Raw genomic sequence first — 113,674 nt, 5'->3', positions numbered from 1 at the left:
TGACCGGGCGCTGGCCAGCTCCTCCTGCGGCTCCACGCCGAGCTGGCGGACCAGCCGGTTCGCGGCGTTGTTCAGCCCCCGGATCAGCCAGCGGAACGCCCGGGCGAAGCCGCGCATCGGCGCGGCGGTGGCCAGCGCGGCCGGCATCGGCCGGGCCAGCGCCAGGTTCTTCGGCACCAGCTCGCCGAAGAGCATCGAGATCAGCGTCGCGAGGGCCAGGGCGAGCAGCGGGCTGAACCGGTCGGCGCCGCCGACGGGTCGCAGCAGCGGGGTGAAGAGCCGGGCCAGGGCCGGTTCGGCCAGGTAGCCGGTGAGCAGCGCGGTGATGGTGATGCCGAGCTGCGCGCCGGAGAGCTGGAAGGAGAGCTCCCGCAGCGCCGTGCGTACGGTGACGGCCCGGGCGTCGCCGGCGGCGGCCCGCCGGTCGATCTCGGCGCGGTCGACGGTGACCAGGGCGAATTCGGCCGCGACGAAGAACGCGTTGCCGGCGGTCAGCAGCACGAAGCCGACCAGGGGCAACAGCGTGCCGAGCAATAAACCGTCGATGAGCGAGATTGTGGCACGGGCCGGCCCGGGGCACGAGTTCGCGCCCGGCCGTGGTGGCGGGCGCCTCCTGGGACGACGACGGCGGTGGCACCTCGTGGGTGCCACCGCCGTCGTGCGTGAGCTGTCGCGGGGTACGACCTCAGCCGGCGACCGGCGCGGTCTCCTTCTCGCCCGGCGCGGCTTCCGGCTTGACCGAGCGGAGCAGCACGCTGGCCACGTCGATGACCTCGACCTGCTCGCCGGCGCCCTTGCCGTTGACCCCGTCGTTGAGCATCGTCGAGCAGAACGGGCAGCCGACGGCGACCGTCTTCGCCCCGGTGGCCATGGCCTCCTCGACCCGGTCCACGTTGATCCGCTTGCCGATCTTCTCCTCCATCCACATCCGGGCGCCGCCGGCACCGCAGCAGAAGGAGCGCTCGCTGTTGCGCGGCATCTCGGTGAGCTCGCCCTGGATCGCGTCGCCGAGCACCTCACGCGGCGCGGCGAAGACCCGGTTGTGCCGGCCCAGGTAGCAGGGGTCGTGGTAGGTCACGCCGCCGTCGACCGGCTGCACCGGGGTGAGCTTGCCCGTGCTGACCAGGTGGGCCAGGAGCTGGGTGTGGTGGACCACCTCGAACTCGCCGCCGAGCTGGCCGTACTCGTTGCCCAGGGTGTTGAAGCAGTGCGGGCAGGTGGCCACGATCTTGCGCTTGGCCTTCTCCCGACCCTCGAACGCCTCGTTGAGGGTCTCGACGTTCTGCTGGGCGAGCATCTGGAAGACGAACTCGTTGCCGATCCGGCGGGCCGGGTCGCCGGAGCAGGTCTCGCCCTCGCCGAGGATCGCGAACGTCACGCCGGCCTCGTTGAGCAGCGTGGCGACCGCCCGGGTGGTCTTCTTGGCCCGGTCCTCGAACGCGCCGGCGCAGCCGACCCAGAACAGGTACTCGAAGTCCTCGACCTCACCGACCCGCGGCACCTCGAAGTCGAGGCCCTTGGTCCAGTCCTCGCGGGTGTTCTGCGGGGCGCCCCACGGGTTGCCCTTGTTCTCCAGGTTGCGCAGCATGACGCCGGCCTCGGACGGGAAGCTCGACTCGATCAGCACCTGGTAGCGGCGCATGTCGACGATGTGGTCGACGTGCTCGATGTCGACCGGGCACTGCTCGACGCAGGCACCGCAGGTGGTGCAGGACCAGAGCACGTCCGGGTCGATGACACCACCCTCCTCGGCGGTGCCGATCAGCGGCCTCTCGGCCTCGGCGAGGGCCAGCACGTCCATGTGGGCGAGCTGCGCGGCGGTGGCCTTCTCCTCACCGGTCAGGTCCTTGCCGCCGCCGGCCAGCAGGTACGGCGCCTTGGCGTACGCGTGGTCGCGGAGGCTCAGCACGAGCAGCTTCGGCGACAGCGGCTTGCCGGTGTTCCAGGCCGGGCACTGCGACTGGCAGCGACCGCACTCGGTGCAGGTGCTGAAGTCCAGCAGGCCCTTCCAGGAGAACTGCTCGACCTGGGCGACGCCGAACTGATCCTTCTCCGGGTCGGCCTCCTCGAAGTCGAGCGGCTTGCCGTCGCTCATCATCGGCCGCAGCGCGCCGAGGCCGGACCCGGCGGGCTTGGCCGGCTCCCGCTTGAAGAAGATGTTGGGGAACGCCAGGAAGCGGTGCCAGGCGACACCCATGGTCACGTTCAGCGAGATGACGATCAGCCAGGTCATCGAGATAACGATCTTGATGAGCGCGGCGACGCTGGCCCCGTCCTGCCAGTCGGGCAGCACCGCCCCGACCGCGTGGCTGACCGGGGTGGCCCAGACCGGGTACTCGAAGTGGTCGGTGGCGACCTTGAAGCCCCGGATCACGAACCCGAAGATCAGGACCAGCAGCACGATCCACTCGACGAAGTAGCCCTGCCACATCGTCGAGCCGGTGAACCGGGAGCGCCCGCCCGGCCGGGTGGGCCGGTTGCGCAGCCGGATCGCCATCAGCACCAGGATGCCGACCAGGCCCAGCACGCCGATGACCTCGGTGGCCAGGCCGAAGATCGTCCAGTGCCCGATGATCGGCAGCCCGCCGGTCGGGGTGACCACCTCGAAGTACGCCTCGAGCACCAGCAGCGACAGCACGATGAAGCCGACCATCACGAACCAGTGCGCGGCGCCCACCACGCTCCACTTCAGCATGCGGGTGTGACCGGCGGTCTCCACCAGCATGGTCTTCGCGCGGGCGCCCTTGTCGGTGAACCGCTCTGGGGCGGGTTGCCCGAGCCGGATGACGGCCGTCATCTTCATGACCGCGCGCACCGCAAGCCACACCGCCACGGCGGTGATGGCGGCCGCGAGGATCGTGGTGACGATCTGGACGCTGCCCATCGAGTTGGCCTCCCGGTCTGCTGCCTGTCGAGCGGCTCGGCGACCGGGTACGGCTCACGGCGCGGGTGGCGTTGCGCCGCTCCCGCTGCCCCGACCCGACCGGTCGATGACCTCGCTCCGCTCGGTCATGCAGTGCAGCCTACGCGCAAGGTTACCCAGCAGTAACGTGAGTCATCTCGCATCCGGCCACGCCGCCCTGCGGACACCTTAGGTGGACCGGGCGGCGCGCGCCGGGCAGGGGCGTCGTGGCGTGACGTACATCCGCCGCGGACGCGGCCGCGGGGCCGGCCGGCGGCGGCGGCCGACCCGACGCACCACACGCCGACGGCCCGGCCCCCGGACGGGGAACCGGGCCGGACGTCGCGCCGGTCAGCGCCAGCGGGAAAGCAGAATCAGCGAGGCGACCATCGCGCCGAAGCCCACCGCGAGGTTCCAGTAACCCCACGACATGACCGGGTACGCCTGCTCGGAGAGGTAGTACACGACCAGCCAGCCGATCCCGGCGACGATCAGCGCGACGGCGGTGATCGGCAGCCAGACCGGGCTAGGCTTGCGCGTCGCCGCCGTCGCCGTCGGACGCACGTCCGTCGGCGGGGTGTACACCTTCTTCTTGCGGACCTGAGACTTGGGCACGACGCTCTCCAGAGGGGTGACGACCTCGTCCGGCCTGACAACCGGGCGCGGGGGCGACGGTCCATGGCCAATAATGTTCGACAGCTAGCGTAGTCCCGACGGACCGTCCCGGCCACGAATGGGGTCAGGCCGGTGCACGGAGTGACCGAAAAGGGTGGGACTTTTCGGGTCGAGCAGCACGGTCCGCGCCTCGCGGACCGGCCCGAGACGACGGGGAAGGAAACGCCCGGTGGAGTACACGTCCGGCGCCGCCTCCTGGCAGAAGGTCCTCCGGCGGGCCGTTGCCGGCCTCCTGCCGCGGCGGCCACGGCAGCGACGACCGGGCTGGTCGATCGGGGTGCCGCTGATCGCCGCCGCGGCGGGACTGCTCTTCACCACCACCGCGACCACCGCCGGCGGCACCTCCCTGCGGGAGGACCGGCGACCCCAGCTCACCCAGCTGATCGAGGACCGGCGCGAGCAGGTCGAGGCGAGCGAGCAGCGCGCCGCGCGGCTGCGCGCCGAGGTCGAGAGCCAGACCGCCGCCCTCGCCGACACCGACGGCCCGATCAAGGACCAGCGGGACCGGGCCGCCGCCAGCCGGCAGGCCGCCGGGTTCACCGCGCTCACCGGCACCGGGGTCACCGTCGAGCTGAACGACGCGCCCCGGCGCAACGACCAGGCGCTGCCCAAAGGTGCCAGCAACGACGACCTGGTCGTCCACCAGGGCGACGTCCAGGCGGTCGTGAACGCGCTCTGGGCGGGCGGCGCCGAGGCCATGTCAATCATGAATGTCCGCGTGCTCAGCACCAGCGCGGTACGCTGCGTCGGTAACACCCTGCTGCTGCACGGCCGGGTGTACTCCCCTCCTTTCAAGATCGTTGCGATCGGCGATCCCGCTGCCCTCCAGCAGGCGCTCGCCGAGTCCGAGGGAGTCCGGTGGTTCAGGGAAGCGGTCAGCCACTACCAGCTCGGCTACTCCGAGAGGGTGTCCATGGTGACCGTGCCGGCGTTCGAGGACTCGACGGCCCTCCAGTCCGCGACGGTGCCCGGTGACTGAAGACGGCCGCCCCGCGGGGCAGGACGGGCGCCACCGCGACCAGAGCGAGGACCCGACCGCGTTCCTCCCCAAGATCGACCGTCCGGCCCCGCCCCGACCCGCGCTCGACCTGCCCTGGCCGGAGCCGACCGGGCCCCGCTCCCCGGCGCCCCGTCCACCAGCGCCCGCGCCGGCGCCGGCGCACCGGCCGGACACCCCGGGCCCGACCGGCGCCCCCGCCGCCCCGGTCGACCCGTACCGGTCCCCGCCACCGGCCTGGCCCGGAAACGCCCAGGCACGACCGTCGGCGCCGGCCGCCCCCGCCCATGAGCCACGCCGGTCGGCGCCCCCTGCCTGGCAGGTCGCTGCCGAACGGGCCGGGCACCGTCCCGCCGACGAGCCCGCGCCCCGGATTCCCCCCGCCGCGCCGGCCGACCAGGTCGCACGCCACCCGGCCGACCAGCTTCCGGCCCGCCAGGCCGACCCGGCCCCACGCTACCCGGCCGACCAGCTTCCGGCCCGCCAGGCCGACCCGGCGGAGCAGGCTGAGCGCGGCCCGGCCGAGCAGGTGCCACGCCGTCCGGGCGAGCCGGTGATGCGCAGCGCCGCGACCCCGTTCGGCGAGCAGCCGGACCGCCGGCCGGCCGGCCCCGGCCCCGCCGAGGCGCCGCCGGCCCGCGCCGCCGCTGCCCGGACCGCCGACGGGCCCACCGCCCGTCCCCCCGCGGCCCAGCCCACCACCCCGGGCGTACGTCCAGCGGCCGTCGGCGACGCCCCGACCGCGATCATTCCCAAGGTGAGCAGCCGGGCGGAGAACCGATCCGCGGCGGCCCCGGACGGCGGCTCGCCCGCCACCGGCAACGCCGGACGGACCCCCGGCGCACCTCGTGCCGGAACGCCCGCCGACGCCCGGGCCGGCGACGCAACCGCGGCCGGAACCCCGGCGGGCGGCGTCCTCCGGGCCGGAGCGCCGGGCGAGGGCGTCACCCGGGCCGGAGCGCCGGCCGACGGCGTGGCCCGGGGTGCAACGCCGGGCGTCGGAGTCGGGCGGGGTGGCACGCCCACCGACGGCGTCACCCGTGCCGGCACGCCGGCCGACGGCGGCCCGGTGCGGCCGGGAGCCGGTGCGGGTCCCGTGGACCCGGCGGCCACGGCCGTGATCCCGGCCGTCACCGGTCGACCGGCCAGCCGCCCGGGCCTGGACTCGACCGCGCTGATGGGCGCCGTACCGCCCGTCCGGGACACCGGCGACGGACCCGACGGTGAGACCGACACCCCGGCCGAGCCGCCGCGCCCGCGCCGGGGCGAACGGGTCGTGCAGCTCCGTCCCGAGCAGACCGGCGAGGGCTACAAGAGCGTCTACTCCGAGCTCACCCGCCCCTCCCTGGCGTCCCGGCTGCGGACCGGCGTCCGGCTCACCGGCGAGGTGCTGATCACCTTCGGCCTGGTGGTGCTACTCTTCGCCGGCTACGAGATCTGGGGCAAGTCGGTCATCGTCGACGCCCATCAGAACGACCTGACCAGCGAGCTGGCGCAGGAGTGGGCACCCGACCCGACCGTCGGGCCGACCGCGCCCAGCGCGAAGCCCGGGCCGCCGGTGGAGGGCAAGCCGATCGCCGGCCTCTACATCCCCAAGTTCGACAAGCACTGGGTGGTGGTCGAGGGGGTCAGCCAGGACGACATCCGGTACGCCCCGGGCCACTACCCGAAGAGCGCGCTCCCCGGCGAGGTGGGCAACTTCGCCGTGGCGGGGCACCGCATCCGGGCCACCTTCTGGCGGCTGGACGAGCTCAGGACCGGCGACGACATCGTGGTCGAGGGCAAGACCGAGTGGTTCATCTACAAGGTCTACCGGAGCCACATCGTCAAGCCGAACCAGGTCGAGGTGGTGGCGCCGGTGCCGATGAAGCCGAACGCCGAGCCGACCGAGAAGCTGCTCACCCTGACCACCTGCAACCCCAAGTTCGACAACTACCAGCGCCTGATCATCCATGCCCGGCTGGACCACGCCCAGGCCAAGTCGGCAGGTCGCCCGGCGGAGCTGGGAGGCTGACGATGTACGCGTGGATCTGGCGCAAGCTCCCGTTCGGGCTGGCCGGCAAGCTGGTCGGCTCGGTGCTGCTCACCGCCGCGACGGTGGCGCTGCTCTGGTTCGTGGTCTTCCCGTGGGCGGAGCCGCTGCTCCCCTTCGACGACGTCCAGGTCACCCAGGACTCCGGCGACACCGGGGGCCAGGAGGGCGACCTCACCGTGCCCAGCAACGCGCCCACCGACGAGGAACTGCCGTACAGCACCGAAACGAACAACGCCCCGCCCTCGACCCCGAGCAGGTGAATCGATGCGCGTCCTGGTGATCGACAACTACGACTCGTTCGTCTTCAACCTGGTGCAGTACCTGGGCCAGCTCGGCGTCGACTGCGAGGTCCGGCGCAACGACGAGATCGACGTCGCCGAGGTCGGTCAGGTGGGCGCGGACGGCGTGCTGCTCTCCCCGGGGCCGGGCAGTCCCGACCGCGCCGGCATCTGCCTGGACGTCATCCGGGAGTACGCCGGCAAGCTGCCCCTCTTCGGCGTCTGCCTCGGTCACCAGGCCATCGGCGAGGCGTTCGGCGCGACCGTCACCCGGGCGCCCGAGCTGCTGCACGGCAAGACCTCCGAGGTACGCCACCAGGGGGTCGGGGTGCTCGCCGGGCTGCCGGACCCGTTCACCGCGACCCGGTACCACTCGCTGGCCGTGCTGCCGGAGACGCTGCCGGACGAGCTGGAGGTCACCGGCCGGACGGAGTCCGGCGTGGTGATGGCGATGCGGCACCGGACGCTGCCGATCGAGGGGGTCCAGTTCCACCCCGAGTCGGTGCTGACCGAGGGCGGGCACCTCATGCTGGCGAACTGGCTGGCCGTCTGCGGCTACCCGGAGGCGCTCGAACGTGCCCCGGAGCTGGCCGCCGAGGTGGACGCTCGCCGCCGGGCCGCCTTCGCCGCCGCCTGACGCGGCTTTCCGGTCCGGAACATTCAGCGAACACCAGCAGGGCCCCGGCGTACGACGTCAGGGCCCTTCGGTGTCACTCGGCGGAAAGCCGCGCGGGTGGCGAGGTGGGGACGGGCAGGCCGCCACCCCCGCCGGGGGCGGTGGGCGTCCCGGTGGGGGTCGGGGTCGGGGTCGGGGTGGGGCTCTCGGTCACCTCGGGCAGCGGAATGTCCACGTAGATGGTGACCGTCTTACCCTTCGCCAGCTTCTGGCCGGCGTTCGGGCTCTGGTCGCTCACCTTGCCGGCCTGGTCCGCCGGCACCTCGACGCCGTCCCGGACCCGCACCTCGTAGCCGGAATCCTTCAGCCGCTGGATGGCCAGATCCTTGGTGTAGCCGCGGACGTTGGGCACCTCGTTGACGTTGCCCCGGGACACCGTCACCTTGACGGTGCTGCTGGGGGCCACCAGGCTACCTTCCTTCGGGTCGACCGTGACGACCGTCCCCTCCGGCAGACCGTTGTCGACCCGGCTGTCGTCGACCTTGAGGCCCAGACCCTCAAGCTGCGCCTTGACGTTCGTGAACTGGGAGCCTTGCAGGCCAGGAGGGATAGTGACGTCCTTCTTGCCGCCGCAGACCTGGATGGTCACGTCCCGGGTCTTCTCCAGCTGGGTGTTGGCCGGCGGGCGCTGCTCGACAACCTTGCCCTTCTCGCAGGTGTTGTTGAGCACCGCTTCGCCGAGCTGCGGTCTCAGGCCCGCCTGCTGGATCTGCGTAATGGCGGTGGCCTGGTCCATGCCCTTGAGGTTCGGGACGGCGACCTTGTCGGTGCCGTTCTGGTTGAGCCAGAGGGCGGTGGCCAGGGCGATCACCGCGAGCACGCCGAGGGCGGCGAAGGTGGCGATCACCCAGGAGGAGCTCTTGCGCTTCCCCGCGTCGCCGACCCGGGCCGGGACCTGCCGGGTCTGCGGTCCCATCACCTGGGTCTGGTAGCCCGCCGCGGCCGGGGCCATCGGGGCGGTCTCGTCCTCGCGCAGCACCGGGGTGGCCATCACCGGCCGGCCGGCGGCCGCCCGCAGCAGGTCGGCCCGCATCTCGCCGGCGCTCTGGTAGCGGTTGAGCGGGTTCTTCGACAGCGCTTTCAGCACGATCGCGTCGACGGCCGGGTTGACGTCCGGGTTGATGTCGCTCGGGGTGGGCGGCGCCTCCCGGACGTGCTGGTACGCGACGCTGACCGGGCTGTCCCCGACGAACGGCGGGTGCCCGCAGAGCAGTTCGAAGAGAACGCAGCCGGCGGCGTACACGTCGGAGCGGGCGTCGACCGCCTCGCCGCGCGCCTGCTCGGGCGAAAGGTACTGCGCGGTGCCGATGACCGCGCTGGTCTGGGTCATCGTGGTGACGCCGCTGGCCAGCGCGCGGGCGATGCCGAAGTCCATCACCTTGACCTGGCCGGTCTGGGTGAGCATCACGTTGCCGGGCTTGATGTCCCGGTGGATGATGCCGTGCCGGTGGCTGAACTCCAGCGCCGCGCACATGTCGGCGCAGATCTCCAGCGCCCGGCGCGGCTGGAGCCGCCCCTCGACGCCGAGGACCTCCTTGAGGGTCCGTCCGTTGACGAACTCCATCACGATGAACGGCAGCGTCTCGCCGGTCGGCGCGGTCTCCTCGCCGGTGTCGTACACGGCGACGATGGCCGGGTGGTTGAGCGAGGCGGCGTTCTGCGCCTCCCGGCGGAACCGCATCTGGAAGGTGGCGTCCCGGGCGAGGTCGGCCCGGAGCATCTTGATCGCGACATCCCGACCGAGCCGGAGATCGCGACCGCGGTGCACCTCCGCCATGCCGCCGTAGCCGAGCAGCTCGCCGACCTGGTACCTGCCACCGAGCAGGCGGGCCTGCGCTGTCATCGCGTCTCTCGTCCTTCGCTCGTCGTCGTCTCGCCGCCACCGGGCTGGAGCCGTACCCCACGACGGTACGACGTCCCGACCGGATCGTCGGCTCCGTGGGCCCGCACCGCGCCGGAGGTCACGCTCATCGGAACGAGCGCGCCGGTGTCACCGGACGCCGCGCTGTTCCAGTTGTAGGAAATCACGCCGGAGCAGAGCAGGACCAGCACGGCCACCAGGATGGCGGCCCACCACAGGCCGGCCCGGGATCGGCGGGGCGCCGGCAGCGGCGCAGCCGGGGCGACCGGCGGCCGGGCGTACCCCGGGGGATTGTGCTGGCGGGGCGGCGGAACCGGCGCCGCCCCACGCGGGGCGACCGGCGCCGCCACCGGCGGCCGGGACGCGACCGGCGGACGCGGCGCGACCGCGGACGGACGCGGCTGCTGCCGGGACGCGGTGGGGACCTGGGCGCGGGCCGACGGCCCGGCCGGCGACGCCGGTACGCCGGAGATCGGGCCCGGGTGAGCACCGGTCCGCGCCTGCTGCGACAGCGCCAGCTTGGCCTGGCGGGCTACCCCGGCCAGCGCGGCGGCGCTCGGCCAGCGGGCCGCCGGATCCTTCGCCAGGGCCCGCTCCACGATCGCCTTGACCTGCGGCGGGATGTCGTTGGGCAGCGGTCGGGGCGCTTCGCGGACGTGCTTCATGGCGATCTCGAGCGGATTGTCCCCCTCGAAGGGACGCCGACCGGCGAGGCACTGGTACGCGACCACGCCGAGCGCGTACACGTCGGAGGCGGGGGTGGCGACCGCGCCGGTGGCCTGCTCGGGCGAGATGTAGGAGGCCGTGCCGAGCACCGAGCCGGCCGCGGTGAGCTGGCCGACCAGGTCGGAGCGGGCGATGCCGAAGTCGGTGAGCACCAGCGTGCCGTTCGGCCGGACCAGCAGGTTGCCGGGCTTCACATCGCGGTGCACGATGCCCTTCTCGTGCGCGGCGTGCAGCGCGTCGGCGGCCTGGGCCAGCAGGGCCATCGTCCGGGCCGGGGTGAGCCGGCCGACCCGGCTCAGCGTGGCGGAGAGGGCGTCGCCCTCGACGTACTCCATCACCAGGAAGGCGATGTGCTGGTCGCTGCCGAAGTCGTAGACGTCGACCACGCCGGGGTGGTTGATGGTGGCCATGGTGCGCGCCTCGCCGCGGAACCGCTCGGCGAAGCCCGGATCGTCGAGCAGCGCCGGGAGCAGGCTCTTCACCGCGACCGTACGGCCCAGCACCTGGTCGGTGCCGCGCCAGACGTCGCCCATGCCACCGCTGGCGATCCGCTCGTCGAGGCGGTAGCGGTTGCCGAGCTGGACGCCGGGGCTGAGCATGTCAGCGGCCCCCGGAGTCGGCGATGGCCGCCTGCATGATCCTGCCGGCGATCCGGGCCGCCTCGGCGCTGCCGCCGCTGCCGGCCTGCTCCAGCTCCACGCAGACCGCGGAGACCGGGGTGCCGTTCTTGTCGAGGGCGAAGCCGATGAACCAACCGTGGTCGGGGGTGTTCGGCCCGGACTGGGCGGTGCCGGTCTTGCCGCCGACCGTGTAGCCGGAGAACGCCGCCTTCCGGCCGGTGCCGCTCTCGACCACGCTGACCATCATGTCCCTCAGGTCGCTGGCGACCTGGCCGCTCACCGGCCGCCGCAGCTCCCGCGGCTTGGCGGTGTAGTAGCTGGTGGTGCGGTCCGGGGCGAGCAGCTGCTTGACCAGGTACGGCCGCATCTGGCTGCCGCCGTTGGCGACCGCCCCGGCGATCAGCGCGCCCTGGAGGGGGGTCATCCGCACGTCCCGCTGCCCGATGGAGGACTGGGCCAGGGCGGCCGGATCGGTGGCCCCGCCCGGGGCCTCCATGTCCCCGGTCCGGCTGGCCGCCACGCCGAGGCCGCCCTCGCCGAGCTGCCCGACGGTGAGGTCCTCCTGCTCGAAGCCGAACTGGCGGGCCTTCTCCTTCAGCTTGTCGGCGCCGAGCTTGACGCCGAGCTGGGCGAAGCCGGTGTTGCAGGACTCGGTGACCGCCTCCTTCAGCGTCACGGTGGTGCCGGGCGGCCCGGGGCAGATCGAGGGCGCGGCGTTGCGGATCGGCTGGCCCGAGGTCGGCGGGGTGTAGCTCGTCCCGGCCGGGATCTCGGTGCTCTGGCCGATCCCGCTCTCCAGCGCCGCCGCCGCCACCACGATCTTGAAGGTGGAGCCGGGCGGCAGCGTCTCCGACAGCGCCCGGTTGGCCAGCGGCCGGTCCGGGTCCTTCTCCAGCTCGTTGTGCGCCGCCGTCGCCTCGTTGGTGTCGTGGCTGGCCAGCGGGTTCGGGTCGAAGCTGGGCATGGAGACCAGGGCCTGCACGGCACCGGTCCGCGGGTCGATCGCGATGGCCGCGCCCCGCTTCGCCCCGACCTGGTTGTCCTGGAGCTGCTTGAACGCCGTGTCCTGGGCCCGCTTGGAGAGGGTGAGCAGCACGTTGCCGCCACCGGTCTCGTCCCCGGTGAACATGTCCTTCACCCGGTTGGCGATCAGCTGGTCGCTGGTGCCGGCGAGGAAGTCGTTCTCGGTGCGCTCGATGCCGGTCTCCGCGAGGTTGACCGGCTTGTAGCCGAGCACGTGCGCGTACGTCTCCTCGCCCGGGTAGGTGCGCCGGAACTTCAGCTTGCCGCCGGTCTCCTTGCTGAGCGCGACCGCGGTGCCGCCGACCTCGATGTTGCCGCGCTTGCGCTCGTACTCGGCCACCTGGACCCGGCCGTTGTAGTCGCTGTTGCGGTACTCGTCGGCCTTGTAGGCCTGGATCCAGTTGAGGTTCGCGAAGAGCAGGCCGAAGAGGATCATGACGACCACGCCGACGCGGCGCAGGGGTGCGTTCACGGCCGGATCACCTCCGTCTGAGCCCCGTGCAGCTGCTCCGGCGCACCGCCGGACGGCCGGGCCGCCGGGCCACCCCCGGTCATCGGCCGGCGGGCCCCGTCGGAGACCCGGAGCAGCACCGCGATGAGCAGCCAGTTCGCCATCAGCGACGAGCCGCCGGCGGAGAGGAACGGGGTGGTCTGGCCGGTCAGCGGGATGAGCTTGCTGATCCCGCCGACGATCACGAAGACCTGGAGGCCCAGGGTGAAGGCGAGACCGCCGGCGAGCAGCTTGCCGAACGAGTCCCGTACGGCCAGCGCCGCCCGCAGGCCCCGCTCGACGACCAGCAGGTAGACCACGAGCAGCGCGGAGAGGCCGAAGAGCCCGATCTCCTCGCCGATGCCGGCGAAGATGAAGTCGGTCTGCACCTCGGGCAGCAGGGTCGGCTGGCCGCCGCCCGGGCCGGCACCGAAGAGGCCACCGGTGCCGAGGGTGAGCAGACCCTGGACGATCTGGTAGCCCCGGTCGTACGGCTCGGCGAACGGGTCCAGCCAGATCTGCGCCCGGTCGTAGAAGTTGAGGAACGGACCGCCGACCGTGCTGCCCAGGAGGTACGCCAGGTAGGCGCCGCCGAAGAAGAGGATCAGACCGATGAGCAGCCAGCTGACCCGTTCGGTGGCGATGTAGAGCGTCACCACGAACATGCCGAAGTAGAGCAGCGAGGTGCCCAGGTCCTTCTCGAAGACCAGGACCAGCAGGCTGATGATCCAGACCACGAGGACCGGACCGAGGTCGCGCCCGCGCGGGAAGTCGATGCCGAGCACCCGCCGGCTGGCCAGCGACAGCACCTCACGCTTGCGGACCAGGTAGTAGGCGAAGAAGGCGAGCAGGGCGAGCTTGGCGAACTCACCCGGCTGGATCGAGAAGCCGCCGATCCGGATCCACAGCTTGGCGTTGTTGATCTCGGAGAACCGGGCCGGCAGCACCGCCGGGATCATCACCAGCACGATGCCGGCCAGCCCCAGGGTGTACGCGTACCGGGAGAGCGAGCGGTGGTCCCGCATGATGGCGAGCAGCCCGGCGGCGAGGATCACCGCGCCCAGCGTCCAGGCGAGCTGCCGGCCGCCCGTACCGGCGAAGATCGCCAGCGTCTCCCGGTCCGCCGGGACCGCCTTGGCCAGGTCGTACCGGCGCAGGAAGCCCACGCCGATGCCGTTGAGCAGGGCGACCGCCGGCAGCAGCGCCGGGTCGGCGAACGGCGCCAGCCACCGGATCACCAGGTGCAGGCCGAGGAAGACCAGCCCCAGCGCGGCCGCCGGCATCCAGAAGTCCGGGGTGACCGTGTCCAGCACGTTCGCCTCGACCGTCGCCGCGTACGCCGCCACCAGGACCATGGCGAGCAGGAGCAGCGACAGCTCGGCGTTGCGGCGGGACCGGGCCAGGCGTACGCCGGCAGCCTCGCCCGTCGAGGCGGGCGAGGCTGCCGGTACGGCCGCTGCGGTCACGGATGGGTCCTCGGTGTCGAGCCGACGCTCACTCCGGCGACCGGCAGCCCGCCGGGTCGACCGGCGGAACGGTGTCGGAGGGGACGGCGTCGGGTGTGGTGGTCGGCGCGGGGGTGGCGGTGACCGGCGGCCGACCGCTGGCGCTGACGGCCGGGGCCACCGCGGAGGCGGTGACGGCCGGCGTCGGGCTGACCGCGGCGGCCGTCGGGCTCGGCGGGCAGATCGGCTTCAGGTTCGGGTTCGCCGGGTCGTCGCTGGTCAGCTCGGCCAGCCGGCGCTGCGCGTCCGGCTCGCTCTTGGCCTGGATGCCCTGCTTGACCTGCTCCTGCGCGGCCAGCGTGAGGTCGTCCAGCTTGGCTCCGCTGGTGGAGTGCACGCTGGACAGGTCAAGGCCGGCGATCTGGCCCGGCACGCCGCGGAAGACGGCGAGCTGACCCTGCTCGGTGGTGCCGACGTAGTACTGCCGCTGGGTGTAGCTCCACCCGGCGAAGAGGCCGCCGCCGAGGATGACCAGCAGCGCCAGCAGCATCGCCGCGCTGCGCAGCGGGTGGTGCCCGCGCCGCTCCGACTCGTCGTCCCGGTTGTCCGCCGGCTCCTCCGGGGCCGGCGGGCGCGGGGCCGACAGGGCCGAGGCACGGGCCGCCGGGGTGGAGACGTCGGCCGAGGTGGCCATGCCACGGTCCCGGGCGGCGGCGCCGCCGACGATCGGGGAGGCCTCGACGATGTCCTGGTCGGTGGCGTCGGCGATGATCACCGTGACGTTGTCCGGGCCGCCGCCTCGCAGCGCGAGCTGCACCAGGCGCTCGACGCACTGCTGCGGGTCGGTGTACTCCCGCATGGTGTCGGCGATGGTGTCCGCGCTGACCACACCGGAGAGCCCGTCGCTGCAGATCAGGTAGCGGTCGCCCGGCAGGACCTGGCGGACGCTGTACTCCGGGTCGATGTCGCGGCCGTCCAGCGCACGGGTGAGCAGCGAGCGCTGGGGGTGGCTGCTCGCCTCCTCCGCGCTGATCCGACCCTCGTCGACGAGCATCTGGACGTACGTGTCGTCCTTGGTGATCTGCGCGAACTCGCCGTTGCGCAGGAGGTAGGCCCGCGAGTCACCGATGTGGACCATGCCGAGCTTGCTGCCCGAGAAGAGGGTGGCGGTGAGCGTGGTGCCCATCCCCTCCAGCTGCGGGTTGGCGTCCACGGTGTCGCGGAGTTGTTGGTTGGCGGTGCCGACGGCCGAACGCAACGCGTCGACGAGGGCGTCCCCTGGGACGTCCTCGTCGAGGGGCGCCATGGCACCGATGACGATGTTGCTGGCGACGTCACCGGCGGCCATACCGCCCATGCCGTCGGCGACGGCGAGAAGCCGCGGCCCGGCGTAGACGGAATCCTGGTTACCGTCTCGGATCAGACCGCGGTCGCTGTGGGCCGCATAGCGCAGGGTCAGAGTCATGGCCGTAATTCGAGAGAAGTGCGGCCGATCCGGATCGGCACGCCGAGGGGGACGGGGGTTGGTCCGGTGACCTTAGCGCGATCCAGATAGGTGCCGTTAGTCGAGCCGAGATCCTCGACGAACCACTGCCCGTCGCGCGGCACGAGCCGGGCGTGCCGCGCTGACGCGTAGTCATCGGTGATCACCAGAGTGGAGTCCTCGGCGCGCCCGATGGTGATCTGGGCTTCGCCGAGGGTGATCCGGGTGCCGGCCAGCTGGCCGGCGGTGACCACGAGCTGGTGGGCGGCCCTGCCCCGCTTCACCTTCGCCGGCTTCGCCGCCTGACCGGTCGGGGCGCCGACCGCGCGCGGCGCGGCCACCAACCGACCCGATCGGGCCCCGGCGAAGAGGTCCCGGCGGATGACGCCGACCACCGTGAACACGAAGATCCACAGCAGGATGAGGAACCCGAACCGGGCGACGGTGATGACGAGTTCCGGCAAGGCGGGTCAGCCGTCCACGCGGAAGGTCAGGGTGGTCGTGCCGAGCTGGATCATGTCGCCGGGGTTGAGGGCGACGGCGGAGACGCGCTGGCCGTTGACCATCGTGCCGTTGGTGGAGCCGAGGTCGGTCAGCACGACCTGGCCGCCGTCGAAGTCCAGCCGGGCGTGTCGCCGGGAGATCCCGACGTCGGGCAGGCGCAGGTTGGCCTGGTCGCCGCGGCCGATCACCGTCGAGCCCATCTGGAGCGGGTAGGTGCGACCGTCGCCGGAGACCAGCCGCACGTTGCGGCCGCCGCCCTGGCCGGGCGGGGGGCCGTAGCCGCCGCCCTGCTCGTACGCCGGGTACGCCGGCGGGCCGGCGTCGTAGCCGCCGGGCGCGGAGACCGGGGCGACGTCGCCGCCGGTGTAGACCTCGGCGGTGACCCGGAACATGCCGGTGTCCAGCCCCTCGCCGCGCTCGATCTCGACGATCACGTCGCCGTAGACCGTCCAGGCCTGCTCGCCGATGAACTCCGCCTGCGACTGGGCCAGCTCCTGGGCCAGCGCGGCGGCGTACGGCGCCAGCCTGCTGTGGTCGTAGGGCGAGAGATCGATCACGTAGCGGTTGGGCACCAGCGTGCGCCCACCGGCCAGGATCGCCTTGTGCGCCTCAGCCTCCCGCTGCATGGCGTTGAGGATCTCCACGGGGTGGACAACCCCCTTGAAGACCTTGGCGAAGGCCCCCTCGACCAGGCCTTCCAGACGCTTCTCGAAGCGTTGCAGCACGCTCACCGGCTCCTCCTCGGGTCCCGAGGCAATGATGGTATCTGGACACCGCCCTCGCAGCTCACATGCCGCTCGGCCGGCCGCCGACGGTCCGTTCGAACGGACCCCTCGGGTCGTGCTACAGTTTCGTCCGCCACGAGCGGTGACCGCTCGTGGCGATGACCGGTGACAGCGTAATATGTTCGGGCACCTGCCGCAGGCGGCGGGACCGCGATGAGATACGGTGTTGCAGGTGAAGCCACGGGGAAGTGGCGGAATGGCAGACGCGCACGGTTCAGGTCCGTGTGTCCGAAAGGACGTGGGGGTTCAACTCCCCCCTTCCCCACCATCACGAGGGCTCCGCAGGCTGCGGGGCCCTCGCGCCGTATCGGGGCGTGGCGGACGTCACGCTATGCTCCGATGGTTTCCCTGCCTCCTACTGACCAGGAGTGGCGTGTGAGTGTCGCGTTGGTGACCGGTTCGGGCGGTCTCATCGGCTCCGAGGCGGTCCGGCACTTCGCCGGCCTCGGTCTCGACGTGGTCGGCATCGACAACGACATGCGTCAGGAGTTCTTCGGCGCCGAGGCGTCGACCGCCTGGAACGTCCGCCGGCTGACCGACGAGCTGCGCTCGGCGTACTCGCACCACAGCATCGACATCCGGGACCGGGACGCGCTGGCGAAGCTCTTCGCCCGGTACGGCCGGGACATCGCCGTGGTGATCCACACCGCCGCGCAGCCGTCGCACGACTGGGCCGTCCGGGACCCGTTCACCGACTTCGACGTGAACGCCGGCGGCACCCTCAACGTGCTGCAGAACGTCCGCGAGCACTGCATCGAGGCACCGGTGATCCACTGCTCGACCAACAAGGTCTACGGCGACCGGCCGAACAGCCTCCCGCTGGTCGAGCTGGAGACGCGCTGGGAGATCGAGCCGGGGCACCCGTACGAGCAGGGCATCCGCGAGGACATGTCGATCGACGCCTGCCTGCACTCGGTCTTCGGCGCCTCGAAGGTCGCGGCCGACGTGATGGTCCAGGAGTATGGCCGCTACTTCGGCATGAAGACCGCCTGCTTCCGGGGCGGCACGCTGACCGGCCCGGCGCACTCGGCCACGGAGCTGCACGGCTTCCTCGGGTACGTGATGCGGGCGAACATGGAGCGCCGGACGTACAAGATCTTCGGCTACCAGGGCAAGCAGGTCCGGGACGCCATCCACAGCTCGGACGTGGTCTCCGCGTTCGAGGCGTTCTTCCGCAACCCGCGCTCGGCGGCGGTCTACAACCTGGGCGGCGGCCGGCACTCCAACACCTCCAACCGGGAGGCGTTCGCGCTGGCCGGGCAGATCACCGGCCACGAGATGATCACGGAGTACGTCGAGGCGAACCGGATCGGCGACCACAAGTGGTGGATCGGCTCGAACGAGGCGTTCCAGGCCGACTACCCGGACTGGAAGCAGGTCTACGACGTGCCGATGATCATGCGGGAGATCTACGAGGCCAACGTGGACAAGTGGGTGCCGCAGGCATGACCACCAGCACCAAGCGGAACGTGCTCGGCGTGCTCGTCGACGCGACCGACTACGCCGCGGCCACCGAGGCGGTCGTCACCGCGGCGCGGGAGCGCCGGCCGATGGCGCTGACCGCGCTGGCCGTGCACGGGGTGATGACCGGGGTGCTCGACCCGGCGCACAACGCCCGGCTCAACTCGTTCGACGTGGTCACGCCGGACGGCCAGCCGGTCCGCTGGGCGCTCAACCTGCTGCACGGCGCGGGTCTCACCGACCGGGTGTACGGGCCGGAGCTCACCCTCAGGGTGCTCGCCCGTTTCGCCGACGAGGGGCTGCCGGTCTACCTGTACGGCTCCACCGAGGAGACCCTGGCGCGGCTGATCCCGGCGCTGGAGGAGAAGTTCCCGGCGCTGAAGATCGCCGGCGTCGAGCCGTCGAAGTTCCGCCAGGTGCAGCCCGGCGAGGATGTCGAGATCGCCGACCGGATCAGGGCCAGCGGTTCCCGGCTCGTCCTGGTCGGGCTCGGCTGCCCCCGGCAGGAGGTCTTCGCGTACGCCATGCGACCGCTGCTGGACATGCCGCTGATGGCGGTCGGCGCGGCCTTCGACTACCACGCCGGCCTGCTGCGCAATCCGCCGCCGTGGATGCAGCGCGCCGGGCTGGAGTGGTTCTGGCGGCTCGGCCTGGAGCCGAAGCGGCTCTGGCGGCGGTACGTCATCCTCAACCCGGCCTACCTGGCCCGCCTGGCGGCGCAGAAGACCGGCCTGTGGAAGGCCACCCCGCCGGCTCCGGCCACCGAGCGCCCCGCCGGCTTCGCGGTCTGACCCCGGAACGACGCCCGGCGGCCACCGTGGAGGTGACCGCCGGACGCCGGTGGGAAGGTTGGTTCAGGAGACGTTCAGCGCGGTGTCGTCGATGACGAACGAGGTCTGCAGGGACCAGTCCTCCACCCCGATGAACTTGATCTGTAACGTCTGCCCGGCGTAGGCGCCCAGGTTGAACGACCGCTGCGCGTAGCCGGTGTTCTTGTTCAGGTTCGAGTAGGTGGCGAGCGTCGCCAGCACCGAACCGCTGCTGTTGAGCACCTGCACCCGCAGCGTGTCGTACGCCGTGCTGGTGGTGGTCTCGGCGGTGTCGATGTGCAGCCAGAAGCTCAGGCTGTACGACGAGCAGCCGGCCGGCAGGGCGACCGACTGGGCCAGCGTGTCGGTGTGCGAGCTGCCGTAGCCGTCCAGCCAGGCGTTCCAGGTGCCGGAGCGGGGCGGCTGGCCGGACGCGCCGTGCTGGCCGATCACGCCGGAGGTGGCGGTCCACCCGGTGTTACCGGACTCGAAGCCCGGGTTGGCCAGCTTTTGACCGGCGCCGGTGCAGCCACCGGTGCCGGTCACGGTGAGCGAGTACGTCGCCGTCTTCGTCCCCGAGGCCGCCGTGCCACTGATGGTCACGGCGTACGTGCCGGCCGGGGTGCTTGCCGAAGTGGTGATGGTGAGGCTGGACGAGCCGCCGGAGGTCACCGTCGCCGGGTTGAACGAGGCGGTGGCGCCGGCCGGCAGGCCGCTGGCCGAGAGGCTGACCGACTGGGCCGAGCCGCTGGTGGTGGCCGTGGCGACGGTGGCGCTCACCGAGCCGCCGGGGGCGGTGGAGCCGGAGGTGGGCGACACCGAGACGGAGAAGTCGTTGGTCGGCGGCGGGGTGCTGCCGTTGACCACGTAGAGCAGCCGGTTCGGGGTGCCGGTGCCCACGTTGGTCACCACGTTCGGGGTGGCGTTGTTGACCAGGCTGTCCCGCACCTGCTGCGGGCTCCATGACGGGTTCGTCGAGAGCACGAGCGCCGCGGCGCCGGCGACGTGCGGCGACGCCATCGACGTGCCGCTGATGGTGTTCGTCGCGCTGTTGCCGGTGTACCAGGCGGAGGTGATGTTGACGCCCGGCGCCAGGATGTCGACGCAGGTGCCGTAGTTGGAGAAGCTCGCGGCGGCGTCGTTGTTCTGCGTGGCGCCGACGGTGATCGCCGACGCGACCCGGGCTGGGGAGTAGTTGCAGGCGTTCTGCCGGTTGCCGAAGATGTCGCCGTTGCCGGCCGCCACCGCGTAGGTGATGCCGGAGTTGATGGAGTTGGTGACCGCGGTGTCGATCGAGCTGTTGGCGGAGCCACCGAGGCTCATGTTCACCACCGCCGGCTTGACCGCGTTCGCGGTGACCCAGTCGATACCGGACACCACTTGGGCGTTGGTGCCGCTGCCCTGGCAGTTGAGCACCCGGACGCCGACGATCTGCACGCCCTTGGCCACCCCGTACGAGGAGCCGCCCACGGTGCCCGCGACGTGCGTGCCGTGGCCGTTGCAGTCGTCGGCGGAGCCGCCGTCCACGGCGTCGAAGCCGGAGACCGCCCGGCCGCCGAAGTCGTTGTGCCCGAACAGCACGCCGGTGTCGATGATGTAGGCGCGCACGTTGCTCGCCGTGTTCGGGTAGGTGTACGAGCTGTTCAGCGGCAGGTTGCGCTGGTCGATCCGGTCCAGGCCCCAGGACGGCGGGTTGGTCTGGGTGCCGGAGATCGTAACGGTGTGATTCTGCTCGACGAACGCGACGGCGGGGTCGGCGGCGATCCGGGCGGCGGCCGGCGCGCCGACCCGGATCTCGAAGCCGCGCAGCGCGGCGCGCCAGGTGCGAGCGACGCTGCCGCCGTGCCGGGCGGTCAGCCGCCGCGCGGTGTCGGCGACCCGGCTGGGGGCGACGGCACTGTCCTTCAGCACGACGATGTAGCTGTCGGCCACCGCGGTGGTGCCGCCGGCGGCCCGGATCACGCCGGTCGGTTCGGCGGCCAGCGCGGGGCTGGCCGCCGCGAGCATCGTCAGGGTGGCCACGCCGACGAGTACGGACCTGTGTGGGAGACCCATCTCCCTACCTCCCTCCGACCGGCACACGATCGTCCGCCCGGTGAGGCAGGCAGATCGACGATGACCGATCAAGCTGAGATTAGAGCAGCGGGAGGAAGGTGGGACATGCCGAAGTTTCCATATCACCGGTGGGATGGCCCCTACGGGCTGACGTAGGGGGCGAACCCGGGACCGGCCCGGATTCGGCGAACGTCGAACTGGGCAAGGCTGGCGTCATGGAGGACCATCTCGCCGTGCTGCTCCCGGTCGCCGCCGTCTGGGTGGCCGCCGCCGTCGTCGCGGACGGACTGCCCCGGCTGGACCACGCCCGCGCCCTCCGCCGGCGTACCGGATGGTTGTCCGCCCTGATCCTCACCGGCCTCGCGCTGACCGCCGCGGTGCTGCTCACCGGCCTGCAGAGCGCGGGCGGCACGCCGGTCGACCGGGCCGCCCCCGGCCTCGCCCTCGCGGCGGTCCCGGCGCTGGTGGTCGCGGTCTGCACGGTCCGGCGGGTCCGGCGGCTGCGGGCCGGCGCCGGGGCGTTCGCCCGGGCGCCGGAGACCCCGGCCCCGCACGGCCTGCGGGCCGCCTCGGCGCACCCGCTCATCGGGCTGCCGTTGCAGGTCACCGCGCTGGCGGCCGTCCCGGCCGTGGTCTCGGCCGCGGGACTCGACCTGTTCACCGGAGACGGCGCGACCGGGGCCGCGGTCACCGTCGGCACCCTGGGGATCGCCGCGATCGGGGTACGCCACGCGCTGCGGCACAACCGGCTCGCCGAGCGGGCGATGCCGGCGGCCGTCAGCTCACCGCGGGCGGCCGGTCCCCTGCACGTATAGCAGTTCGAGGATCGCCCGGGTCGCCTCGAACCAGCGGTCCAGCCAGCCGGGCGGCGGGACGCTGCCCCTCGGCGGCAGCTCCATCAGCAGGCCGCGCAGCAGCGGATGGTCCACCAGGGACTCGGTGGGCTCCAGTGGCCAGCCGGCCGGCGGGAACGACGGCTCGGTGAGCGGGTTCGGGTCCAGCGACGGCAGGGACAGCGGCGGACCGGCCTGCTCCGGCGGGGCGTCGTCCCGGCCGCCGATCTCGCTGTCGGCGGAGACCACCTCGGTGAGCACGGTGTCCCGGCGGGCGCCGCGGTACTTGCCGCCGAACCGCTCCGGCTTGCCCGGGCCGTTGGTGAGGTTATCTGAACCGATCGTCGTCATCCGTCTCGCCTGCCTCGCTCGGTTGCCGATCTGTGCGGTTCAACGAGGCGGAGCGGAAGTGGCGACGGGTGACCCGCGCGCCGGCCCCGCGTGGGCTGGCCGGAATGGACGGAATGGGCCCGCCCGGCCACGCTGCCGGGCGGGACCACGCTTCCAAGTCCGGGTCGCCGGGTCAGGCCCGGGCGAACACACCGTCCCTGGCACCGGCGACGAAGGCGTGCCAGTCACCCGGGGCGAAGACCAGGGCCGGGCCCGTCTTGTCCTTCGAGTCCCGGACGCCGACCGCCCCGGTCACGTACGCGACCTCAACGCAGTTGTCACAGTTCGGTCCGCTCTTGGAGCTCTTGAACCAGGTTGCCTGCGTCAGGTCCACGGGGAACTCCTTGGTCGCCATTTCCACAGTGGCTCCTCTGCCAGTTTTGCGATGTGTGCGATGGATTCCTCCGGGCGTATGGCCGCGGCTCGAATGTGATCGAAGATGAAGCTGTACTTCTGCAGTTCGTCGCTCTTCTCGAGGAAGAGCCCACCCGTGGCGTTCTCCGCGTACACGACATCGGGATCACTCGGTTCGGGGAAGCTGAGGATCGTGAAGGTCCCGTCCATGCCGGCGTGCGCGCCCACCTCGAAGGGCAGGACCTGCAACGTCACGTTCGGCAGTTCGGCCACCTCCACCAGCCGCTTGAGCTGGCCACGCATCACCGCGTCGCCGCCCACCGGCCGGCTCAGCACCGCCTCATCGAGCACCACCCACAGATCGACCGGATCGTCCTGCGTCAACAACGACTGACGGCCCAGACGGACACGCACCCGCTGGTGGACCTGGTCGGGGGTGAAGTCGGGCCGGGCGGCCCGGATCATCGCCCCCGCGTACTCCTCGGTCTCCAGCAGGCCCGGCACCACCTGCTGCTCGTACGCCCGGATCGAGCTGGCCGCCGCCTCCAGCCCCACGTACGCCCCGACCAGCACCGTGCTGTACGGATGCCACCAGCCCTTCTGCCGGGCCTCCCGGGCGATCTGCACCAGCTCGTCACTCTCGGCGCCCACCACCCCGTAGATCCGGAGCATGTCCCGGACGTCGCGCGGGGTGGCGCTGGTGTGGCCGGTCTCGATGCGGGAGATCTTGGAGGCCGAACACTCGAGCTGCTCGGCGACCGTCTCGATGGTGATGCCGGCGGCCTCCCGCTGGCGGCGGAGTTCCGCCCCCAGGCGACGACGCCGGATGGTGGGGCTGCGCCGCTCGCTCACGACGCCGCCCCGCGGGTCGTGGTGCGGGAACCCCGGCCCCTCGCGCTCACCCGGCCACCTCCGGTCGATCGCGCCCGGTTCGACTCCCGCCGGGGGCGCGACCGTAGTACGGCGGGTGATCGTTCGCGGCAGGGGTGGTGCCGGTCGTCGACCGGCCGCGACGGGCGAAACCGGCGTCCAGTGTGCCGCCCCGGTACCGAGGTCATCAAGCATGCCGTTCACGTGTCCTGCTCCCGTATCGGCAAAAGTCGACGTGCAACTTGCATGTGGCACGTCGCTGATGCACTCTGTCGGTATGGCACGGGTTACTCACCGTCTCCACTTGATCTCCCGACGTGGTGATCCCGCCGGTCGCTGGCCGGCGGAGGGTGAGCCGGCCCGAGCTGCGGCAACGAGACCTGCCCCGGGGTGGAGACCCCGCCGCTGCACGCCTGATGGCTGCGGCGGTGGGAGCGGTAACCGGGAGCAGCCGGGTGATGGTCGGGTGGCGGCGCGCCACCGCGGGTACGGCCCGACCAGCACCGCAACGTGATCAGCCGGTCCACGAGGCACGACCCCGTCGCCGGACCCGAAGTGTCCCCCGAATCAGCGCCCGCCGGCTCGCCCGCCGGCCGACTCTTCCCAGGAGTCCATGTGCTTCCCCGCTCCGGTGACGTACTGCACGTGACTCGCGCGGCGAGTGTCCAGTTCCTTCGACCGATCATGTTCCGGTTGATCCGGGTGCTCGACTGGCCGACCTACGACGGCTGGCTGTGGCTCGACGGCTACGAGTTGAACGCGGCGGGGGACGCGGTCAACCGGCGGTCGATCTTCGTGCAGTCGGAGGGGCTGCGTCAGGTCCAGGCCGCGCCGGCGCCCCGCCCGCACACCGTACGCACCCGGCGCCCGGTCGCCCGGACCCCGGTTCAGGTGGGCTGACACCGCGATTGCCAGGTCGGGGGGCGTACCGCCGCCATAGAATCGGTACGCCCACCCCGGCGAAGTCTCCACCCCGCGCGTCCCGGACCCTGAACCTGGGATGGCCATGGTCAATCTGCCCGCCGCGCGGCGGCACCACCGGTCCCGTGTCGGTTACGCCTTCGGGCTCCTCGCGCTCCTTGGCGCCGCGACCGCGCTCGCGGTCGTGGCCAACCACCCCGCTCTCTCCTCCACCCAGCAGCTCAGCGAGCCGGTACCGGCTCCGGAGATCACCGTGGTCGGGGAGGGCTCCGCACCGCCCGACGAGCCGGACGAGCCCGGCTGGGCCGGCGGCGACCCACCCGGCGCGCCGCCGCTCACGACCCCCGACCGGGCCGGCGGCGGGGCCGGGGAGGGCGCGCTGGCCGAGGGGCCGGCCGGCCCGACCGGCGTACGGACGCCGGCGGAGGAGCTCAGTCGGTCACTGTTCTACTCGGGCCTCCTGGGGCTCGCCATCTCGCTGGCCGGGCTCGGCCTGGTCGGCACCAGACGACGGCAGTGGTGAGGATCAGGGGGTTCCGCTGGCCGAGGGGCCGGGCGTGGGAGTGCCGGCGCCGGTCGTCGGGGCCGCGGCCTCGGCGACCACGACGGTGACCTGGTCACCCTCGGAGATCGCCTCGCCGGGGGCCGGGTCGGTCTCGATCACCGTGCCGGCCGGTCGGTCCGACGTCCGGCTGACCACCCGGTAGTCCACGCCCAACCGGTCGAGGGCCGCCCGGGCGGCCGCCTCCGGCAGCCCCACCAGCGGCGGCATCGGCACCGGGGCCGCGGCGGTGGGGGTGGGCGGGGTGGTCGGCGGCTCGGTGCTCGGGGCCGCCGAGGTCGGCGCGGCGGTGGTCGCCGGGGCGGTGGTCGGCGCGGGCGTGAGCGAGGGCGACGGCCCGGGGCCCCGGTCCGCCGCCCGCAGTGCCAGCCAGACGCCCACCCCGATCAGCGCGATCAGCAGCAGGGCGAGGATGCCCAGCAGGATCGGCATCCACCAGCGTCGGCCGGCCTGCTCCTCGGTGTACCACTCGGCGCCGGCCTCCTGGTAGCCGACCGGCCGGGGCGGCGGAACCCCGGCGCGCCCGGACCAGGCCGCCGGGATGGGCGCCGTCCGGTCGACGGGCTGCTGCCGGGCGCTGGTGTCCCCGGGCTCCTGCCCCGCGCTCCGGTCACCGGTCGGTGGCAGCCTCCGCGTGGCGTCGGCGTCCTCCCCACCGGCGGCGCGGTCCGGCGGCAGCGCGCGGGTGGCATCGGCGTCCGTCCCGCCGGCGGCGTGGTCCGGCGGCAGCGCGCGGGTCGCGTCGGCGTCGTCCCCGGCGGGTGGTTCCTGGCGGTCGTCGCTCATCGCACGTCCTTTCCCCACCGGGGCGGGCGCCCTGGCCCTCGATCATCCAAGTTAGCGGTCCGGACCGCCATCGGCGGGAATCAGCACGGCGAGCCGTCGCTCAGGGGGTCGGTGCGGGACTGGCCGGCGGGGTCGACGGCGGGGCGCCGCAGACGAGGGCGACCGGGTCGTTCCACCGGGCTGCGGCGCCGGCGGCCGGATCCTGCACGGTGACGGTGCCGCGCCGCCCGGTGCGGTAGCGCGGGTAGAGGCCCGCCTCGACCAGGTCGTCCGCGGCGTCGTCGCAGTCGTCGCCGACCAGGTCCGGTACGGCCACGGCCGGCGCCGGCCCGGCCACCCAGAGGGTGACGGTGACGCCCCGCCGCACCGGCGTACCGGGCTCCGGCGAGGTGCGCTCGACGTTCCGGCCGGCGCCCGCGCCGAAGACCAGCCGCCAGCCGAGCTTCCGCTCGTGCAACTGCCGGCGGGCGTCCTCGAAGTCGACGCCGACCAGCACCGGCACCGTCAGCCCGCCGGCCGCGGTGGTCGTCCGGGTCACCGGGGGCGTGCTGCGGGGCGCCTCGGTGGTCGGCGTCGCCCCGGTCGGGGCCGGCGCGGTGGTCGCCGCCGCGACGGGCCGGTCGGCCGGACCGGAGTCGCCACCGGCGAGGATCCAGCCGCCGCTGGCGCCGATCACGGCCAGCAGCACCACCGCGAGGCCGCCGCCGAGCAGCAGCCTGACCCGGTCCGGCCCCTGGTCAGCCGGCCCGGGTGAGCCCTGCCGCTCCGGGTACCCGTTTGTCATCGCGTCCACCGCCTCATCACCGGCGACCGTAGCCGCCGCCAGCAAACCCCCGGCCGCGAGCCGGTCCCGGCCGCCCGCCACGACTCGCCGCGCCGACGCTGGGACGCTACGCTCCCCGGCATGGCCAGACTGGGCTGGGGAGGATCGGTCGCCACCGCGATCGGTGTCGCTGCCGGTGCGGGCGCGGCGCAACTGGGCTTCGGCTACGGCCTGGGCATCATCAACTGGACGCCGACCGAGGCCGCGACGGTCGAGGCGGCGTGGGTGGCGAGCCTCGCCTGGGCCACCTGGATCTCCGCCACCTCGGTGGTCGCGGGCGCGGTCTGCGCCCAGCGGCTGCGGGAGCGGGGCGGCGAGGACGAGGAGCCGGGCGGGACGCTGGGGAAGATCACCCTGGCCGTCGCCGGGGCGGTCGGCGCGCTGGTCACGGTGCTGCTGGTCGCCGTACCGGCCCGCGCGGCACGGGTGCCGGACACCTTCTCCCCGCAGACCGTCGCCGCGGGCTACGCCGCCGTCGGACTGCTGGTCGGCGTGCTGGTGGCGACCTGGGCGCTGCACTCACGGGCGGCCGCCATCAACCTGATCGCCACGACCGGGTGGCTCTGGCTGCTCGCCGTGGTCTCGGTGGTCGACAGCGTGCTCGCCGGGCGGGGCCTGACCAGCGCGCAGCTCGGCATCTGGCAGATCAGCGCGGACAGCGACCGGTTCTGGATCCGGGACTACTTCTACTGGCCGGGGGCGCTCCTCGCGATGGGCTCCGCGCTGGTGATCGGCGCGCTGGCCGCGCGGCCTACCGCCCGGCTGCCGGAGCGGCGGGTCGGGGCGGTCGCGTCGGGAGCGGCCGGACCGCTGCTCGTGGCGGTGGCGTACCTGCTGGCCGTGCCGCGGCTCGCCGCGATCGCCGCCGAGCAGGTCTCGGCCCACCTGATCGCCCCGTACGCGGTGATCGCCGGGGTGGGCGGCTCGGCGCTGGTGGCCGTGCTGGCCCAGCGGGCGGAGGGCCGCACCGCCGTGCGGGTGACCCTGCCCCGGCAGCGCACCGCCGAGCCGGACGACCTCTCCGGTACCGACCGGGAAGCCCTCGACCTTCCGCCCGTCGACGAGGCAGCCGGGAGCGCCGACGCGGCGCCGGGGACCGATGAGCCGACCACCGGCGCCCGCACCGGCCGATCAGGCCGGCGGCCCGCCGGGGCGACCCGCGGCACCGGGGCGGCCAGAGCGACGCCGGAGACCGCGGCAGGGCTGGCGGTGGCGGAACCGGGCACGCCCCCCGGTCCGGGCACGGCTTCCGACCGGAGCATCCCGCGGCCACGCGACGGGGCAGCGGCGGACGTCGCGCCCGCGCCGGACCCGGCAGCGGCGGACGTGCCGTCGGCGGGCGAGGCGAGCGGAACCGACCGGCCGAAGAGCGGCCCGACGACCCCGCCGACCACCGGCCCGAAGACCAGACCCGGCCGCCGCAGCCGCTGATCCCGCCGCCGGTCGGGCGGGAAGTCACCCCGGACCACCACGTCCACCACCCGGCGCGTCGGCGCCGCGACCCTGCCGGTGGAGTCGGCGCGGCCGGGCCGGCGCGGTTCGTCGTACCGGCGGAGAAGCTGGCGTGGCGCGGTCCCGGCGGGTCAGTCGACCGGCCAGGTGTGCACGGGCTCGTTGCCGCGCTGCAGCTCGGCGTAGCGCTGGAGCATGTGGTGCAGCGCGGCGTCCCGGTCCATGCCCCGGTGCCGCTCGGCCGCCCAGACGGCCTCGGTCTGCCAGACCGCCCCGTTGCGGCCGGTACGGCAGCGGTGCTCGATGATGCCGAGCAGCCGGTCCCGCTCGGCCGGGGCGACGCCGAACCGGTCCAGCCCCTGGGCGGCCTTCGGCAGCAGGACGTCGAGCACCAGCTTGGTCACGGGGACCTCACCCAGCCGGGGCCAGTGCAGCACGGCGTCCATGCCGCGGCGGGCGGCGGCGTGGAAGTTCTCCTCGGCCGAGCTGAAGGTGAGCTGGCTCCAGATCGGCCGGTCCGACTCGGCCAGCCCCCGGGCCAGCCCGAAGTAGAAGGCGGCGTTGGCCAGCATGTCCACCACCGTCGGGCCGGCGGGCAGCACCCGGTTCTCCACCCGCAGGTGCGGGCGGCCGTTCATGATGTCGTAGACCGGCCGGTTCCAGCGGTAGACGGTCCCGTTGTGCAGCCGCAGCTCGCTCAGCTCGGGCACCCCGCCGGCGTGCAGCACCTCGACCGGGTCCTCGTCCCCGCAGATCGGCAGCAGCGGCGGGAAGTACCGGACGTTCTCCTCGAAGAGGTCGAAGATCGAGGTGATCCACCGCTCGCCGAACCACACCCGGGGCCGTACGCCCTGCGCCTTGAGCTCGTCCGGGCGGGTGTCGGTGGCCTGTCCGAAGAGGGCGATCCGGGTCTCCGCCCAGAGCTGCCGGCCGTAGAGGAACGGCGAGTTGGCGCCGATCGCGACCTGCACCCCGGCGATCGCCTGGGAGGCGTTCCAGTAGTCGGCGAAGCTGTCCGGCGCGACCTGGAGGTGGAACTGGAGGCTGGTGCAGGCGGCCTCGGGGGCGATCGAGTCGGTGTGCGTCTGGAGCCGCTCGACCCCGCGGATGTCCAGCTCGATGTCCTCGCCCCGGGCGCCGACGATCTGGTCGTTGAGCACCCGGTAGCGCTCGTTGGTGGAGAGGTTGTCGGCCACCAGGTGGCGTTCGGTGAGGGTGGGCAGGATGCCCACCAGGACGATCTTGGCGTCCGACTTCGCCGCGCGTTCGTCGGCGCGGCTGAGGCTGCTGCGCAGGTCCTGCTCGTAGTCGGCGAAGCCGCCGCCCTCGATGAGCCGGGGTGGGGCGTTCAGCTCCAGGTTGAACTGCCCCAGCTCGGTCTGGAAGAGCGGGTCGGCGATGTCGGCGAGGATCTGGTCGTTGCGCATGGCCGGCTCGGCGGCCGAGTCGACCAGGTTGAGCTCGATCTCCAGCCCGGTCATCGGGCGGTCGGCGTCGAACCCGAAGTCGTCCAGCATCAGCGCGAAGACGTCCAGGCACCGCCGGACCTTCTGCCGGTAGCGGACCCGGTCCTCCCGGGAGAAGGCGCCCTGCTCGACGTCCCTGCCCATGTGTCCTCCCGGCGCGAGGCGCAACGGAACAGTACCGTTCCGGAACGCATTGTGAACCATTCACGTTAAGAGCGCGCGCATGGCCGAGACCAGGGGGACCGGTCCCGCGATGCGCTCCCGGAGGCATCACTACCCAGCCGGTGCCCCGAACACCGTTGGCCGGAGACGAATGAGTCGTGACAATTCGCACCCTCACCGGCGTACACGAACGGGCCCGCGCCGTCGGTGAGACAGCGCGGGCCCGTCGGATCGTACGGGGGAATCAGGCCTGGCGGACGGCCTCGCCCTCGATCTCGATCTTGATCTTCTTGCCGACCAGGACGCCGCCGGTCTCCAGGGCGACGTTCCAGGTGAGACCGAAGGCCTCGCGGTCGATCTCGGTGCTCGCGGAGAAGCCGAAGATGTCCTGACCGAACGGGCTGCGGCCGACACCCTCGAACTCGACCTCCAGCTCGACCGGACGGGTGACGTCCTTGATGGTCAGCTCGCCGGCGAGGATGAACTCGTTCCCGTTCCGGGACTTCACACCGGTGCTGCGGAACTCCAGCGTCGGGAACTTCTCCACGTCCAGGAAGTCCCCGCTGCGCAGGTGCGCGTCACGGTCGGCCATTGCCGTGTGGATGCTGGCCGCCTGGATGGTGGCGGTGACGGAGGACTCCATCGGGTCCTCCGCGATGGTGATCGTGGCGGTCGCGTCCGCGAACTCGCCACGCACCTTGCTGACCATCATGTGACGGGCGACGAACCCGACCCGCTTGTGAGCCGCGTCCAGCAGGTAGGTGCCGGCAGCCGGGATGGTCAGACCCTCCCAGTCGCGGGTAACCGATTCGGTGCTGCTGGTCATGGTGCTGCCCTCCAGGGGAGATTGTTTAGTAACCCAACGACTGACTGAGCAACTATAAGCACAGCAATATTCCGTGTGTCAAGTACTGCTAGGATGGCCACGTGGACGAGAACGTGTTCGACGACCCCCGGATCACCGCCGTCGGCCTCTTCTACGAGGTGCACGCCGGCCTGACGACCCGGTTCGCCGCCCAGTTCGAGGAGCACGGCCTCTCCCCGGTCGAGTTCGAGGTGCTGACCCGACTCGCCCGCTCGCCCGGCAACCAGCTGCGGATGACCGACCTCGCGGCGCAGACCTCCCTCTCCACCAGCGGGGTGACCCGGGTGGTCGACCGGATGGAGCGCGACGGCCTGCTCTGCCGCCAGGCCTGCCCCTCCGACCGGCGCAGCTCCTACGCGGTGATCACCGGCGCCGGCCTGGCCCGGCTGGACGAGACCCTCCCCGGGCACCTGCGGATCATCGAGGAGTGGTTCACCGGACAGCTCGAACCGGACGCGCTGGCGGCCCTCCTCGACGGCCTGCGCCGGATCCGCGACGCGGTGCACCCGTGCGCGACCGCGGGGAGCTCCGGTTCCGGGCCGGCCGAGGTGCCGGCGGAGACCGCCTGCTGAGCGGAATCCGCCGTTCCGCCCGCCCACCGGCAGAAAGACCGGCAGAACCGACCTACCGCCGGTCTATAGCGGCGTAAAATCCACCAAATCGCCCAGCAGGAGCGGATAGTCTTCGCTGAGCGGGGGCGCACCGGGGGGTGCCGGCGCGAGCGATGAGCGAGGGGCAACACCAGGGGGCTTTTTCGCTCGCGCCACCCCCGCGCCTCCTTGCCCGTGGGAGACCGTCCCGGGATCGGTCCCCGCGCGGACAACGCCAGGATCAGCCGGGCGCACCCCGTCGGGCGCCCGCCGCGCGGCGCGCCACCAACGCGTACAGCAGGGCCTCCTCCTGCGGCAGCAGACTTACCCCGCCCGCCCGGCGAACCTCGTCCAGCCGACTCAGCACCGTCACGTCGGCCCTACTCGCCGCGAGCCCGACCAGCGCCTCCACCACGTCCCGCCGGTCCTGGCCGTCGACGCCCGCCTCGGCCGCGGCGGCGAACCACTCGGCCGCCAACTCCCGGTCGCCCTGGTACAGGGCGAGGTGCCCCTCGATCAGCGCGCAGACCGCGTCCTCCGGCCGCCCGGCTGCGGTGCCCCCCGCGCCCCGTGGCGGACGGCGCTGCCCGGGCACCGGGGAACCGGCCGCACCCAGCCGCAGCTCGGCCACCACCTCCAGCGCCTCGGCGGCCCGGCCCTCCTGGGCCAGCGCCAACCCCACCGTGCCCAGCACCCGGCGGCGGTGCCCCGGATCGCCCAGCTCGGCCAGCGTCGCCGCCACCCGCCGTCCCTGCGCCACCGCGTCCGCGTACCGGCCCGCGAGGCGCATCACCTCGGCCAGGTTGGCGCGGGCGAGCAGCCGCAGCCGCCGCTCACCGCACTGGGCGGCCAGCCGGTCCACCGTGGCCAGCCGACGCCGCGCCCCGGCCAGGTCGCCTACCCGGATGTCGTGCCAGGTCAGGTTGTTCTGGGCGACCGCCATGTCCCGCACCCGGCCGTGCCGGGTGGCCAGCTCCAGCACCGCCTCGCCGTGCGCCCTGGCCTCGTCGTGGCCGCCGGTGGCATGCAGCAGCGCGCAGAGCACCGACCGCGCGGAGAGTTCCCCGGTCACCTCGCCGACGTCCCGGAAGACCTCCAACGCGGCGCGCGCCGCCGGTAACTCCTCCGTCCCCGCGCCGTGCTCGGCGGCCAGCTGGGCCACCCCGAGCAGCGCCCAGGCCCGCAGCACCGGATCGGCGTCGGCGGTACGCGGATCGGCCAGCAACCGGTGCAGCCAGCGGCGTCCGGAGACGTCCCGCCCCCGGAACCGCCACCAGCGGGGCAGCGCGGCCGCCAGCCGCAGCGCGGTGACCGCATCGTCGACGGCGGCGTGCGCCAGGGCGGCGATGATGTCGCCGGTCGCCTCGTCGAGCAGGTGCACGGCGGCGGTGAGGTCCGGACCGACCAGGTCGGGGGCGGTCCGGACCACCAGGCCGGTGACGACCTGCGCGTGCCGGCGCCGGACGCAGGTCAGCTCCCCCTCGCCGGCCGCCTGCTCGCTGGCGAAGTCGCGTACCGCGTCGAGGAGGCGGAACCGGAACGGCCCGGTGCCCCGGACGCTGAGCAGGCCGAGTTCGAGCAGCCGGTCCAGCAGGGGGACCGCGTCCCGCCGCTCGCCGCCGTCGGCGAGCAGCTCCTCGGCCAGCTCCACCGACCAGCGGTTGCAGAACGCCGACAGCCGGCGCAGCGCCGCCCGCTCGGCGGGCGCGAGCAGGCGGTAGCTGGTCGCCACCGCCTCGCGCAGGGTCACCGCGCGGTCCACCGGGTCCCAACCGGGCCGGCCGCCGGGCGGGGTGGCGAGGTCGAGGACCCGATCGCCGTACCGGTCGAGCAGCTCGGTGACGTCGAGGATCCGGCCGCGGGCGGCCATCAGCTCGATCGCCAGCGGTAGGCCGCCCAGCCGACGGACCAGCGCGGCCACCGCCGGCAGCTCGGTCGAGGTGGGTGGCTCGCGGCGCACCTGGGCGAGGCGGGCGGTGAAGAGGGCCGCCGCCGGCCAGCGGTCCAGCTCCGCCGGTGCCGCCGGGACGGTCCCGGCCGGCGGTACGTCGAGCGGCGCCACCGGCCGGACCAGCTCGCCCGGCAGGCCGACCGGGTGCCGACCGGTCACCAGCACCCGCAGGGTCGGCGTCGCGGCGACCAGCCGGCGCAGCGCCTCGGCCACCGGATCGGGTGCCCGTTCCGCCGCGTCCAGCAGCAACAACGCGGGTTGCCCGCCGAACCGGGCGGCGAGGTCGGCCAGCCGGTTCACGCCGAAGACCCCGACCGAGGCGGCCAGCACGTCCGCCATGTCGGAGCCCTCACCCACCAGCACCCCGGCGACGCCGGCGGGGTGGTCGGCGGCGACCGCGTGGGCCACGGTCAGGGCCAGCGCGGTCTTGCCGACGCCGGCCAGCCCGACCAGGCTCACCACCGGATGGTCGGCGCTCAGCAGGGTGCCGATCTCGGCGACGTCCCGGTCCCGGCCGATCAGCGGGACCGGCTGCGGGAGCGCGATGGGCGGACCGGAGGGGGCGGCGCCGGGGCCGGTGACCGGGAGGTGCCGCGGTGCTGGTCCCGGCGTGCCGGCGGCAGGCGACGGCCGGGCCGCGGCGAGGAACGTCGTCCGGGCGGCGCCGGTCAGCCGGAGCGCGTCGGCGAGCAGCTCGACGGTGGTGCGCTGGGGTCGCGCGGACCGGCCCCGCTCCAGATCACGGACGGTCCGCACCCCGACGCCCGCCCGGCTCGCCAGCTCCGCCTGGGTGAGGCCGGCGGCGTGCCGATGCCCCCGCAGCAGATCCGACAGCACGGTAGGACCGGCCGGGCTCCGTGAACGATCATGATCCGGAGTCATGGGCACGAAGAGTACGGATCGGGTGCGACGGCCGGCAGGTCATCGTCGGCCAGCCGACGGTCCGTCGCGGATATCCGACAGCGGCGGCACCCGTCCGGGCCTCGACCGGCCCGGACGGGTCTGCTTCACCTCACATGCCCAGATCGCGGGCGATGACCATCCGCTGCACCTCGCTGGTGCCCTCGCCGATCTCCAGGATCTTGGCGTCCCGCCAGAAGCGGGCCACCGGGTACTCGTTCATGAAGCCGTAGCCGCCGTGGATCTGGGTGGCCTCGCGGGCGTTGTCCACCGCGATGGTGCTGGCGTGCAGCTTGGCGATCGCGGCCTGCCGCTTGAACGGCTCGCCGGCCAGCATCCGGGCGGCGGCGTCGTAGTACGCCAGCCGGGCGGTGTGCGCCTTCAGCTCCATGTCGGCGATCTTGAACTGGATCGCCTGGTAGTTGCCGATCGGCTGGCCGAAGGCCTGGCGCTCCTTCGCGTACTTGATCGACTCGTCGACGCAGCCCTGGGCGAGGCCGACGGCCAGGGCGGCGATGGCGATCCGCCCCTCATCGAGGATCCGCAGGAACTGGGCGAAGCCCCGGCCGCGCTGGCCGAGCAGGTTCGCCGCCGGCACCCGGCAGTCGTCGAAGGTCAGCTCGTGGGTGTCCGAGGCGTTCCAGCCGACCTTGGAGTACGCCGGCGCGACCGTGAAGCCGGGCGTCCCCGACGGCACGATGATGGTGGAGAGCTCCTTCGAGCCGTCCGACTTGATGCCGGTGACCGCGGTGACGGTGACCAGTGAGGTGATGTCGGTGCCGGAGTTGGTGATGAACGCCTTCGAGCCGTTGATCACCCACTCGTCGGTGCTCTCGTCCAGCACGGCCCGGGTCTGCGTGCCACCGGCGTCCGAGCCGGTGCCCGGCTCGGTCAGCCCGAAGCCGGCCAGGGCCTCACCGCTGAGCAGCTTCGGCAGCCACTGCGCCTTCTGCTCGTCCGTGCCGAACCGGTAGATCGGCATCGCGCCGAGGGAGACCGCCGCCTCCAGGGTGATCGCCACGCTGGAGTCGACCCGGGCCAGCTCCTCCAGCGCCAGGCAGAGCGCGAAGTAGTCGCCGCCCATGCCGCCGTGCTCCTCGGAGAAGGGCAGGCCGAACAGCCCCATCTTGCCCATCTGCCGGACGATCTCGTACGGGAAGGTGTGCTGCTCGTAGTGCTCCCCGATGGTCGGGGCGATCACCTCGCGGGCGAGCTCCCGCACGCTCTCCCGCAGCGCTTCTTGTTCCTCGCTGAGCCGGAAGTCCATCGGTTCCTCCTGTCTGGACGGGACGAGCCGCCGGGCGCTCGTGACGCCGGGACGGGTCGTGCTGCGGGTTGCCCGGGACTCAGACCGGGGTGACGCCGTGTCGGCGGCGGGAGAAGTGCCGGTCCTTGGTGCGGGCGGCGGCGAACCGGCGGACCAGCTCGTCGCGGAGCTCGTGCGGCTCGACGATCGCGTCGACCACCAGCTCGCTGGCGAGCCGGACGACGTCGATGTCCCGCTCGTACTCCTCGCGCTTGGCGGCGACGAAGGCGGCCCGCTCGGCCTCGTCGGAGATGGCGGCGATCTTGTTGGCGTAGACGGCGTTGACCGCGGCCTCCGCACCCATCACCGCGATCTTCGCGGTGGGCAGGGCGATCGTCGCGTCCGGCTCGAAGCCGGGGCCGGCCATCGCGTAGAGACCGGCGCCGTACGCCTTGCGGACCACCACGCAGATCTTCGGTACGGTCGCCTCGGAGATCGCGGTGATCATCTTGGCGCCGTGGCGGATGATGCCCTGCTTCTCCACCGCGCTGCCGACCATGAAGCCGGGCACGTCGCTCAGGAAGAGCAGCGGCACGTTGAACGCGTCGCAGAGCTGCACGAAGCGGGTCGCCTTGTCGGCCGAGTCGACGAAGAGCACGCCGCCCTTGAACATCGAGTTGTTGCCGACCACGCCGACGACCTCGCCGTTCAGCCGGCCGAAGCCGATGGTCAGCTCCTTGGCCCAGAGCGCCTGGATCTCGAAGAACGAGCCGTCGTCGAGCAGGCCCTTGACGTACCGGCGCATGTCGAAGGCCTGCCGCTCGCTGGCCGGGACCAGCGCGGCCAGGTCGACCTTGTCGGAGGCGGGGACGGCCTCGGCGGCGGGCGGCTGCTGCGTCCAGTTGGCCGGCAGGTACGACAGGTAGCTCTTCACCACGTCGAGCGCGTCGGCCTCGGTCTTGCAGAGGAAGTGCCCGACGCCGGACTCGGCGCAGTGCACCTTCGCCCCGCCCATCGCCTCCAGGGTGGTCTTCTCGCCCGTGACCATCTCGACCATCCGGTCGGAGCCGAGGTACATGCTGGCGTTGCCGTCCACCATGGCGACCACGTCGCAGAACGCCGGGATGTACGCCCCGCCGGCCGCGCTCGGCCCGAACAGCGCGCAGACCTGCGGGATCGAGCCGGAGGCGCGGACCTGGTTCCAGAAGATCTTGCCGGCGCCGCGCCGGCCGGGGAAGAGGTCGACCTGGTCGGTGATCCGGGCGCCGGCCGAGTCGACCAGGTAGACCATCGGCACGCCGGTCGAGTACGCCCGCTCGATGATCCGGATGATCTTCTCGACGGTACGCGCGCCCCAGCTGCCGGCCTTGACCGTGGAGTCGTTCGCCATCAGGCAGACCTGCCGGCCGTCGATGGTGGCGGTGCCGGTGACCACGCCGTCGGCCGGCAGACCCTCGGCCATCGCGTTGGCGTAGAGCCCGTCCTCGACGAAGGAGCCCTCGTCGACCAGGAGCGCCACCCGCTCGCGGGCGAAGAGCTTGCCCTTGGCGGCGTTCGCCGCGTGGTACTTGTCCGCACCGCCGGCCCGGGCGCGCTTGCGCAGCTGCTCCAGTGCCTCACCGTCGAGCGTCACGCCGACTCCCTCGCCGCCTGGGTCGGCCACCTCGTGAGCGGGCCGACCGACCTGAACGATCGTTAGGTTAGCGCATCGCCGACCCCTCCGGCGACCCACCGCACCGACCCGCCAATGGCCGACACGTACCTCGAGAGCGGCCCGGACCGACGGGCGACTGGCCACGGGTGGAACAGCACGGGTGCGTCCGGGACCGGAAGACACCCATGCCGTTCCACGCAAGGAGCACCCAGGACACACGGGCACTGGGCCGCAGAAGTGATCAAGAGGTTTGCGTCAGGTCCGGGCGGGATCCTGACGCAAACCTCTTGATGACCCGGCGGGAGCGGGGGGTCAGGGGGTGGGGCGGGGGGTGAGGCGGGTACGGGGGCCGGCGCGGAGGACGCCGGAGGGGAGCTTCTTGCCGAGCAGCTCCTCGGCCAGCTCGGCCGCCTCGATCAGGGCGTCCAGGTCGATCCCGGTGTCGATGCCCATGTCGTGCAGCATGTGCACCGCCTCCTCGGTGGCCAGGTTGCCGCTCGCCCCCGGGGCGTACGGGCAGCCGCCGAGGCCGCCGACGCTGGCGTCGAACTCGGTGATCCCCAGCTCCAGCGCGGTCAGCAGGTTCGCCAGCGCGGTACCCCGGGTGTTGTGGAAGTGCAGCAGCACCGGAACGTGGGCGTTGCGGTCGCGTACCGCGGTGACCAGCTCGCGGACCCGACGCGGCGTGCCCATGCCGGTGGTGTCGCCGAACGCCACCCGGTCCGCGCCGTCGCGGACCACCCGGTCGACGATGCCGGCGACCCGCTGCGGGTCGACGTCCCCCTCGTACGGGCAGCCGAAGCTGGTCGCGACGATCACCTCGGCCCGCGCGCCGGCGCCGTGCAGCAGGTCGATCAGCTCGGCGATGTCGTCGAGCGACTCCTCGGTCGAGCGGTTGACGTTGCGCCGGTTGTGCGTGTCGCTGGCCGAGACCACCACCTCGATCTCGGTGAAGCCGGCGGCCAGGGCCCGCTGGGCGCCCCGGGTGTTCGGCACCAGCGCCGAGTAGCGCACGCCCTCGGCCTTCGTGGCCCGCTGCCACACCTCGTCGGCGTCCGCCATCTGCGGGATCGCCTTCGGGTGCACGAACGAGACCGCTTCGATCCGCTTGACGCCGGTGCTGGAGAGCGCGTCGAGTAGCCGCACCTTGGCGTCGGTGGGAATGGGCTCCTCGTTCTGGAGCCCGTCCCGCGGCCCGACCTCCCGGATGGAGACGAAGTCCGGCAGTTCCGCCATAAGGGGTCACCTCACTGTGACGGGGTTACGTGGTGGATGCCTCCAGCCTCCCACCCCACCCCGTCCCTCCGCACCCGCCCGCCCCACCCCGCCCTCAGCCGGGGTGGGGGGTGGGTGGGTCAGCGCATGCGACCGACGATGCCGGTGTCGTAGTCGCCGGAGAGGAACTCCTCGTTCTCCAGCAGCTCCGCGAAGAACGGCAGGTTGCACTTCGGGCCGGCGATCTCGAACTGGGCCACGGCGGCCTTCGCGCGGTCGATCGCCTCCGCCCGGTCCTTGCCGCTGACGATCAGCTTGGCCATCAGGCTGTCGTAGAACGGGGTGACGGTGTTGCCGGCGACGTAGCCGGAGTCGACCCGGACCCCGGAACCGGCCGGCTCGTTCCAGGTGGCGATCGCGCCCGGGCCGGGCAGGAAGCGCTTCGGGTCCTCGGCGTTGATCCGCAGCTCGATGGCGTGGCCGCGCGGGGCGAGCGCGTCCGGGTCGAAGGTCGGGGCCAGGCCCGCCGCCACCCGCAGCTGCTCCTCCACCAGGTCCACCCCGTAGACCAGCTCGGTGACCGGGTGCTCCACCTGGAGCCGGGTGTTCATCTCCAGGAAGAAGAACTCGTTCGTCGCGGGGTCGAGCAGGCACTCCACCGTGCCGGCGTTCCGGTAGCCGACCGCCTCGCCGGCCCGCACCGCGGCGGCCAGGAACCGCGACCGCAGCTCCGGCGAGACCGCCGGGGAGGGGGACTCCTCGACCAGCTTCTGGTTGCGCCGCTGCACCGAGCACTCCCGCTCGCCCAGGGCCACCACCCGGCCGTCGGCCAGGCCGAGGATCTGCACCTCGACGTGGCGCACCCGGGGGAAGTACCGCTCCAGCAGCACCGAGCCGTCGCCGAACATCCGCTCGGCGAACGCGCGGACCTTGTCGTACTCGGTGCGCAGCGCGGCCTCGTCGGTCGCCACGCCCATGCCCATGCCGCCGCCACCGGCTGCGGCCTTGACCATCACCGGGTAGCCGATCTCCGCGGCGGCCGCGACCGCCGCGGCCAGGTCGGCCGCCGGCTCGGTGGTCCCGGGCGCGACCGGGACCCCGGCCGCCGCCATCAGGTTCCGGGCGTTGATCTTGTCGCCCATCGCGGTGATCGCGTCCGCGCCGGGTCCGACCCAGATCAGGCCGCTGGCCTCGACGGTACGGGCGAACTCCGCGTTCTCCGACAGGAAGCCGTAGCCGGGGTGGATCGCCTGCGCGCCGGTGGACTTGGCGGCGGCGAGGATCGCCTCGACGTTCCGGTAGCTCAGCGCCGGGTTCGCCGGGCCGACACAGACCGCCTCGTCGGCCTCGGTCACGAACGGCAGGCCGGCGTCGGCCTCCGAGTGCACCGCGATCGCACGGATCCCGAGCCGCTTGGCGGTACGGATGATCCGGCGGGCGATCTCGCCCCGGTTGGCGACCAGCAGTGACTCGATCATGTTTCCTCCCAGCGTCCAGGGGTGGGGACGGCTGCCAGGTAACCACGAGCCGCCGGTTACTCACGAGTCGCCAGGCGCCCGTGACCCGATCGGTGACCAGGTGAGGTGAGGTCAGGCGGGGGTGGTCGGGGCGAGGAGGGCGGCGAGGGTGGCGGCCCGGAGCAGCTGGGCGCGGCGACGGCGGTCGACCTCGCCCCCGAGGAACGGGGTCGAGTTCATCAGGCCGAAGGCGGCGTGGGCCAGCACCCGCGCCTCACCGTCGGGCAGGCCCGGGTGCAGCGCGGTCAGCACGCTCACCCACTCCTCGACGTAGAGCCGCTGGAGCCGGCGGATCCGGCGGCGCGGCTCGTCGGGAAGCCGATCCAGCTCGTGCAGGTGCAGGGCGATCACCGCCGGGTTGGCCAGCGCGAACTCGACGTGGAAGTCGATCAGCGACTCCAGCGTGCCGCGCGGATCGTCCGGGTGGTTGGCGGCCCGCTCCCGACCACCGGCGAGCAGCCCCTCGCTGACCGGGATCAGCGCGGCGGCCAGCATCGCCTCCTTGCCGGCGAAGTGGTGGTACAGCGCCGGACCGGTCACCCCGGCGGCGGCGCCGATGTCGTCCATCGACACGCCGTGGTAGCCGCGGGCGGCGAAGAGGCCGACCGCGATCTCCAGGATCTCGTCCCGCCGGGACCGGCGTCGGCCCGCGCCCGTCGCAACGTTCGCCGCACTCCGCGCCTGCTGTTCCACCGCCACCGGGCAAGCCTAGACCGCGGGCGGCGCGCGGTGGAGTCTCGGTTACCCGTCGGTTGCCTCACGTTGCGCCGGTCAGCCCTCCTCGATGCCGTGCTCCGCGCGCAGCTTCGCCGCCTCCGCCGGGCGGCCCAGCTCGTCCAGCGCGCGGGCCAGCAGCCAGGCGCCCGGGGTGGTCGGCCAGGGCGGCGGCCCGGCGGTCGTCGGCGTGTCGCCGACCCGGACGTCGACCGGGAGCAGGCTGCCGTAGAGGCGGGCCAGCTCGGTCACCGTCGGCAGGCCGAACCACTGGTCGGCGTCCCGCCGGGGCACCAGCGTCACCGTCGTGCCGGGCTCGGCCCGGGCCTGGTCGGCCGGGGCGAGCTCGACCGCGTACCGGCCGTCGGACCAGCCGGTCCAGTGCACGGTGGGCTCGTCGCCGTGCCGGGTGACCACCCGGATCTCGTCGGCGACCAGGAAGCAGGAGAGCAGCCCGATGCCGAACTGGCCGAGGAACTCGTGCCGGGAGAAGCCCAGCTCGTCGCGCTTGGAGCTGCGGCCGATGGTGGCCAGCAGCTCGTGCACCTGGGCCTCGGTGAGGCCGACGCCGGTGTCGTGCACCCGCAGGGTGCCGTCCCCGGTCAGCTCCGGCGGCTCGATCCGCACCCGGCCGGGTGCGTCCGGCTCGGTCGCCCGGCGGGCGGTGATCGCGTCCACGGCGTTCTGGAGCAGCTCCCGGACGTACACCCGGGGGCTGCCGTAGAGATGATGACTGAGCAGGTCGACCACGCCACGGAGGTCGACCTGGAAGGTGCGGTCCACGTGCGCTCCCCGGTCCGATTCCGGCGCTCACCGTACCGGTGATCACCGACACTGTCCGTCCCGTTTCGGCCGGCTTGACCCTCGACCGGGTGCAGGCCGCAGGGTCCGTCGGCATGACCGCTCTCCCGCTCGGCCGCGACTTCCGGCTGCTCTGGTCCGCCGCCGTCGCCTCCCGGTTCGGCGATTCCCTCCGTACGCCGGCGCTGGCCCTGCTGGCCGCGACGCTGACCCGCGATCCCCGCGCGATCGCGGCGGTGACCGTGGCGGGGCAGCTCTCGCCGCTGCTCTTCGGCCTGCTCGGCGGCGGGTACGCCGACCGCTGGGACCGCCGCCGCGCCATGGCGGCGGTGGACGGCCTGCGGGCCGCCGTGGTGGCCGCCCTGGCCGTGCTGGTGGCCACGGACCGGGCGGGCATCCTCGTGCTCGCGGCGACGGCGGCGCTGCTGGCGACCCTCGGCACCCTCTTCGACGCCGCCTCCTTCGCGGTGCTTCCGGCGCTGGTCCCGCCGGCCGCCCTACCCACCGCCAACGGTCGCCTCCAGGCCGGCACGGCGCTCGCCGGCGGCTTCCTCGGCGCCCCGCTGGCCGGCCTCCTCTTCACCCTGGCAGCACCCCTCCCGTTCACCCTCGACGCCCTCACCTTCGCCACCGCCGCCCTCCTGCTCATCTCCCTCCGCCCCGCCCCGATCCCGCGATCTTGCAGTTGCGGCCCCGACGAACCAGGCAAAAAGGGGCGAAGCGAGGGCCACAACTGCAAGATCGACGCGAAGAGGGGGGTTTGGGCGGGGGTGCGGTTCATTCGGGGGGAGGCGGTGTTGTGGCGGGTGACTGTGCTCAGTGCGGGGACGAATCTGGCGATCAGCGGGGTGATGGCCGTGTTGGTGCTCTATGCGCTGGAGGTGCTGCGGGTGCCGGCGGCGGGGTACGGGCTGTTCATGACGGCGGTGGTGGCGGGCGGGCTGGGCGGGGCGCTCGGAGCGGGGCGGATCGCCGGCCGGCTCGGCACGGTGCCCGCGCTGCGGGCGGTGCTGGCCGTGCAGACCGTCGCCCTGGCCGGCTTCGCGCTGGCACGGCACCCGGTGGCGGGCGGGCTCACGCTGGCCGTCTTCGCCGCCGGCAGCACGGTGTGGAACAGCCTCTGGGCCGCGTACGGCCAGGGTCGGGTCCCGGCCGAGCTGCTCGGTCGGGTGGGCGCCGCGCAGCGGGTCGTCGCGCTGCTGACCGCACCGGTCGGCGCGGCGCTCGCCGGGCTGGCCGGCGCCGCGTACGGGGTGGCACCGGTGGTCGGCGCGGCGGCGGCGGTCTTCGCGCTGGTCACGCTCGCGGCGTGGCGGGCACCGAGGTCGGAGCGCGACGCCCGCCCCGCGGGGGCCGCCTAGGCGGGGCGGTGGTTCAGGCCGGAGAGCCGCAGGGCGAGCCGCTGCCGGGCCGGCGGCAGCACGGAGGCGGTGCGGAGCAGCACGTCGCGCAGGGGGCGACCGGCCGGGGGCACGGTGGCGAGCCGGGTGATCCGGTCGGCGAAGCCGACGACCTCCTCGGCGAGCGGCCGGCGCGCCGCGGCCCAGTCGTCGAGGAGCGCGTCCGGTCCGCCGTCGCGCACGTCGGCGAGGGTGTGACCGAGGGCGACGGCGTCGCAGATGCCGAGGTTCATGCCCTGCCCGCCGGCGGGGCTGTGCACGTGCGCGGCGTCCCCGGCGAGGAGCACCGGCCCGGCCCGGAACGTGTCGGCGATCCGGTGGTGGACCCGGAACCGCGAGGCCCACAGCACCTCGGTCACCCGGTCCGGCCGGCGGGCCGGTCCCCGCTCGTCGAGCAGGGCCTGGAACCGCTCCGCGTCCGGCTCGCGCGGCGCGTCGGCCACGGCGGCCACCAGCCGGACCACGCCGCCGGGCAGCGGCGCCCAGACCAGCGGCCCCGGCCGGGCCAGGAAGAGGGCGACCTGGTCGCGAGGGAGCGCACTCTCCACCCGTACGTCGGCGAGCAGGAACGACTCGCCGGGGTCGGGGGACCCGCCGAACCCGATGCCGGCCAGCTCGCGGACCGTGCTGCGCATGCCGTCGGCGCCGACCACCCAGCGGGCCCGGACCGTGGCGCCATCGGCGAAACCGACCGTCGCGCCGGCGTCGTCGCAGGTCAGGCCGGTCATCGTGGACGGCCGGAGCACCCGGCCGCCGAGCGCGGTGAGCCGCTCGGCGAGCACCGCCTCGGTCTCCGACTGGGAGACCATCAGCGCGAACGGGTAGCGGGACGGCAGCGTGCCGAAGGGGACGCTGAGCAGCACCCGGTCCCGGTCCCGCACGGTGAAGCGCGGCGCGGGCAGCCCCCGGGCCACCAGCGGCGCGGCGGCGCCGATCCGGTCCAGCTCCTCCAGGGTGTACGCGTGCACGACGGCCGCGCGGGAGGTGACCGGAGGCTGCGCCAGCCGGTCGACCACGGTCACGTCGACGCCGCGCCCGGCCAGGGTCGCGGCCACGGTCAGGCCGGTCGGTCCGGCCCCCACCACGAGGACGTCGGTGCGTTCGGGCAGCATGGCCCACCTCCATTGCCAACAAGTGTTTGCCAACGCTTGTTGGCAACGGTAGGCGCGGGTCGCCGTCGATGTCAACGCTTGTTGGCATACAGTCGTGGACATGACCGACGCCGCTCCCCGCGCCCGCCGCTCCGACGCCACCCGCGCCGCGATCCTCCGCGCCGCCCGGGAACGGTTCGCCGCCGACGGCTACGACCGGGCCACCATCCGGGCCATCGCCGCCGACGCCCACATCGACCCGTCGATGGTGATGCGCTACTACGGCAGCAAGGAGGGGCTCTTCGCCGCGGCGGCCGAGTTCGACCTGCGCCTCCCCGACCTGGCCGGGGTGCCCTCCGGGCAGCTGGGCGAGGTGCTGGTCCGGCACTTCCTGGACCGGTGGGAGGGCGACGAGACGCTCGCCGCCCTGCTCCGGGCGGCCAGCACCAACCCGGGCGCGGCCGAGCGGATGCGCGGCATCTTCGCCGACCAGCTCGGCGCGGTCGTGGCCCGGTTCGGCACCGACCCGGCGACCACCGCCCGCCGCGCCGGCCTGGTGGCCAGCCAGATCCTCGGACTGGCCTTCACCCGCTACATCGTCGGCCTGCCGCCGATGGTGGACGCGGAGCCGGCCGAGCTGGTCGGCTGGGTCGCCCCGACCCTCCAGCGCTACCTGACCGGTCCCGCCCCGGACCCGCGTACCCGCTGAGCGGCCGGCACCCGCAAACGGCGAAGCCGTGGCCACCCGGGGTGACCACGGCCGTCGGCGGCGCGGGAAAGGTCAGCCGGCGAGGCCGCCCGGCTGGTCGCCCTTCACGACGGGAGCCCGAACCAGGTTGCCCCACTCGGTCCACGAGCCGTCGTAGTTGCGCACCTGCCGGTAGCCCAGCAGGTGGTGCAGCACGAACCAGGTGTGGCTGGACCGCTCCCCGATCCGGCAGTACGCCACCACGTCGTCCGACGGGCTCAACCCGAGCTGGTCAACGTAGATCGCCCGCAGCTCGTCGGCGGACTTGAAGGTGCCGTCGTCGTTCGCGGCCGACTTCCACGGCTTGCTCACCGCGCCCGGGATGTGCCCGCCGCGCAGCGCGCCCTCCTGCGGGTAGTCCGGCATGTGCAGCATCTCGCCGGTGTACTCGCCCGGCGAGCGGACGTCGACCAGCGGCCGACCGGCCGCGATGTGCGCCATCACCTGCTCGCGGAACGCCCGCAGCGGAGCGTCGTTCCGCTGCGGCACCGGGTACTCGGCGCGCGGGCGGGTCACCTTCTCCCGGGTCAGCTCCCGCCCCTCGGCGATCCACTTCTGCCGGCCGCCGTCGACCAGCCGCACGTCCGGGTGGCCGAAGAGGGAGAAGACCCAGAGGGCGTACGCGGCCCACCAGTTGAAGTTGTCGCCGTAGAAGACCACCGTGTCGTTCCGGCCGATGCCCTTCGCGGCGCAGAGCTCGGCGAAGCTCTTCGCGGTTAGGTAGTCCCGGGTGATCTCGTCGTTCAACTCGGTGTGCCAGTCGACCTTGACCGCACCCGGGATGTGACCGGTGTCGTAGAGCAGCACGTCCTCGTCGGACTCCACCACGACGAGGCCCTCGTCGCCCAGGTGCTCGGCCAGCCACTCGGTGGTGACCAGCCGCTGCGGGTCGGCGTACGACTGGAGGCGGGGATTCGGATCGCTCGGCACAGGCATGAGCCCCAAGGTACGCCCGATCCCCGGCCGACGACCGGTCAACGCGGATCGGGTGGAGCGGATGTGGCGCCGCGCACGTGACCGTGCCGGGACCGGCCCACCGGGGATCGAACGCGACCGGCCCACCACCCGGTCGGGTGGTGGGCCGGACGGGTCAGCCGTCAGCCCTGCACGACGAACCAGTAGTAGGCGTAGTCCGACCGGTTGCCGTCCTTGTCGACCGCGAACACCGAGATCGGGTACCAGCGCGCCTCGGTCGGGGTGAGGGTGACCGAGGCGGTGCCGTCGGCACCCGCCGGCACGGTCACCTCGGGCCCGTTGTCGAACTGGTAGACGTACGTCGCCACGTCGGGCATGCGCGGGGCGAAGGTGAAGACACCCGGCACCCCCACTCCGCCCGCGGCCTCACCGCTCGGGTAGGTCGGCGACGTCACGGTCGGCGACGTGCTGACCATGAGACTGTACGTGGCCTCCGGCGACAGCTCACCCGAGGCCGAGCGCGCGCGCACGGTCAGGGTGTTCCGGAAGCCCCGGTCCGGGGTGACGGAGAGATCCGCGGCCGTGCCGTCGGTCACCGCCACGGTCTGCTCCGGCCCGTCGTTGAGCCGGTAGACGAAGTCGACGGTGTCCGGCAGCTCCGAGCTGAACCGGAAGCCGCCCGGCACGCCGATCCCGCCCTGCGGGTCGTACTCGTTGTAGAGGTACGAGACGATCGTCGGCTTCGGGTCCCGCACGGTGAAGGCGTACTCCCGCGGCTGAGTGACCGTGCCGTCGCCGGTCACGGCGCGCACGGTCAGCATGGTCCAGCCCGCCCGCTCCGGCGTCCACGTGACGGAAGCGGTGCCGTCCGCCGCCGCGTCGACGGTCTTCTCCTCCTCGCCGTAGAAGGCGTAGTGGTAGGTGACCACGTCGGGCCGCTGCGGCCGGAAGGTAAACACGCCCGGAACGCCGGGCAGTCCGCTGCTGGCGTCCTTCGGGTACTGCGCCGACTCGACCAGCGGCGCGTCGTTGACCAGGAAGGTGAACGTCCGCTCGGCCGAGACCGTGCCGTCCGCGGTGACGCTGCGGACGGTCAGGGTGTGCGTCCCGCCCTGGTCCGGCGTCCACGTGATGGAAGCGTTGCCGTCGCCGTCGGCGCCGACGCCCTGCTCGGCGCCCCCGTCGAAGCGGTACCGGAACTCGACGGTGTCGGGCACCGCGGAGCTGAACCGGAACTCGCCGGCCTGACCGGGGCCGCCAGCGTAGTAGTTGTCGTTGTAGAGGACGCCGTAGATGCCGGGCAGCAGGTCCCGGACCTCGAAGAACCAGCTCGCCGGGTCGGACTCGGTGCCGTCGCGGCTGACGCTGACCACCGAGAGGTACACGTAGCCGGCCTCCTTCGGCGTCCAGGTCACCGAGGCGGTGCCGTCGGCGCCCGCCGCCACGGTGCCCTCCTCGCCAGCGAAGGAGTAGCGGTAGCTGACGGTGTCGGGCAGGCGCGGGGTGAAGGTGAACACGCCGGGCACGCCCTGGCCGCCGCCGTAGCCGTACTCCTCGTAGACGGTGGCCGAGATCTTCGGCTCGGTGAGGAGCTGGAAGGACCGCTGCGCGGTGGCCTCCACCCCGCCGGCGGTGACGCTGGTGACGGAGAGCGTCCGGTAGCCGCCCCGGGTGGCGGTGACCGTCAGCGAGGCGGTGCCGTCGGCTGCGGCGTCGACGGTCTGCTCCGGGTCGCCGTCCAGGCCGAAGCGGTAGCGGACCACCCCGTCCATCCTCGGCCGGACGGCGAACGTGGTCGGCACGCCGATCTCGGTGAGGTTGCCGTCGACGATCGGCGAGACGTCGCTGGTGAAGAAGTCGTACGAGGTTTCCGCCGACCGGTTCCCGGCCGCGTCCAGGCTCCACACCTGAAGGAAGTTGATGCCGACCCGCGGGGTCAGCGTGACGGTGGCCGAACCGCCCGGCCGGTCCGCCGCCACCGTCTTGGCACCGGACTGGTTCAGCGCGTACGTGAAGCCGACGGCGTCCCTGGCGCCGTTGGCGTCGAAGGTGAACTCACCTGGCAGCGCGGGCTTCGCGCCACCGGCCTCCGGGAAGTCCGTGGAGGTGACCGTCGGCGGCGTGGCCGGGCCCTCGAAGTCGGTCCGGAAGTAACAGATTCCGCTCCACTCGCCGGTGGCCCGGCTGTCCGCGGCGCGCATCTGCCAGGCGTACACCCGGCCGTGCTGGAACAGGTCGTAGCTGAACCGGCCGACGGCCCGCTCGCCGTCGCGGGCGTTGTCGATCCGCTCGATCCGGGCGTCCGGCTGGTCGACCGGCCAGAGCACGACGGTGGCGGTGAGCATGTCGGTGCCACCGCTGTCGTTGCGGTCCTTGTCGTGCACGATCGCCGAGAGGCCCAGGTCACCGCGACGGACCAGCTGGTACGGCTCGGCGGCGGTGCAGTCCGTGCCGGAGGTCTGCAGGTCGGTCGGCACGCCGGGCCGGAAGTTGTGGTCGACGGAGAGGCCGACCTTGCTGGCGTACCGTCGGGCCAGCGTGGGGTCCGCCTCCACGGCGGCGGGCAGCCGCAGCGAGAGGGTCAGGGTCTTCTGGCCCTCGGCAAGCGCCTGGCGCAGACCCGCCGTGGCGTCGAAGCCCACGTAGGGCGCCGGGCAGCCGGACTCGTCGGGCAGCTTCGTCGTGTCGATCCGGGCCAGGTCGGCCGGCGGCTTCGCCCAGCTCGACCCGGAGGTGTACGGCGCGGTGCGCCACAGCTCCACCTCGGGACGCTTGGTGCAGTCCGCCGCTCCGGTCTCCTTGGCGTCGAACTTGGCGAGCTCGATGTCCGCGCCCAGATAGCGGGAGATGTCGAAGGTGAAGTAGGCCCGCGAGGTGTGCTGATGGCCCTTGGCGTCCACCCAGGACCCGACCGGCACGTCGCCCGCCTCGTCGATGTTGATCTTCTTTGGTCGCTGGGAGTCGGTCCAGGCCCAGGACGTGTTGGTTTCGTAGCGCACGTCGTACGCGGCGGCCGGTGCGGCGGTCGTGACGACCGTGCCGGCGGCGACCAGCATGGACAGTGCGGCGGCCAGCAGAGAACGTCCAGCGATTGTGGACGAATTCGTGCCAGGCAGGAGGGTCATCCCTCAGCCACCTTTCCCCGATTGTCCCCGTGCTCGATCGACGGGGGCAGCGGATGTTATCTGCCGGGGAGGACATTCGGCGATCCCGATTCCGACCGGACCCGGGAAATCGTCCGGTCCGGCCATCGGGGACGGACGTCAGGCGCGGCGGTGCACCAGCCGACCGGCCACCACGGTGGCGAGGCAGGCGCCGTCGGCGGCGAAGACGGCCAGGTCCGCCCGGCCGGCCGGGACCAGCGCCGGCGGCCGGGGCGAGTCCAGCACCGCGACACCGTTGCGGGCGGCCGCGGCGCGCAGCCCCGGGTCGGTCAGCTGCGCGGCGAGCACCGCGCCGACCCCGAGCCGGAACAGCGCGTGCACCCGTTCACGCGGGGTGGGGGCAGGCGGCAGCGGCCCGTCGTGCAGCAGCGCCGGCCCGAGGGTGCCGGGCCACCGCCGCACTCGCACCCCCGGGTACGCCCGGACCAGCTCGTCGGTGGGCCCGATCGCGGCGATCCGATCCCCGTCGACCAGGACGGCCGCGTCGGCGGTCGGCTCCTCGTCGACGGTGCGCCGCAGCAGCGGCGCGGTGTGCAGGGTGCGCACCGGTCAGTCGGTGAGCGGGCCGAGGACCGGGCGCTTCGCGGTGACGGTGTCGCCGGAAGAGCGGCCGGTCAGTCGGCGCTTGATCCAGGGCGCCAGGTGCTGGCCGGCCCAGCGCAGGTCGGCGGCGCGCGCGGCCAGCCACGGGGTCGGCGCGGGGTGCGGCGGCACCATCAGCCAGTCCTCGTCGCAGCCGACGCCGAGCGCGCTCAGCACCTGCCCGGCGACCCGCCGATGCCCGGCCGCCGACAGGTGCAACCGGTCGGTGCTCCACAGCATCGGGTTGAGGTACGTGGCGTCGGCATAAAGGTCGACCAGGATGGCGCCGTGCCGCTCCGCGACCTCACCCACCACCCGGTTGAGCAGGGTCACCCGGGGCGCCACGAGACGCTGGCCGGGCAGCCGGGCCATCACGTCGGCGAATCGGAAGAGGATCACGTCCGCGCCGCCGGAGCGCAGCTCGCCCACCACGTCGTCGAAGCGGGCGACGAACGAGTCCGGGTCGAACGTCCGGCGCAGCACGTCGTTGCCGCCGGCCGCGAAGCTGATCAGGTCGGGCTTCATGGCCAGTGCGGCCGGCACCTGCTCGGCCACGACGCTCGGGAAGAGCCGACCCCGGATCGCCAGGTTGGCGTACCCGAAGTCCGGGCCGGCCTCGGCGGCGAGCCGGGTGGCCACCAGATCCGCCCAACCGCGGTAGGTCCCGTCCGGATACGCGTCGTCCATGCCCTCGGTGAAGCTGTCGCCCACCGCCACGAAACTGCGCCAGCGCACCTGCTGCCCTCCGGTTCCCGGGTTCCATCGGTGCCGGCCATTCTGGCACCGGAGGTGGTCGACGGGCGCCCGGCCGCGTACGGACGTGGCGTGGCCCACGCCGCCGACGGGTGTCACGGGGCAGAAAACCGGGCGCTCGGGCGGAAATAATGACGCGCGATCCCAATCGGGGACGGTCCGGAGTGGACGGACCCCCTCGATCCGCCGGACACGAGCGAGGACGCACGCCATGACCGAGGGACCGCCCTCCGTTCCCCCACCGGGACATCCCGGACCGTACGCCCCATCGCCCGCCGGCCCGCACGCCCACCCGGCGCCGGCCGGCCCGTACGGCACACCCACGCCGTACGGGCCGCCGCCCTACCCGCCACCGGGGGCGTACGCTCCGCCGCCGTCACCGGGCCGGCGGTCCCGGCGCGGCCTGTGGATCGGGCTCGGCGCGGCGGTGCTGGCCCTGGCCCTGGCCCTCTGCGCCGGCTCGCTCGTCGTGCTGAAGTCGTACCTCGATGCGCGGAACGCCGCCTCGGCCGCTGCGCTCGACGACAAGTACAGCCCGATCAGGCAGGAGAAGATCGAGGCCCTGCTGGCCGCGCACACCAGGGCGCTCACGGAGCGGGGCGAGAAGGCGTTCGTCGCGCCGTTCGACCCGACGAAGAAGGGCCTGGTCGCGGAGCAGACCAGCCTGTACCGGAACCTGAGCAGGCTGCCGCTCGCCGACGTCCGCTTCAAGTACCTCACCAAGAGCGACTTCCGCCCGGTGGGCGGCGGGCACGAGGTCGACGTGACGGTGGCGTTCGTGCACCGCTTCGACGGCTTCGATCTCGGCCCGGTCGAGGAGTGGTACCGGTGGACGATCGTCCAGACCGACAAGGACGCCCCGCTGAAGGTCACGCGGGCCGGCGGCTTCCCGGAGGAGCGCAAGCGGGACGCGATCACCCACTACCCGGCCCCGTGGGACAAGTGGCGGAGCATCCACGTCGAGCGGACGCCGCACACGCTGCTGATCGTCGACTCGTCGCTGCGGGCGGCGGCGCAGCGGTACGCCCCGATCGCCGAGCAGGCCGCGGTGGCCGACCTGGCCGCCTGGCAGGCCGGCGGGGTGAGCGCCCCGGCGCCGTCGGGCTTCGTCATCTCCCTGGTCAAGGGTCGCACTGAGCTGGGTTCCCTCTACCGGACCACCAAGGAGACGCCCACCGAGTCCGGGGTCGCGATCCCGGTGCCGCCGGAGGGTGTGCTCAACAGCGACGAGAAGGGTCCCGTGGTCGGGGCCACCCGGGTGGTGATCGACGTCCGCGACGCGTACCACTTCACCAGGGGCACGCGGGAGCGGCAGCTGAACCTCTTCCGGCACGAGATCGGCCACGCCCTGGTCGGCAACCTCACCGCCCGCGCCCCGGGCTCGCATCTGCTCGGCGAGAAGGAGACGTGGGTGGTCGAGGGGTTCGCGGAGTACCTGGGTCACGGCCGGAAGCCATGGCTGACGAGCGAGCGTACGGCCGACTCCCGGGCGGTGATCCGGGAGATCGGCCAGCCGTACTCGCTACCGGGCAACCTGACCTGGGACCAGGAGGACCGGGTCGGCTACCACTACTGGCTGGGCCACTCGGCCATCGGCTACCTGGTCGAGCGGTACGGGGAGCAGAAGATGTTCCAGCTCGTGGCCGAGCACTACCGCAGCAGGAAGATCGGAGAGGTGACGCAGGACGTCCTCGGGGTGTCGTACGAGGAGTTCGAGAAGGCGTGGCTCGCCTACCTCAAGGCCGAGGTGCGCTGAGCGCGGGCAGGGCGCTGCGCTGATCCAGACAGCACCGCTTGAGCGGGGCGGACCATCGCCGGTGGTCCGCCCCGAGTCGTCAGGTCAACCGGCGACGTGCAGGATCTGCATGTCCCGGAACGAGGCCGGCTCCCGGGACTCGCTGATCTTGCGGCCGTCCGCGCTGATCAACACCAGGATGTTTCCGTCCAGGTCGCCAACCCGCGCAACCAGCGTGCCGTCCACCTGGAAGAACGCCTGCAGCAGGGTGCGCGCGCCGATCGGCAGGTCGAGCTGCTCTCCGGTGTGCGTGTCGAGCACGGCATCCACGTCCAGCTCCCGCGCCACATCCCCGGAGTTCTCACCCGGACCTCTGCGGAACAGCGCGATCCTGGAGCCGTCCGGGGAGAGGCTGGCCACATCGAAGCAGTCGTACTTGGCGTTCCCGCCGAGCTTCGGAATGAACCACTGTCCCGCGCCGTCCGGAGTCGTCATGGTGACCTGACCGGTCGAGCCGTCCGGGAAGGCGAACACCTTTCCGTTGGCGGACCAGAGCGGGTGGCAGCCGATGACCTTGCCCACCTCGGTGAACGTGTTCGAGGCCAGGTTCAGTACGCCCCGCCGGCCCGCGCCCGGGGTGGCCGGGTCGACCAGCGCCAGCGCCAGCCGCTTCGAGTCGGGGGACCAGGTGGGGCCCCAGCAGTCGCCCTCCACCCCGGCGCGCACCTCGCGGCCGGAACCGTTGACGTCCGCGACCCAGAGGTTGGCGTCCCGGTCCACCCAGGCCACCCGCTCGCCGTCCGGCGAGACGGCCGCGTTGGCCAACGCCGACGTGCGCGGGACGCTGAGCAGGTCCACCGGTACACCGCCCGGCTTCCAGGAGCGCAGTCGCGCCGTGGTCGCAGACGAGTTGTCGGGTGCTGGGCCGTAGAAGACCCGGCCGATCGTCGCGGTCGCCGCCGGTTCCGAGGTGGTGGCCGCCGGGGGGCTCGCGGTCGGCGCCGGCGTCGGGGTCACCTCGACCGGCGGCCAGCTGGCGGTGACGGAGGGGCCGGCAGGGCCGGGCGCGGGTGCCCCGCCGTCGGGGCGGATGGCGAACGCGGTGCCGGTGGCGGCGGCGAGCAGCACCAGGGCGGTGGCCGACGTGGCCACGGCCCGCTGGATGCCGAGGCGGCGGGAGGTACGCAGGGCCCGGTCCCGCAGGTCGACCGGGGTGACCTCGTCGGCCAGCCCGGCCAGGTCGAGCCGGAGGCGGTCGTGGTTCATCGGGCGCTTCCTTCCAGGAGGTACAGCTCGGCGAGTTCCGGGGCGACGGTGCGCAGCTTGGCCAGGGCCTTCGAGGTCTGGCTCTTGACGGTCCCGACGGTGACGCCGAGCAGGTCGGCGGCCTCGGCCTCGGTGCGGTCCTCGAAGAACCGCAGGATCAGCACGGCCCGCTGCTTGGCGGAGAGCTTCGCCAGCGCGGCCCGCAGGGTCAGCCGGAGCGTGGTCTGGTGGGCGTGGTCGGGGGCCGAGTCGCCTCCGCGCGGCTCGGGTAGCTCACCCGGCATCGACTCGGGCACCCGGCGCCGTCGCCACCAGGAGACCTGCAGGTGGTACATGATCTTGCGGGTGTACGCCTCGGCGTTGCCGCTGTCGTGCAGCCGGCTCCAGGACCGGTGGGTCCGGGCCAGCGCCGACTGGACGAGGTCCTCGGCCAGGTGCTGGTCGCCGGTGAGCAGGTAGGCCGAGCGCAGGAGCGCGGGGGTCCGGTGACGGACGAACGAGTCGAACTCACTCAGCAGAGGGTCCACACGAGCCGATCCTTGGGTGAGGTGGTGCACCATCCTGACGCCCCTCCAGACGTCACCCTCAGCCGCGGTGGTTGCCGTGCCTCGATGAGAAGTTCCCGACGATCAATGGTCGCCGGTCGGAGGGTCCACCAACCCTCTCCGGTACGGACCCCAGGCGACGAACCGCCGGAACAGCTCGCGCGGGGTCGGCCCGTCGTGCGGATTCAGCCGGAACAGGTCGTGGGTCGCCTCGTGGTAGAGCCCGGACAGGTAGATGGCCAGCTCGACGGGGCTGTTGTCGAACTCGACCCGGAGGAGCAGCCGGGCCTCGGCGCACGGCCACGGGAGCCCGCAGGCCCGGCACACCCACAGCGGGCGGATCGGCAGGTGCGGCGGGTGGCCCGGCGGGTACGCTCGCGGCCGGTCCGGGTACGGCCCGAGGCGGGGCACCGGGAACTGACCGGGGATCACCAGCGCCCTCCGTTGGCCCGCCACTCCTGCGCCCGGGTCAGCCGGCCGGGACACCCCGGCCGCATCGTCGGCAGGACCCGGGTCGGCTCGCGCATCCAGTCCGGCAGGTTGGTGCCCCGGACCCGGCGGGGCAGCGGCGGCGGCGGCACGGCCGTCCGGCACCGGAACCAGCGGAGCGCGTTGCGCATCTCGACCTCCTTCAGCACGTATGGGCCGGGGCCGCCCCTGCACCGGGGGGATTCACGGGCGGCCCCGGAGCGGGCCGGACGAGAGGCGGCCCGCTGCGTGACAGTCTGCTGAGGACGGAACTACTCTCGGAAGGCATCGACGCCGGCCGTGGCGAGGTCAGGTCGGCTCTTCCGTCCGCGCGGGAAAGCCGTGGAGACGCCGGGAAGATCGTGGAGGAAGCGTGGAAGGTGAGCCGACCGCGGAGCTGATCCGGGCACAGCTCCGCCGGCTGCGGGTGAACGCCGAGCTGAGCCAGGAGGAGTTCGGGAAACTGGTCCACTTCTCCGGCTCCCAGGTCTCCGCCGTCGAGCTGGGCCAACGGCCGCTCGACCGGTTCTTCCTCAAGCGGGCCGACGAGGTGCTGGGAACGGGCGGGCTGTTGACGTCCCTGCTCAAGCTGGCGGAACGGGACGGGCAGCCGAGCTGGTTCCGACCGTGGCTGGAAGCCGAGCGGCAGGCGCAGCAAATGCGGTGCTACCAGCCGACACTCATTCCGGGGCTGCTTCAGACCGAAAACTACGCGCGTGCGGTGATCCGCACCGACGACATGATCAGCAACGACGAGGTGGAGAAGCGGGTGGCGGTCCGGATGGACCGACAGGCTGTTCTCAGCCGCCCGGACCCACCGCAGTTCGTAGCCGTAATCGAGGAAACCATCCTCCGCCGCACCGACGAGGGTTTCCGGGGGCTGATGGCTGAGCAAATCGCCCACTTGATCGCGTGCACCGAGCAACCGCACATCAGCATCCACGTCATCCCGGCGGAGGTCGGCATGCACGTTGGGCTGACCGGGCATTTCACCCTGGCGAGGACAAGTGACGGTGGATGGGTCGGGCAACTTGAGAACCAGCTCGGCGGCAAAGTAGTCGACAACGATGAGGACGTGGCTATCCTGCTGGCGAGATGGGAGAGCGTTCGGAACGAGGCACTGTCTCGCCGGCAGTCGGTTGAGCTGATGAAGGAAGTGATGACGTCATGGAGCTGATCGGCGCTATCTGGCGCAAGTCCACCCGCAGCGGAGTCCAGGGGGACTGCGTCGAGGTGGCGGACAACCTGCCCGGCGTCGTCGGCGTCCGGGACAGCAAGGACCCGACCGGCCCGGTCCTCACCTTCGACCCGCAGACCTGGCGCGCCTTCGTCGCCTTCGCCAAGCAGCACTGACCCGACGTCACCACCGTGGCCCCGTCGTAGCCGCGCCCTCGCAACCTCGGCACAGCCATTGCGGGAATTCGCTCAGCTGGACGCCACGGGCTGTTCGAGGAGCTCGCCCGGCCCATCGAAGCCGCAGCGCCGGTATAGCGGCGCACTCCGCTCGGATGGCCACACGATCAACGTGTCCAGGCGGTGGGCGCGCGCATAGCGGGTCACCTCATCAAGGAGGGCCCTACCCAGGCCGCGGTTGCGCTGCTCCGGAGTGACATAGAAGTTCGTCACGTAACCAAGCGCCTCGGATCCCGGGTAGGGGCTCGGGACCTTGTCCACGAGGCACACGAACACGTGGCCACAAGGCTGGTCACCCACTTCCGCGAGCCAGACACGCCACGGCCCGGCCATCCGGGTACGCAGCCACCCCTGGCGCAGGTGGCCCGCACCGACGACGATGGCCCCGGCACCGAGTGCCGGGGCCATCGTCTCAGCGCATCAGTTGACGGTCACGGGGATGGTCTTCGGCGGCTGTTGCAGCTGCCCGTAGTTGTCGACCGCTCTGATCGACACGGTGTAGGCGCCCGCCGGGATCACCGGCGACGTGTACGCGAAGTTCGACCCCGGCGAACCCGGGCTGGTGAGGAAGGCCGCGATCCAGGAGGAGCCGCTGCCGAACACACCGGAGGAGTTCATCCCCTGACCCGCGCTGTTGACGATCTGGACCTCCACTCGAGCCATCCCGACGTCGTCCACGGCACGTCCGGTGACCACGATCCGAGAGTCGGTGTAGACCTGGCCGTCCTGCGGGGTGAGGCTCGGCTCCAGCCGGGGATCGAGGTCGCCCGGATACACGAGGTACCGGGCGGTCGCGCCGGAGGTCGAACCGTCCTGCTGACCCGCCGTGTCGACGGCCCACGCCTCGACGCTGTACTCACCCTTGGTCGGCAGCTCGATCGGCAGGGTGAACGTCGTGCTCGTCGCACCGGGCGAGGCGAGCGTGGCGTTCACCGTGGCGAAGCTCGCCGCCATGGTGCCGTTCGGCTGCACGTAGCGGCCGGTGTCCAGGTCGCGCAGCGCCACCCGCACGCCCTGCACGCCCTTGTCGTCGGTCGCCGTGCCGGCCAGGTCGAGGTGCAGCTGCTCGACGTTCTGGTCGACCCCGGTGAAGGTCAACAGACCGTTCGGGAACGCATCTCCGGGCACCTGGGCGGTGACGCTGAGCCGGCCCAGGTTGGCACTCGACGTCGTCAGGCCCAGGTTGTCGGTGGCGCGCACCCGGAAGTCGTACACGCCGGGCGTGAGCGGCACCGTGGTGTAGGACCAGTTGTACGACGCGGCGCTGAGGTTCGTCGGTGAGATCCGGTGGTAGGCCGCGATCGAGTCGGCGCTCCACGTGCCGTCGGCGGCCAGCGACTCGCGCGTGGTGGTGTTGCGGAGATAGATCTCCACCGACCTCACCGTGTCATCGTCGCTGGCGGTCCCGGAGAACGTGATCGAGCCGCCCGGTGCGACGGTGATCGGTGCGGCAGCGGTGGGCGGGGTCATCGGTACGGGGGTGCTGATGGCCACCGCCGGCGGGACACCCGTTGCCGAGATGGTCCAGTCCCGGGTGTCGCCGCGCAGGTCACTCTGACCGGCGGTGTCGATCGCGGTGGCGGTCATCCGCCAGTCGCCCTCGATGGGGAGGGTCACCTCGAACTGCCAGGTGGTCGACATCGCGCCGATGACGTCCGGCTCGCCGCGGAACGTGTTGTAGACCGGGGCGACCGTCCCGTCGTCCTGAAGGTACCGGTTGTCCGGGGTGCGCAACGAGTACGTCATCGCGCTGACCCCCTTGTCGTCGCTGGCGGTGCCGGTGGCGATGAAGCTCTTGGTGGTGAGCAGGCCGCCGGTCGGCGCGGTGATCCGCGTCGTGGGCGGCAGGTCGTCGAAGCTGAAGGCCTCGATCTTCTTGACGGCCTTCGTGGCATCACTCGCGCCGTCACGGCCGAACGTCTTGGCCTGGACCTGGTATTCGCCGGAGGGCAGCGACACCGAGAGGGACCACGAGGTCGAGGGGGTGTTCGGCGCCGCGACCGTCGCGTTGATGCTGTTGGCGGCGCCCCACGTCGTGAGGTTGTCCTGGAGGTACTGCTTGGAGCTCCGGTTCTGGATCTCGACCTGGACCCTGGCGATGCCGGCCGGGGCGGTCGCCTTCCCGTCGATCACGAACGGTGCGTTGGCGGGCTTGACCGCTCCCTCGATGGGCGTGGCGATCGTCGTGTCGACCGCCGAGGGCGCCGGCTCCCGGGTGAGGTCGAAGAATCCGACCCGCCCCACCGTCTTGCCGCCCTTGGTGTTGCCGTCGCCACCGACGAAGAGACCGCGCGAGGTGGCCAGCATGGCCTTCTCCCCCTCGTACGAGCTGGAGCCCGGGTTCCACTCGAGCGCCGTGCCGGTCTTCGGATCGAGAGCGCCGAGGTGGTCACGGCGGACCACCTGGTCGCCGAGGCCGTAACCGCTCAGGCCCTGACCCGTGCCGTACCCGACGTTGTCCAGGCCCGGCCACGGGACGTTGGAGGTCGGCGATTCCTGCCAGCTGAAGTGACCGCCGACGTACACGGCCTTCTCGGTGATGGCGACCGAGTAGACGCTGTCGAAGTGACGGGACACCCAGATCGGCTCGACGTTGTCGTTGCCGGTCACCGGGAACGCGATCGCGGTGTCGTTGATCGGCGGCCGGTCGCCGCCCGAGCCGCTGGTGACGACGAAGTACGAGTCGTCCGGCGCGATGTCACCGGCGAAGACGCGTTGGATGCCGCCGACGAAGGAGAGGTTGTCCTCCCACAGGCGCGTGCGCCAGGGCAGGAGAGCCTTGGTGGCGGTGTTGATCAGACCGACGCCGTAGCGGTCCTGGCCGGCGATCTGGCGACCGGTGTGGACGACCAGCAGCCTGCTGTCGTCGTGCGTCAGCTTGAGCTGCTGCACGGTGAGCATGCCGCCGACGCCGATGCCGCCGGACAGCGGCAGGTTGAATCCGCTGTCCACCGCGCCCGTGGTCGGGTTGAGCGCGGCCAGGCCGCGGCGACTCACGCCGTTCACCTTCGTGAACTGGCCACCCACGTACACCGCGGTGCTGCTCACGGCGAGCGCGGTCGCGCGGGCGTCCGCGGTCGCGGTGAACGCCGCGATCGGCGCACCGGTGAGTGGGTTGAGCTTGGCGATCTTGCGCTTGGTGACCCCACCGACGGTGTTGAACGACCCCGCGACGTAGAGCGACGTACCGTCCGGCGAGGCCTCGACGGCCTCGACGGATCCGTCGAACGTCGGCCGGAAGCCCGTGTCGATCTTGCCCGTGTCGATGTTGTACGAAGCCAGCGACCGCTGCGCGATCGGCGTCGCGCCGACGTTGGCGATCGACGTGAAGGTGCCGGCGATGAAGACCCGGCTGCCGACCACCTCGATGTCCGTGATCTCACCGTTGGTGATCCTCGGTACGTCGGTGCGCGGCGTGCTCGGCACCAGCCGGCTGTGCCCCGGCACCGGTTGGGACGCGACCGCGACCGCGGCGGCCGTGCGGGCGACAGCGCCCGTGGCGAGCGTGCCCGCCACCGTGCTCGCGGACGCCGGTAGGCCGGTCAACACCACCGCCCCGGCAACCAGACCCGCTATGGCGCGGCTCCGAACGTGCATCGAGACAACCCCCAATAGACGCCGGAATCGCGCCGCCGGGTCGGACCCCGGCACCGTCCACCCGCTGGCGTGCCGGAGTCACGGTAGGAGGGAGTGTCCGCTTGCGATAAGAAGGCTCGCCGGAAATCGACCGCTCGACATCGATTCCGGCCCCCGCGGCCGGCCCCGCCACCTTCGGATCCACACCCCCTCCGCCAATCGGATCGATGCACGGCCGCCCAGCGGGCCGTCACCTGTCTGATCGACGTGTCCGACTGGCCGCAGGTCGAGCGAGCGGCCCGGGACGACGTCGGCGATGAGGCGCGGCATGACCGCAACCGAATAGGATCGCGGCCTCCCGCACACCGGTCGTAGGCTGCGACAATGCTGCTGCGCATGTCGACCCTGCTGCTCCGGACCCTGCGCGAGGACCCGGCGGACGCGGAGGTGCCGAGCCACCGCCTCCTGATCCGCGCCGGCTACGTCCGCCGCGCCGCGCCGGGCGGGTACACCTGGCTGCCGCTCGGCAAGCTGGTGCTGGACCGGGTGACCGAGATCGTCCGGTCGGAGATGACCGCCGTCGGTGACCAGGAGGTGCACTTCCCGGCGCTGCTGCCGGCGGAGCCGTACCGGACCAGCGGGCGGTGGACGGAGTACGGCGACGACATCTTCACCCTCGCCGACCGGAAGGGTGCCGAGCACCTGCTCGCCCCGACCCACGAGGAGATGGCGGCGCTGCTGGTCAAGGACGTCTACTCGTCGTACCGGGACTTCCCGGTGACGCTCTTCCAGATCCAGACGAAGTTCCGGGACGAGGCCCGGCCCCGGGCCGGCCTGCTGCGCGGGCGCGAGTTCCTGATGAAGGACGCGTACTCGTTCGACCTGGACGACGCCGGGCTGCAAGCGGCGTACGACCGGCACCGCGACGCCTACAAAAAGGTCTTCGACCGGCTCGGCCTGGACTACACGGTGGTGCACGCGATGTCCGGGGCGATGGGCGGCTCGGCGTCGGAGGAGTTCCTGGCCGCCACGCCGGTCGGTGAGGACAGCTTCGTCGGCTGCACCGCCTGCGACTACGCGGCCAACACGGAGGCGGTGGTGACCCGCGCCCCGACGGCCGGTGACCCGGACGCCCACCCGGCGCTGGAGGTGCACGACACCCCGGAGACCCCGACCATCGCCTCGCTGGTCGAGCTGGCGAACGCGCACGGCCTCGGTGGCCGGCGCGACTGGACCGCGGCGGACACCCTGAAGAACGTGGTGCTGACCGTACGTCGGCCGGGCGCCGAGGAGTCCGAGCTGCTGGTGATCGGGGTGCCCGGGGACCGGGAGGTGGACCTCAAGCGGGTCGAGGCGGCCCTGCACCCGGCCGCGGTCGCGGTCTTCGACGACTGGCCGGCCCACCCCGAACTGGTCCGCGGGTACATCGGTCCGCAGATCCTGGAGAAGCTCGGCGTCCGCTACCTGGTCGACCCCCGGGTGGTCACCGGCACCGCCTGGCTGACCGGGGCCAACGAGCCGGGTCGGCACGCGGTCGACGTGGTCTGCGGCCGGGACTTCACCCCGGCCGGCACGATCGAGGCGGCCGAGGTGCGCGCGGGCGACCCGTGCCCGGCGTGCGAGGCCGGCGAGCTGACCATGCGGCGGGGCATCGAGATCGGGCACATCTTCCAGCTCGGCCGCCGGTTCACCGACGCGTTCGCCGTCGACGTGCTCGGCCCAGAGGGCAAGCCGGTCCGGCCCACCATGGGCTGCTACGGCATCGGGGTGTCCCGGGCGGTGGCGGCGGTCGCCGAGCAGCACCACGACGAGCGGGGACTGGTGTGGCCGGCCGCGGTCGCGCCGTGCGACGTACACCTGGTGGCGGCGGGGAAGGGGCCGCAGCTCGACGCGGCGCTCGACCTCGGCGGACGCCTCTCCGCCGCGGGCCTGCGGGTGCTGGTCGACGACCGCACGCACGTCTCGGCGGGGGTGAAGTTCACCGACGCGGAGCTGATCGGCATCCCGCGCGCCGTCGTGGTCGGCCGCCGGCTCGCCGACGGGTACGTCGAGCTGCGCGACCGGGCCGGCGGCGAGCGGATCGAGCTGCCGCTGGACGGGCTGGTCGAGCGGCTGGCCGACGAGGTGCGCGCGGCGCGCCGCGACGGGGTGTAGCGGACGCGCCACGGGGTACCGCTGCGGGATCGACCGAGGTTTGCGGAGGCTCTCATGTACCGGGTCAGCGACGTGATGACGAAGCAGGTGGTCTACCTGCCGGCGGAGACCATGCTGGACGAGGCGGCCAGGGTGATGAAGGAGGCGGACATCGGCGACGTGGTGGTCACCGACGGCGCCACCCTCGCCGGCATGCTGACCGACCGGGACATCGTGGTGCGGGCGGTGGCCGAGCGCGCCGACTCGGCCAGCACCACCATCGGCTCGATCATCACCCGCGAGGTGGTGATGATCGAGCAGCACTCCACCGCGAGCGAGGCGGCGGCACTGATGCGCGAGCGCAACATCCGGCGGGTGCTGGTCTGCGACAACGAACGCAAGCTGGTCGGCATCGTCTCGCTGGGCGACCTGGCCATGCAGCTCGACCCGAACTCCGCGCTCAGCGACATCAGCGAGGCCGCCCCGAACATGTGAACCGGCCGACGCGGCGCCCACCACCGACCCCGGTGGGCGCCGCTCCGACGGCGGTAGCCTGACGGGATGCCCGAGATGCCGACCAAGCTGGCCGAGATCGTCGACGAGTTCGCCGCCGCCCCCCGCGACCTGGTGCTGGAGATGCTCCTCGAGTACGCCGACGTCATCCCGCCCCTGCCCGCGGAGATCGACCGGGAGAGCATGGAGCAGGTGCCCGAGTGCCAGACGGCGTTCTTCCTGCGCGCCCAGGTCCAGCCGGACGGGACGGTGCTCACCTGGTTCGACTGCCCGCCGGAGGCGCCGACCACCCGCGCCTTCGCCGGCATCCTCGCCGAGGGGCTGGCCGGGGCGAACGCCGAGCAGGTGCTGGCCGTGCCGGACGACCTCTACCAGCGGATGGGGCTGGCCCAGGCGATCAGCCCGCTGCGGGTGCGCGGCGGGACCGCGATCCTGGCCCGGCTCAAGCGGCAGGTCCGGGAACAAGCCGGCTGAGCTGGGTGTTCACCCGTTCATGGAGATCGAGATCTACGCCGACGTGGTCTGCCCCTGGTGCTGGATCGGCAAGCGCCGGCTGGAGCAGGCCCTCCAGTCGTACGACGGTGAGGTGACCGTCCGGTACCGGCCGTTCCAGCTGGACCCGACGCCGGTCACCGAGCCGAAGCCGTTGGTCGAGGCGATGGGCGCGAAGTTCGGCGGCCGGGAGCGGGCCGAGGCGATGTTCGCCCAGGTGTCGCAGGTCGCGGCTGGCGTCGGCCTGGAGATGCGCTTCGACCGGGCGGTGCATTCGAACACCTTCGAGGCGCACCGGCTGATCCGGTTCGCCACCGAGCGGGGCCGGGCCGCCGAGACCATCGACGCGCTCTACCGGGCGCACTTCACCGACGGGATCGACGTCGGCTCGAAGGACGCGCTGGTCAAGCTCGCCGCCGAGGTCGGCCTGGACGAGGCCGAGACCCGGGAGTACCTGGACTCGAACGTCGGTCGCCGCGAGGTCGCCGCCGACCTGGCCGCCGCCCATCAGCTCGGGGTGACCAGCGTGCCGACCTTCGTGCTGGCCGGGAAGTACGCCGTCACCGGCGCACAGGAGCCGGCGACGCTGCTCGCCGCCCTCCGCGAGGTGGAGCAGCGGGAGTCGGCGGCCTGACGGCCGGGCGTCCGGCGCCGCCAGGCGCCGGGCACGGCGGCTCGTCGGCGCCGCCAGGCACCGGACACTCATCGACGATCGTGATGTTTCACGTGCAACGGGATCGACGTCCGCGATGATCTAGGCCGGCCTGGCCAGCCCCTCCACCACCGTCGCCCCGGGCAGCGCGCCGAGCGCCGGCCCGGGCAGCGCGATCTTGCTGTGCCGCACGCCGGATCCGATGATCACGTGCGGCACGGCGATCACCCGTGAGTCGACCAGGATCGGCCACCGCTCCGGCAGGCCGATCGGCGTGATGCCGCCGTACTCCATGCCGGTCAGCTCCACCGCGTCGGCCATCGGCGCGAAGCTGGCCTTGCGGACGTCGAGCGTCCGGCGGACCACGCCGTTCACGTCGGCCCGGGTGGTGGCCAGCACGATGCAGGCCGCGTACCGGATCTCACCCTCCCGCTTGCCGGCGACCACCACGCAGTTGGCCGACACGTCGAGGCCCACCTCGTACGCCGCGCAGAAGGCGGCCGTGTCGGCCAGCTCGGCGTCGATCGGCGCGACCAGCACGTCGTCCACGTCGACCGGTGCCTCCGCCGGCCACTGCTCGATCGCGGCGGCCACCGGCGGCGCCAGCAGGTCCAGCCGGGCGCGGGCCGGCTCGGTCTTCAGCGTCCCCATCACGGGTGCGATCCTCGCACCCGCGCCCCGGATCCGCTCGGCGGGCCCGGCCGGCGCCGCCGAGCTCAGCTCCCCGTGAGGAAGGCGTTCTCGCGGGCGAAGGTGCGGTCCTGCAGGGAGGCGAGCTGCTCCGCGCGGGCAACCTGGGCCCGCTGCGCTTCCACGTCCTCCATGCCGTGCCGGACACCCAGCCGGATCACGCCGTAGAGGAAGACGAAACCGAACACGTAGAGGATCACCGTGGTGACGAGTACCAGCATGCCGCCACGGTAAGGCGAAGGTGAATCGCAGACGCTTTCATCTCCGCCCGGTTCCCTCGTACGTGTCCGCCAGGTAGTCCGCCCAGGTCCGGGTGCCGGTCGGGGTCGCCGTGGTGGTGAGCCCGCCGGACCGCAGCGCCCGGCCCAGCCGCCCCGGGATCCGTATCGGCAGCAACGGCCGGCGGGACTGGCGGGCGGCTCGCCAGGCGCACACCGCCTCGTCGAACCGGAGCACCTGCGGACCGCCGAAATCCTCGACCGCGCGGGACGGACCGGCGGCGAGCCGCGCGGCGAGGCGGGACGCCACCTCGCCCGGGTCGACCGGCTGGGCGAGCACCGCCCGGTCCCCGACCGTCGGGCCGAGCCGGCTGGCAGCCCTGAGCAGTTCGTCCAGGAACACCGGGAACTGGGTCGCCCGCAGGATGCTCCACGGCACCTCGCCGGCCCGGACCACCTCCTCCGCGGCCAGCTTGTGCCGGTAGTAGCCGAACGGCACCCGGTCGATCCCCACGATCGAGACGTGCACCAGGTGCCGCACGCCGGCGGCCCCGGCCGCGACGACCAGCCGTCGGGTGCCGAGCACGTCGACGTCGTGGGTCCGGCCACCGCCCGGCGCGGAGGCCAGATGCAGCACCGCCTCGACGCCGCGCACCGCCCCGGCCAGCCCCTCCCCGGTCGAGAGGTCCGCCACCACCCACTCCACCCGGGGGTCGTCGCGCCGGTGCCGGCTCATCGCCCGCACCGCGAAACCCTCGCCGAGCAGCGTCGGCAGCACCACCCGCCCGAGCCGACCGCTCGCCCCGGTGACCAGAACCCTCATCGACCGCCCCTTCCGTGTCTCACCCCGACCGACGAGCCGGCACCGGGGATCGTGACGGCACCACGACCCGGCCCGCGAGCAGCACGCCGAGCAGCCCGCAGCCGGCCGCCACCGCGAGGGTGGCCGCGTACCCGGCCGGCCCGGGAGCCGGGCCGGCGGCGAGCACCGCGCCGGTCAGCGCGAGCACGGTGGCGGCGAACAACGAGTCGCCCAACTGCAGCGAGGAGCTGTTCCGGCCCTGCTCACCGGGGGCGGACAGGGCCAGGGTGAGCACCGACAGGGACGGGTAGAGCAACCCCATGCCGAGCCCCGCGGCGGCCCAGCCGAGCACCGCGAACGGCACCGGCACGGCCGGCACGACGGTCAGCGCCACCACGGCCGTACCGGCGGTGATGCAGCCCAGCCCGGCCCGGGGCAGCGTGGCGGCGGAGCGCGGGGCGCGCAGCCGCCCCTGCAGCCAGGAGCCGGCCGACCAGGAGACCGCGCCCACGGTCAGCACCAGACCCGCCGCGGTCGGGGCGAACCCCCGCTCCCGGGAGAGCATCAGCGGGATCACCACCTCCGCCCCGGCGAACGCCGCCGAGGCGAGACCACGCAGGCCGATCACCGTCGGCAGCCCCCGCCGGGCCCGCAGGAAACCCGCCGGCAGCAGCCGCGGCGCGCAGCCGAGCAGCCCCACCAGGGCCACCGCCACCAGCCCGACCGCGAGCACACCGCGCTGCTGCCCCCCGTAGTGCAGCAGTGCGGCGCTCGCCCCCGCCCCGCAGGCCCAGCCGATCCGGGCCCACGCGCCAGCCGACGGCCGGACCGGCGCCGACGCGCCGAGCGCCCGCAGCCCCGGCTGGATCAGCAGCACCGCCGGCACCGCGACCGCCGGCACCGCCAGGAAGACCCACCGCCAGCCCAGGTGCTCGACGATCAGGCCGGCCACCGCAGGACCGACCAGCGACGGTACGACCCAGGCCGCCGCGAACGCGGCGAAGACCCGCCGCCGCAGCTCCTCCGGGTACGCCTGACCCACGATCACGTAGAGCGCCACCGAGAGCAGGCCCGAGCCGAAGCCCTGCACCACCCGGCCGACGACCAGCACCCCCATCGCCGGCGCGGCACCGGCGACGAGCACCCCCACCACGAACCAGCCGACCCCGTGCCACATCGGCGCCCGGGGTCCCCGCGCGTCGCACCAGATGCCGGAGACCACCATCGCGACCACGCCCGAGGCGAACGGGCCCCCGAAGGCGAGCGCGTACAGGGCCAGCCCGTCGAGGCTGCGGGCGACCGTCGGCATGGCGGTGCCGACGGCCAGCGCCTCGAACGCCAGGAGGGACACCAGGGCGACGCTGCCCACCGTCATCGCCCGCAGGCGCGGGGCGTACAGGTGCTCGGGCGGGGCGGCCGGAGCGGCGGTGGCGGTCACCGGCGGTCGGCGCGGGGTGTGATCGGCATGACCTCAGCCTCGGCCCTCAACCCGGGTTGAGGTCAACCGTGAGCCCGGTCTCGTCACGCCGACTCCAGCGCCTCGCCCACCCCCTTCACCAGCCCGGACATGTGCTGGTCGGCCAGCAGGTGCCCGGCGGTGATCACCAGGGCCAACGGCCACTCGATGACCTGCAACGCGGCCAGCACCCCGAGCCCGGCGTAGTAGGCGACCTTGTCCGGCGGCGGCACCGCCACCTCGCCGAGCATCGGGATCTCCACCCGCCGGTCGTACATGTGCAGCGTCTCGTGTCCCCCACTGAGGTGTCGCGTCAGCGTGCTCATCCGGCCTCCCCCGGGTTCACCGGCCATCGACGTCCGACCGGCATTCCACCGGCGACCCGGTCCATGCCCCGCCCAGCAGGGAAACTTCCCCTGCTCCAAGGGCATAACGGACCCTCCGCCGGGAAGCCAGGCCGCCGGGACGAGGCGCGGGAGGCGAGATGGCGTACGGCGAGCGCGGCAGCGGCACCGGGGAGCAGGGCCGGCGACCCGGCCGTACCCCTCGATGACGGCGCTGGGCCGGGTCGCCGGTCGGCTCCTGCCGCCGGTCGGCGTGCCCGAAGCCGTCACGCACGCGGTCCGTACCGTCGCCGCCGCCGTGCCGGACGCGGCCCGCGGCGTCGCATCGGCCCTGCCGGACGCGGCCCGGGCCGCCACCTCGGCCGTGCCCGGCGGCAAAGCCGTGCCGCAGGCGTTCGCCGGCACCGCACGGGGGGTAGGCGCCGCCGCGGCGCGGGTGGCCCGGGTGGCCGGGCTGACCCGCCGCCGGGTCTGGTCCCGCGACGGCCGGCACCACATCGAGGTGCACGGCGTCTGCCAGGACGGCGGAGACCGGCTGGCCCGCCAGGTCGAGCAGGCGTTGGAGCGGATGCCCGGGGTGGCCTGGGCCCGGGTGAACGCCCCGTCCGGCCGGGTGGTGGTGTCCGTCGAGGAGCCGAAGCCGAAGCTGCGCGACCTGATCGCCACGATCGCACGGACCGAGCGGGTCTGCCCGCTCGAACCCGACCCGGAGGTCCCGCCGCCGGAACCGCCCGAGGAGGGGCCGCGCACCCCCCGCACCCTCGGCGCGCTGGCCTCCGACGCGCTCGGCCTGACCATCTCGGCGGCCACCCGGATCCTGCCGTTCACCCCGGTGCCCGGCGAGGTCGCCGGCTTCCTCACCGCGGTCGACCTGCACCCGAAGCTGCACGCCCTCGCCGACCGGGGGTTGCGCGCCGATCCCCGCGCCCAGCTGCTCTTCCCGCTCGCCGAGGCGGTCGCCCAGGGGCTCGCCGGCGGCTGGTCCGGGATCGTGCTGGACGGCGCGCAGCGGGTGGTGCAGTGGGGTGAGGCCCGCGCCCAGCTCGCCGCCTGGTCGAAGGCCGAGCCGAGGCTGACCGGCGACCCGGAGCGGGCGGTCGCCCGGGTACCCGCCGGCGAACGCCCCTGCCCGGCGCCGCCGGGTCCGGCCGAGCGGTACGTGAGTCGGTCGCTCGCGGCGGGCGCCGCCGCCGGCGCGGTCGCGGTGCCGGTGGCCGGCCCGAAGCGGGCCGCCGCGCTGGCGCTCTCCGCGCTGCCCAAGGCCCCCGGCAACGGCCGCGAGGGGTACGCCGCCCAGCTCGGCCGGATGCTGGCCCAGCGCGGTGTGATCGCGATGGACCGCAGCGTGCTGCGCGAGCTCGACCGGCTCGACACGGTGGTGCTGGACGCGGCGGTCCTCGGCTCCGACCGGGGCGTGCTGGCCGACCTGGCGCCGCTCCCCGGGGCGGAGACCGGTCAGGTCGCCGCGCGGGCGTTCGCGCTCTTCGACCCGGAGGCCCCCGACGAGCTGCGGGAGGCCGACGGGTGGCGGCTCGGGCCGCTGGACCGGATCGACGCCGACTACCCCGGCGACACCCCGGACAGCCGCCGGCTCCGGGACGCCGGGGGCACCCTCCTCGGTCTCGCCGAGGGCGACACCCTCGCCGCGGTGCTGCGGGTGGAAACCGCGCCGGCGCCCGGCGTCGACGCCCTCCCCACCGCCGCCCGCCAGGCCGGACTGCGGCTGGTGGTGGCCGGTGACGGCGACGGCCGGTACGACTTCGCCGACGCCGTGCTGCCCGGCGGCCCCCGGCTCACCGAGTCGATACGCGCCCTGCAACGCGACGGCGCGGTGGTCATGCTGGTCTCCGGTGACCGTTCGGCGCTCGGCGCCGCCGACTGCGGCCTGGGCGTGGCCGACCCCGAAGACCTCCCGCCGTGGGGCGCCAACCTACTGGTCGGCGCCGACCTGCGGATCCCCGCGCTGCTGATCGAGGCGACCGGGGTGGCCCGCCGGATGACCGGCCAGAACATCCGGATCGGGATGGCCGGCAGCGGCCTCGGCGCGCTCGGCGCGTTCACCGCCGACCCGCAGATGCTGCCCAGCCGGACCCTGGCCGCGGTGAACGGCGCCGCCGCGCTCGCCTTCGCGCACGGCGTGTGGCGGGCCCGGCGGCTGCCGGACCGGACCCGCCAGTCCGCGCCGGCGGTGACCGCCTGGCACCTGATGCCGGCGGAGACCGTGCTGCGGCAACTCGACACCGGCCCGGACGGGCTCAGCACGGCCGAGGCGGCCCGCCGGCGCAGGGCGGTCACCGGCGAGGCTCCCGGACCGTCCGGGCTGCTCCGGGCTTTCGTCGACGAGCTGTCCAACCCGCTCACCCCGGTGCTCGCCGCCGGGGCGGTGCTCTCCGCCGCGTTCGGCTCGCTGGTCGACGCCGCCCTGGTCGGCGGGGTGGTGGGCGGCTCGGCGCTGATCGGCGCGGTGCACCAGCGCAACACCGAACGCTCCCTGGCCGAGCTGCTGACCCGGGCGGCGGTGACCGCGCGGGTCCTCCGGGACGGCGCGGAGCGGGTCGTCGCGGCGGACGAGCTGGTGCCCGGAGACGTGGTCACGGTCGGCCCCGGCGACGCGATCCCCGCCGACTGCCGGGTGCTCACCGCCGACGGGCTGGAGGCCGACGAGTCGTCGCTGACCGGGGAGTCGCTGCCGGTGGGCAAGACCAGCGACCCGGTGGTGGCCGCCGCCGTCGGCGACCGGCGGTCGATGCTGTACGAGGGCACCACCGTCGCCGCCGGACGCGGTACCGCCGTGGTCGTGGCGACCGGGGACGGTACCGAGGCGGGACGCAGCCTCGCCCTGGCCCGCCAGGCGCCGCCGGCCAGCGGCGTGGAGGTCCGGCTGGGCAGGCTCACCAGCGCGGCCGTGCCGCTCGCCGCCGGCTCGGCGATCGCGGTGGCCGGGGCGGGGCTGCTCCGGGGCGTACCGCTGGCGGCGACGGCGGCGACCGCCGCGAACCTGGCCGTCGCCTCCGTGCCGGAGGGGTTGCCGTTCCTGGTCAGCGCCGCGCAGCTGGCGGCGGCCCGCCGGCTCGCCGAGCACGGCGCGCTGGTCCGCAACCCGCGCACCATCGAGGCGCTGGGCCGGGTGGACGTGCTCTGCTTCGACAAGACCGGCACGCTCACCGAGGGGAAGCTGCTGCTGGCCGGGGTGGGCGACGGCAGCAGCCGGTACGCCCCGCCGGACCGGCTGGACGAGCCGCTGAAGCTGACCCTGGCCACGGCGCTGCGGGCCACCCCCGCCGCAGCCGACCCGGACGAGCTGCCCCAGCAGACCGACCGGGCGGTACGCCGCGGCGCGGAGACCGCCGGGGTGGCGGAGCGGACCGGCGCGGCGGGGTGGGAGCCGGTGGGCGGCCTGCCGTTCGAGCCGTCCCGGGGCTACCACGCCACGGTGGGGCGGACCGGGGGCCGGCTGCTGCTCAGCGTGAAGGGCGCCCCAGAGACCGTGTTGCCACGCTGCGCGGCCCGGCGTACCGCCGCCGGGGACGAGCCGTTGGACGAGGCGGGTCGGACGGCGCTGCACGGGATGCTCGCCGAACGGGCCGGGGCCGGGCACCGGATCCTCGCCGTCGCCGAGTGCCCGGTCGGCGCGGAGACGGTGACCGACGAGCAGGTCGACGGGCTGGTCTTCGTCGGTTTCCTGGCGCTCGCCGACGGGGTCCGGGAGAGCGCCGCGCCGGCCGTGCGGCGGATCCGGCAGGCCGGCGTGCACACCATCATGATCACCGGGGACCATCCGGCGACCGCCGAGGCGATCGCGTCGATCATCAGCCCCGACAACGGCGAGCAGCGCGTGGTCACCGCCACCGAGCTCGACCGGCTCGACGACGAGGCCCTGGCCGACCGGCTCACCGGCACCGACGTGGTCGCCCGCTGCACCCCGGCCCACAAGGTACGCATCATCCAGGCGTTGCAGCGGCACGGCCGGACGGTGGCGATGACCGGGGACGGCGCCAACGACGCGCCGGCGATCCGGCTGGCCGACGTGGGCATCGCCCTCGGCCAGCGGGGCACCCCGGCGGCCCGCGCCGCAGCAGACCTGGTGGTCACCGACGACCGGCTGGAGACCATCATCGCCACCCTGGTCGAGGGGCGGGCGATGTGGTCCTCGGTCCGCCACGCGCTGAGCATCCTGGTCGGCGGCAACCTTGGCGAGATCGGGTTCAGCGTGCTGACCGCCGCGTCGACCGGCCGGTCCGCGCTGACCGGCCGGCAACTCCTCCTGGTCAACCTGCTCACCGACCTGGCGCCGGCGCTGGCCATCGCGGTCCGGCCGCCCGCCGCCGACGGGGCCGAGGACCTGCTGCGCGAGGGTCCGGACACCTCGCTGGGCCAGACGATGACCCGGGAGATCGCGCTGCGGGCCGCCGCCACCACGCTGGGCGCGACCGCCGGCTGGACGTTGGCCCGGTACACCGGGCGACGGCGGCGGGCCGGCACCGTCGCCCTCGCCTCCCTGGTCGGCACCCAGCTCGGGCAGACGGTGCTGGCCGGCGGGACCAGCCCCGCCGTGCTGGCGTCCACCGCCGCGTCGATCGGCGTGCTGGTCGCCGTGGTGCAGACGCCCGGGGTCAGCCAGTTCTTCGGCTGCACCCCGCTCGGCCCGGTTGGCTGGTCGATCGCCGCGGGCTCGGCGCTCGGCGCCACCTTCGCCAACGGCGCGCTGACCCGGCTCGTCGACCGCCTCCCGCAGCCCGGCCTGAAGCCGCCGGCCGCCGGTGGCGAGGCCACGTCCGACCGCTGAGAGCTGCCGTCCGTTCGGCCGCATTCCAGGTACGCCGACCGCCGCCCTCCCCGGCGCGGGCCGGAGGGGACGGCGATGGTTCCCGGGTCAGGAGCGCTCGGAGATGGCCTCGATGAGGTCGCCCACCGGGCGCTCCGGCAGCGAGCGGGCCACGTCGGCGACGGCCACGATGCCGACGAGCTCGTGCCCGTCGATCACCGGCAGCCGGCGTACCTTGTGCTTGCCCATGGTCTGCAGGATCTCGGCCGCGTCGTCGTCCGCGCCGATGGTCACCGCCTCACCCTGGGCCAGCTCTCCGGCGGTCACGCTGCCCGGGTCGCGGCCCTCGGCGAGCACCTTCACCACGATGTCCCGGTCGGTCAGCATGCCCTTGAGCCGGTTGTCGTCGCCGCAGATCGGCAGCGAGCCGACGCCCAACTGGGCCATCCGCCGGGCTGCGGTGTTGAGATCGTCCTGTTCCCGGACACAGCTCACGTCGCTGGTCATGATGTCGCGTGCGGTCGGCATTGGCATCACACCTCACTTTCGGGGGGTTGTTACCTGTTTTCCTACCCCCGCCGCTGTGATGCATGCCGACACATGGACGGCGACCTGGCGGGAACGCAGGCCACGGAGGTGATCGGCATGGCCTTCGTCCAGGTCATCGAGTACGAGTCGGACCGCCCCGCCGACGTGCGGGCGCTGAGCGAGGAGTGGGGACAGCAGCAACTGTCGAACGCCCCGGCCCGGCTGACCGTCGCCGAGGACCGGGAGCGGCCCGGACACTTCGTGATGGTCGCCGAGTTCGACAACTACGAGCAGGCCATGGCGCACAGCGCCCAGCCCGAGACCGGCCGGTACGCCGAGCGGATGCGCAGCCTGGCCAAGGGCGAACCGCGCTACGTCAACCTGGAGATCGTGCAACGGGAGCTCTGAGGGCGGTGTGGTTCTCGCCCGGCTCGACCACACCGGCCTGTCAGTGCTCCTCTGCGCACGGTGCGTTGACTAGCTTGTGGGGATGGTCCACGACGAGCAGACCCTGACGACCCGTCCGAAGACCCCGATTCCGGCCGCCGCACCACCGGCCGCTCGGTGTAGCGGCGACCGCGGTTGGAAACAGTGACGTGGTGCTGAGACGTCTGCTGAACGACCGCTACCTGTCCGAGGAGCTGCTGGGCACCGGCGGCATGGGCGAGGTGTGGCGGGGGCGGGACCTGCGGCTGGACCGGCCGGTGGCGATCAAGGTGCTCACCGCGGCCGGCCTCGACGAGCCGATGGCCGCCGAACGCTTCGACCGCGAGGCCCGTGCGGCGGCCCGGCTGACCCACCCCCACATCGTCGCCGTCTACGACTTCGGCACCGAGGAGCACGACTCCTACCTGGTGATGGAGCTGGTGGAGGGGCGAACCGTCGCGGCGCTGATCGCCGACGGCCCGCTCCCCGTCGAGCAGGCGGTGTCGATCGCGATGCAGGCCTGCGACGGAATCGGAGCCGCGCATTTGGCCGGGGTGGTGCACCGGGACGTCAAGCCCGGCAACCTGATCGTCACTCCGTCCGGCACGGTGAAGATCTGCGACTTCGGCATCGCCCGGCTCCCGCAGGCGCTCGGGCAGAACACCCTCACCGGTCCGGCGACGAAGCTGGGGACCAGCAGTTACATGTCGCCGGAGCAGGCGCTCGGCCGGCCGGTCGACCCCCGTACCGACCTCTACAGCCTGGGCTGCACGCTCTACGCGATGCTCGCCGGCATCCCGCCGTTCTTCGGGGACCCACTCAGCGTCCTGCACCAGCACGTCAACGAGCCGCCCCCGCCGCTGCGCACGCGCCGACCCGACGTACCGGACGACCTGGACGCCCTGGTGTCCGAGCTGCTCGCCAAGGACCCGGCCGACCGGCCGACCAACGCCGCTGCGGTCCGGGTCCGGCTCGCGGCGCTGCTCTCGTCCGATGCCGTGACGGCGGCCGCCGCGCCGGTCGCGGTGGTGGCGGCCGGCGCGCCGGTCGCGGTGGTGGCGGCCGGCGCGCCCCGTCTCGCCGGCGCCGACCAGAGTCCCGACGGTCCCGAGGTGGCAGCTCGAGGCCCGGCCGCGCCGGGCCGGGACGTCGCCGGGGCACCCGCTCCGGCTGAACGCGGCCCCGGCAACGGGCGGGTTCCGACCCGGCGCTGGCGTCGCCTCCTGCTGGTGGCGGCCGCCGTGCTGGGTGTCGCGCTGCTCGCGCTGGCCACCGTCGCGCAGCTGACCCCGGACACCGATACGTCCGTCGCCGAACCCACCGTGTCCCCCACCTCCGCCCCCGCCACGACCACCGCCGCCCAGCCGAGCAGGCCGGCCGTGCCGGTCACCGCCGCGCCGACCGGGCCGTCGCTCGCCTCCGCGACCCGCACCCCGGCCAGCCGGACGCCCAGCCCGCGGGCCACCTCGCGCACGCCGAGCCCGACCCCGCCCGCGGACCCCCTCGTCGCCATGCGCCTGTCGATCCAGGAGCAGGTGGTGGCCGGCCAGTTGAGCCCGGACGCGGCCAAGGACCTGCACGCCAAGGTGGACGCGATCGCCAAGGAGATCACCGAGGGCGACACGAACTCGGCGGAGGAGCAGATCAAGAAGCTGCGCGACAAGCTGTCCGAGCTGCTGCGGGGCGGCAAGCTGACCGCCGACGGGTACGACGCCCTCAGCGCGGACGTCGACCGGATCGCCGCCGAGCTGCCGTAGCCGCGCGTCCGGCCCGGGGTAAACCGGTCGAGCTGATCGCCGGAGGCCGGCTAGGGTGCGCCCGTGTCGTCGCCACGCCTCGAGAAGATCACCACGGACAACGTCCTGGCCGCCTGCGCGATCGCGGTCCGGCCGGACCAGGAGGGCCTGGTCGCGCCGGTTGCCCGGTCGCTCGCCGAGGCGTACGTCCAACCGGACGTCGCCTGGCCGCGGCTGATCGTCGACGGCGATCGCCCGGTGGGCTTCCTGATGGCCTTCTTCAACGTGCCGTGGCGCGAGGACGACCCGACCGACGTCCGCTCCGGGCTGTGGCGGCTGAACATCGCTGCCAACCAGCAGGGCAGGGGCTACGGCCGCTTCGCCGTCGAGTCGCTGGCCGAGGAGGTCCGCCGCCGCGGCAGCACCCGGCTGATCACCACCTGGGTGCCCGGCGAGCACGGCCCGGAACGCTTCTACCGGCGGCTCGGCTTCCGGCTCACCGGCGAGCTGAGCGGCGAACAGGTGGTCGGCGAGCTGGACCTCTGACCGTCAGTGCCAGGTGGCGGCGGCCCGCCTCAGCCGGTCGTTGATCGCCCGGCCGACCCCGACGTCCGGGACCGGCTCGGCGACGATCTCGGTCACCCCGGCCGCGTCGAGCCGGTGCAGCGCGTCGAAGAGCCGCGCGGCCGCCGCGGTCAGGTCACCGTCCGGCGACAGCACCTCCACCGCCGCCCAGTCGCCCGCCGCCGGCCGCTCCCGGAAGGCGAGGAAGCCCCGCCGGCCACCGCCGGATGCCTGCTCCGCCGTTCCGATCCGCAACGGGGTACGCGGCGCGTAGTGCGCGGCCAGCGTCCCGGGCGCCACCGGCTGGCCGGAGCTGCCCGGCCGTACGGTGACCGGCCCGACGGCTTCGACCAGCGCCTCCACCGGCAGCGCGCCCAGCCGCAGCACCACCGGCCGGTCGCCCCGGGCGTCCACGATGGTCGACTCGATGCCGCATCGGGTGGGCCCGCCGTCCAGCACCACGTCCACCGCGTCGCCCAGCCCGGCCACCACGTGCTCGGCCCGGGTGGGACTGAGCTGCCCGAACCGGTTGGCGCTCGGCGCGGCCACCGGCACGCCGGCGGCGGCGATCAGTGCCCGGGCCGACGGCTCGTCCGGCACCCGGACCGCCATGGTGTCCAGCCCGGAGGTGACGATCGGCGGGATCGCCGCCGGCCGGTCCACGATCAGGGTGAGCGGGCCGGGCCAGAAGCGCTCGACCAGCGCCGCGACCGCCGGCGGCACCGCGCCGACCAGTGCCGGCAGGTCGACCGCGTCGGCCAGGTGGGTGATCAGCGGGTCGAAGCTCGGCCGGGCCTTCGCCTCGAAGATCCGCGCCGCCGCCCGGGCGTCCAGGGCGTTCGCGCCCAGCCCGTAGACCGTCTCGGTGGGGAAGGCGACCAGCCCTCCGGCACGGAGAACCGCGGCGGCTTCGGCGACGCCGCTGTCGGCCGGCAGGACGCGCGGGGATCCGGTGGTCACGCACCGACGCTAGCCTGCCGCCCTCCCGGCGGTACGACGGGTCGGCGGAGACGGTGACCATCGATCCATCCTTCGCCCATACGGATGCGCCGCTTCTGGTACGCGTTGGCGGGCGTCCTCGCGCTGGTCGGCTGTCTCGGCCTGACCGCCACCGTCCCCGCGATGCGGCGGGCGATCTCGCCGCGGGCCGAACCAGCGCCCCTTCCGCTGCAGATCACCGGCTCCCGGTACGACCGGTTCACCGTCGACCTCGACCGGCCCGGCCGGTTCCGGATCCGGGTCACGGCGGTCCGCGAGCCGGACGACGGCGCGGAACGGACCCCACAGGGGTACCTGCTCGCCCAGAAGCCCGCCCGATCGCGCTGACCCCGTTCGCACCGCAGCCCTCGACGGAGATCAGCCGCGCGGAACTCGGTTGCCGGTCCGGCGGCGGTCAGCCCAGGATGGATGCTGCCGAACGCCCCCGGGTCCCGTTCCGGCGTAGCCGCGAAGGCTCTGTGCCGCCTGCTCGCGGCCACCATCACCGCGATGTACATGCTCTCGTTCGTCGGCGTTTCGCTCGATCTCGTCGCCTGGCAGCGCGCGTCGTATCCCCGGTGCCTCGAAGGCCGCCGATACCTGTCCTGGCTCGGCGGGGTACCGCCGGGACAGCGTCTCGCGCTCCTCGCCCTCGCGCCGATCGCCGTGGTCGGCCTCGCCTGGTGGCTCAGCTCGCGCTCCTGGCGGTCGTCCGTACCGTTCGCTCCAGCAGCCGCACGCACTGAGCGCAACCGTCTCGACGCGTCCGGCTACTGGACGGGCATGCCGCTCCTCGTCCGGCTACGGTCGATCCACATCGCGATCGCGTTGGCAACGGTGGACACGAGCCTGCTCGCGGCCCTTGTGCCCCTCGACGGCGCGGTGACCGGCCACGCCCTCCTCGCGGCTGCGGTGACTCTGCAGGTGGCGTGCCTTGTGCTGCTCTGCGTGCCGGTACCCACCGATCGGGGCAGCCAAGGCGCACGAATGGAGACAACCGCCCGTGCGGTCCTCGTCGCAGCCATTGGGCTGACCGCTGTGTGCCTCGGGTACGCGGCAACCCGGCCCGCCGAAGTTCCAGTGACCGGGTCCCTGCCCGGGTACGAGTCCATGGTCGCGTGGATCTTCCTCGGGCAGGCCGCCCTGCTGATCGCGCTCGGCGCGGTCGTGCTGTGGCAGAGCCGGGGTCGGCCCATCGCCCCGGCGTTGCTCCGCGACCTGGGCGCCCCGGCGGTGATCGCTGTCGCGATCGGCCTGGCGCTGGAGTTCACCGCCGGACTGGTCTACCGCGTCGCCGACTTTCTGGACCGCGGCTCCCTCCCCATCCCGCTCCGGCCGTTGCCGGCCGACGCCCCGCAGCTCCAGCCGCCGATCTCGTACCGGTGGTTGGTGCTGGGCTTCGGCGCCGCGGTGTTGCTGACCATCCTCGTGGAACTGTGCTGGAGTCGGCTGACGCTGCCCCGCCGGCGCCGGGCGGCGGCAGAAGTCGTCGCGCACGACTTTCCGGATGCCCCTGCGCATGCGAAGCCCCGCCTGCGAGACGTCCGCGACGCGATCGCGAAGGCACGGGTCACCGAGCGGCTGAAACCGTTGCCCGCCGGCTACCCGTTGGTCGCAGTGCTCAGCCTCGGCGCGGCCGGCTTCGCGCTGGCCCGCATCGCACCGGGCCAACTCGCCGCCCGGCTGGCTGGCGAGCAGGCGAGGACATTGGTGGACTTCGCCACCGATCTCGGCGCGTACCTCGTCGGGTTCTTCGTCGTCGGCCTCGCGATCGCCGGGCTGTTCGCCTACCGATCGCCGGCGATGCGGCTCGTCGGCGTGTTGTGGGACCTGGCCACCTTCTGGCCCTGCGCCGCCCACCCGTTCGCACCGCCCTCTTACGCCGAACGCGTGGTCCCGGACCTGGTCCGACGGACCCGCTACCTCGCCGAGCAGGGCAAGGTCCTGCTGTCCGGGCACAGCCACGGCTCGGCGCTAGTGGCCGCCACCATCCTGCAACTGCCGCCTGAGACGCTACGCCGGGTGGCCCTGCTGACCTACGGGTCACCGCTACGCCCTCTCTACGCCCGGCTCTTCCCGGCCTATGTCAGCAACGACGCGCTGCGTGAGGTGGGAGATCGGTTGGGCTGGCGTTGGCTGAACCTGTGGCGTGACACCGATCCCATCGGTGGTTGGATCTTCTCCCCCCATCGTCTCGGTGAGCAACCCGCGGTCAACGGTCCACCCGGCGGCGTGGACCGGCGCCTGCGGGACCCGCGTGACGTGACCCTGGCGTCATCCGACACCGTCCCTCCCCCAATCGACGGGCACTCGCGGTACCACGCGGACGACCGGTTCGACGCTGCCGTGCGCGAACAGGTGGCGCGGCTAGACGCCGTGTACCCGTAGGTGTTCGGCGAAGGATCGGGTGAAGCTCTCAAGCGCAGCCTGCCCTTTTCGCGGGTACCAAGCGATGGACGTCCGATGACTCCGCTGGTGGTGAAGGCGGCCATGCCCAACGTCAGCAGCCTTCCGCTGATTCTGTGGGCCAAGCCCACCCCCGTGGGTGAGCGGGTCTGGGTCTACCTGCGCCCCGGCCTGTCGATGGCCGACCTGGAGGGTCGTCTCGACCGCATCGCGGTCGCCTGCCACGCCGCCTCCGCCCTGATCGAGCGGGCCTCGGACGGCAACGCCGCGTATCTGCGGTTCGACATCAAGCGCCGGGAGGTCCTGACCGCCACGGTCGCCTCGCCACTGGTCGACGTCATCAACCCCGACACCCCGGCCACCGAGCGAGGTACGCGGTCGCTGGTGGAACGGGTCGTGGGGCCGGATGGCCCGGCGCGACATCTGGTTGGTTTCCGACGGCCCGCTTTGGCGGGTCCGTGGCCGCCTCGGCGGTGACGGAGGGCAGGAGGTCTCGTACGACTTCGCGGACGAAGCACCCGCCCGGTCGATGGTCGACCGGATGATGAAGACCTCGGCTGGTACGTGGCGAGACCTCACGGAGGCGGTCCGGCAGGAGGCCACCGACCGGACCTGGTCTCGGGAATGGGCCGACTGGCGCGACGCCGCCGGTTGGCCGAAGGAGCACGGCACGTTCCACGCCCTGCGGCACTTCTTCGCCACGACCCTGATCACCAACCACGCCGAGCCGCAAGACGTGCAGCGCATGCTCCGGCACAAGACGGCGCGGATCACGCTGGAGACGTAATGTCCACTGGCGGCCGAAGCGAGAACGTCGACGCGGGCTGATTAGAACGGTCCTGCAAGCCGCCGCGACTCGCACGGCACAAGCCTGAGACGACGCAAGATCAATGCTGTTCTGTGCCGGATGTGCCACATGATCTTGTTCCAGGAAAATGCCAGGTCAAGTGGTATGAGGGTGGAGCCCAGGGGACTTGAACCCCAAAAACGCGATCATGGGACGTCGGGGGTGTAGGCGGCCTTTGACCTGCTGTGAGCTCCGATTGACTTCCGTTGCCTGACACCTGTTTGCGGCCTCAGGTGGTCCCGATGTGGGTCCCGATGATCTTGCCGATCTTCGCCCTGGGCGTCCGGTCCGCCATGGACGCCATGCCGCCCACTCCCCCTGATAGGTGCCATCTGACTGAGCTGCGGAGCTTCAGTTTGGAAGGACGAAGATCACCGCCGACAAGGCCCTGGCGGGCCAGGCCAAGAGAGCGAGTGCGTGACCGCTCGTGCCCCCTGGCGACCGCCTGGGGTGCCGGCTACTGGCACGTGGATGGCACGGGACCGCCCCTGGAGTTTCTCGCCTACAGTGCCGAGCTGTGGATCTCGCTGACTGCTTGGAGCGTGTGCTCGAACTTCGAACGCTCGACCTCGCAACGCAACCTATACCCAGTCCTGATGCCGCTGCTTCACGCGTGGTGGGATACGACTTCCTGGCCCTGTACTTGAGTGCCACCGAAGAGTTCGACGACAATGCGCGGGCCTTTGAGGTCCTGGAGCGCTTCGAGCAGGACTGCGCTGGTCTCGAAGAGGCGTTGAGCCGGCTGTGGGGACCAGCTGAGAGCGTTGACCTACGGCCGTATATGGACCGCATGGTGCGGGGGGAGACGCTTCCGGAACTTCCCGGATTCCTTCTCGGCATCATGTCGGACGTGTCTGTGTGGCGCTTTGCAGATCGGAGCATCTGTGTCGGCGCCGGTGTGTGGGACACCCACGGCCCGGTGGTTCTGGTAGCCGCAGCGGGGGAGCTGTAGCGGGTGCTGGGCGGATCTCCTCGTCGGGCAGTCGCCAGACCGTCCAGCCTCCCCGGACGGGGACAAGGTGGAGCGCCCTACTGGACGAACGACCTTGGCCCCGTCCGGGGAGGCTGGTAGCCCTTGTGGTGCCCGGTAAGGTGATCCGCCCCGGCCGATCTCTGAGGAGGGCCGGGGTTCGGGGCAGAGCCCCGAGGTCTTCTAAGGTCTTGCCCCTCAGTGTGGCCGGCCGGCCCGGCCGATGCCGGCCGGAGGTCGCCAGCAGGCCGGGGCCGGGCCGGCGCGGCCCGCTTGCGGGCCGCCTTGATCCATAAGAGAAGAATTCGGCAGTGCGCGGGCCTCGGGAGCGTGTCCCCTCGGCAGTGCCCTCCGTCGACTGATACGAGACAGTCGTCCGGCAACTGATATGCGACACCCTCAGCGCACTGATCGCGGCACGACAGCGCATGTGACCTTGGGGCAGCAGTGCCGGGTAGCGCGCGCCCGGCGGACCGCACGGCACCGCCTCTTCTGGCAGGATCCGTCGGATGCGCAGACTGATGGTGCTCCTTCTCGTGATGGCTGTTGCCGGCTGCGGCGACGGTGACGCGACCGAGACGGGAGCCACCGAACAGTTCACCCAGGGCGGCGTCAGTATGGAGCCGACGGTCAAGGCCGGCCAGGTTGTCACCGCACGGACAGTAACCGGCACGTATGAGCCACGGCGCGGCGATGTCGTCCTGATCCGTTCCCCCGGCGGTCTCTGGGGTGACCGTAAGGCGCCGCTGCTCAAACGCGTCGTCGCGGTCGGCGGCGAAACCATCGCCTGCTGCGATACCTCGGGCAAGGTGACGGTCGACGGTAAGCCGCTGGCCGAGCCGTATGTGGCTGAGGACGCGTCGCTCGACGAGCCGCCGAACCCGAACTACTGCGGGCCGCGCCGGTTCGCCGCGGTTACCGTGCCGGCCGACTCCGTCTTCGTCATGGGCGATAGCCGCGCCCGGTCGAACGACTCCCGGTGTGCCGGGCCGGTGCCGGTGTCGTCGGTCTTCGCCGTAATGGTCGACTGACCAGGGCGCACCTGACACTTGCCACGGACGTACCGAGGTGGCCGACGCTAAGCGCTCGGACGGCGGCAGATGAGGATGTCCAGCAGTAGGTCGCAGCGGAAAGATCAGCCGTGTGCCTGACTGATCAGCGCCTTTCTGAGCGCGTCGAGCAACCCTCGACTGAAGGGGCTGTCCGCGTCCGGCGTCACAATAGTGACCAGCGACAAGCCGGCGGTGACCAACGTCGCCGGGTAGGGCTCGATGCCAATCCCCCTTCGTTCGTAGGGATCTTCATTGAGCTGGATCTCGACCGCTGGCTGGCTGGAGGACTCGTAGAGCACCGCAAACGGTCCCTCGGCGTGCTCCATGAGCGAGTACCCGAGATCGTCCCAGCGCCGCTCCATCTCCGCATCGCGCGCGACGTACACCTCACCTGCGCCGGCCGGTACCTGCGCACGCGTCGTCCGCCATGGAAGAAACGGCCCGACGTGTTCCCCGCCCGGGGCGACCAACATGTTCGGCCATCTGGCATGCAGATCATCCAGCATCGCTCGAATGCCAGCGTCGACCGGCGCGCCGGTGATGAAAACCGTGTCGTATCCCGTGATCATCAGCGCTCCGCTCTGCCGCGGATCCGTCCGCTCGCCCTTGTTGTGTGTGGCACGCGTCCTACTCGCGCCCATTCTCCGCAGAAGATGATCGCACTGAAGATCGTCCGAGCGACATCCTCAATTCGGCAGATCCGGATGCCGTCGGCGGTCCCGATCAGTGGCGGTAGCGGAGGTCTGCAGCGCCCCTCGGCCGCGCGCGCCTGGTCAGAACTTGGGCTCGACCGATGAGGGCAGCATGTCGGCCCACTTGCGTAGCACGTCGACGGCCTGGTCCCGGAGTGCTCCGTCGGCAACCTCTTCGCGCAGCGACCGGCGCTCGGCCGGCAGGGCGACCTCGCGGTAGAACTGAAGGTCTTCGAAGCCGTGGGTGGCTACGTCGTGGCTGCTGGCTCCGAAGATCAGTCGGGGGATGCGTGCCCAGTAGCAGGCCATGAGGCACATGGGACAGGGCTCGCTACTGGCGTACATGATTCCGTCTTCGAACAGGTGCCGCCCTAGGTTTCTGCCAGCGTGGCGCAGGACCATGACCTCGGCGTGTGCGGTCGGGTCCCGCAGGTCGACAACGCTGCTGGTGCCTTCACCGACGATCTATCCTGAGATGACGACGATGGCACCGAACGGGGTCTTTCCCTCGTCCTCCAGCGCGTGCCGTGAAATCTCGATGGCCCTCGCGAGGAACCGCTCATCTTGGGCGTCCATTTGTGAGGTCATGGTCTTCCTCCTTGCCGCCCTGACGTCTTACCGCCGTTGGATCTGCGCTTGGGCCAGGGCTTGAGTGGGGTGACGAATCGGAGTTCGGTTCGGTCGGCCGGGTATTCGGCGAATGATGCCGAAGACTTCGACCTTGCTGCCCGGACCGGCACTGCGCCGGAAGTGAAGCTGGACCAGGGCGAGCGGAACGTCACCTTCGCCGTGTACGTAGACCGTTGGCGTCTGGCCCGGAACATCGGATGGGCGTTGGAGACTCGGCGGCGCATCGAGTCGAACGTGCGGGGCACCTAGTCCCGGAGTTCGGCAACCGGCTCGTCCGCTCGATCACCCAGACCGATGTGCTGCTGTGGCTGGCGCAACGTCTCGGCGCGGGTGTGCCCCAGTCCAGCCTGCGTCTGTACTTCGAGCTATTCGACGCGATCATGGGAGCGGCAGTCACGGACAAGGTGATCCCGGACAACCCGTGTGATGGGATCAAGCTGTCGCAGGTGTTCCGGGGGCTCAGCCGCGCGCCGAAGTGGGTGCCCGAGGAGAGCGACGTGCTCCGCCTGTTCGATGCGGTGCCCGACCGCTATCACGGGCTGCTGTGGCTCGGCGCGGGCGCGGGTCTGCGGATCAGTGAGGCGCTCGGTCTTGAGCACGGACCGCGCTGCCTGGACGCGGACCATGAGGAGCTACACATCGTCCAGCAGTTGCGGTACGCGCCGCAGGAGTACCAGGGCGGCTTCTACCTCAGTACGCCTAAGGGCGGCTCGGCCGGCACGGTCGACCTGGACCCGATGGTCGCTTCCGCGCTGCGCCGCCACCTCCAGGAGTACCCACCGACCGAGGTCGAAATGATCGACGTAACCTCGGGCAATCCGGTGCGCCGTCGCGCCCCGCTGCTGTTCACCACCACCCACAAGAACCCGTTCACCGACCGCACATGGTCGGCCGAATGGGTCAAGTGGCGGGAGAAAGCAGGCTGGCCCAAGAGCATGGCGGCTTCCACGCCCTGCGGCACTTCTTCGCCACGACGCTGATCACCAACCACGTGGACCCGAAGGAAGTCCAAAGGGCACTGCGGCACAGCACTCTGCAAATCACCCTGGAGACATACGTCCACTTCTGGCCACGCCGAGAGCGTCGGCGCGGTGTCGTGGGTGACGTGCTGCGGGCCGCCGCTGGTCACCAGGACCATCGGTAACGTGGTCCCGATGTGGTCCCGACGATCTTGCGAGGTGTTCGGCCGCAGGTCAGAGGCGGTATGAGTGGAGCCCAGGGGACTTGAACCCCTAACCCCTGCCTTGCAAAGGCAGTGCTCTGCCAGTTGAGCTAGGGCCCCGAGGGCGGGCGGAGCCGCCTGGTGCTGTCAGTCAGAGAGCGGATGCTCAGCGCAGGTCGGGCGCGGTGGTCGCCTCGTGCCACAGGGCGCGCTCGTCGTTCGAGGCCTTGACCTTCTTGGCCACGACGGCGGCCACGCCGACGACGCCGACCAGGATCAGAAGCTTCTTGAACATGAGGCGACCCCTCGCGCTCGACTACCGTCGGACGGTGTGCGGTGGGGCTAGCTGGAATCGAACCAGCGACCTCAGAGTTATCAGCTCTGCGCTCTAACCGACTGAGCTATAGCCCCGCATAGCGACGAGCAAGGTTAACCCATCGCCGCGGCCGGCCCCAAATCGGGGTGTCCGTGGCGCGGCTCTCACCCGCGCCAGCTCGAACCTACCCGGATGCGCGATGCCGGGGCGACCGCTTTACGCGGCGCCCCGGCATCCCGGCAGGTTCAGTCCCGCTCGGCGAGCGTCAGCTCGATCCCGCCGACCAGGTCGGCGCAGACGTTGTAGACGAACGCGCCGAGGGTGGCGAGCGCGGTGAACAGCACGACGTTCACCAGGCCGATCAGCGCCGAGCTGAGGATCACACCCCTGGCGGTGATCTGGAAGCCACCGCCGCCCTGGCCGCCGGCGGCGACCAGGTCGGTCAGGCTGTCGTTGACGCTCTTGAACACGCCCATCGCGTCCAGGGCCAGGTAGAGCACCGAGGTGGCGACGACCACCACGATGAACAGCACCACCGACACGGCGAACGCGAACTTCATCACGGACCACGGGTCGATCCGCTTGAGGTTCAGCCGGGCCCGGCGCGGTCCGCGGGACGCGGCCGAGCTGACCGAGGTACGCGCGGCCCGTACCGCCTCACCCACGCGCGCGGCGCCGACGGCCGCCGCGCCGCTGATGCCCGGCGGCAGGCCGCCGCCGTTGGCCGGACGGTTGGGCGTGCCCGGGCGGGCGCCGTCCGGGGACGGCCTGGTGGCGGTGCCGATGCCGGACGCGACCCGCGGCTGGGTGCCGGTGGCCCCGGTCGACGGCCGGGCCGCCGCGATCGGCTGTGTCGAGGCCGGCTTCGCCGCGGGGGCCGCCGGTGCGGCCAGGCCGTCGGCGGAGGTCGGCGCGTCGACCTTGGCCTTCTCAGTCTTGTCGCTCGCCCCCGAGTCCTCCGAGGGCGTCTCCGGCGGCGGTGTCATACCGGGGGCCCGGGTGAATTTCGGGGCAGGCGCGTCGGCGGGGACGGTGGCCCGGCCCACGGCCGCGCGGCCGGTCGCTGGTGCGCCGCCCTTGGCGGCCTCCTCGTCGACCGGGTTGGCCGAGGTCCCCGTGTTCCCCGACTTCGCCTGTGTCTCCGTCATTCAACTAGTCCTGTTCGTCAGGCTCGTCGGCATTGCGAGCAATCGCCACGATAGTCACGCCGTCCGGGAGGTCCATCAGCTTGACCCCCATTGTGTTCCGGTCACGCGTACGGCGTACAGGCTTCACCGGAGTCCGGATCACGCCACCGTTGCTGGTGATCGCGAACAGCTCGTCGTCCGGGTCGATCACCACCGCACCGACCAGACCACCGCGTCGTTCGGTGATCTTCGCAGTCAGCACGCCCTTACCTCCCCGGCCCTGGACCGGGTATTCCTCGATCGGGGTACGTTTCGCGTATCCCCCGTTCGTCGCGACCAGCACGTCCAGGCCCTCGCGGACAACCTCCATGGCCAGCAGGACGTCGTCCTCGCTGAACCGCATCCCGATCACGCCCGAGGTGGCCCGGCCCATCGGCCGCAGCGCCTCGTCGCTGGCGTTGAACCGGATCGCCTGCGCGTTCTTGGAGACCAGCAGCAGGTCGTCCTCCGGCCCGACCAGGGCAGCACCGACCAGCTCGTCCTCATCGCGCAGGTTGATCGCGATGATGCCGCCGGAACGGGGGGAGTCGAACTCCTCGAGCCGCGTCTTCTTCACCAGGCCGTTCTTCGTGGCCAGTACCAGGTAGGGAGCCACCTGGTAGTTCGGGATTTCGATGATCTGCGCGATCTGCTCGTCCGGTTGGAAGGCGAGCAGGTTGGCCACGTGCTGGCCCTTGGCCACCCTACTGGCTTCGGGAAGCTCGTACGCCTTGGCCCGGTAGACGCGGCCCTTGTTCGTGAAGAACAGGATCCAGTCGTGGGTGGAGCATACGAAGAAGTGGCTGACGATGTCGTCCTGCCGCAGCGTCGCGCCGCTGACACCCTTGCCGCCGCGGCGCTGGGAGCGGTAGAGGTCGGCCTTGGTGCGCTTGGCGTACCCGGTGCGGGTGATCGTGACGACCACGTCCTCGCGGGCGATCAGGTCCTCCATCGAGACCTCGCCCTCGAACGGCACGATCTTCGTGCGCCGCTCGTCGCCCCACTTCGCGACGATCTCGCCCAGCTCGTCGGAGACGATCTTCCGCTGCCGCTCCGGCTTGGCGAGGATGTCCTTGAGGTCGGCGATCTCGATCTCGAGCTTGGCCAGGTCGTCGAGGATCCGCTGCCGCTCCAGCGCGGCCAGGCGGCGCAGCTGCATGTCCAGGATCGCGGTCGCCTGGATCTCGTCGATCTCCAGCAGCCGGATCAGGCCCTGCCGGGCGTCGTCGACGGTGGGCGAACGCCGGATCAGGGCGATCACCTCGTCGAGGGCGTCCAGGGCCTTGGCCAGGCCGCGCAGGATGTGCGCCCGCTCCTCGGCCTTGCGCAGCCGGAACGCGGTCCGCCGGCGGATCACGTCGATCTGGTGCTCGACGTAGTAGCGGAGGAACTGGGCCAGGTTGAGCGTGCGCGGCACCCCGTCGACCAGGGCCAGCATGTTGGCGCCGAAGGTCTCCTGGAGCTGGGTGTGCTTGTAGAGGTTGTTCAGCACCACCTTGGCGACCGCGTCGCGCTTGAGCACGAGCACGATCCGCATGCCGGTACGCCCGGAGGACTCGTCCCGGATGTCGGCGATGCCGGCGAGCTTGCCCTCCTTGATCAGCTCGGCGATCCGCTCGGCCAGGTTGTCCGGGTTGACCTGGTAGGGCAGCTCGCTGACCACCAGGCAGGGACGGCCGCGCTTGTCCTCCTCGACCTCCACCACGGCGCGCATCCGGATCGAGCCGCGCCCGGTCCGGTACGCGTCCTGGATGGCGGTCTGGCCGACGATCAGGCCGTGGGTGGGGAAGTCGGGGCCCTTGACGATCTCCAGCAGCGCCTCGAGGGTGGTCGCCTCGTCGGCCTCCGGGTGCTCCAGGCACCACTGCACCGCCGCGCCGATCTCGCGCAGGTTGTGCGGCGGGATCTTGGTGGCCATGCCGACCGCGATGCCCTCGGAGCCGTTCACCAGCAGGTTCGGGATCCGCGACGGCAGGATGGTGGGCTCCTTGGCCCGGCCGTCGTAGTTGTCCTGCAGGTCGACGGTGTCCTCGTCGATGTCCCGCAGCATCTCCATCGCCAGCGGGTCGAGCTTGCACTCGGTGTACCGCATGGCGGCGGCCGGGTCGTTGCCCGGCGAGCCGAAGTTGCCGTTGCCGTCGACCAGCGGGTACCGCAGGGACCAGGGCTGCGCCATCCGGACCAGCGCGTCGTAGATCGCCGAGTCGCCGTGCGGATGGAACTGACCCATCACGTCACCGACGACGCGGGAGCACTTCACGTAGCCACGGTCCGGCCGGTAGCCGGAGTCGAACATGGCGTAGAGGATCTTGCGGTGGACCGGCTTGAGCCCGTCCCGGACGTCCGGCAGGGCCCGCCCCACGATGACGCTCATCGCGTAGTCGAGGTACGAGCGCTGCATCTCGACCTCGAGGCCGACCGGCTCGATCCGGTCGTGCGCCACGACGGCGGCGGCTGTCTCCGGGATCTCCGGCTCGCTCGGGGTGGACTCGGGAGTATCGGTCACTGTTAACCCTTATCAGACTCAGAGTCGTTTTCGTGCTGTGGATAACGGCTGTGGAAACCGGCCAAGTTGTGGATAACCCTGTGGACCGCCGGGCCGGCCGGTGGATCTCCGGCCAGCCCGGCGCGGTCCGTCAGATGTCGAGGAACCGCACGTCCTTGGCGTTGCGCTGGATGAACGAGCGGCGCGCCTCGACGTCCTCACCCATCAGCACGCTGAACAGCTCGTCGGCGGTTGCGGCGTCGTCGAGCGTCACCTGACGCAGCGTACGGGTGGCCGGGTTCATCGTGGTTTCCCACAGCTCGGGGTAGTTCATCTCGCCGAGACCCTTGAACCGCTGGATGTCATCCGGCCGGGCGTTGGGCTTCTTCTGCTGGCGCAGCGCGATCAGCCCGTCCCGCTCCCGGTCCGAGTACGCGTACTGGGCGTCGTCGCCCTTCTTGTTCCACTTGATCTTGTAGAGCGGCGGGGCGGCCAGGTAGACGTGGCCCAGCTCGACCAGCGGCCGCATGAAGCGGAACAGCAGGGTGAGCAGCAGCGTCTGGATGTGCTGGCCGTCGACGTCGGCGTCGGCCATCAGCACCACCTTGTGGTACCGCAGCTTCTCCATGTCGAAGTCGTCGTGGATGCCGGTGCCCAGCGCGGTGATCAGCGCCTGGACCTCGTTGTTCTTCAGCACCCGGTCGATCCGGGCCTTCTCCACGTTGAGGATCTTGCCGCGGATCGGCAGGATCGCCTGGGTGCGCGGGTCGCGCCCCTGCTTGGCCGAGCCGCCGGCGGAGTCACCCTCGACGATGAAGACCTCGGACTCGCGCGGGTCGGTGGACTGGCAGTCGGCCAGCTTGCCCGGCATCGAGCCGGACTCCAGCAGCGACTTGCGCCGGGCCAGCTTCCGCGCCTGCTGCGCGGCGATCCGGGCCCGGGCCGCCTGCGAGGCCTTCTGGATGATGGTCTTGGCCTCGGCCGGGTTGCGGTCGAACCAGTCGACCAGCCGGTCGTTGCAGACCCGCTGCACGAAGCTCTTCACCGGGGTGTTGCCCAGCTTGGTCTTGGTCTGGCCCTCGAACTGCGGGTTGGTGAGCTTGACCGAGATGATCGCGGCCAGGCCCTCGCGGATGTCCTCGCCGGAGAGCTTCTCGTCGCTCTTGAGCAGCTTCTTCTCCGCGCCGTAGCGGTTGACGACGCTGGTCAGCGCGGCCCGGAAGCCCTCCTCGTGGGTGCCGCCCTCGTGCGTGTTGATGTTGTTGGCGAAGGTGTAGACCGACTCGCCGTACGACTCGTTCCACTGCATGGCGATCTCGACCGACATGCCCTCCTCCTCGGCGTCGAACTCGACGACCGTCTTGTGCATCGGGTTCTTGGAGGCGTTGAGGTGCCGGACGAAGTCGGCGATGCCGCCGTCGTAGCGGAACGTGACCTCGCGGATCTTGCCTTCCTCGCCCTCCGGGACCCGCTCGTCGAGCAGGTGGATGGTGATGCCGCGGTTGAGGAAGGCCATCTCCTGCAGGCGCCGGTAGATGGTCTGGAAGTCGAAGTCGACGGTCTCGAAGACGTCGGCGTCGGGCCAGAAGGAGACCGCCGAGCCGGTCCGGTCAGTCGTCTCGCCCTTCTCCAGCGGGGACGGCTTGGAGTTGGCGTACTGCTGCCGCCAGACGAAGCCGGACTTGTGGATCTCCACCGCCATCTTCGTGGAGAGGGCGTTCACCACCGAGACGCCGACGCCGTGCAGACCGCCGGAGACCGCGTACGCCTTGCCGTCGAACTTGCCGCCCGCATGCAGTACGGTCAGCGCGACCTCGACACCCGGCTTCTTCAGCTTGGGGTGGAGGTCGACCGGGAAGCCACGGCCGTTGTCGGTGACCCGGACCCCGCCGTCGGCGCGCAGCACCACGTCGATGGTGTCGCAGTAGCCGGCCATCGCCTCGTCCACGGCGTTGTCCACGACCTCCCACACGAGGTGGTGCAGACCACGTTCGCCCGTCGACCCGATGTACATGCCGGGCCGCTTACGGACCGCCTCCAGCCCCTCCAGGACGGTGATCGACTCGGCGCCGTACTCCTGCTTGTCCTGCGTTGCCACCCTCGGCCACTTTCTCGCGCCGACCGCGCCGAGGCGCGGGGGCGCGGGTTCGGCGGACAGGACGCGACGTCGGCGCACGGACCGGCCCCGGGTTCTCCAGGTCACGGATCGCGTACGCCGGTCGCCGCGGTTGCCCGCGGATCGCGATCGGCTCGACCCGATCCGGGACAATGATCAAGGGCCCTCGGGGGCCCGTGTCCGTCGCTCCGGGTCGGGTCTTCGTCTCGTCGTCAATCTTACTGTGCGCACACGACTAAACCGCCACTCGGCACCCCTGCGGGGCGGCTGAGACCTCCGTAGCCGGCCGAACCGTGCTGTCTGCGACTCCCCCTACACGCCAGGCCCCTATCGGGGGCGCGACCGGCCACCGGATCGATACTCGGGCGTAACCGCCCAGGGGTCGCGGCCGAACCGGACGTGCCGTACCTTTGCGGCGCCCGCCGCAGCGGTCTTGATCTTTCCCGGACGGAACCGGGACGATCGAACCGATCGGTCCGACAACGTGTTGTAAGAGGTGACGCCAGATGGGGCTGGACAATGTCGCGGTGCACTGGCCGCGGACCGGCCGCTTCTACGACCCGGTCGCGCCGGCCGAGTTCGTCGACTTCGGCGAGATCGCGGACATGCCCCGGATCTCCGCCCCGACCGCGGCGCTCGCCGAGCTGATCGCCAAGACCGGCACGGTGCGGGCGACCGCGTACACCGAGCTGGTCGACCTGATCCTCGGGCTGGAAAATGTGCTCTACGCCACTGACGCCGCCGCCGAGGACGAGGACCCGGTGATCGACCCCGACGGGTGCTCGTGGATCGCCGGCGGGGTGGAGAAGTTCGTCGCCCAGCACCGGCCGTTCGGCGAGGCGGTGACCTTCGAGTCGGTCAGCGAGGTGCTCCGCTCGCTGATGGCCGACGGTCGCCTCGCCGAGCAGCAGCTGCGCTGGCTCGACACCCGGCTGGACGGGCTCCGCGACGAGAACGGCGACCCGCCGCAGTGGAACTTCACCTGCGCCGAGCTGAGCGTGCTCGCCGCCTTCTACCGCCGCTGCGCCGACCGCGGCTTCGCCGTCTACGCCGACGCCTGACCGTCGGCGGTTCGCTGCAGGTCGCGGTCTCCTACTGACGGGATACCGCGACCTGCCGACTGTCGAGTGGATCAGCCGTAGGTGTCGCGCGGGCCACGGCCGCGGACGCGGCGGGGGCCCCGGGACCAGGACGGCGCGGCCGGGCCGTGGATGTGCAGCTTGCGCACCACGTTGTGGCCGACCTCGCTGGCGATCTGCTTGATCAGCGAGCCGGCGAGCAGCCGCAGCTGGGTCGCCCAGGCGGTGGAGCGGGCCTCCACGGTCAGCTCACCGTTCTCCAGCTTCACCGGGCGGCTGTGCTGGGCCACCTCCGGCCCGACCACCCGCTCCCAGGCGCCGAAGACCGTCGCCTCGGCCGCCGGCTGCTGCCAGCCGCGCGCCTTCACCAGCCGGTTCAGCACCGCGCCGAGCGGCTGCGGGTCACGCGGGTCCGGCCCGGGTCCGGAGTAGCCGCGCAGCCGGCGCTCCCCACCACCGCCGTCGCCGTCCACCGCGCTCCGGCGCGGCCTCGCCGCCGCCTGCCGGCGGGCCTTCGCCGCGTCCAGCACCGCCCGGGCCAGCTCCGGCCCGGCCGGCCCGGCCTCACCGTCGGTCGCGCCCGTCGACGCCGGCCCGCCGCCGGACGAGGCCTCCGCACGGGCCGACGCGGCCCCGCGCTCCGCGGCCGCGTCGTCGGCACGCCCGTCCGCCGGGCGCGCGCCACGCCCACGCCCGCCAGCGGCGGCTCCGGCGGCACGCCCGGCCCGCTCGTCCGCTCCGCTTCCGGGGTTACGACCACCGCCCGCCGGTCCCAGCCGGGCCGGTGGGAGCTGCGGCTCATCCGACACGGCGTACCGTCCCTTCGCCCACCTCGTACCGGGTGCCGCGCAGGGCCGCCGGCACGTCGTCGTCCACCGCGCAGGTCACCAGGAGCTGGCTCGCCCCGCCGACCAGCTCGGCCAGCCGCTCCCGGCGGCCGGTGTCCAACTCGGCGAAGACGTCGTCGAGCACCAGCACCGGCTCGATGCCGTCCGCGCGCAACAGGTCGTACCCGGCCAGCCGCAGGGCCAGCGCGTACGACCAGGACTCGCCGTGGCTGGCGTACCCCTTCGCGGGCAGCGGCCCCAGGGTGAGCGCCAGGTCGTCCCGGTGCGGCCCGACCAGCGTCGTGCCCCGTTCGATCTCCGCCGAGCGCGACTCGACGAGCGCGGCGGTCAGCGCCTCGGCCAGCGCGGCCCGGTCCACGGTCGGGTCGGGCAGCTCCAGCGACGGCCGGTACGCGATCCCACGACCACCGCCCGCCGGTCCCAGCCGGGCCGGTGGGAGCTGCGGCTCATCCGACACGGCGTACCGTCCCTTCGCCCACCTCGTACCGGGTGCCGCGCAGGGCCGCCGGCACGTCGTCGTCCACCGCGCAGGTCACCAGGAGCTGGCTCGCCCCGCCGACCAGCTCGGCCAGCCGCTCCCGGCGGCCGGTGTCCAACTCGGCGAAGACGTCGTCGAGCACCAGCACCGGCTCGATGCCGTCCGCGCGCAACAGGTCGTACCCGGCCAGCCGCAGGGCCAGCGCGTACGACCAGGACTCGCCGTGGCTGGCGTACCCCTTCGCGGGCAGCGGCCCCAGGGTGAGCGCCAGGTCGTCCCGGTGCGGCCCGACCAGCGTCGTGCCCCGTTCGATCTCCGCCGAGCGCGACTCGACGAGCGCGGCGGTCAGCGCCTCGGCCAGCGCGGCCCGGTCCACGGTCGGGTCGGGCAGCTCCAGCGACGGCCGGTACGCGATCCCGGCCGCCCCCTTGCCCGCCGCCACCGCGTCGTACGCCTTGGTCACGTGCGGCGCGAGCGCGGCGACCAGCTCCAGCCGACCGGCGAGCAGCTCCGCGCCGTGCTGCGCCAGGTGGGTGTCCCACACCGCGAGGGTGGAGAGGTCTCCGCCCCGCGAGCCGCCCGTCTTGCGGGCCAGGTACGCCGTCCGGAGCAGGGCGTTGCGCTGCTTGACCACCCGCTCGTAGTCGGCGCGTACCCCGGCGTACCGGGGCTGCCGGGTGACCAGCAGGTCGTCCAGGTAGCGGCGGCGCTCGGCCGGGTCGCCCCGGACGAGTTCCAGGTCCTCCGGGGCGAAGAGCACCAGCCGCAGCGCGCCGAGCACGTCCCGGGCGCGGCGGGCCGGCGAGCGGCCGAGCCGGGCCCGGTTGGCCTTGCCGGGGACGATCTCCAGCTCGATCAGGAGTTCCCGCCCGTCGTGCACCACCGCGCAGCGGATCACCGCCGAGGAGGCGCCCATCCGGACCAGCGGGGCGTCCGTGGCGACCCGGTGCGAATCCAGGGTCGCCACGTAGCCCAACGCCTCGACCAGGTTGGTCTTGCCGACGCCGTTCGCGCCGATCAGCACGTTCGGGCCCGGCTCCAGGTCGACGCCGACCCGCTCGTAGGAGCGGAAGTCGACCAGTTCGAGCCGGCGGACGTACACAGGCTGTGGATACCGGTCAGCGCTTGCGGACGGCGTGGCCGCCGAACTGCTGGCGCAGCGCGGCGACGGCCTTCATCGCGGGCGAGTCTTCCTGCCGGGAGGCGAACCGGGCGAAGAGCGAGGCGGTGATGACGTTCAGCGGCACGGCGAGCCGGACCGCCTCGTCGACGGTCCACCGGCCCTCGCCGGTGTCCTCGGTGTAGCCGCTCAGCTCGGCCAGCTCCGGGTCCTCGTCCAGCGCGCGGTCGAGCAGGTCGAGCAGCCAGGACCGGACCACCGTGCCCTCGCGCCAGGACTTGAAGACGCCCGGCACGTTGGTCACCAGCTCCGAGGCGGCGAGCAGCTCGTAGCCCTCGGCGTAGGCGTGCATCAGGCCGTACTCGATGCCGTTGTGCACCATCTTGGCGTAGTGCCCGGCGCCGACCGGCCCGGCGTGCACGAACCCGAACTCGCCCTCCGGCTTGAGCGACTCGAAGATCGGCATCAGCCGCTCGACGTGCTCCTGGGCGCCGCCGACCATCAGGGCGTACCCGTTCTGCCGGCCCCAGACGCCGCCGGAGACGCCGACGTCGAGGTAGCCGATGCCCCGCTCGTTGAGCCGCTCCGCGCGCGGGCCGTCGTCGCTGAAGCGCGAGTTGCCGCCGTCGATGATGATGTCGTCCGCGCCGAGCACGCCGGCCAGCTCGTCGATGGTGGCGTCGGTGACGCCGGCCGGAACCATCACCCAGACCGCGCGCGGCGACTCCAGCTTCTCGGCCAGCTCCGCCAGGCTCGCGACGTCGCTCAGCTCCGCGTTGCGGTCGAAGCCGACCACCTCGTGACCGGCGGCGCGCAACCGCTCGCGCATGTTGCCGCCCATCCGGCCGAGTCCTACCAGGCCGAGCTGCATCTGCTCCTACCTCCGTGCGTCTGGGGTCTGCTGGGGCGCGATCAGCGGGACACGCGGATCGGCATGATGAGGTACCGGTACCCCGGGATGACCTCCCCATCCTCGCCGGCGGGGGAAATCACCGCCGGCTTGAAGGCGTCGACGAACGAGAGCAGGGCGTACTGGGCACCCAGGTTGGCCAGGCCGTCGATCAGGTACTGCGGATTGAAGCCGATGGCCAGCGGGTCACCGGTGAAGATGGCCTCCATCGCCTCGCTGGCCCGGGCCTCCTCGGTGCCACCGGCCTCGACGACCAGCCCGTCGGCGCTGAAGCTGAGCAGCACCGGCGTGGCCCGCTCGGCGACCAGGGCGACCCGCTTGACCACCTCGATCAGGGTGCTCACCGGAACCCGCGCCTCGGCGTTGTGACTGGCCGGGAAGAGCGAGCGCACCGGCGGGTAGTTGGCGCCGTCGAGCAGCCGGCTGGTGGTCCGGCGGGTGCCGCCGGAGAAGCCGATCATGCCCTCGCCGGCGCCGCCCTGGGAGAGCGCCATGTTGACCTGGCCGCCGAGCGGGCCGAGCGCCTTCGCCGTGTCGTTCAGGGTCCGGGCCGGCACCAGGGCGTTGATGCTCACCTCGGGGTCGTCCGGGTTCCACTCCATCTCGCGCAGCGCGAGGCGGTAGCGGTCGGTGGCGAGCATGGCGAGCGTGCCGCCGGAGAGCTCGAGGCGTACGCCGGTCATCATCGGCAGCGTCTCGTCGCGGCCGGCGGCGACGGCGACCTGGGCGACGGCCGCCGCGAACGCGGCGGCGTCGACCGTGCCGGCGCTCTCCGGCATCTCCGGCAGGGCCGGGTAGTCCTCCACCGGCATGGTCGGCAGGGTGAAGCGGGCGCTGCCGCAGACCAGCTCCAGGTGGGCGCCGACCGCGGCGATGTCCACCGGCTTGGCGGGCAGGGCCTTGGTGATCTCGGCGAGAAGGCGGCCGGAGACGAGGGCGGCACCGTCGGCGTCCCCCTGCACCTCGACGGTGACCTGGCTGGAGACCTCGTAGTCGAAGCCGGAAACCTGGAGGTTGCCGTCGGTGACCCGGAGCATCACCCCGGCCAGCACCGGTACGGAAGGTCGGTTGGGCAGGCTCTTGGCGGTCCACGCGACCGCCTCGGCGAGCGCGTCGCGCTCCACTCGGAACTTCATCAATGCCTCCGCGTCGACGTCAGCGACAACTCTCTCATGCCGACCGCTGCCCACCGTCCCGCCCGACCGTGCGGGTACCCATCGCACCTTAGGGCGCATGGGCATCGGCTGTGCGCCCGACCCCATGGATCCAGGTGCCCGGGCGACTGCCGGCGGCAGCGCTCCGGCCCGATCCACAGGAAGTCCAACGGTGATGATTGGTTTTTGTTGTTTAGAAGAGATAACTCATCGTCTTCATCGCACCTGTGCAAACTGTGGAGAACCGACGTCTGCGCAGGCCAGACAGGTTATCCACCGGTGGTTTGGCTGTGGAGAACCGGGGGCAAAACCCGTGTCCGGATCCACAGGCGCAGTCGACCCCCAGGTTGTCCACGGTTGTCCACCGGTTGTCCACCGGTAATCCACCGGGTTTCTCCCCAACGTTGTGGACAGGCTGGACGGCGTTGATCGACGTCGTCCCCAGAACCTTCAACAGGCCGCCCACAGGTCGACCGTCGTCGGTGGACAACTCGACCGTCGTCCCCAGGCGTCCACAGCCTCGTCCCCAGGAGTTGTCCACAGTCTGTGGGTAACCGCCCATGGACGGAGCGTGGTTATCCACCGTCTGTGGAACAGGGGATGTGGACAACCGGGCGGTCCTGTGGACGAACATGACAGCCATCCTGGGCCCTGAAGCCGGTGCAGGGTCAACCCCGGGGCGTCCACAGACGCGGAGAACGCCCGGCCGAGGCTCGACCGGGCGTTCCTGGCGCCAGCACCGGCGGACGCCGGTGCTGGCGTACGACTCAGGTGTTCTGCTTGATCCGGTTGGTCAGCTCGGCGATCTGGTTGTAGAGCGAGCGCCGCTCCGCCATCTGCTGGCGGATCTTCCGGTCGGCGTGCATCACGGTGGTGTGGTCCCGGCCGCCGAAGGCCTGCCCGATCCGGGGCAGCGACAACTCGGTCAACTCCCGACACAGGTACATGGCCACCTGCCGGGCGTTGACCAGCACCCGGGAGCGGGACTGGCCGCGCAGATCCTCCAGGCTCACCCCGAAGTAGTCCGCGGTGGAGACCATGATCTGGTCGGCGTTGATCTCCGGCCCGGCGCCGTCGGGCATGAAGTCCCGCAGCACCTCCTCGGCCAGCGACAGCTCGACGGTCGACCGGGTGAGGCTGGCGAACGCGGTGACCCGGATCAACGCCCCCTCCAGTTCCCGGATCGAGTTCGACACCCGGGAGGCGATGAACTCCAGCACGTCCGGCGGGGCGTACATCCGCTCCTGCGCCGCCTTCTTCTGCAGGATCGCGATCCGGGTCTCCAGGTCCGGCGGCTGGATGTCGGCCAGCAGGCCCCACTCGAACCGGGTCCGCATCCGGTCCTCCAGCGTGGCGAGCTGCCGCGGCGACCGGTCGGAGGTGATCACGATCTGCTTGTTGGCGTTGTGCAGGGTGTTGAAGGTGTGGAAGAACTCCTCCTGGGTGCGCTCGCGGTTCTCCAGGAACTGGATGTCGTCGATCAGCAGGATGTCGACGTCCCGGTAGCGGCGCTGGAATGCCTGGGTCTTGTCGTCGCGGAGCGAGTTGATGAAGTCGTTGGTGAACTCCTCGGTCGAGACGTACCGCACCGAGCGGGCGTTGCCCAGCGTCGTCGCGTAGTGGCCGATGGCGTGCAGCAGGTGGGTCTTGCCCAGCCCGGAGCTGCCGTAGATGAAGAGCGGGTTGTACGCCTTCGCCGGCGACTCGGCCACCGCGACGCTCGCCGCGTGCGCGAAGCGGTTCGAGGAGCCGATGACGAACGTCTCGAACATGTACTTCGGGTTGAGCCGGTTGCCGCTCTCCGCGCCGCCGGGGCGGCGGTCGTCCCGGCCGCCCGGCCGGCGATCCATGCCACCGCGACCCGGTCCGCTGTCGGTACCGCTGTCCCGGGGCAGGCCGCGCAGCGGCTGCGGGTCGGCGGCGGCGCTCTCCCGGTACCGGGGCTCGTACCCGCGGGTGTCGGCGGCCGGCGGCTCGACCCGGGCGGCTCGTTCGTCGAAGCCCCGGCGCTCGGCGGGCCGGGCGGCGGACAGCGGCTCGGCGAAGGCCGCGCCGAACAGGGTGTCCTGACCGTCCCGGCTGGCCGGGATGAGCTGCGGCCGGCCGCTGTCGGCGGTGCGCTGCCGGGGCGCCGGCTCCTCGGCCGGCGGCTCGGGGCGCTCCTCCCGGTAACCGGCTTCGTCGCCCCGGGAGGGGTAGCCGGTTTCGTCGGGCCGCGACGGGTAGCCGAGCCCGGGGAAGGCGGTGCCGTCCGGGGCGGGGCCGGTCTGGTCGAAGCCGGCGAGCAGATCCTGGGGTGGCTCGAGGTCGGCCGGTTCGGGGCTGGCCCGGTAGACGGTGCCCGCGGGCCGGGCGGCGGGGTCCTCGGCGACGCGCACGGTGACGGCGACCTGGATGGACCGGCCGAGCCGCCGGCTGAGCGCCTCGGTGATGGCCGGGCGGAGCCGCGACTCGATCACGTCCCGGGTGAAGGCGTCCGGCACGGAGAGCAGGGCGGTGTCCTCGACTATCGCCCGCAGCCGGGTGAGGCGCAGGTACGCCCGTTGCTGCGCGGAGATGATCTCGTCGGCGAGTTCGTCGGTCGTCGCAGTCCACACCGCGGCGAGGTCGGTCGCTCCGGTCACCGTCGTGCCACCCCCCTCGCCTCTGCTCCCGGCCGCCGCTGCTGTCCAGCGACCGTTCCGGGCCCGCCACCGCGTTCGTGCGGGTGTGCGTCACACCCACCCGGACGGCTGACCGGTCGTCATCCACAGGTTATCCACAGCCTGTGCACCGACGATTGTGGCCGCCCACCGGACGCGGGTCGGACCTGCCCCCTGATCCACGAGGGGTGCTGAAGCGGGTTCACCGTGCCGAACGATTCACTGCCTTGTCCGGTCTTGCCTGTCAGCGACAACCCGGACCCCCCGACGCTGACCGCAATCGGGCACGCTAACAGCGCGGACCCTGCGGCATCAACCGTCGAGGTGGTGGCACCCTTGTCAACATCAGTGAAAACCGCCCCTTCGGTCGTGCTCCGGGCGCGCTGGCGGGCGCGGGTGTGATGTTTGACGGTCATTGCCCCCCTGCGTAGGCTGGAGCGGCTGCTCTCTCGCCCTCTGCTAGGGTGATGGGTGCTTGCTGTCCGCGGTCGCTTCCCCGCATCGCCGAGGTTCCGCGTCGCCGGGCAGCACCGATCGGAGGCCACCGCCGAGGTGGCCTGGACCACCACACGACCCCGGGCGATCCCCCGCGTGGGGCGTACGAAAACGGAGAGCCTGACGTGAGCAAGCGCACCTACCAGCCGAACAACCGCCGGCGCGCGAAGACCCACGGCTTCCGGCTGCGCATGCGCACCCGTGCCGGCCGCGCCATCATCGCCACCCGTCGCGCCAAGGGCCGCACCACCCTGTCGGCCTGAGGCCGATCGGTCCGGTCCGGGGACGTGGGCAGTCGTGCTGACGGCCGCACAGCGACTGCGGCGCAGTAGCGACTTCGCCGCAGCGGTCCGGGGTGGCCGACGCGTCGGCCGCGGCGCCGTCGTGGTGCACCTGACCCTCCCCCCGACCACCGGACCCACCGCGACAACCTCGCCGGAGCCGGCGCGGAAGACCGGTGCGGAGACCTCCGCACCGAGCCGCGCCGGCTTCGTCGTGTCCAAGGCCGTCGGCAACGCCGTGGTCCGGAACAAGGTCCGACGGCGGCTCCGGCACCTGGTCCGCGAGCGGCTCGACCAGCTCCCCGCCGGGAGCACCCTGGTGGTACGGGCACTGCCCGCGGCCGCCGAGGCGTCGTACGCCCGGCTCGCGGCCGACCTGGACGCCGCCGTCGCCGCCGCGCGGGTCCCCCGGGGTCGGCGGCCCCGGTGAGCGGCGGAAACGGCGCCCCGCGGCCGATGACAACCGGTGCCCGAGTGCTGCTGGCGCCCATCGTCGCGTACCGTCGTTGGATAAGCCCGGCGCTGCCGGCCCGCTGTCGGTTCTACCCGTCGTGCAGTGCCTACGCCGTGGAGGCGGTGTCCCGGCACGGTGCGTTCCGGGGAGCCTGGCTGACGGTCCGGCGGCTGTCGCGCTGCCACCCCTTTCACCCAGGTGGTCATGACCCGGTGCCGGAGCCGGGCGGTCACCGCCGTGCCGATGTGACTGGAGCCTGAGAATTGAGTCTCGACTGGATCTACTACGCGATCTCGTGGATCCTGCTGACCTGGCACTCGGCCTGGGACGCCATCGGGGTGCCGATCGACGCGGTGATCGGTACGAACTGGTCCTGGATCCTTGCCATCATCTTCCTGGTGGTGACGGTCCGGGTGATCCTCTTCCCGGTCTTCGTCAAGCAGATCAAGTCGCAGCGGGCGATGCAGGCGCTCCAGCCGAAGGTCAAGGAGCTCCAGGAGAAGCACAAGGGTGACCGGGAGACGCTCCAGAAGGAGATGATGGAGCTCTACCGGAAGGAAAAGGCCAACCCGCTGATGGGCTGCCTTCCGATGTTCCTCCAGATCCCGGTCTTCCTGGGCCTCTTCCACGTGCTGCGCCGGCTCGACCCGGCCAAGCAGAGCAAGACCCTGTACGGCTGGACCGTCGAGCAGTTCGACAGCGCGTCCAACGCCAAGCTCTTCACTGCCCCGATCGCCGGCAAGTTCGGCTCGACGGCCGACGAGCTGGCCCGCCTCGGCGCCAACGGCGGCACGGTCAAGCTGATCGCCGGGATCCTGGTCCTGATCATGATCGCCACCACCTACCTGACCAGCCGTCAGATGATCCTCAAGACCGGTTGGGCGGAGGACCCGCAGCAGCGGATGGTGCAGCGGCTGATGCTCTACGGCATCCCGGTGTCGCTGCTGGTGTCCGGCTCGATCTTCCCGATCGGTGTGATCATCTACTGGGTCACCAACAACCTCTTCACCCTCGGGCAGCAGCAGTGGGTGCTCCGCAAGTTCCCGCCGCTGGTGACCCCCAAGCCCGGCGCCGCGGGCCGCACCGGCGCGCAGCCGGTGAAGACCGGCGGCCTGCTCGGCCGCAAGGCCGCCCCGGCGCCGGCGAAGCCGCAGGTCACCACCCCCAAGGTGGCCGGCCCGAAGCCCGGTGCCAAGCCGGTCAACCCGAAGAAGACCCGCCCGGCCAAGCGGCAGGGCTGAGCCTCCGGGCCGCCGTCGGGACCCCGGCGGCGGCCCCTTCCGGCCCCGTGCAGCCACCGTTCGGTCGGCGCCGGGCCGGAACCGCCGCGCGCAGCGCGGTCCCGGGCGAAACTGCCCGTACAGACGTGCCCGTGGGCACCGGCGAGACCTCCCGCCGGCCCCGGGAGACCAGCGGACCCGACGGTCCGGCCGAGCGAGTACGGAGATGAGACCGTGACCGACACCAGCATCCCCAGCGCCGAGCAGTCCCTGGACGAGGAGACCGCGCCGGCCGCCGTTGCCGACGACGTCGAGGAGATCGAGGCCGAGGCGGCCCGGGAGAAGAAGGCGCCGGCCGAGAGCGAGCTGTTCCGGCAGAGCGAGATCGCGGCGGACTACGTCGAGGGCCTGCTCGACATCCTCGACTACGACGGCGACATCGACGAGCTGGTCTCCGGCGGCCGTCCGGTCGTCGAGGTGGTCGGTGCCAGCCTGCAGAACCTGGTCGGCCAGCGCGGCGCCACCCTGGAGGCGCTCCAGGAGCTGGCCCGGCTGGCGGTGTTCCGGCAGACCGGCACGCCGAGCCGGCTGCTGCTCGACGTCGGTGGCTACCGGGCCAACCGGCGCAAGGAGCTCGCCGCCGTCGCCAAGAACGCCGTCGAGAAGGTCAAGGAGTACGGCGAGCCGGTGCGCCTCGAGCCGATGTCCGCGTTCGAGCGCAAGTGCGTGCACGACGTGGTGAACGCGATGAGCGGCGTGGAGAGCGAGTCCGAGGGCGTCGAGCCGAACCGGCGCATCATCGTCCGGCCGGCGGACTGACCGGGTGACCCACGACGAGACAACGGCGGGTGCCGTGTCCGGCCCGGGCGGTACGCCGTCCGGGCCGTCGCCTGTCCGGCCCGAACTCGCCGCCGAACCGGGCGAGCCCGCCCCGCTCTTCTCCGACGCCACGCCCGAGCCCGCGACTCCGCCCCCGGGCGTGCCGGCCGTGCCGGCCGACGCGCCCTTCTCGGGTACGCCGTCCGGTACCGCGGATGAGCCGGCCCCGGCCGCGCCGGCGGGCTCGGCCGAGCCGGCCTTCTCCGGTACGCCGACCGACCCAGCCGATCCCGCCTTCGTCGACGTTCCGGTCGAGCCGGCCTTCGTCGACGTTCCGGCCGGCGCTGTCGATCCGGCGGCCGCCCTCGCGGATGCGACGGATGATTCTGCCGCTGTGGAGTCCGAGGGTTCCGACGAGCGCTCGTCGCCCGCCGAGGTGACGCTTCCGCCCGAGCTGGCGGAGGCAGCCCGTACCCTCTTCGGCGATCGGCTCGACCTCGCCGCCGCGTACGCCGAGCTGCTGGCGACGGACGGCGTGGTCCGCGGCCTGATCGGCCCCCGGGAGGCGCCCCGGATCTGGGAGCGGCATCTGCTCAACTGCGCCGCGATGGCCGAGCGGATCCCCGAGGGCGCGACCGTGCTCGACGTCGGCTCCGGCGCCGGACTGCCCGGCCTGGTGCTGGCGATCGCCCGGCCCGACCTGACCGTCACCCTGATCGAGCCGCTCGCCCGGCGCACCTCCTTCCTCATCGAAGCGGTGCAGCACCTGGGCCTGACCAGGATGGTGCGGGTCTTCCGGGGACGGGCGGACGAGGCGGCCGCCGGCTCGCGCGACATCGCGCCGCTCAGCGGTGACATCGTCACCGCCCGCGCGGTGGCCCCGCTGGACCGGCTCGCCGCCTGGTGCCTGCCGCTGGTCGTCCCCGGCGGCCGGCTGGTCGCACTGAAGGGTGCCACCGCGGCCGACGAGGTCGCCGAGCACGCCGAGGCGGTGACCCGGCTCGGTGGTGGGCAGCCGGAGGTGCACCGCTGCGGCGTGGGCGTGATCGAGCCACCCGCGACGGTGATTGAGGTGGTCCGGGAGCGGGTCGTCGGTCCGGTCCGCAAGAAGGCCGCCGCGAAGCGGTCGCGGGGCGGTCGTCGGGGTGGCCGCGGCGGCCGGGATCGCTGATTTTGCAACGGCTCCCGGCCGACCATTCCGTCGTTGGAAACGGTGCCAGGTAGCTGACCGACCAGAACCCGACGTGGACCCGCTGCGCCCGTCCACCGTAGGCTGGCCGCGCGTCGATAGTGTGGAACGGCGGTGCCGGATGGCACCGGACCCCGACCGTTCCCGCCGGGCCCTACGCCGCTCACTGTGAGCGCGGGTAGGGCCGATTGACGGGGTGCGGACCGACCATCCGGAGCGGGCAGGGATGACAGGTGCATGACGACGGCAGGTACGACGATCCACGGGTGACCGGGCCAGAGGGACGACCCTCTGCCGCCGATCCCGTTTCACGTGAAACCGGCGATCAGGGCTGGCCCGCGGGTGTGGAGTTCCGCGACCCGTCGCCCCGTCCGCCGGAGATTGATCCGGTGGTGCGCCGGGACGCTCCGTCCGTCGGTGGTCTCCACCCGACCTCCGGAGTACCGGCCAACCTGCCGCCTGTGGCGGCCGGGCCGCAGCCGACCTCGGGGGTACCGGCGAACCTGCCGCCCATGCGGGAAGCGCCCGAGCCGACGGGCGGTCCGGTCAACGCACCCGGCTCGCGGTCGGTCCCGGCTCCGCGGAACGCCGGTGCCTCCGCCCGCTTCGAGCCGTCTGCCGCCGTACCCGCGGCGCCGGTGCCCCAGCAGCCGACGCCGCACGCGGCGCCGGATGCGGGTGCCGCGACGGTGGTCCCGTCCGACCCGCCGCCGGCCGCCGGCTATGGAGCCGAGGCCGCCCCGAGCACGTACGTTTCACGTGAAACCCCGACGCGCGAAGAGGATGACCCACCGTTGGCTATGGAGGCTATGCGCGCCGTGCAGATCCTGAATCCCAGTGGCGAGGTGACCATGCCTCGGCCGGACCGGACCCGGGTCATGGGCGTCGCGAACCAGAAGGGCGGCGTGGGTAAGACCACGACCACGGTGAACCTGGCGGTGGCGCTGGCCCTGCACGGCAACCGGGTGCTCGTGGTCGACCTGGACCCGCAGGGCAACGCCTCCACCGGACTCAACGTCCCGCACCACACCGGCATCCCCGACGTCTACGACTGCCTGATCGACGGCGTGCCGCTGGAGGAGGTCGCCCAGGCCGTCGAGGGCATCCCGAACCTGTGGTGCGTACCGGCCACCATCGACCTGGCCGGCGCCGAGATCGAGCTGGTCTCCGTCGTCGCCCGGGAGTCCCGGCTGGCCCGGGCCATCGCCGCCTACCCCGGCCACTTCGACTACGTCTTCATCGACTGCCCGCCCTCGCTCGGTCTGCTGACCGTCAACGCGCTGGTGGCCGCGCAGGAGGTGCTGATCCCGATCCAGTGCGAGTACTACGCCCTGGAGGGCCTCAACCAGCTGATCAACAACATCAACCTGGTTCGCCAGCACCTCAACCCGAAGCTCGAGGTCTCCACCATCCTGCTCACCATGTACGACCGCCGTACCCGGCTGGCCGACGCGGTGGAGCAGGACGTCCGGAACCACTTCGGCGACAAGGTGCTCCAGGCCGTGATCCCGCGGAACGTGCGGGTCTCCGAGGCGCCGAGCTACGGGCAGTCCGTGATGACCTACGATCCCGGTTCGCGGGGGGCGACGAGCTACTTCGAAGCCGCCCAGGAGATCGCCGAACGCGGGGTCAAGGAGCCGGTGAGCCGGAATGCGTAGTGCGGAGAAGTCGCTGGGAGGCGTCGCATGAAGAACCGTCCTCGCGGCGGTCTGGGCCGAGGGCTCGGGGCGCTGATCCCGACCGCCCCACTGGAGCCGGCCGTTCCGGCGGCCGGTGATTCCGAGGCCGTTGCCCCGCCTTCGGTGGGAACTGCCGTGCCGACGCCCTCGGCGACGATCGCCCCCGTGGCGGAGCCCGGGCCACAGCTCAGCCCGGTCCCGGGTGCCCGGTTCGCCGAGATCCCGGTCGACGCGATCGTGCCGAACCCCAAACAGCCGCGTCAGGTCTTCGACGAGGAGGCGCTGGAGGAGCTGAAGACCTCGATCCAGGAGGTCGGGTTCCTTCAGCCGATCGTCGTACGCCAGCTCGACGGCGAGAAGTACGAACTCGTCATGGGTGAGCGGCGCTGGCGGGCGGCCCAGGCGGTTGGCCGGGAGAGCATCCCGGCCATCGTCCGGGACACCAAGGACGACGCGATGCTCCGGGACGCGCTGCTGGAGAACATCCACCGCGCCAACCTGAACCCGCTGGAAGAGGCGGCCGCGTATCAGCAGCTGCTGGAGGAGTTCGGCGCCACCCACGAGGAGCTGGCCCGCCGCATCGGCCGGAGCCGGCCGCAGATCTCCAACACCATCCGCCTGATGAACCTCCCGGCGCAGGTGCAGCGGCGGGTCGCCGCCGGCGTGCTCTCCGCCGGCCACGCCCGGGCGCTGCTCAGCCTGGACGACGCCGAGGCCCAGGAACAGCTCGCGCTGCGGATCGTCGCCGAGGGGATCTCGGTGCGGGCGACCGAGGAGCTCGTGGCCCTGGCGTTGGCCGACGGGCCGGCGAAGACCCCGGCCGCGAAGCGCCGACCCAAGCCGCACGCCCCGGCACTGACCGACCTGGCCGACCGGCTTTCCGACCGCTTCGACACCCGGGTGAAGGTCGACATCGGCCGGAGCAAGGGAAAGATCACCATTGAGTTCGCCACGGTCGACGACCTGGAGCGGATCGTGGGCATCATCGGCGTCGGGCAGGAAGAGCAGCCCGAGGAGTAAGCCCGTCTTCCCGGCCTCGGCCGCGTGGTCCTGCGCCAGGACCACGCGGCCGATCCGTTCGTACGGGGCCGTTGCCCGGTGCCCGACCGCCTCAGAGCTCTCAGCGGGGTCAGCGGGACCGGCCTGCTCCCCGGCTCCGGGATCACCCTCGCGGTGGCCGCACCGAGCCGCTGAGGGCCCTTTCCGCCCGAGCTGTGCCGCGCTCCTTCCGCCCTCTCCTGTGCCGCGGCGGGTGGCGCTCGGTCCAGCCGAGCTCTTTCGTCGCCTGACCCGCGTCCCGCCATCGGCCTGTCCGAGCTCCTATCGAGCGCCGTTTCACGTGAAACGCTGTTCCGGCTGGTGCAGTTCTGCGCCGATCGGCGCGACGGCGATCAGGATGAGGGGATGCCCCACGGCCTGGCGCAGTGTTGGGGCCCCCTGGCTCGCGCCCCACCACCGGAGGAACTCCCGGGCCGACCGAGACGGCGGTACAGAGAGCTCGGCCAGGGGCCCAAGGGCTAGGGCTGCGAGGCGAAGGGGCCAGGCGTGCAGGCAGCCCGCCGGGCAGCCACCGGCGGGTGTGGTCCGACGCGCACTGGCCGGGACACGGGGTCAGGGGCACGGGGTCGGGCCGCGTGGGCAATCCAGTGCGAGCGACGAGTCGTGCCGAGGAGGCACGGATCGGTCTCGTTGCTGGCCGGCGTCCCGCGCCTAGTCGACTGGCGACAGCAGTCCGCCATGCGCATCGAGGCCATGAAGTGGGACGCCGAATCAGGCTGCGGGGCCGCTTCAAGCGGCTCGCCGGTGCCCGCCGATCGGGCCCGCCCGTGGCACGGCCCCGCCCGAACCCGCATCGCCCGCTGGTTTCACGTGAAACGCACCGCCCCGCCCGCTCACCGCCGGCGTGCCTCAGCCCCCGCTCAGACGCCGGCGCAGCCCACCTCCGCTCACGCCCCGGCGTGCCCACACCTCCCGGCCCTCGCTCCCCGGTGCGCCCGGCAGCACCCGTTCGGGTGCTTCAAGATCGATCACGCCCGCGACGAGTACGCCCACCACCCTTCCGGACCGCTCGGAAAGGTGCGACCCGAGGCGGTGCCGATCCCGGGCTGGCTCGTTAGGAAGAGAGGGCTGAGCGGGAGGCGCGGCAGGGACAGAGAACAGCCGTCCGACGCCGGCTAAGTTATCCACAGCGGTTTTCCACAGGCACCCCCCGTTTCACGTGAAACCACGCTGAGAAACATGTGCTGACCTGTGGATGACGCGGCGTGCTGGCGATCTCAGCGGCCTGTGGACAACGTGGTGGACGGGGACTGCGCGATGCCGGGTGTGGCCGTCGAGCCAACCCCTGGCTGATCGACGAAGAGCGCTGCGTGTCCAGGCGATGACCGGTGAATCGGGTAGGGACAGGGGTCCCTGTCTCGGTTAGGGTCAGCGTCGTGCAGGACACCCCTCCCTCAGTTCCGGACTTCACCCAGTGGCCCTCCTTCCCCTTCGAGGGCGACCTCCGCGTCAAGCAGCTCGACGAACCGGTCCCGGTCGAACCTCCCCGTCGCGGTGAGGAAGATCGGGAATGCACCGCCTGCAACGCCCAAGACGAGGCCTACATCTGGGTGGGCGAGCGGTGGCGGGTGCGGACGATGGATCGCCCCACCGGCCTGCCGATGGTGCTGATCCTGGAGTCGCGGTCGCATCTCGACCTCGGCGACCTGCCCAACCTGCTCGCCGCCGAGCTGGGGGTGATGACCGTACGCCTCGAGCGCGCCATCCGGTCCCTCGACGGCGTCGCCCGGGTTCACGTGAACCGCTGGGGCGACGGCTCGGCGCACCTGCACATGTGGTTCCTCGCGCGGCCGTACGGGCGGCTCCAGCTGCGCGGCACGTTCCTCTCGCTCTGGGACTCGATCCTGCCGCCGATCTCCGAGGCGCGGTGGCGGGAGAACCTCGCCATGGTCGCCGCCTGGCTGGCCGAGTTCGGCGGTCGTCCGCTGGCCGAGCCGCCGCGCATCCAGTGGCAGGCGCCGTCGAGCCTCTCCGCGGTGCCGGCGCCGGACGCCGCCGCCGGCGAGGAGGAGGCCGTCTCCGTCATCGAGGCGGCCGAGGAGATCCCGGAGCCGGAGAGCGGTACCGACGAGGACCTGAAGAGCGGAGCCGACGAGAAGTCGGAGAGCGGAGCCGACGAGAAGTCGGAGAGCGGCTCCCACGCGAGCTGAAACCGGGGCCGACCCGGCTCGCCGCGAGTCGGGTCGGTCGCTGTCAGAGCGGTACCGGATCTCCGGGACGCCAGGTCTCCGTGGGGAGGCCAGCGGTCAGGGGCGGCGGGCCGCGGCCCGGGTCACCAGCGACCCGAGCACCCGGCCGAAGTCCAGGCCGGCCGCCTGGATGGCCAGCGGCAGCAGCGAGGTCTCCGTCATCCCCGGGGAGACGTTGACCTCCAGCACGTGCGGCTGCCCCGAGGCGTCGACGATCAGGTCGACCCGGGAGAGGTCACGCAGGCCGAGGGCGGTGTGCGCGGCGAGCGCCACCTCGGCCACCCGCTCGGTCACCTCCGGGTCGAGCCGGGCCGGGGCGTGCCAGGTGGTCCGGCCGGCGGTGTAGCGGGCGGCGTAGTCGTAGACGCCGTTCCGGGGAACGATCTCCACCGGGGGGAGCGCCTGCGGGCCCTCGCCGAGGTCGAGCACCGACACTGCCACGTCCATGCCGGGCACGTAGCGTTCGACCAGCGCCGTCTGGTCGTACGCGAAGCAGCCCACCATCGCGGCCGGGAGCGACGCGGCATCTCGGACCACCGCGGCGCCCAGGCCGGAGCCGCCCTGCGCGGGCTTGACCATCAGCGGCAGGCCGAGCCGGTCGGCGATCCGGTCCAGCACCGCCACCGCGCCCAGCTCCGAGAAGCGGTCGTGCGGCAGGGCCACCCAGTCCGGGGTGGGGATGCCGGCCTCGCGGAGGACCGCCTTCGCGGACGGCTTGTCCCAGGCGAGCCGGGAGGCACGGGCGTCACAGCCGACGTACGGGACGTCGCAGAGGTCGAGCACGCCCCGCAGCGAGCCGTCCTCGCCGGTGGCGCCGTGCAGGGCGATCACCACCGCGTCCGGCGGGTCGGCCGCCAGGGCCGGGAGCAGGGCCACGTCGGCGTCCCGCAGCTCGGCCTCCACGCCGACGGCCCGCAGCGCGTCGAGCACCCGCCGGCCGGAGCGGAGGGAGACGTCCCGCTCGTAGGAGAGCCCACCGGCGAGCACCAGGACGTGCAGTTCGGCGGTGACGGCGGGATCGGTCACGAGATTCCCGGCAGCGGAGGTGACAGCCATGCGGGAATCATGCCAAGTCGGGACCCGGCGCGTCGGAGCCGCCCTGCCGGCGACGCACGCCGGACCCGCCGACCGTGCCGAAGACCCGGCGCATGGCGATGTCCTGCTCCATCACACCGGCCAGCCGGCGGACGCCCTCGCGGATCCGCTCCGGCGGCGGAAAGGAGAAGTTGAGCCGCATGTTGCCGCCGCCCGCGCCGTCGGCGTAGAAGCCGGTGCCGGGCACGTACGCCACCCGGGCGGCGATGGCCCGCGGCATCATCGCCTTCGAGTCGAGGCCGTCGGGGAGGGTCGTCCAGACGAAGAGGCCGCCGCCGGGGGTGGTCCAGGTGGTACCGGCCGGCATCAGGTCCGCCAGCGCGTCGAGCATCGCGTCGCGGCGCTCCCGGTAGACCTCCCGGTACACCTTCAGCTGCTCCCGCCACGGCATCGTGCCGAGGTACGTGGAGACGGCCGCCTGGGCGTACCCGCTGGGGCAGAGGATCTGCGCCTCGCTGGCGATGACCAGCTTGTCGCGGACCGCGTGCGGGGCCAGGATCCACCCCACCCGCAGGCCGGGGGCGAAGGTCTTGGAGAAGGTGCTCAGGTAGAAGACCCCGTGCCGGCGGCGGGCCCGCAGCGGCGCGGGGGCCTCGTCCTCGAAACCGAGCTGGCCGTACGGGTCGTCCTCCACCACCAGCAGGCCGGCGCGCTCGCAGATGTCGAGCACCCGTTCGCGGCGTTCCTCGCTGAGAGTCACGCCGGTCGGGTTCTGGTAGGTCGGGATGGTGTAGAGGAACTTCACCCGCCGCCCGGCCCGGGCCAGGTCGGCGATGGCCGCCTCCAGCGCCTCCGGGATCAGCCCGTCGCCGTCCATCGGCACGTGCACGACCTGGGCCTGGGCGGCCTGGAACACCCCGAGCGCCCCGACGTAGGTCGGGCCCTCGGCGAGCACCACATCACCCGGGTCGAGGAAGAGCCGGGCCACGAGATCCAGCGCCTGCTGGCCGCCGACGGTCACCACCACGTCCTCCGGCGAGGCGCCGCAGGCCGCGTCGATGCCCGAGAGGGCCATCACCTCGCAGATCCGCTCGCGCAGCTCCAGCGTGCCCTGGCCGACGCCGTACTGCAGGGTGGTGGCGCCGTGTTCCGAGCCGAGCCGGCCGAGCATCTCACCGACCGCGTCGAGGGGCAGCGCCGCGATGTAGGGGGCCCCACCGGCGAGCGAGACGACCTCCGGCCGGCTGGCCACCGCGAAGAGCGCCCGGATCTCGGAGGCGGTCATCCCCCGGACCCGGCGGGCGTACCGGTCGGTGTAGTCGTCGAGCGTCGTGCCGGTCATGACATCACCTCGATCGGGTTCGGCGGGGCTGCCGCCCGGTGTGGTACCCGCGATGCCGACGACCATGGCGGCGCGGGGCCGGTTGGTCGATGGTAGTCCGTGCCGGCCCGCACGGGCGTGGTGACATGAGGCTGCGTCCACATCCCGGACCGGCCGCACCGGCTCGGGGGGCATTCGCGCGTCCCCTCCCGTACGGTCGGGTAGCGGCGTACGATCGCTCGTCGGGGGCAGTAAGCGGTGGCGGACCGCGGTGTTCTCACCTCTGAGCCTAGTTGTGGGGTGCGCTGATGTCGCGACGTCTGGTCAGTCTGACCCTCGACACGCTGGAGGATCTGCCCCGCCCGTGCCGGCAGTGCGTCTACTGGGAGTTGGACCCGGTCTCCGCCGACCGGGCGTGCGCCGCTGGCGACCCCGGGCTGGAGAAGGAGGCCTGGGTCTCCCAGACGCTGCTGGAGTGGGGTTCCTGCGGCAAGCTCGCGTACGTCGACGGGATGCCCGCCGGCTTCGTCACGTACGCCCCGCCGGCGTACGTCCCGCGCTCGATGGCCTTCCCCACCTCGCCGGTCTCCGCGGACGCCGCGCTGCTGATTACCGCCAACGTGGTCTCCGCCTTCGCCGGCGGCGGGCTGGGCCGGATGCTCGTCCAGGGCGTCGCCCGGGACCTGACCAAGCGCGGCATCAAGGCGATCGAGGCGTTCGGGGACGCCAAGTTCGGCGACGGGGCCGACCCCACCCGGGCCTGCGTCGCGCCGGCCGACTTCTTCCTGTCGGTGGGCTTCAAGACGGTCCGCCCGCATCCGCGCTACCCGCGGCTGCGGCTGGAGCTGCGCACCGCGCTGAGCTGGAAGTCCGACGTCGAGTACGCGCTGGAGAAGCTGCTCGGCTCGATGAGCCCGGAGACCCTGCTGCGCCCGGTGCGCCCCGCCCCGGCCACCCGGTCCAGCGGCGTCTGAGGACGCCTCAGTCGACCAGGGTGCCGGCGGCCACCACGGCGCGCAGCTCGCTCACGTCGATCGAGCCGGTCGGCACGTCCCGCTCGATCGGGAAGTACATCCGCTGCACCGCGGCGACGATCGCCTCGACCACCCGGTCCCGGAACCGCGGGTCGACCAGCCGGCTGCGGTCCTCCGGGGAGGTCAGGTAGCCGACCTCGACCCGTACCGCCGGCATCCTGGTCAGCCGCAGCAGGTCCCACGTCTTGGCGTGGGTACGGCAGTCCCGCAGCCCGGTCCGGGCCACGATCTCCCGCTGCACCAGGCCGGCGAGGCGTTCCCCGGTGGCCGAGGTGACGCCGTTGTCGGTGCCGTAGTGGTAGGTCGCCACCCCGTTCGCCGCCGGGTTGGCGTGGCCGTCGGTGTGCAGCGAGATGAAGACGTCGGCGCCGAGCGAGTTCGCGAGCTGCGCCCGGTCGGCGTCGGGGAGGCAGGTCTCCGGGGCCGGGCCGCGGGTGAGCTGCACCCGTACCCCGGCCGCGGCGAGCCGGCCCTCCAGCCGGCTGGCCAGGTCGTGGACGAGGTCCGCCTCGGTCCAGCGCAGCGGGCCGTCCGGGACCACCATTCCCGGGTCGGTGCCGCCGTGCCCGGGGTCGAGAACCACGGTCCGGCCGACCAGCGTCGGTCCGGCCTGCCGGATCGCGTCCGACTCGCGCAGCCACTGCGGGCGCCCGCCGACCACCTTCCGGCCGAGGCGGCGCAGCGCGTTCATGGTGTGCGGGCCGCAGGAGCCGTCCGGCTTGAGCCCCATCTCGCGCTGGAACTGGGCGACCGCGCGGGAGGTGCGGATGCCGTAGATGGCGTCGGCGCGGCCCACGTCGTACCCCATCTCCAGGAGGCGTTCCTGGAGCGAGCGGACGTCCTCGCCGATCAGCGGCTCCGGCACGGCGTGGTAGAGCGTGCGGGCGCCGAGCCGCCAGCGGGCCGCGTCCAGCGCCTGCCAGGTCTCCGTGCCCACCCGGCCGTCCACGCTCAGGCCGCGGGACTGCTGGAACGCCCGGACGGCGCGTTCGGTCGCCACGTCGAACTCGTCGCCGTGACCGCCGGACGGGAGCAGCTCCAGGCCGGTGAGGACGGTACGGATCTCCGTCACCGCGGGTCCCCGGTCACCGGGTCGGATCGGACGCACGCACGACCCCCTCTGCGCGGATGCTGGTCGGCCGGCTCCGCGTCGCACGAGGCGAGACTCTGCGGATGCCTACGGAGCGTACCGTGACCGGTCACCGGCCGACTCCGGGTTCGGGCAGGTCAGCGGCGGCTACGGGTGGGCGTCGACGGAAAGCGGGAACCCCCGGGCCCGGGGTCGGGCACGGGGGTTCCGCGGTCGGTCGGGGTTCGGTCAGAGCGCCGACTCGATGAGCTTGACCAGCTCGCCCTTCGGCTTGGCGCCGGCGATGGACTGCACCGGCTCGCCGTTCTTGAAGACGGTGAGGGTCGGCACGGACATCACCCGGTAGGCCCGGGCGGTCTCGGGGTTCTCGTCGATGTTGAGCTTGACGATGGTGACCTGGTCACCCATCTCGCCCGCGATCTCTTCCAGCAGCGGCGACACCTTGCGGCACGGCCCGCACCACTCCGCCCAGAAGTCCACCAGAACCGGCTTGTCGGACTTCAGCACGTCGCTAGCGAAGCTCGCGTCGGTGACCGCCTTGGTTGCTCCCACTATGAACCCCTCCTCCGGGAACTGTTTCTGAAAATGTTTCAGCCTTGCAGGGTGGCGATGAAGCGCTCGGCGTCCAGGGCCGCGGCGCAGCCCGTACCGGCCGCCGTGATCGCCTGCCGGTAGGTGTGGTCGACCACGTCGCCGGCGGCGAAGACACCCGGGATGCTGGTCCGGGTGCTCGGCGCCTGCACCTTCACGTATCCCTCGTCGTCGAGTTCCACCTGCCCGCGGAAGAGCTCACTGCGCGGGTCGTGGCCGATCGCCACGAAGACGCCGGTCACGTCCAGCACCTTGATGTCGCCGGTGTGCACGTTGCGGACCCGGACCCCGCTGACCTTGCCGTCCTCGCCGAGGATCTCCTCGACGGTGGAGTTCCACTCGACCTTGATCTTGTCGTTGCCGAGCGCCCGGCCGGCCATGATCTTGCTGGCCCGGAACGAGTCGCGGCGGTGGATGATGGTGACGGAGTCCGCGAACCGGGTCAGGAAGCTGGCCTCCTCCATCGCCGAGTCACCACCGCCGACCACGACGATGTGCTGGTTGCGGAAGAAGAAGCCGTCACAGGTCGCGCAGGACGACACACCGTGGCCCAGGTACTCCTGCTCGCCCGGCACGCCCAGCGGACGCCAGGCGGAGCCGGTGGAGAGGATCACGGCCTTCGCCCGGTACGCGGTCTCGCCCACCCAGACGGTGCTGGTGGCGCCGGTGCCGGTGTCGCCGGTGTCCTTCAGCTCGACCCGGGTGACGTCGTCGGTCAGGAACTCGGCGCCGAACCGCTCGGCCTGCTTGCGCATGTTGTCCATCAGCTCGGGGCCGAGGATGCCGTCCGCGAAGCCGGGGAAGTTCTCCACCTCGGTGGTCGTCATCAGCGCGCCGCCGGACTGCACGCCCTCGATGACGAGCGGCTTGAGGTTGGCGCGCGCGGCATAGACCGCCGCCGTGTAACCGGCCGGCCCGGAGCCGATGATGATCAGGTTGCGGACCTCGTCCACTGCCGTCTCCCGATGTGTGTGTTCGTCATCCGTTCCGGCCGCTCTGCCGCCGGGACGATGTCGATCCGAGTGCCGACGGCTCAGCGGCGTCGGCGCCTGACTTGCAGAACGTCATCGTACGAAGCGGCGATTCCCGAACCGGTGATCCGGTGGGTCACGTCACGTGGAACGGCAGCCGCCGATGACCGCGAACTCACCCTACCCGCGTTCGGAACCGGGTGTCCGCGCCGGACCCGGGCACGCCGCACTCCGGCCCGCTCACCCACGCCCAGCGGGCGCCGCCCGCGTCGACGAAGGTCACGACCAGCGCCGGCCGCCCCTGGAACGACGCGTAGTCGACCAGATCCACGGCCACCGCCCCACCCCCGTGCTCCGCGGTGATCTCCCGCAGGCAGGCGTCCAGCGCGTCCCGGCCGCTGAGCCGGTCGAGCCCGCCGGCGGCGGAGAGCCGCTGGTCCTCCGGTGCCGCCGCGCCGGTCTCCCGGGCGCTGCTGCCCGCCGCCGGGGGAACCTTCGGCGGGCTCACGCCGGACAACTGCTCCGGGGTGTAGTCCGTGCCGCTGCGACGCGGCGGGCCGGTCGTCCGGAACGGCTCCGCCGCCAGCGGGCCGGGCGCACCGGCGTTCTCGCCGCGGTCGGCCGTCACCGCCGTGTCGGTCCGGGTGGCGACCAGCTGGTTGAGGCCCAGCCCGACGGCACCGACCGAGGCCGCCGCGAGGACGACCGGACCGGCGATCCGGGCCCAGCGCCGTGGCCCGCGCCCCGGCCCGGTGCCGCCGCCCGGACCGTCGGCCGGGCGGACCGCCCGGCCGGTGTGCCGGTGGCCGGGCGTTTGCGCCGGGACGGCGCTCGGCCCGGCGCCGGAATGCCCGCCCGACCGGATCCTGCGGCCGTCGGCCGGCGCCGCGTCGCCGACCGGTGCGGCCGACGTCGGCACGTTCACCGGCCCGGCGGTGTCGAGCGCGTCGGGGGAGGCCAGCTCCGCGGCGTCGCGCGGGCCGGCGGAGGTCAGCTCCGCGGCGTCGGTCGGCGTGGGGGCCGGTCCGGCGCCGGCCAGCACCGCGGCGATCCGGTCCGCGACGGCCAGTGGCATGTCGGGTACGGCAGCGGTCGCCCAGTCGGCCAGGTCGGCCCGGACCAGCTCCACCGCCGGCGCCAGCGCGGCGTACGCCCCGGCCCACGCCGGGTCCTCCGCGATCAGGCGGGCGACCCTGACCTGCTCCGGGGTGCCGTCCAGCGCCCCGCCGACGTAGTCGGCGAGCAGGTCGTGGTCGACCTCGCTGAACTTCCCGGCGGTCACGTCTCCTCCTCGTTCGCGGTCCGGGACCATCCCGGCGCCGAT

102 protein-coding genes, 3 tRNA genes and 4 pseudogenes (2 of these 109 only partly in view) are annotated in these 113,674 nt (G+C 72.5%); 44 read left to right on the top strand and 65 right to left on the bottom strand.

Features of this window, described 5'->3' with window-relative positions:
- From EV384_RS04355 to EV384_RS04345, 3 genes are all read right to left on the bottom strand, one after another.
- A protein-coding gene (locus EV384_RS04355; RefSeq protein ID WP_130340229.1) for a hemolysin family protein crosses the window boundary here: on the bottom strand, positions 1–519 show its 5' end (the start). It extends 789 nt beyond the left edge of the window; the window shows 519 of its 1,308 coding nt (coding positions 1–519); its start codon is at positions 517–519; its stop codon lies off the left edge, out of view.
- A gap of 166 nt (positions 520–685) precedes the next feature.
- On the bottom strand, positions 686–2,884 hold the full coding sequence (locus EV384_RS04350; RefSeq protein WP_130330348.1) for a (Fe-S)-binding protein: 2,199 nt from the start codon (positions 2,882–2,884) through the stop codon (positions 686–688).
- 369 nt (positions 2,885–3,253) lie between these two features.
- Positions 3,254–3,517 (bottom strand): cell division protein CrgA, encoded by a 264-nt coding sequence (locus EV384_RS04345; RefSeq protein ID WP_091126805.1) that lies wholly within the window; start codon positions 3,515–3,517, stop codon positions 3,254–3,256.
- Positions 3,518–3,746: 229 nt separating this feature from the next.
- Between EV384_RS04345 and EV384_RS04340 the strand changes: the two genes are divergently transcribed.
- From EV384_RS04340 to EV384_RS04325, 4 genes are read left to right on the top strand one after another with little or no spacing between them, the layout of a single operon-like run.
- The gene (locus tag EV384_RS04340) at positions 3,747–4,556 is read left to right on the top strand and encodes a DUF881 domain-containing protein (RefSeq protein WP_130330346.1); all 810 of its coding nucleotides are present in this window, start codon (positions 3,747–3,749) and stop codon (positions 4,554–4,556) included.
- The gene (locus EV384_RS35770; protein ID WP_278045587.1) at positions 4,549–6,588 is read left to right on the top strand and encodes a class E sortase; all 2,040 of its coding nucleotides are present in this window, start codon (positions 4,549–4,551) and stop codon (positions 6,586–6,588) included. The genes EV384_RS04340 and EV384_RS35770 overlap by 8 nt, the downstream gene beginning before the upstream one ends.
- 2 nt (positions 6,589–6,590) lie before the next feature.
- Positions 6,591–6,869, top strand: coding sequence for a hypothetical protein (locus EV384_RS04330; protein ID WP_130330344.1), 279 nt, complete (start codon positions 6,591–6,593; stop codon positions 6,867–6,869).
- A 4-nt stretch (positions 6,870–6,873) separates the two neighbouring features.
- Positions 6,874–7,524 carry an aminodeoxychorismate/anthranilate synthase component II gene (locus EV384_RS04325; RefSeq protein ID WP_130330342.1) on the top strand — a complete coding sequence of 217 codons (651 nt, stop codon included), beginning with the start codon at positions 6,874–6,876 and terminating at the stop codon, positions 7,522–7,524.
- A 73-nt stretch (positions 7,525–7,597) separates the two neighbouring features.
- Here the strand turns inward: EV384_RS04325 and pknB are convergent, their stop codons facing one another.
- The 7 genes from pknB to EV384_RS04290 are packed head-to-tail and all read right to left on the bottom strand — an operon-like array spanning position 7,598 to position 16,473.
- On the bottom strand, positions 7,598–9,406 hold the full coding sequence (gene pknB / locus EV384_RS04320; protein ID WP_130330340.1) for a Stk1 family PASTA domain-containing Ser/Thr kinase: 1,809 nt from the start codon (positions 9,404–9,406) through the stop codon (positions 7,598–7,600).
- Positions 9,403–10,749: a serine/threonine-protein kinase gene (locus EV384_RS04315; protein ID WP_130330338.1), complete on the bottom strand. Its 1,347-nt coding sequence runs from the start codon at positions 10,747–10,749 to the stop codon at positions 9,403–9,405. The genes pknB and EV384_RS04315 overlap by 4 nt, the downstream gene beginning before the upstream one ends.
- 1 nt (position 10,750) lies before the next feature.
- A complete protein-coding gene (locus EV384_RS04310) occupies positions 10,751–12,265 on the bottom strand; it encodes a peptidoglycan D,D-transpeptidase FtsI family protein (RefSeq protein ID WP_130330336.1) in 1,515 nt (504 codons plus the stop codon).
- Positions 12,262–13,749, bottom strand: a complete 1,488-nt coding sequence (locus EV384_RS04305; protein WP_130330334.1) for an FtsW/RodA/SpoVE family cell cycle protein — start codon at positions 13,747–13,749, stop codon at positions 12,262–12,264. Before EV384_RS04305 ends, EV384_RS04310 begins: the two co-directional genes overlap by 4 nt.
- A gap of 28 nt (positions 13,750–13,777) precedes the next feature.
- Entirely contained in the window at positions 13,778–15,193 is a 1,416-nt protein-coding gene (locus tag EV384_RS04300; RefSeq protein ID WP_130330333.1) for a PP2C family protein-serine/threonine phosphatase, read from the bottom strand.
- A complete protein-coding gene (locus EV384_RS04295; protein WP_130330331.1) occupies positions 15,190–15,675 on the bottom strand; it encodes an FHA domain-containing protein FhaB/FipA in 486 nt (161 codons plus the stop codon). The genes EV384_RS04300 and EV384_RS04295 overlap by 4 nt, the downstream gene beginning before the upstream one ends.
- A 6-nt stretch (positions 15,676–15,681) precedes the next feature.
- Entirely contained in the window at positions 15,682–16,473 is a 792-nt protein-coding gene (locus EV384_RS04290) for an FhaA domain-containing protein (RefSeq protein WP_130330329.1), read from the bottom strand.
- 209 nt (positions 16,474–16,682) lie between these two features.
- Here EV384_RS04290 and EV384_RS04285 point away from each other — a divergent pair.
- The 3 genes from EV384_RS04285 (at position 16,683) to EV384_RS04275 (ending at position 18,752) form a co-directional block, all read left to right on the top strand.
- Positions 16,683–16,768: transfer RNA gene (locus EV384_RS04285), tRNA-Leu, on the top strand.
- Between the two features lie 107 nt (positions 16,769–16,875).
- A complete protein-coding gene (locus tag EV384_RS04280; RefSeq protein WP_130330327.1) occupies positions 16,876–17,949 on the top strand; it encodes an NAD-dependent epimerase/dehydratase family protein in 1,074 nt (357 codons plus the stop codon).
- Complete coding sequence (locus EV384_RS04275; protein WP_130330325.1) at positions 17,946–18,752, top strand: WecB/TagA/CpsF family glycosyltransferase; 807 nt, start codon at positions 17,946–17,948, stop codon at positions 18,750–18,752. The genes EV384_RS04280 and EV384_RS04275 overlap by 4 nt, the downstream gene beginning before the upstream one ends.
- Before the next feature lie 63 nt (positions 18,753–18,815).
- Here the strand turns inward: EV384_RS04275 and EV384_RS37010 are convergent, their stop codons facing one another.
- A complete protein-coding gene (locus EV384_RS37010) occupies positions 18,816–20,825 on the bottom strand; it encodes a S8 family peptidase (RefSeq protein WP_130330323.1) in 2,010 nt (669 codons plus the stop codon).
- 215 nt (positions 20,826–21,040) lie between these two features.
- On the opposite strand from EV384_RS37010, the gene EV384_RS04265 reads away from it, so the two are divergent.
- Positions 21,041–21,640, top strand: a complete 600-nt coding sequence (locus EV384_RS04265; RefSeq protein WP_130330321.1) for a hypothetical protein — start codon at positions 21,041–21,043, stop codon at positions 21,638–21,640.
- Here the strand turns inward: EV384_RS04265 and EV384_RS04260 are convergent.
- The 3 genes from EV384_RS04260 to EV384_RS04250 form a co-directional block, all read right to left on the bottom strand.
- A complete protein-coding gene (locus EV384_RS04260) occupies positions 21,608–22,009 on the bottom strand; it encodes a hypothetical protein (RefSeq protein WP_130330319.1) in 402 nt (133 codons plus the stop codon). The two genes, EV384_RS04265 and EV384_RS04260, sit on opposite strands and share 33 nt — an antisense overlap.
- A 172-nt stretch (positions 22,010–22,181) precedes the next feature.
- A complete protein-coding gene (locus tag EV384_RS04255; RefSeq protein ID WP_130330317.1) occupies positions 22,182–22,403 on the bottom strand; it encodes a DUF397 domain-containing protein in 222 nt (73 codons plus the stop codon).
- The gene (locus EV384_RS04250) at positions 22,373–23,254 is read right to left on the bottom strand and encodes a helix-turn-helix domain-containing protein (protein WP_130330315.1); all 882 of its coding nucleotides are present in this window, start codon (positions 23,252–23,254) and stop codon (positions 22,373–22,375) included. Before EV384_RS04250 ends, EV384_RS04255 begins: the two co-directional genes overlap by 31 nt.
- Before the next feature lie 633 nt (positions 23,255–23,887).
- Here EV384_RS04250 and EV384_RS04245 point away from each other — a divergent pair.
- Positions 23,888–24,172 carry a hypothetical protein gene (locus EV384_RS04245; protein ID WP_130330313.1) on the top strand — a complete coding sequence of 95 codons (285 nt, stop codon included), beginning with the start codon at positions 23,888–23,890 and terminating at the stop codon, positions 24,170–24,172.
- Positions 24,173–24,272: 100 nt separating this feature from the next.
- A complete protein-coding gene (locus EV384_RS04240; RefSeq protein WP_207232231.1) occupies positions 24,273–24,716 on the top strand; it encodes a hypothetical protein in 444 nt (147 codons plus the stop codon).
- Positions 24,717–24,719: 3 nt separating this feature from the next.
- On the opposite strand, the gene EV384_RS04235 is transcribed toward EV384_RS04240, so the two are convergent.
- Both EV384_RS04235 and EV384_RS04230 read right to left on the bottom strand, forming a co-directional pair.
- On the bottom strand, positions 24,720–25,541 hold the full coding sequence (locus EV384_RS04235; protein WP_130330311.1) for a PASTA domain-containing protein: 822 nt from the start codon (positions 25,539–25,541) through the stop codon (positions 24,720–24,722).
- A gap of 100 nt (positions 25,542–25,641) precedes the next feature.
- Complete coding sequence (locus EV384_RS04230) at positions 25,642–26,325, bottom strand: PASTA domain-containing protein (RefSeq protein ID WP_130330309.1); 684 nt, start codon at positions 26,323–26,325, stop codon at positions 25,642–25,644.
- 120 nt (positions 26,326–26,445) lie between these two features.
- Between EV384_RS04230 and EV384_RS04225 the strand changes: the two genes are divergently transcribed.
- Positions 26,446–27,795 carry a hypothetical protein gene (locus tag EV384_RS04225; RefSeq protein ID WP_242623933.1) on the top strand — a complete coding sequence of 450 codons (1,350 nt, stop codon included), beginning with the start codon at positions 26,446–26,448 and terminating at the stop codon, positions 27,793–27,795.
- Between the two features lie 152 nt (positions 27,796–27,947).
- Here EV384_RS04225 and EV384_RS04220 read toward each other — a convergent pair whose 3' ends face one another.
- Both EV384_RS04220 and EV384_RS04215 read right to left on the bottom strand, forming a co-directional pair.
- Positions 27,948–29,426: a glutamate-cysteine ligase family protein gene (locus EV384_RS04220; protein ID WP_130330307.1), complete on the bottom strand. Its 1,479-nt coding sequence runs from the start codon at positions 29,424–29,426 to the stop codon at positions 27,948–27,950.
- Between the two features lie 262 nt (positions 29,427–29,688).
- The gene (locus EV384_RS04215) at positions 29,689–30,270 is read right to left on the bottom strand and encodes a YceI family protein (RefSeq protein WP_130330305.1); all 582 of its coding nucleotides are present in this window, start codon (positions 30,268–30,270) and stop codon (positions 29,689–29,691) included.
- A 101-nt stretch (positions 30,271–30,371) separates the two neighbouring features.
- On the opposite strand from EV384_RS04215, the gene EV384_RS04210 reads away from it, so the two are divergent.
- The gene (locus tag EV384_RS04210) at positions 30,372–30,881 is read left to right on the top strand and encodes a MarR family winged helix-turn-helix transcriptional regulator (protein WP_130330303.1); all 510 of its coding nucleotides are present in this window, start codon (positions 30,372–30,374) and stop codon (positions 30,879–30,881) included.
- Between the two features lie 259 nt (positions 30,882–31,140).
- Here EV384_RS04210 and EV384_RS04205 read toward each other — a convergent pair whose 3' ends face one another.
- From EV384_RS04205 to EV384_RS04175, 7 genes and pseudogenes are all read right to left on the bottom strand, one after another.
- Complete coding sequence (locus tag EV384_RS04205; RefSeq protein WP_130330301.1) at positions 31,141–33,732, bottom strand: ATP-binding protein; 2,592 nt, start codon at positions 33,730–33,732, stop codon at positions 31,141–31,143.
- Between the two features lie 130 nt (positions 33,733–33,862).
- The gene (locus EV384_RS04200; protein WP_130330299.1) at positions 33,863–35,017 is read right to left on the bottom strand and encodes an acyl-CoA dehydrogenase family protein; all 1,155 of its coding nucleotides are present in this window, start codon (positions 35,015–35,017) and stop codon (positions 33,863–33,865) included.
- Positions 35,018–35,096: 79 nt separating this feature from the next.
- Entirely contained in the window at positions 35,097–36,629 is a 1,533-nt protein-coding gene (locus tag EV384_RS04195; protein WP_130330297.1) for an acyl-CoA carboxylase subunit beta, read from the bottom strand.
- Between the two features lie 333 nt (positions 36,630–36,962).
- Entirely contained in the window at positions 36,963–37,886 is a 924-nt protein-coding gene (locus tag EV384_RS04190) for a hydroxymethylglutaryl-CoA lyase (protein ID WP_130330295.1), read from the bottom strand.
- Positions 37,887–38,005: 119 nt separating this feature from the next.
- Positions 38,006–39,343, bottom strand: coding sequence for an acetyl-CoA carboxylase biotin carboxylase subunit (locus EV384_RS04185; protein WP_130330293.1), 1,338 nt, complete (start codon positions 39,341–39,343; stop codon positions 38,006–38,008).
- Between the two features lie 111 nt (positions 39,344–39,454).
- The gene (locus EV384_RS04180; RefSeq protein WP_130330291.1) at positions 39,455–40,081 is read right to left on the bottom strand and encodes a TetR/AcrR family transcriptional regulator; all 627 of its coding nucleotides are present in this window, start codon (positions 40,079–40,081) and stop codon (positions 39,455–39,457) included.
- 159 nt (positions 40,082–40,240) lie between these two features.
- Positions 40,241–40,879, bottom strand: a pseudogene (locus EV384_RS04175) (ATP-binding protein); the annotation flags it as partial.
- A 113-nt stretch (positions 40,880–40,992) separates the two neighbouring features.
- Here EV384_RS04175 and EV384_RS04170 point away from each other — a divergent pair.
- Positions 40,993–42,258 carry an MFS transporter gene (locus EV384_RS04170; protein ID WP_130330289.1) on the top strand — a complete coding sequence of 422 codons (1,266 nt, stop codon included), beginning with the start codon at positions 40,993–40,995 and terminating at the stop codon, positions 42,256–42,258.
- On the opposite strand, the gene EV384_RS04165 is transcribed toward EV384_RS04170, so the two are convergent.
- Entirely contained in the window at positions 42,255–43,409 is a 1,155-nt protein-coding gene (locus EV384_RS04165) for an FAD-dependent oxidoreductase (RefSeq protein WP_130330287.1), read from the bottom strand. The two genes, EV384_RS04170 and EV384_RS04165, sit on opposite strands and share 4 nt — an antisense overlap.
- A 100-nt stretch (positions 43,410–43,509) precedes the next feature.
- Here EV384_RS04165 and EV384_RS04160 point away from each other — a divergent pair, with 100 nt between their 5' ends.
- Complete coding sequence (locus EV384_RS04160; protein ID WP_207232230.1) at positions 43,510–44,097, top strand: TetR/AcrR family transcriptional regulator; 588 nt, start codon at positions 43,510–43,512, stop codon at positions 44,095–44,097.
- Between the two features lie 72 nt (positions 44,098–44,169).
- On the opposite strand, the gene EV384_RS04155 is transcribed toward EV384_RS04160, so the two are convergent.
- The 4 genes from EV384_RS04155 to EV384_RS04140 form a co-directional block, all read right to left on the bottom strand.
- Positions 44,170–45,072: a sulfurtransferase gene (locus EV384_RS04155; RefSeq protein WP_130330283.1), complete on the bottom strand. Its 903-nt coding sequence runs from the start codon at positions 45,070–45,072 to the stop codon at positions 44,170–44,172.
- A gap of 161 nt (positions 45,073–45,233) precedes the next feature.
- Positions 45,234–48,176, bottom strand: coding sequence for a hypothetical protein (locus tag EV384_RS04150; protein WP_130330281.1), 2,943 nt, complete (start codon positions 48,174–48,176; stop codon positions 45,234–45,236).
- Between the two features lie 138 nt (positions 48,177–48,314).
- Entirely contained in the window at positions 48,315–48,761 is a 447-nt protein-coding gene (locus EV384_RS04145) for an imidazolonepropionase-like domain-containing protein (RefSeq protein WP_130330279.1), read from the bottom strand.
- Positions 48,762–48,764: 3 nt separating this feature from the next.
- Positions 48,765–49,532, bottom strand: coding sequence for an SGNH/GDSL hydrolase family protein (locus EV384_RS04140; RefSeq protein WP_130330277.1), 768 nt, complete (start codon positions 49,530–49,532; stop codon positions 48,765–48,767).
- A 229-nt stretch (positions 49,533–49,761) separates the two neighbouring features.
- Between EV384_RS04140 and EV384_RS04135 the strand changes: the two genes are divergently transcribed.
- On the top strand, positions 49,762–51,306 hold the full coding sequence (locus EV384_RS04135) for a gluzincin family metallopeptidase (RefSeq protein WP_130330275.1): 1,545 nt from the start codon (positions 49,762–49,764) through the stop codon (positions 51,304–51,306).
- 84 nt (positions 51,307–51,390) lie between these two features.
- Here the strand turns inward: EV384_RS04135 and EV384_RS04130 are convergent, their stop codons facing one another.
- The 4 genes from EV384_RS04130 to EV384_RS04115 all read right to left on the bottom strand — a co-directional run bounded on the left by EV384_RS04130 (position 51,391) and on the right by EV384_RS04115 (position 53,716).
- Complete coding sequence (locus tag EV384_RS04130) at positions 51,391–52,551, bottom strand: TolB-like translocation protein (protein ID WP_130330273.1); 1,161 nt, start codon at positions 52,549–52,551, stop codon at positions 51,391–51,393.
- Positions 52,548–53,078, bottom strand: coding sequence for a SigE family RNA polymerase sigma factor (locus EV384_RS04125; RefSeq protein WP_130330271.1), 531 nt, complete (start codon positions 53,076–53,078; stop codon positions 52,548–52,550). Before EV384_RS04125 ends, EV384_RS04130 begins: the two co-directional genes overlap by 4 nt.
- Before the next feature lie 102 nt (positions 53,079–53,180).
- Positions 53,181–53,528, bottom strand: coding sequence for a hypothetical protein (locus EV384_RS04120; RefSeq protein WP_130330269.1), 348 nt, complete (start codon positions 53,526–53,528; stop codon positions 53,181–53,183).
- Positions 53,525–53,716, bottom strand: a complete 192-nt coding sequence (locus EV384_RS04115) for a hypothetical protein (protein ID WP_130330267.1) — start codon at positions 53,714–53,716, stop codon at positions 53,525–53,527. The genes EV384_RS04120 and EV384_RS04115 overlap by 4 nt, the downstream gene beginning before the upstream one ends.
- Before the next feature lie 221 nt (positions 53,717–53,937).
- Between EV384_RS04115 and EV384_RS04110 the strand changes: the two genes are divergently transcribed.
- On the top strand, positions 53,938–54,741 hold the full coding sequence (locus EV384_RS04110; protein WP_130330265.1) for a helix-turn-helix domain-containing protein: 804 nt from the start codon (positions 53,938–53,940) through the stop codon (positions 54,739–54,741).
- Positions 54,732–54,917, top strand: coding sequence for a DUF397 domain-containing protein (locus tag EV384_RS04105; RefSeq protein ID WP_130330263.1), 186 nt, complete (start codon positions 54,732–54,734; stop codon positions 54,915–54,917). Before EV384_RS04110 ends, EV384_RS04105 begins: the two co-directional genes overlap by 10 nt.
- A gap of 72 nt (positions 54,918–54,989) precedes the next feature.
- On the opposite strand, the gene EV384_RS04100 is transcribed toward EV384_RS04105, so the two are convergent.
- Both EV384_RS04100 and EV384_RS04095 read right to left on the bottom strand, forming a co-directional pair.
- Positions 54,990–55,385, bottom strand: coding sequence for a GNAT family N-acetyltransferase (locus EV384_RS04100; protein WP_207232229.1), 396 nt, complete (start codon positions 55,383–55,385; stop codon positions 54,990–54,992).
- A gap of 12 nt (positions 55,386–55,397) precedes the next feature.
- Positions 55,398–58,574, bottom strand: coding sequence for an Ig-like domain-containing protein (locus EV384_RS04095; protein WP_130330261.1), 3,177 nt, complete (start codon positions 58,572–58,574; stop codon positions 55,398–55,400).
- Positions 58,575–58,937: 363 nt separating this feature from the next.
- Here EV384_RS04095 and EV384_RS04090 point away from each other — a divergent pair, with 363 nt between their 5' ends.
- The 4 genes from EV384_RS04090 (at position 58,938) to EV384_RS04075 (ending at position 62,325) form a co-directional block, all read left to right on the top strand.
- The gene (locus EV384_RS04090) at positions 58,938–60,707 is read left to right on the top strand and encodes a proline--tRNA ligase (RefSeq protein WP_130330259.1); all 1,770 of its coding nucleotides are present in this window, start codon (positions 58,938–58,940) and stop codon (positions 60,705–60,707) included.
- A gap of 54 nt (positions 60,708–60,761) precedes the next feature.
- Positions 60,762–61,181: a CBS domain-containing protein gene (locus EV384_RS04085; RefSeq protein ID WP_130330257.1), complete on the top strand. Its 420-nt coding sequence runs from the start codon at positions 60,762–60,764 to the stop codon at positions 61,179–61,181.
- 66 nt (positions 61,182–61,247) lie between these two features.
- The gene (locus EV384_RS04080; RefSeq protein WP_130330254.1) at positions 61,248–61,673 is read left to right on the top strand and encodes a SufE family protein; all 426 of its coding nucleotides are present in this window, start codon (positions 61,248–61,250) and stop codon (positions 61,671–61,673) included.
- Between the two features lie 19 nt (positions 61,674–61,692).
- Positions 61,693–62,325 (top strand): DsbA family oxidoreductase, encoded by a 633-nt coding sequence (locus EV384_RS04075; protein ID WP_130330252.1) that lies wholly within the window; start codon positions 61,693–61,695, stop codon positions 62,323–62,325.
- Positions 62,326–62,445: 120 nt separating this feature from the next.
- Here EV384_RS04075 and EV384_RS04070 read toward each other — a convergent pair whose 3' ends face one another.
- From EV384_RS04070 to EV384_RS04050, 5 genes are all read right to left on the bottom strand, one after another.
- Positions 62,446–62,994: a YbaK/EbsC family protein gene (locus EV384_RS04070; RefSeq protein ID WP_130340221.1), complete on the bottom strand. Its 549-nt coding sequence runs from the start codon at positions 62,992–62,994 to the stop codon at positions 62,446–62,448.
- Between the two features lie 65 nt (positions 62,995–63,059).
- Complete coding sequence (locus EV384_RS04065) at positions 63,060–63,254, bottom strand: hypothetical protein (protein ID WP_130330250.1); 195 nt, start codon at positions 63,252–63,254, stop codon at positions 63,060–63,062.
- Positions 63,255–63,291: 37 nt separating this feature from the next.
- On the bottom strand, positions 63,292–64,074 hold the full coding sequence (locus tag EV384_RS04060; protein ID WP_130330248.1) for an SDR family oxidoreductase: 783 nt from the start codon (positions 64,072–64,074) through the stop codon (positions 63,292–63,294).
- A 19-nt stretch (positions 64,075–64,093) separates the two neighbouring features.
- Positions 64,094–65,491, bottom strand: a complete 1,398-nt coding sequence (locus EV384_RS04055) for an MFS transporter (RefSeq protein ID WP_242623932.1) — start codon at positions 65,489–65,491, stop codon at positions 64,094–64,096.
- A gap of 83 nt (positions 65,492–65,574) precedes the next feature.
- Complete coding sequence (locus EV384_RS04050; protein WP_130330246.1) at positions 65,575–65,862, bottom strand: hypothetical protein; 288 nt, start codon at positions 65,860–65,862, stop codon at positions 65,575–65,577.
- 196 nt (positions 65,863–66,058) lie between these two features.
- On the opposite strand from EV384_RS04050, the gene EV384_RS04045 reads away from it, so the two are divergent.
- Positions 66,059–70,639, top strand: coding sequence for an HAD-IC family P-type ATPase (locus EV384_RS04045; RefSeq protein WP_130330244.1), 4,581 nt, complete (start codon positions 66,059–66,061; stop codon positions 70,637–70,639).
- Between the two features lie 87 nt (positions 70,640–70,726).
- Here the strand turns inward: EV384_RS04045 and EV384_RS04040 are convergent, their stop codons facing one another.
- A complete protein-coding gene (locus tag EV384_RS04040; protein WP_130330242.1) occupies positions 70,727–71,146 on the bottom strand; it encodes a CBS domain-containing protein in 420 nt (139 codons plus the stop codon).
- A 117-nt stretch (positions 71,147–71,263) separates the two neighbouring features.
- Between EV384_RS04040 and EV384_RS04035 the strand changes: the two genes are divergently transcribed.
- The 3 genes from EV384_RS04035 to EV384_RS04025 all read left to right on the top strand — a co-directional run bounded on the left by EV384_RS04035 (position 71,264) and on the right by EV384_RS04025 (position 73,854).
- Positions 71,264–71,554 carry a hypothetical protein gene (locus EV384_RS04035; protein ID WP_130330240.1) on the top strand — a complete coding sequence of 97 codons (291 nt, stop codon included), beginning with the start codon at positions 71,264–71,266 and terminating at the stop codon, positions 71,552–71,554.
- A 191-nt stretch (positions 71,555–71,745) separates the two neighbouring features.
- The gene (locus EV384_RS36670; RefSeq protein WP_130330238.1) at positions 71,746–73,329 is read left to right on the top strand and encodes a serine/threonine-protein kinase; all 1,584 of its coding nucleotides are present in this window, start codon (positions 71,746–71,748) and stop codon (positions 73,327–73,329) included.
- Between the two features lie 63 nt (positions 73,330–73,392).
- Positions 73,393–73,854 (top strand): GNAT family N-acetyltransferase, encoded by a 462-nt coding sequence (locus tag EV384_RS04025; protein WP_130330236.1) that lies wholly within the window; start codon positions 73,393–73,395, stop codon positions 73,852–73,854.
- Between the two features lie 3 nt (positions 73,855–73,857).
- On the opposite strand, the gene EV384_RS04020 is transcribed toward EV384_RS04025, so the two are convergent.
- Positions 73,858–74,808 (bottom strand): L-threonylcarbamoyladenylate synthase, encoded by a 951-nt coding sequence (locus EV384_RS04020; RefSeq protein WP_130340216.1) that lies wholly within the window; start codon positions 74,806–74,808, stop codon positions 73,858–73,860.
- A gap of 108 nt (positions 74,809–74,916) precedes the next feature.
- On the opposite strand from EV384_RS04020, the gene EV384_RS04015 reads away from it, so the two are divergent.
- From EV384_RS04015 to lepB, 6 genes and pseudogenes are all read left to right on the top strand, one after another.
- Entirely contained in the window at positions 74,917–75,198 is a 282-nt protein-coding gene (locus EV384_RS04015) for a hypothetical protein (protein WP_130330234.1), read from the top strand.
- A gap of 162 nt (positions 75,199–75,360) precedes the next feature.
- Positions 75,361–77,238, top strand: coding sequence for a hypothetical protein (locus EV384_RS04010; RefSeq protein ID WP_130330232.1), 1,878 nt, complete (start codon positions 75,361–75,363; stop codon positions 77,236–77,238).
- Positions 77,239–77,355: 117 nt separating this feature from the next.
- Positions 77,356–77,616: pseudogene (locus EV384_RS04000) on the top strand (hypothetical protein); the annotation flags it as partial.
- 181 nt (positions 77,617–77,797) lie between these two features.
- A complete protein-coding gene (locus tag EV384_RS03995; protein ID WP_242623930.1) occupies positions 77,798–78,043 on the top strand; it encodes a tyrosine-type recombinase/integrase in 246 nt (81 codons plus the stop codon).
- A gap of 577 nt (positions 78,044–78,620) precedes the next feature.
- Complete coding sequence (locus EV384_RS03990) at positions 78,621–79,055, top strand: hypothetical protein (RefSeq protein ID WP_130330230.1); 435 nt, start codon at positions 78,621–78,623, stop codon at positions 79,053–79,055.
- Between the two features lie 527 nt (positions 79,056–79,582).
- Positions 79,583–80,104, top strand: a complete 522-nt coding sequence (lepB, locus tag EV384_RS03985; protein WP_130330228.1) for a signal peptidase I — start codon at positions 79,583–79,585, stop codon at positions 80,102–80,104.
- Positions 80,105–80,208: 104 nt separating this feature from the next.
- On the opposite strand, the gene EV384_RS03980 is transcribed toward lepB, so the two are convergent.
- From EV384_RS03980 to EV384_RS36665, 3 genes are all read right to left on the bottom strand, one after another.
- Positions 80,209–80,694, bottom strand: coding sequence for a hypothetical protein (locus EV384_RS03980; RefSeq protein ID WP_130330226.1), 486 nt, complete (start codon positions 80,692–80,694; stop codon positions 80,209–80,211).
- Positions 80,695–80,898: 204 nt separating this feature from the next.
- Positions 80,899–81,282, bottom strand: coding sequence for a nucleoside deaminase (locus tag EV384_RS03975; protein WP_130330224.1), 384 nt, complete (start codon positions 81,280–81,282; stop codon positions 80,899–80,901).
- A complete protein-coding gene (locus tag EV384_RS36665; protein ID WP_278045586.1) occupies positions 81,283–81,405 on the bottom strand; it encodes a hypothetical protein in 123 nt (40 codons plus the stop codon).
- Positions 81,406–81,644: 239 nt separating this feature from the next.
- Between EV384_RS36665 and EV384_RS03965 the strand changes: the two genes are divergently transcribed.
- A complete protein-coding gene (locus tag EV384_RS03965; RefSeq protein WP_130330220.1) occupies positions 81,645–82,427 on the top strand; it encodes a site-specific integrase in 783 nt (260 codons plus the stop codon).
- Entirely contained in the window at positions 82,331–82,591 is a 261-nt protein-coding gene (locus EV384_RS37185; RefSeq protein ID WP_130330218.1) for a tyrosine-type recombinase/integrase, read from the top strand. The genes EV384_RS03965 and EV384_RS37185 overlap by 97 nt, the downstream gene beginning before the upstream one ends.
- A gap of 65 nt (positions 82,592–82,656) precedes the next feature.
- On the opposite strand, the gene EV384_RS03955 is transcribed toward EV384_RS37185, so the two are convergent.
- The 6 genes from EV384_RS03955 to gyrB form a co-directional block, all read right to left on the bottom strand.
- Positions 82,657–82,729, bottom strand: a tRNA-Ala gene (locus tag EV384_RS03955).
- Positions 82,730–82,775: 46 nt separating this feature from the next.
- On the bottom strand, positions 82,776–82,904 hold the full coding sequence (locus tag EV384_RS35745; protein WP_240943722.1) for a DLW-39 family protein: 129 nt from the start codon (positions 82,902–82,904) through the stop codon (positions 82,776–82,778).
- Positions 82,905–82,946: 42 nt separating this feature from the next.
- A tRNA-Ile gene (locus EV384_RS03950) sits at positions 82,947–83,020 on the bottom strand.
- Between the two features lie 150 nt (positions 83,021–83,170).
- Positions 83,171–84,073, bottom strand: coding sequence for a DUF3566 domain-containing protein (locus EV384_RS03945; RefSeq protein WP_130330216.1), 903 nt, complete (start codon positions 84,071–84,073; stop codon positions 83,171–83,173).
- A 4-nt stretch (positions 84,074–84,077) separates the two neighbouring features.
- On the bottom strand, positions 84,078–86,597 hold the full coding sequence (gyrA, locus tag EV384_RS03940) for a DNA gyrase subunit A (RefSeq protein WP_130330214.1): 2,520 nt from the start codon (positions 86,595–86,597) through the stop codon (positions 84,078–84,080).
- 130 nt (positions 86,598–86,727) lie between these two features.
- Positions 86,728–88,674 carry a DNA topoisomerase (ATP-hydrolyzing) subunit B gene (gyrB, locus tag EV384_RS03935; RefSeq protein WP_130330212.1) on the bottom strand — a complete coding sequence of 649 codons (1,947 nt, stop codon included), beginning with the start codon at positions 88,672–88,674 and terminating at the stop codon, positions 86,728–86,730.
- A 524-nt stretch (positions 88,675–89,198) separates the two neighbouring features.
- On the opposite strand from gyrB, the gene EV384_RS03930 reads away from it, so the two are divergent.
- The gene (locus tag EV384_RS03930) at positions 89,199–89,753 is read left to right on the top strand and encodes a hypothetical protein (protein ID WP_130330210.1); all 555 of its coding nucleotides are present in this window, start codon (positions 89,199–89,201) and stop codon (positions 89,751–89,753) included.
- Between the two features lie 71 nt (positions 89,754–89,824).
- Here the strand turns inward: EV384_RS03930 and EV384_RS03925 are convergent, their stop codons facing one another.
- The 6 genes and pseudogenes from EV384_RS03925 to dnaA form a co-directional block, all read right to left on the bottom strand.
- Positions 89,825–90,580 carry a DciA family protein gene (locus tag EV384_RS03925; protein WP_242623929.1) on the bottom strand — a complete coding sequence of 252 codons (756 nt, stop codon included), beginning with the start codon at positions 90,578–90,580 and terminating at the stop codon, positions 89,825–89,827.
- Positions 90,570–91,028 (bottom strand): annotated as a pseudogene (locus EV384_RS03920) (DNA replication/repair protein RecF); the annotation flags it as partial. The pseudogene EV384_RS03920 and the gene EV384_RS03925, both read right to left, overlap by 11 nt.
- A 37-nt stretch (positions 91,029–91,065) precedes the next feature.
- Complete coding sequence (gene recF / locus EV384_RS03915) at positions 91,066–92,199, bottom strand: DNA replication/repair protein RecF (protein ID WP_130330208.1); 1,134 nt, start codon at positions 92,197–92,199, stop codon at positions 91,066–91,068.
- 16 nt (positions 92,200–92,215) lie between these two features.
- Positions 92,216–93,088 (bottom strand): phosphogluconate dehydrogenase (NAD(+)-dependent, decarboxylating), encoded by an 873-nt coding sequence (gene gnd, locus EV384_RS03910; protein WP_130330206.1) that lies wholly within the window; start codon positions 93,086–93,088, stop codon positions 92,216–92,218.
- A 41-nt stretch (positions 93,089–93,129) separates the two neighbouring features.
- Complete coding sequence (dnaN, locus tag EV384_RS03905) at positions 93,130–94,263, bottom strand: DNA polymerase III subunit beta (protein WP_130330204.1); 1,134 nt, start codon at positions 94,261–94,263, stop codon at positions 93,130–93,132.
- Positions 94,264–95,048: 785 nt separating this feature from the next.
- Positions 95,049–96,905 carry a chromosomal replication initiator protein DnaA gene (dnaA, locus tag EV384_RS03900; RefSeq protein WP_130330202.1) on the bottom strand — a complete coding sequence of 619 codons (1,857 nt, stop codon included), beginning with the start codon at positions 96,903–96,905 and terminating at the stop codon, positions 95,049–95,051.
- Between the two features lie 638 nt (positions 96,906–97,543).
- Between dnaA and rpmH the strand changes: the two genes are divergently transcribed.
- From rpmH to EV384_RS03855, 9 genes and pseudogenes are all read left to right on the top strand, one after another.
- Entirely contained in the window at positions 97,544–97,681 is a 138-nt protein-coding gene (gene rpmH, locus EV384_RS03895) for a 50S ribosomal protein L34 (protein WP_130330200.1), read from the top strand.
- Positions 97,682–97,715: 34 nt separating this feature from the next.
- Positions 97,716–98,129, top strand: coding sequence for a ribonuclease P protein component (gene rnpA / locus EV384_RS03890; protein ID WP_130330198.1), 414 nt, complete (start codon positions 97,716–97,718; stop codon positions 98,127–98,129).
- Between the two features lie 26 nt (positions 98,130–98,155).
- A complete protein-coding gene (yidD, locus tag EV384_RS03885) occupies positions 98,156–98,413 on the top strand; it encodes a membrane protein insertion efficiency factor YidD (protein WP_130330196.1) in 258 nt (85 codons plus the stop codon).
- 3 nt (positions 98,414–98,416) lie between these two features.
- Positions 98,417–99,394, top strand: a complete 978-nt coding sequence (gene yidC, locus EV384_RS03880; protein WP_130330194.1) for a membrane protein insertase YidC — start codon at positions 98,417–98,419, stop codon at positions 99,392–99,394.
- 213 nt (positions 99,395–99,607) lie between these two features.
- A complete protein-coding gene (locus EV384_RS03875; protein ID WP_130330192.1) occupies positions 99,608–100,192 on the top strand; it encodes a Jag family protein in 585 nt (194 codons plus the stop codon).
- Positions 100,193–100,586: 394 nt separating this feature from the next.
- The gene (gene rsmG / locus EV384_RS34660; RefSeq protein WP_207232552.1) at positions 100,587–101,363 is read left to right on the top strand and encodes a 16S rRNA (guanine(527)-N(7))-methyltransferase RsmG; all 777 of its coding nucleotides are present in this window, start codon (positions 100,587–100,589) and stop codon (positions 101,361–101,363) included.
- Positions 101,364–101,893: 530 nt separating this feature from the next.
- Complete coding sequence (locus EV384_RS37005) at positions 101,894–103,039, top strand: ParA family protein (RefSeq protein WP_423202883.1); 1,146 nt, start codon at positions 101,894–101,896, stop codon at positions 103,037–103,039.
- A gap of 27 nt (positions 103,040–103,066) precedes the next feature.
- Complete coding sequence (locus EV384_RS03860) at positions 103,067–104,080, top strand: ParB/RepB/Spo0J family partition protein (protein ID WP_130330188.1); 1,014 nt, start codon at positions 103,067–103,069, stop codon at positions 104,078–104,080.
- Positions 104,081–105,495: 1,415 nt separating this feature from the next.
- Positions 105,496–106,245 (top strand): annotated as a pseudogene (locus EV384_RS03855) (hypothetical protein); the annotation flags it as partial.
- Positions 106,246–106,365: 120 nt separating this feature from the next.
- Here EV384_RS03855 and EV384_RS03850 read toward each other — a convergent pair.
- Positions 106,366–107,364, bottom strand: coding sequence for a D-alanine--D-alanine ligase family protein (locus EV384_RS03850; RefSeq protein ID WP_130330184.1), 999 nt, complete (start codon positions 107,362–107,364; stop codon positions 106,366–106,368).
- A gap of 7 nt (positions 107,365–107,371) precedes the next feature.
- Positions 107,372–108,685 carry an aminotransferase-like domain-containing protein gene (locus EV384_RS03845; RefSeq protein ID WP_130330182.1) on the bottom strand — a complete coding sequence of 438 codons (1,314 nt, stop codon included), beginning with the start codon at positions 108,683–108,685 and terminating at the stop codon, positions 107,372–107,374.
- 287 nt (positions 108,686–108,972) lie between these two features.
- On the opposite strand from EV384_RS03845, the gene EV384_RS03840 reads away from it, so the two are divergent.
- Positions 108,973–109,638 (top strand): GNAT family N-acetyltransferase, encoded by a 666-nt coding sequence (locus EV384_RS03840; RefSeq protein ID WP_130330180.1) that lies wholly within the window; start codon positions 108,973–108,975, stop codon positions 109,636–109,638.
- Between the two features lie 7 nt (positions 109,639–109,645).
- Here EV384_RS03840 and EV384_RS03835 read toward each other — a convergent pair whose 3' ends face one another.
- The 5 genes from EV384_RS03835 to sigM form a co-directional block, all read right to left on the bottom strand.
- Positions 109,646–110,806 (bottom strand): N-acetylmuramoyl-L-alanine amidase, encoded by a 1,161-nt coding sequence (locus tag EV384_RS03835; protein ID WP_130330178.1) that lies wholly within the window; start codon positions 110,804–110,806, stop codon positions 109,646–109,648.
- A 210-nt stretch (positions 110,807–111,016) separates the two neighbouring features.
- Positions 111,017–111,340, bottom strand: a complete 324-nt coding sequence (gene trxA, locus EV384_RS03830) for a thioredoxin (protein ID WP_091199733.1) — start codon at positions 111,338–111,340, stop codon at positions 111,017–111,019.
- A 38-nt stretch (positions 111,341–111,378) separates the two neighbouring features.
- Positions 111,379–112,332, bottom strand: a complete 954-nt coding sequence (gene trxB / locus EV384_RS03825) for a thioredoxin-disulfide reductase (protein WP_130330176.1) — start codon at positions 112,330–112,332, stop codon at positions 111,379–111,381.
- 193 nt (positions 112,333–112,525) lie between these two features.
- Positions 112,526–113,632: a hypothetical protein gene (locus EV384_RS03820; protein WP_130330174.1), complete on the bottom strand. Its 1,107-nt coding sequence runs from the start codon at positions 113,630–113,632 to the stop codon at positions 112,526–112,528.
- Positions 113,629–113,674, bottom strand: partial view of an RNA polymerase sigma factor SigM gene (gene sigM / locus EV384_RS03815; protein ID WP_242623928.1) — the final stretch only. 743 nt of this gene lie beyond the right edge of the window; only the last 46 of its 789 coding nucleotides appear in the window; its start codon lies beyond the right edge, outside the window; the stop codon is at positions 113,629–113,631. The genes EV384_RS03820 and sigM overlap by 4 nt, the downstream gene beginning before the upstream one ends.

Origin of the sequence: Micromonospora kangleipakensis (assembly GCF_004217615.1) — a bacterium.
GTDB lineage: Bacteria > Actinomycetota > Actinomycetes > Mycobacteriales > Micromonosporaceae > Micromonospora > Micromonospora kangleipakensis.
This window is presented reverse-complemented; position numbering and strand designations above follow the sequence as displayed.

Bases quoted from the DNA above. Each gene is read 5' to 3' on its own strand.
- EV384_RS04350 (WP_130330348.1), bottom strand. From the start codon at position 2,884: ATGGGCAGCGTCCAGATCGTCACCACGATCCTCGCGGCCGCCATCACC.
- EV384_RS04330 (WP_130330344.1), top strand. From the start codon at position 6,591: ATGTACGCGTGGATCTGGCGCAAGCTCCCGTTCGGGCTGGCCGGCAAG.
- EV384_RS04325 (WP_130330342.1), top strand. From the start codon at position 6,874: ATGCGCGTCCTGGTGATCGACAACTACGACTCGTTCGTCTTCAACCTG.
- pknB (WP_130330340.1), bottom strand. From the start codon at position 9,406: ATGACAGCGCAGGCCCGCCTGCTCGGTGGCAGGTACCAGGTCGGCGAG.
- EV384_RS04315 (WP_130330338.1), bottom strand. From the start codon at position 10,749: ATGCTCAGCCCCGGCGTCCAGCTCGGCAACCGCTACCGCCTCGACGAG.
- EV384_RS04300 (WP_130330333.1), bottom strand. From the start codon at position 15,193: ATGACTCTGACCCTGCGCTATGCGGCCCACAGCGACCGCGGTCTGATC.
- EV384_RS04275 (WP_130330325.1), top strand. From the start codon at position 17,946: ATGACCACCAGCACCAAGCGGAACGTGCTCGGCGTGCTCGTCGACGCG.
- EV384_RS37010 (WP_130330323.1), bottom strand. From the start codon at position 20,825: ATGGGTCTCCCACACAGGTCCGTACTCGTCGGCGTGGCCACCCTGACG.
- EV384_RS04265 (WP_130330321.1), top strand. From the start codon at position 21,041: ATGGAGGACCATCTCGCCGTGCTGCTCCCGGTCGCCGCCGTCTGGGTG.
- EV384_RS04260 (WP_130330319.1), bottom strand. From the start codon at position 22,009: ATGACGACGATCGGTTCAGATAACCTCACCAACGGCCCGGGCAAGCCG.
- EV384_RS04255 (WP_130330317.1), bottom strand. From the start codon at position 22,403: ATGGCGACCAAGGAGTTCCCCGTGGACCTGACGCAGGCAACCTGGTTC.
- EV384_RS04240 (WP_207232231.1), top strand. From the start codon at position 24,273: ATGGCCATGGTCAATCTGCCCGCCGCGCGGCGGCACCACCGGTCCCGT.
- EV384_RS04235 (WP_130330311.1), bottom strand. From the start codon at position 25,541: ATGAGCGACGACCGCCAGGAACCACCCGCCGGGGACGACGCCGACGCG.
- EV384_RS04230 (WP_130330309.1), bottom strand. From the start codon at position 26,325: ATGACAAACGGGTACCCGGAGCGGCAGGGCTCACCCGGGCCGGCTGAC.
- EV384_RS04225 (WP_242623933.1), top strand. From the start codon at position 26,446: ATGGCCAGACTGGGCTGGGGAGGATCGGTCGCCACCGCGATCGGTGTC.
- EV384_RS04220 (WP_130330307.1), bottom strand. From the start codon at position 29,426: ATGGGCAGGGACGTCGAGCAGGGCGCCTTCTCCCGGGAGGACCGGGTC.
- EV384_RS04215 (WP_130330305.1), bottom strand. From the start codon at position 30,270: ATGACCAGCAGCACCGAATCGGTTACCCGCGACTGGGAGGGTCTGACC.
- EV384_RS04205 (WP_130330301.1), bottom strand. From the start codon at position 33,732: ATGACTCCGGATCATGATCGTTCACGGAGCCCGGCCGGTCCTACCGTG.
- EV384_RS04200 (WP_130330299.1), bottom strand. From the start codon at position 35,017: ATGGACTTCCGGCTCAGCGAGGAACAAGAAGCGCTGCGGGAGAGCGTG.
- EV384_RS04190 (WP_130330295.1), bottom strand. From the start codon at position 37,886: ATGGCGGAACTGCCGGACTTCGTCTCCATCCGGGAGGTCGGGCCGCGG.
- EV384_RS04185 (WP_130330293.1), bottom strand. From the start codon at position 39,343: ATGATCGAGTCACTGCTGGTCGCCAACCGGGGCGAGATCGCCCGCCGG.
- EV384_RS04170 (WP_130330289.1), top strand. From the start codon at position 40,993: ATGACCGCTCTCCCGCTCGGCCGCGACTTCCGGCTGCTCTGGTCCGCC.
- EV384_RS04165 (WP_130330287.1), bottom strand. From the start codon at position 43,409: ATGCTGCCCGAACGCACCGACGTCCTCGTGGTGGGGGCCGGACCGACC.
- EV384_RS04160 (WP_207232230.1), top strand. From the start codon at position 43,510: ATGACCGACGCCGCTCCCCGCGCCCGCCGCTCCGACGCCACCCGCGCC.
- EV384_RS04155 (WP_130330283.1), bottom strand. From the start codon at position 45,072: ATGCCTGTGCCGAGCGATCCGAATCCCCGCCTCCAGTCGTACGCCGAC.
- EV384_RS04150 (WP_130330281.1), bottom strand. From the start codon at position 48,176: ATGACCCTCCTGCCTGGCACGAATTCGTCCACAATCGCTGGACGTTCT.
- EV384_RS04135 (WP_130330275.1), top strand. From the start codon at position 49,762: ATGACCGAGGGACCGCCCTCCGTTCCCCCACCGGGACATCCCGGACCG.
- EV384_RS04130 (WP_130330273.1), bottom strand. From the start codon at position 52,551: ATGAACCACGACCGCCTCCGGCTCGACCTGGCCGGGCTGGCCGACGAG.
- EV384_RS04115 (WP_130330267.1), bottom strand. From the start codon at position 53,716: ATGCGCAACGCGCTCCGCTGGTTCCGGTGCCGGACGGCCGTGCCGCCG.
- EV384_RS04105 (WP_130330263.1), top strand. From the start codon at position 54,732: ATGGAGCTGATCGGCGCTATCTGGCGCAAGTCCACCCGCAGCGGAGTC.
- EV384_RS04100 (WP_207232229.1), bottom strand. From the start codon at position 55,385: ATGGCCCCGGCACTCGGTGCCGGGGCCATCGTCGTCGGTGCGGGCCAC.
- EV384_RS04095 (WP_130330261.1), bottom strand. From the start codon at position 58,574: ATGCACGTTCGGAGCCGCGCCATAGCGGGTCTGGTTGCCGGGGCGGTG.
- EV384_RS04090 (WP_130330259.1), top strand. From the start codon at position 58,938: ATGCTGCTGCGCATGTCGACCCTGCTGCTCCGGACCCTGCGCGAGGAC.
- EV384_RS04085 (WP_130330257.1), top strand. From the start codon at position 60,762: ATGTACCGGGTCAGCGACGTGATGACGAAGCAGGTGGTCTACCTGCCG.
- EV384_RS04080 (WP_130330254.1), top strand. From the start codon at position 61,248: ATGCCCGAGATGCCGACCAAGCTGGCCGAGATCGTCGACGAGTTCGCC.
- EV384_RS04075 (WP_130330252.1), top strand. From the start codon at position 61,693: ATGGAGATCGAGATCTACGCCGACGTGGTCTGCCCCTGGTGCTGGATC.
- EV384_RS04070 (WP_130340221.1), bottom strand. From the start codon at position 62,994: ATGGGGACGCTGAAGACCGAGCCGGCCCGCGCCCGGCTGGACCTGCTG.
- EV384_RS04065 (WP_130330250.1), bottom strand. From the start codon at position 63,254: ATGCTGGTACTCGTCACCACGGTGATCCTCTACGTGTTCGGTTTCGTC.
- EV384_RS04060 (WP_130330248.1), bottom strand. From the start codon at position 64,074: ATGAGGGTTCTGGTCACCGGGGCGAGCGGTCGGCTCGGGCGGGTGGTG.
- EV384_RS04050 (WP_130330246.1), bottom strand. From the start codon at position 65,862: ATGGCCGGTGAACCCGGGGGAGGCCGGATGAGCACGCTGACGCGACAC.
- EV384_RS04045 (WP_130330244.1), top strand. From the start codon at position 66,059: ATGACGGCGCTGGGCCGGGTCGCCGGTCGGCTCCTGCCGCCGGTCGGC.
- EV384_RS04040 (WP_130330242.1), bottom strand. From the start codon at position 71,146: ATGCCGACCGCACGCGACATCATGACCAGCGACGTGAGCTGTGTCCGG.
- EV384_RS04035 (WP_130330240.1), top strand. From the start codon at position 71,264: ATGGCCTTCGTCCAGGTCATCGAGTACGAGTCGGACCGCCCCGCCGAC.
- EV384_RS04015 (WP_130330234.1), top strand. From the start codon at position 74,917: ATGCGCCGCTTCTGGTACGCGTTGGCGGGCGTCCTCGCGCTGGTCGGC.
- EV384_RS04010 (WP_130330232.1), top strand. From the start codon at position 75,361: ATGTACATGCTCTCGTTCGTCGGCGTTTCGCTCGATCTCGTCGCCTGG.
- EV384_RS03995 (WP_242623930.1), top strand. From the start codon at position 77,798: ATGATGAAGACCTCGGCTGGTACGTGGCGAGACCTCACGGAGGCGGTC.
- lepB (WP_130330228.1), top strand. From the start codon at position 79,583: ATGCGCAGACTGATGGTGCTCCTTCTCGTGATGGCTGTTGCCGGCTGC.
- EV384_RS03980 (WP_130330226.1), bottom strand. From the start codon at position 80,694: ATGATCACGGGATACGACACGGTTTTCATCACCGGCGCGCCGGTCGAC.
- EV384_RS36665 (WP_278045586.1), bottom strand. From the start codon at position 81,405: ATGACCTCACAAATGGACGCCCAAGATGAGCGGTTCCTCGCGAGGGCC.
- EV384_RS03965 (WP_130330220.1), top strand. From the start codon at position 81,645: ATGGGCGTTGGAGACTCGGCGGCGCATCGAGTCGAACGTGCGGGGCAC.
- EV384_RS37185 (WP_130330218.1), top strand. From the start codon at position 82,331: ATGGTCGGCCGAATGGGTCAAGTGGCGGGAGAAAGCAGGCTGGCCCAA.
- EV384_RS35745 (WP_240943722.1), bottom strand. From the start codon at position 82,904: ATGTTCAAGAAGCTTCTGATCCTGGTCGGCGTCGTCGGCGTGGCCGCC.
- EV384_RS03945 (WP_130330216.1), bottom strand. From the start codon at position 84,073: ATGACGGAGACACAGGCGAAGTCGGGGAACACGGGGACCTCGGCCAAC.
- EV384_RS03930 (WP_130330210.1), top strand. From the start codon at position 89,199: ATGGGGCTGGACAATGTCGCGGTGCACTGGCCGCGGACCGGCCGCTTC.
- gnd (WP_130330206.1), bottom strand. From the start codon at position 93,088: ATGCAGCTCGGCCTGGTAGGACTCGGCCGGATGGGCGGCAACATGCGC.
- dnaN (WP_130330204.1), bottom strand. From the start codon at position 94,263: ATGAAGTTCCGAGTGGAGCGCGACGCGCTCGCCGAGGCGGTCGCGTGG.
- yidD (WP_130330196.1), top strand. From the start codon at position 98,156: ATGACAACCGGTGCCCGAGTGCTGCTGGCGCCCATCGTCGCGTACCGT.
- EV384_RS37005 (WP_423202883.1), top strand. From the start codon at position 101,894: ATGCGGGAAGCGCCCGAGCCGACGGGCGGTCCGGTCAACGCACCCGGC.
- EV384_RS03860 (WP_130330188.1), top strand. From the start codon at position 103,067: ATGAAGAACCGTCCTCGCGGCGGTCTGGGCCGAGGGCTCGGGGCGCTG.
- EV384_RS03850 (WP_130330184.1), bottom strand. From the start codon at position 107,364: ATGGCTGTCACCTCCGCTGCCGGGAATCTCGTGACCGATCCCGCCGTC.
- EV384_RS03845 (WP_130330182.1), bottom strand. From the start codon at position 108,685: ATGACCGGCACGACGCTCGACGACTACACCGACCGGTACGCCCGCCGG.
- EV384_RS03840 (WP_130330180.1), top strand. From the start codon at position 108,973: ATGTCGCGACGTCTGGTCAGTCTGACCCTCGACACGCTGGAGGATCTG.